This is a genomic window from Streptomyces sp. NPDC093018, from assembly GCF_040684035.1.
GTDB lineage: Bacteria > Actinomycetota > Actinomycetes > Streptomycetales > Streptomycetaceae > Streptomyces > Streptomyces murinus.
In genome coordinates this window covers 1-114,658 of record NZ_JBFBFF010000021.1, presented here as the reverse complement: position 1 = coordinate 114,658, position 114,658 = coordinate 1, and the positions used below count along the sequence as shown (strand labels likewise).

Below are 114,658 nucleotides of genomic sequence, written 5' to 3'. Positions count from 1 at the left end.
GCGATGACGAGGAGCACGGGCGCTTGCATCCGGGTCAGCCTTTCACCAGCAGGCCGCGGCTGCGCAGCACCCACCGCTCCAGCGGGCTGAAGATCAGCAGATCGATGGCGATGCCGACGAACAGGATCAGCAGGATGGCCTCGAACACCATGGCCATGTCGCTGGCCGTACGGGCGTTCTCCAGGAGCTGGCCGAGGCCGGTGCCCAGGTCGGGGAAGTTCGCGATGATCTCGGCGGCCATCAGGGAGCGCCAGGAGAAGGCCCAGCCCTGCTTCATGCCCGCCACATAGCCGGGCAGCGCGGCCGGCAGGGTGATGTGCCAGGTGCCCTTGGCGCCGGTGGCGCCCAGCGTACGGCCCGCGCGCAGGAACAGCGGGGGCACCTGGTCCACGCCGGACACCAGCCCGTTGGCGATGGACGGCACCGCGCCGAGCAGGATCACCGTGTACATCATGGAATTGTCCAGGCCCAGCCAGATCACGGCCGGGGGCACCCAGGCGACCGAGGGCAGCGACTGGAGGCCGGACAGGATCGGCCCGATCGCGGCGCGCACGAACTTCACCCGGGCCACCAGCAGCCCCAGCGGGGTGCCGATCACCAGGGCGAGGCAGAAACCGAGCAGACCGCGCGAGACGGACGTCCAGATGTAGCCGAGCAGCTTGCCCTGGAGCCAGTCGTCGCGGAAGGCACCCCAGACCGCGCCCGGCGTGGGCAGCTTGGTCGGGTCGTCCACGATCTTCAGGGTGATCAGGCCCTGCCACACCAGGAGGACGACGGCGATCGCGGCCAGCGGCGGCAGGATCTTGTCGATCAGGGTCCTGCGGAAGGGTGCCCGGCTCGACTGGGTGGTCTCCAGCGCGTCGAGGCCCGCCTCCACGCTGCCCGCGGCCGGGGCGTCGGTGGTCGTCGTGTCAGTGCTGGCCATGGCGGCGGATCTCCCCACGCAGTACTTCGGTGATCTCCAGGGACAGTTCCGCCACGGGCGCGTCCTCGATACGGCGCGGCTGCGGGATGCCGACCTCCCACTCGCGGGCCACCCGGCCGGGACGGGAGGACAGCAGTACGACCCGCTGGGCCAGGCGCACGGCCTCGCGCACATTGTGGGTGACGAACAGCACGGACAGGCCGGTCTCCGACCAGATCCGGGTCAGCTCGTCGTGCAGCACATCCCGGGTGATGGCGTCCAGGGCCGCGAACGGCTCGTCCATCAGCAGCAGTTGGCTCTCCTGGGCGAGCGCGCGGGCCATCGCGACCCGCTGGCGCATACCGCCCGACAGTTCGTGCACCCGCTTGCCGTACGCGCCCTGGAGACGGACGAGTTCGAGGAGTTCCTCGGCCTTGCCGCGCCGCTCGGGGCGGGGAACTCCCCTCAGTCTGAGGGCGAGTTCGATGTTCTTGCCAGCGGTCAGCCAGGGGAACAGGGCGTGTTCCTGGAACATCAGCGCGGGGCGGCCGTCGGTGCGGATGGCGCCGGTGGTGGGCTCGTCCAGGCCCGCCACCAGATTGAGCAGGGTGGACTTGCCGCAGCCCGAGGCGCCCAGGAGGGTGACGAACTCGCCGGGCGCGACATCGAGGCTGATGTCGTCCAGGACGAGCTGGGACCCGCCCGGGGTGGCGAAGGACTTCGAGACATGCTCAAGGCGTGCGGCGTACTCCACCGACCGCGCGGCCTTGGCGAGGGTCGTGGCCATGGTCGTCACCTCCTGGGACGTCTTCGGGGCGGGCGTCAGCTGGTGCCGAGGCCGGCGGCGTCGACGGGGCTCTTGCCCTCGGCCTTGAGCACCCGGTTGAGGATCGTCAGGTCGTAGATTCCCTTGAGGTCCGGCTTCTTGAGCAGACCGGCCTTGACCGCGTGCGCCGCCTCGGTGTCGAGGGTGGCGGCCAGCGGGTCGTCGGTGAACTGGACGGACTTCCACGCCGGGTCGAGCACCTCGGCCGGCAGTGCCTTGCCGGAGTCGGCCGCGAGCTGCTTGTTCGCGGCCTGCTTCGCCTGCTCCGGGTTGGCGTTGATCCACTTGTTGGCCTCGACGGACGCCTTCAGGACCGCCTCGACCGCCTTCGGGTGCTCCTTGAGGAACGCCTGGCGCACGATGATGTTGGTGATCACGAACTTGTCGCCCGGCCACAGCGAGGACTCGTCCAGGAGCACCTTGCCGCCCTCGGAGACCAGCTTGGACGCGGTCGGCTCCGGCACCCAGGCGCCGTCGATGGAGCCGGACTTGAAGGCGTCCGGGGTGACCTTGTTGTCGCTGCGGACGACCGTGACATCGCCCTTGCCGCTCTGTGGGTCGACCTTCCAGCCCTGCTCCGCGGCCCAGTTGAGGAACGCCACGTCCTGGGTGTTGCCCAGCTGCGGGGTGGCGATCTTCTTGCCCTTGACGTCCTTCAGGGAGGTGATCTTCTTCGGGTTGACGACCAGCTTCACCCCGCCGGACGCCGAACCGCCGATGATCTTCAGGGACTTGCCGTCGGACTTGGTGTAGCCGTTGATCGCCGGGGACGGGCCGATCCAGCCGATGTCGATGGAGCCGGAGTTCAGCGCCTCGATCTCGGAGGGCCCGGCGTTGAAGGTGGCGTAGTCCGCCTTGGTGGCGCCCAGTTCCTTCTGGAACAGGCCCTGCTCCCGGCCCACCAGCGCGGTGCCGTGCGTCAGGTTCGGGAAGTAGCCGATCTTGACGGAGTCGAGACCGTCGATCTTCTTGGCTCCGGCGGCGACCTTGGCGGTGTCGTCGCTCTTGGCGTCGGAGCCGTAGCCGCAGGCGGCGAGCGTGAGCAGCGGCAGAGCGGCGAGCGCGGCTATCGAGCGGCGCAGGAGGCGGGAGTTGATGGCAGGCACGGGAGGGGTTCCTCTCGGAGGCCCGGCGGGTCACGGTCTCTCAGGTCGTGGCCGGGAGGTCGGCAGGTCTTCGTCTGTGGGGGGTGAGGGCGCGCGAGCGGTGCGCGTACGTCAGCACACACATCGCCCGACCCCGCCCTGTCCGCTGCCGAGGGCACCGCTGCCGACGCGGCCGCCCTCCTTCGCGAACGTGGAGTAGAAATCAGAGGAGTTCATGCTCAGAAGTCCCAGCCGTCGTCGTCGGCCGCGTCCTTGACGGGCTCCGGCGCGGCGAAGGACTCGCCGACCATGCCCGCGGTGAGGGTGGTGCCGTCGGCGGGGTCGATCAGGATGAAGGAGCCGGTGCGGCGGGAGTCGGCGTAGGCGTCGACGGGCAGCGGTTCGGCGGTACGGATCTTCACCCGGCCGATGTCGTTGGCGGCGAGCTGCCCGGGGTGCGGGTGCAGGGACAGATCGTCCAGGGTGAGCCGGGACGGGATGTCCTTGACGATCGCCTTCACGGTGCGGGTGCCGTGCTTGAGCAGCACCCGGTGGCCGACGGTCAGCGCGGCGTCGGCGACATGGCACACCGTCGCCTCCACGTCCTGTGTGGTCGGCGGCGCGTCCTTGGCCGGCACGATCAGATCGCCGCGCGAGACGTCGATCTCGTCGGCCAGCAGCAGGGTCACGGACTGGGTGGTCCAGGCGACGTCGACCGGCTCGCCCAGCAGGTCGATGCCGGAGATCGTGGTGGTCCGCCCGGACGGCAGCACCGTGACCTGTTCGCCGACCCGGAAGCTGCCCGCCGCGATCTGGCCCGCATAACCCCGGTAGTCGGGGTGCTCGGCGGTCCCCGGCCGGATCACGTACTGCACGGGCAGCCGGGCGTGGCAGTGCGCCAGGTCATGGCTGACCGGGACGGTCTCCAGGTGCTCAAGGACGGTGGGGCCGCCGTACCAGTCCATGTGCGCGGACGGCTCCACCACATTGTCCCCGGCGAGCGCGGAGATCGGGATCGCGGTGACCTCGGGGACGCCCAACTCGGTGGCGTAGGCGTTGAATTCCTCGGCGATCGCCGCGAAGACGGGCTCCCGGTAGCCGACCAGGTCCATCTTGTTGACGGCAAGCACCACATGCGGGACGCGCAGCAGGGCGGCGATCGCCGCGTGCCGGCGGGTCTGCTCGACCACCCCGTTGCGGGCGTCGACCAGGATCACCGTCAGCTCGGCGGTGGAGGCGCCGGTCACCATGTTGCGGGTGTACTGCACATGGCCGGGGGTGTCGGCGAGGATGAACCGCCGCCGGGGCGTGGCGAAGTAGCGGTACGCCACATCGATCGTGATGCCCTGTTCCCGCTCGGCGCGCAGCCCGTCGGTGAGCAGGGCGAGATCGGGGCCGTCCTGGCCGCGGTTCGCCGATGCCCGTGCCACGGCCTCCAGTTGGTCGGTGAGCACCGACTTGGAGTCGTGCAGCAGCCGGCCGACCAGGGTGGACTTGCCGTCGTCGACGGAGCCGGCGGTGGCGAACCTGAGCAGCGTGGTGGCCGCCAGGGCCTCGGTCGTGACAGTGCTCATGGTTAGAAGTACCCCTCGCGCTTGCGGTCTTCCATCGCGGCCTCGGACAGCTTGTCGTCGGCGCGGGTCGCGCCCCGCTCGGTGAGCCGGGAGGCGGCGATCTCCGCGATGACGGCGTCCAGGGTCCTCGCATCGGAGTCGACGGCGCCGGTGCAGGACATGTCGCCGACGGTGCGGTAGCGCACCAGGCGCCTTTCGACCGGCTCGTCCTCGCGCGGGCCGCCCCACTCGCCGGCCGTCAGCCACATACCGGACCGCGCGAACACCTCGCGCTCGTGGGCGAAGTAGATCCGCGGCAGCACGATGCCCTCGCGGGCGATGTACTGCCACACGTCCAGCTCGGTCCAGTTCGACAGCGGGAACACCCGGACGTGCTCACCGGGCGCGTGCCGGCCGTTGTACAGGTTCCACAGCTCGGGGCGCTGACGGCGCGGGTCCCACTGGGAGAACTCGTCACGCAGCGAGAACACCCGCTCCTTCGCGCGGGCCTTCTCCTCGTCCCGGCGCCCGCCGCCGAAGACCGCGTCGAACTTCTCCGACCGGATCCTCTCGGTCAGCGGCAGCGTCTGCAGCGGGTTGCGGGTGCCGTCGGGGCGCTCCTTGAGGACCCCCCGGTCGATGTAGTCCTGCACCGAGGCCACATGCAGGCGCAGCCCGTGCCGCTCGACCGCGCGGTCCCGGTACTCCAGCACCTCGGGGAAGTTGTGCCCGGTGTCCACGTGCAGCAGCGAGAACGGCACCGCCGCCGGCGCGAACGCCTTCAGCGCGAGGTGCAGCATCACGATCGAGTCCTTGCCCCCGGAGAACAGGATCACCGGGTTCTCGAACTCCCCCGCCACCTCACGGAAGATGTGCACGGCCTCGGACTCCAGCGCGTCCAGGTGCGACAGCGCGTACGGGCTGTCCGTACCGCCCTCCACCTCGGCGAGCGTGGTCATATCAGTCCCCTCTCGCTGAGCAGGGCGGACACGGCGGCCGCGGACTCCTGCACACTCTGGTGCTGCGACTCGATGCGCAGCTCGGGCGCGGCGGGCTCCTCGTACGGGTCGTCCACACCGGTCAGCCCGGTCAGCTCGCCCGCGGCCTGCTTGGCGTACAGCCCCTTCACATCACGGACGCTGCACACCTCGACCGGGGTCGCCACATGCACCTCCAGGTACGGGGTGGCGTTCTCCTCGTGCCGCTCGCGCACGGCGTCCCGGCTGTCCGCGTACGGCGCGATCACCGGTACGAGGGTCAGCACACCGTTGCGGGACAGCAGTTCGGCGACGAAGCCGATGCGCTGCACATTGGTGTGCCGGTCCGCGCGGGAGAAGCCGAGGCCCGCGGAGATGAACTCGCGGATCTCGTCGCCGTCGAGCACCTCGACCCGGCGGCCCCCGGCGCGCAGCCGGCCCGCCAGTTCATGGGCGATGGTGGTCTTGCCGGCGCTCGGCAGACCCGTGAGCCAGACGGTGGCTCCGGTGGTCACGTCGTTCTCCTGAGTCTGAGGCGGTGTCTGTGTCTGTGCATGTGGCTGCGGCTGTAGCCGTGTCTGTGTCTGCGTCTGCGTCTGAGGGGTCGTCATCCGTGCAGCCCGCACTCGGTCTTGGCCCGCCCCGCCCAGCGTCCGGCGCGCGCGTCCTCGCCCTCCAGCACCCGGCGGGTGCAGGGGGCGCAGCCGATGGAGGCGTAGCCGTCCATCAGCAACGGGTTGGTGAGGACGCCGTGTTCGGCGACATAGGCGTCCACATCGTCCTGGGTCCAGCGGGCGATGGGGGAGACCTTGACCTTGCGCCGCTTCTCGTCCCAGCCGACCACCGGGGTGTTCGCCCGGGTCGGGGACTCGTCGCGGCGCAGACCGGTCGCCCACGCCCGGTAGTTCTCCAGGCCCTCCTGGAGCGGACGCACCTTGCGCAGGGCGCAGCACAGGTCCGGGTCGCGGTCGTGCAGCCGCGGGCCGTACTCGGCGTCCTGCTCGGCCACCGTCTGCCGCGGGGTGAGGGTGAGGACGTTGACGTCCAGCACCGCCGCCACCGCGTCCCGGGTGCCGATGGTCTCCGGGAAGTGGTAGCCGGTGTCCAGGAAGACCACGTCCACCCCCGGGCGCACCCGGGAGGCGAGATGGGCGACCACGGCGTCCTCCATCGAGGAGGTGACGCAGAACCCGGCGCCGAAGGTGTCCACCGCCCAGCGCAGGATGTCCGGTGCGGCGGCGTCCTCCAGCTCCCGCCCCGCACGCTCGGCGAGGTCCCGCAACTCGTCGTCGGTGCGCGGTTTCTGATCGGTCGTCATGTCCGCTCGCCCTCTTGGTCGTCGGCTCGCCGCAATCCCTGCGCGAGCAGTCCGAGGAACTTCAGCTGGAACGCCCGGTTGCACGCCCCGCATTCCCAGGCGCCGTGGCCCTGCTCGCTGGGCCGCAGGTCCTCGTCGCCGCAGTAGGGGCAGTAGAAGGGGGCCGCACGCTCGCTCACGAAAGGGCCTCCTCGTCGGCGCGGGCCGCCCAGACGGCGAACCGCTCGCCGTCCGCGCGCTCGGCCAGATAGCGCCGCAGCACCCGCTCGATGTAGTCGGGCAGTTCGTCCGAGGTGACCTTCAGACCGCGCACCTTGCGGCCGAAGCCCGCCTCCAGGCCGAGCGCGCCGCCCAGGTGCACCTGGTAGCCCTCGACCTGGTTGCCGTCGTCGTCCAGGACCAGCTGGCCCTTGAGCCCGATGTCGGCCACCTGGATCCGGGCGCAGGCGTTCGGGCAGCCGTTGAGGTTGATGGTCAGCGGCTCGTCGAACTCCGGGAGCCGGCGCTCCAGTTCGTCGATCAGGGCGCTGCCGCGCGCCTTGGTCTCCACGATGGCGAGCTTGCAGAACTCGATGCCGGTGCAGGCCATGGTGCCGCGCCGGAAGGAAGAGGGGGAGACGGTGAGGCCGAGCGACTCCAGGGCCGAGGACAGCGACTCGACCTGGTCCTGCTCGACGTCCAGCACGATCATCTTCTGCTCGACGGTGGTCCGCACCCGGCCCGAGCCGTGCGCCTCGGCGACCTCGGCGATCTTGGCGAGCGTGGTGCCGTCGACCCGGCCGACGCGCGGCGCGAACCCGACGTAGAAACGGCCGTCCTGCTGCCGGTGCACCCCGACATGGTCGCGCCAGCGCCGCACGGGCTGCGCGGGCGCCGGGCCGTCGGTCAGCTTGCGCCCCAGGTACTCGTCCTCCAGCACCTGCCGGAACTTCTCCGCGCCCCAGTCGGCGACCAGGAACTTCAGCCGGGCCCGGTTGCGCAGCCGCCGGTAGCCGTAGTCGCGGAAGATCGAGATGACGCCCTCATGGACGTCGGCGACCTCCGCCAGCGGCACCCAGGCGCCGAGCCGGACCCCGATCTTCGGGTTGGTGGACAGTCCGCCGCCGACCCAGAGGTCGAAACCGGGCCCGTGCTCGGGGTGTTCGACGCCGACGAACGCGATGTCGTTGATCTCGTGCGCCACGTCGAGCAGCGGCGAGCCGGAGATCGCGGACTTGAACTTGCGCGGCAGGTTCGAGTACGCCGGATTGCCGATGACCCGGCGGTGGATCTCCTCGATGGCGGGGGTGCCGTCGATGATCTCGTCCTCGGCGATGCCCGCGACCGGGGAACCGAGGATCACCCGGGGGGTGTCACCGCACGCCTCGGTGGTGGACAGGCCGACCTCTTCGAGCCGCCGCCAGATCTCCGGCACGTCCTCGATCCGGATCCAGTGCAGCTGGATGTTCTGCCGGTCGGTGATGTCGGCGGTGCCGCGCGCGAACTCCTGGGAGATCTCGCCGATCACCCGCAGCTGCCCGGTGGTCAGCCGGCCGCCGTCGATCCGCACCCGCAGCATGAAGTACTCGTCGTCCAGCTCCTCCGGCTCCAGGATCGCGGTCTTGCCGCCGTCGATCCCGGGCTTGCGCTGGGTGTACAGACCCCACCAGCGCATCCGGCCGCGCAGATCGTTCGGATCGATGGAGTCGAAGCCGCGCTTCGAGTAGATCGTCTCAATACGTGTCCGTACGTTGAGACCATCATCGTCCTTCTTGAACTGCTCGTTGCCGTTGAGCGGCGTGAAGTGGCCCTGGGCCCACTGGCCCTCACCGCGGTGACGGCTCACCTTGCGGCGGGGCGCGGAGGCGGCGGGGTGCTGTGGGGAGGCGGCCATGATTGCTACGTCCTTCGGACAGGCTGCGGACAGGGAGAAGCGGCGCTGAAAGGCTCTGACCTGCGCGAAAGTGAGCGCACGGCGGGAGTTGGGGGCCGGGCGCGGGCAGCGGTCGAGCGGGGAGCGGGGGCGGCGGTGCTGGAGGGGTCAGCTCGCCGGACAGATGGCGCTGGACATGCGGCCGAGGTCGACGTGCCGCCGACTCACCAAGGCAATTCCAGTTCCAGGCATGACGGCAGCGTGTCACGGCGATCTGGACAGAGTCCAGCTTCTTCCGTCATGTGGACACCCTTGTCTCGTATCGCGGACAAGGGTGTGTTGGCTCACATGCGGTGCGGGAAGGCTTGTCGGGGCAGGTCAGGCAGGGTATGCGCGCGGCCAGGGGCCCGGGTTCGGCACGTCCGGCTCCAGCTCGACCCGGGTGTCGTACAGCTTGAAGCCGCGCCGCTGGTAGTTGGCCATGGCGAACTCGCCGTCCTTGTCGCAGGTGTGCACCCATACCCGCTTCGTCGGCGCGAGCCCCGGCCGGCGCTCGGCGAGGTCCCAGGCGCGGGCGGTGCCGCGGGCCAGCAGATGCCCGCCGATGCCGCGGCCGCGGAAGGCGGGGAGCAGCCCGAAGTAGAGGATCTCCACGTCGCCGTCGTCCTGCGCCTCCAGCTCGATGAACCCGGCCGGCGTACCGCGGTCGTACGCCACCCAGGTCTCGACGCCGGGCTCCTCCAGCAGCTCCTGCCAGCGCGCGTACGACCAGTCGAGCCGGTCGGTCCAGCGGAGGTCCCCGCCGACGGCCGTGTAGAGGAACCGGTTGAACTCGGGGGAGGGCACCTCGGCCCGTACGATCCGCACATCGCCCTCGGGCGCGGCGGCGGGCAGCAGATCGGCCGGGGACGTCTGCTCCAGATACCAGGTGGTGACAGGGACGCTGCTCATGCGGGCCAGGGAATCATCCCGTCCCGGTGTCTGTCGATCGACCCCTTGTGCGCGAGGCCGGTCCTGTGGCGAGCGCGGGGGTCAGCCCAGCGACCGGTCCAGTTCCGCGAGCGGCACCGCGAACAGCATCCGGTCGGACAGCGACCACACCTCGCCGGTCTGACGCCCGTACGACAGGGAGCCCGCGGACTCGGCCCAGCAGCGGTGCGTGGCGTCCGCGCCGCACTCCGCCGCCCTCGCGCCCCGGGTGTCCTGGCGCCACAGCCCGCCGTGCCCGTCTTGCGAACCGGGCAGCCGTCCCACATACCAGGACGTGCGCGGGGCGCCGGTCTCCCGGTACGACAGCACGCCCCGGATCCCGGTCACCTTGGTCCGGTACTCCTCCATCGCGTCCACCTGGCCCTCGGCATTCGTGGCGAGCAGTCCCGCGCGGCGCGGGTCGGTGCTGAACGCGTACCGCCACAGCCGGGCGGGCCGTTCGCCGCCGGGGGAGGTCCACTCCGCGGCGACCAGGCTGGCCGGTGCCGTACCCGAGTCCAGGGCGAGCGCGCTCGGGCAGGGCGCCCCGGTGGCCGAGCAGCGGCCCGCGGTGTAGCTGTAGCTGCCGATCGCGGGCATCACATAGCCGTACCCGTCGGCGGACCAGCCGCCGGGCACCCGGCCGATCGCGGGCCCGTCGACCGTGGTGCGCTGGATCCGGTCGAGGTCGTACACATAGAGCACGGCGGAGCCGCCCCGGCGGGCGGTGACCAGCAGCTTGTCCTGGTACCAGACCATGGAGGAGACCCGGGAGGCCAGTCCCCGGTAGTCCCGGCCGCCGTCCACCGGCACCACCAGCAGCACCCAGCGGTAGGTGGGACGGTCCGGATCGTCGGCGTTGACGACGGCGACCCGGGCGAGACCGCGCTCGGCGCTCGGGCCGGTGCGGGTGCTGTGGGTCCAGCCGCTGAGCAGGATCTGGTGGGTGCCCCGCACCCCGTCGTCGGCGTCCCCGGACGTGGTCACCGAGGCCGGCCGCCAGTCCGTGGCACCGGTGTCGGCCGGGTCCCAGCAGTAGGCGCGCGCGGGGGAGGGTGAAACGGGCAGGGAGGCGCGGTCGGCGTCGTCGCAGCCGGATCCCTCGCGCAGGGTGCGGTCCGCGCCCCGGAGCACGGTGTCCACGCCGACCGGCCGGCCCATCGAGGCGGCCAGGGTGTCCAGGGTGCGGGCGGGCACCAGCCGCTCGCGCAGCCGCAGCAGGCCGGTGTCCGCGGGGGAGGTGAGCGGCTTGAGCGCGCCGGGGCGCTCGGTGACCTGTGCCTGGGAGGTGCTGATCAGGGTGGCGGCCGCGGTCAGGGCCAGCGCGGTCCCGGTCAGCACGGCACGCAGGGCCGTGCCCCGCCTGCGCCGACGATGTCTGCCGCGTTGCTTCATGTCGTCCCCTCTTCAGGGCCCTTTCGCTCCGGCGCGCGCCGTCGCCCCGGCCCCCCGGCCGAGGCGGGTCAACTGCGCCCCCCGGTCGTTGCGTTGACGGCGCGGTCGGGCCCGTAGGGGATGCTACGGCAGTAACGGTCCGCGCAGGGCGAAGACCCCGCAAATACCCGGAAGTCACGCCGCAAGTGCCGCGCCCCCGCCGTCACGCGGGCCGCGGCCGCTCCGCGGGCGGGGCCGCCCGCCGGTGCGCCACCACCGCCGCCGTGGAGCGGGGCAGCAGGTCACGGGGGTTCTCGGGAAGGACGACCTCGACATCGGCCGCATCAGAGAAACGATACGGCCGATGCTGGAGAAGTCCCCCGAGATAGCGCCGGATACGCGACATCTCGGCCCGCACCGTCACCGTACGTGACGGGTCCTGGAAGAGGTCCCCGGCCAGCTCCGCCGCCCCGCGCCCGCCCGGGTGTTCGGTCAGCAGGAACAGCAACTCGGCGTGCCGCGGGCTCAGTTCCCGCGACCAGGCGCCCGCCGAACCGGACGCCGCCACGGTCACCGCGGCGCGCTCCGGCCGGGACAGGTCCAGTACGACACGGGAGGCGGCGGTCGCGCCCGGCTCCTCGTCGGCGCGCAGCAGCCAGCCCTCGCCGAGTGGTTCCGCCGCGCACCAGCCGAGCGAGGGCAGCCACCGGCGGCCGGGGACCAGCGACTTGGGCAGCGTCACCCGCCGCAGATACGGCATCCCGGTCACCGCCGCAGTCCAGCCGTCCCGGTCCACTGCCAGCGCCCGCCCGTCCAGCCGGGCCAGCACCGGCGCCGCGACCGCCCGCAGCCGCTCCAGCGAGCCCAGATGCAACTCCCGCAGCCGCGCCTCGGCGAGCTTCGCCACCGCGTCCACCCAGGAGAGGGTCGCCGGATGCATGGTCTCCAGCGGGCCGCTCACATCCACCACCCCGAGCAGCCGGCCGTCCCGGGGATCCGTGATCGGCGCCCCCGTGCACGTCCAGGAGGTGTGCGACCGTACGAAGTGCTCGGCGGCGAACACCTGTACCGGCCGCCGTACGACCGCGGGGGTGCCCACCCCGTTGGTGCCGACGACGTCCTCCCGCCAGTCCGCGCCCAGCTCGAAGCCGAGCCCGTCCGCCTTGCGCAGCACCGGCGCGGACCCCTCGCGCCACAGCACCCGTCCGTCCGCGTCGGCGACGACCATGATGTGCTGGGCGACGTCCGCGACCGAAAGCAGCCCCTCGCGCAGCACCGGCAGCACATGCCGCAGCGGTGACTCCTCCCGCCGCCTGCGCACCTCGTCGGGCGGCAGCAGCCCGGATCTGAAGTCGCGGTCCGGGTCGACGCCGCCGCGCAGCATCCGCCCCCAGGACTGCTCGATCACCGGCCGCGGCGCGAGCGGCACCCGCTGCCCGGCGAGCGCCGCCTCGCGCACTTCGCTCAACACCCGCGCCGCCCGCGTCGCGTCCAGGGCGGCCAGGCGCGCCATGTTCATCGGCGGGTTCACCACGGGTTCTCCTCCCGGAGCGGGGGGTCGTACACATTCTTCCAGCCGTCCGGGCGGCGCTTTCCGGTCGGTCGTCGCTCCTATACTGCCGGGCCGGGCAGGCCGGAGGCACAGACTCCGCGCATGTGCGCCAACAAGTTGCAACCCCCTGCAACCCTGGTGAACCGTCCGATCCCGGCCGAGACTTGACCAGGACGCCCCGCGTGGCGTCCACGGGCCGCAACGGGCCCGTACGGCGGGGGTGGTGCCGTGTCGGCGCAGCACCACCCCTGGCCGGGCACCGGCGATTTTCGGCCAGGGCCCCAACTCCCCCAGAAACACGTCGATTCAGGAGACGGGCCGCGCCCGCTCCACCACCGACGCCAGGTCCAGACCCCCCGGCAGCGTGCCGAACGTCCCGCCGTGGTCGCCGCCGAGCCGGGAGGCGCAGAAGGCGTCCGCGACCGCCGGCGGCGCGTGCCGCACCAGCAGGGAGCCCTGGAGCACCACCGCGAGCCGCTCCACCAGCCGCCGCGCCCGGCCCTCCGCGCCCTCCAGATCGGCGAGTTCGGTGAACAGGTCCTTCACCGCGCGGTCCAGCCGGTGGTCGGCGCCGTGCGCCCGCCCGATCTCCGTCAGACACGCGTCCAGCGCCCCCGGCTCCCGCTGGAGCGCCCGCAGTACATCGAGCGCCTGCAGGTTCCCGGCGCCCTCCCACACGGAGTTGAGCGGCGACTCGCGCACCAGCCGGGGCATCCCCGACTCCTCCACGTACCCGTTGCCGCCCAGGCACTCGGCGGCCTCCACCGCGACGGGCGCGCACCGCTTGGTGATCCAGTACTTGGCGGCCGGCACCGCGAGCCGCAGGAAGGCGCGCTCCCGCTCGCTGCCGTCGTCGTACGCCGCCGCGAGCCGCAGCGCCAGCGCGGTCGCCGCCTCCGACTCCAGCGCGAGGTCCGCGAGCACATTGCGCATCAGCGGCTTGTCCAGCAGCCGCCCGCCGAACGCCTCCCGGTATGTGCAGTGGTGCACCGCCCGCGCCACCGCCTGCCGCATCAGGCCCGCCGAGCCGAGCGCGCAGTCCAGCCGGGTCGCCGCGACCATCCCGATGATGGTCCGCACCCCGCGCCCCTCCTCGCCGACCCGGCGCGCCCAGGTGCCGTCGAACTCGACCTCGGCGGAGGCGTTGGACCGGTTGCCCAGCTTGTCCTTGAGCCGCTGGAGCAGGAACACATTGCGGGTGCCGTCGTCCAGGACGCGCGGCACCAGGAAGCAGGTCAGCCCCTCGGGCGCCTGCGCCAGCACCAGGAAGGCGTCCGACATCGGGGCGGAGCAGAACCACTTGTGCCCGGTGAGCGCATAGGTCCCCGCCTCCGCGAGCGGCCGGGCCCGGGTGCTGTTCGCGCGGACGTCGCTGCCGCCCTGCTTCTCGGTCATGCCCATCCCGAAGAGCGTGCCGGGCTTGCGCGCGGCGGGCCGCAGCTCGGGGTCGTACACCGTGGAGGTCACCCGCGGCTCCCACAGGGCGGCGAGCGCGGGATCGGCGCGCAGCGCGGGCACGGCCGCGTGGGTCATGGACAGCGGACAGCAGGTGCCCGCCTCGACCTGGGTCCACAGCAGGAACCCGGCCGCCCTGCGCACATGCCCGGCGGGCCGCGCCCAGGCGCCGGTCAGCCCGGCCGAGACGCCCTTGCCGAGCAGCCGGTGCCAGGCCGGGTGGAACTCCACCTCGTCGATCCGGTGGCCGTACCGGTCATGGGTACGGAGCCGGGGCGGCTGCTCGTTCGCCTGTGCGCCCCACTCCTGGAGCTGCGCCGAGCCCCCGGCCCGCCCCAGCGCGGACAGCTCCGCGCGCACCTCGCCGAGCAGTTCGTCCGGGGTGTGCCGCGCGACGGCGTCCACCAGCGCGCGGTCGGCGGCGAAGAGGTCGTAGCCGGCCAGTGGGGGCGGCTGGTTCGTCACGGTGTGGGTGGAGAAGCCTGCCATGGTGGCGAACCTACCCGGAACGGCGGCGGTGCGGGCCTCCAGGGTGACACGGGGTCCCGGGTGGTGTCCGGGGCGGTGGGAGGAATCGGGACAGCCGGGTGCGGGTCGTGCGCGGGCGGTCGCCGGAACGCCCCGCGAGGTGAGGAGGGGCGCTCGCTGCGGATACCTTTGGGTCGTGCAGCCAGCAAGTGATTCCCCCGAACGGCCGGTCGGACGGCTCCACCGGGCCCGCGCTCTCTACCGGAACGTATCCAAGCGCAGGACCGCCTGGCTGCTGCTCAAGGACACCGTCAACTCCTGCATGGAGTACCGCATCCTCGGCCTCGCCGCCGAGGCCGCGTTCTTCACCCTGCTGTCGGTGCCCCCGCTGCTGCTCTGCCTCATCGGGCTGCTCGCCTACGTCGACACCTGGACCGGCGCGCACACCATCGGCAGCCTGGAGACCAACCTCCTCGACGCCTCCCGGACCGTCCTGTCCGACAAGGGCGTCAAGGAGATCACCGAACCGATCCTGCACGACGTCATCAAGGGCGGCCGGCCCGACGTCATCTCCCTCGGCTTCCTGTTCGCCCTGTGGTCGGGGTCCCGCGCGGTGAACGTCTTCATCGACACCATCACCGTCATGTACGGCCTCGACGGCGTCCGGGGCATCGTCCGCACCCGGATCATGTCCTTCGTGCTGTTCATCGTGGCCCTGCTGATCGGCTCGGTGGCGCTGCCGCTGATGGTCGCGGGACCGGACGCGGTGGTACGGGTGGTGCCCTGGTCGGAGACGGTCGTACAGGTCCTGTACTGGCCGGTCGTCATCGTCCTGTCCGTCGTCTTCCTGACCACGCTCTACCACGTGTCCGTGCCGGTGCGCTCGCCCTGGATCGAGGATGTGCCCGGCGCGCTGGTGGCCCTCGCGATGTGGGTCCTCGGCAGCTTTCTGCTCCGCATCTACCTGGTGCACACCATCGAGGGCGCCACGATCTACGGCTCCCTCGCCGCGTCCGTCGCCGTCATGCTCTGGATCGGGGTGTCCGCCTTCGCCGTGCTGGTCGGCGCGGCGGTCAACGCCGCGATCGACCGGGTCTGGCCGGCCGCCGCGACGGCCGCCGCCCGTGAGGCCAACGAGCGGGTGCGGCACGCGCAGGTCGCCGAGTACGTCGCACGGGCCACGGCCACGCGGGAGACCTTCCCCGACGACCCCGACGACCCGGACATGCCGTCCGAGTTCCCCGAACGCTGGTCGCGTTTCCTGCCGCCGGAGGATGTCACCTCGCGGCTGCGGACGCCCACGTGGGGCGGTTCCGGGGCGCACCGACGGGTGACGCCCAAGGGCGACAGGGGGGACGCCGAACAGGGCACCGGCACCGAGCCCCACCCGACGAACGGCCCGGGTCCGCAGGCCGATGGGGGCAGCTCCCATTTCCCGGGCGACAGCACCGGCCCCCACCTCCCCGGCAACGGAAACGGCGAGAACCCTTACCGGCAGTGGTGAATCGGGAGGGGCGCGGGGGCTGAGGCGGGCCGTGCCCGGGCGGGCGGATGGGCTTGCGCCGCTGGGCCGGGTCCTGGCCGGTTGCCGGGCGCGCACCGGTGAACCGATCGGGCTGACGGATCTGACCGTACCGCTGCGGTGGGCCGGGAGCGCATCGGAAGCCTGCCGGATCTGACTGTGCTGGTGGGCGGGTCGCGCTCGGCCTGGTGGCGGGGGCGCGCGCCTGTGGGGCGGGCCAGGACGGCGGATCGTGCTTGCGCCGCCGGGTGCGGAGGCGGCCCGGTTCGGCGGGGCTCGCGCCAGGGATCTGACGGAGCTGCCGGGGCCGCCTGTGCCGGTGGGGCGGGCCTGGATCGGTGGGGCCGTGCTCGCGGCGTCGGATCGGGGTCGATCGGTGGGGCCGTGCTCGTGGCGTCGGATCAAGGTGGGGTCGGTCGACCGGGCTCGGGTCGGTGAACCGATCCGGCCGACGGATCCGACGGTGCCCCTGGGGCGGACTCCGGCCCCCCGGCCGGGCGACCGCGCCGTTGAACCGGGCCGCGCCGTCCGGCTGGGCCGTGCCGTGCGTCCGGGCTTCCGTGGTCCGGCTGGGCTGCGCCGTGCGTCCGGGCTTCCGTGGTCGGGCCGGGCTGTGCCGTCCGATTGGGCCGCGCTGTCCGATGGACCACGCCGTCCGGTCGGGCCGTGCCGTCCGCTCAGACTTCCGCTGTCCGGTTGGGCCGTGTCGTCCGATGGGGCTGTGCCCTCCGCCCGGGCTTCCGCTGTCCGATGGGGCTGTGCCGTCCGATGGCGCCGTGCCGTCCGGATTGGGCCGCGCTGTCCGGCCGGGCGGTGCCGTGCGGCTGGGCCGCGCTGTCTGCCCGGGCTTCCGCCGTCCGGCTGGGCCGTGTCGTCCGCCCGGGTCTTCCGTCGCCCGGGCGTCCGTCGTCCGACCCGGTCCCCACCGTCCGACCCGGCCCCCGTCGTCCCGTCCGGCCCCCGTCGTCCCGTCCGGCCTGGTCCGGCCGAGGGCTCCGTCCTCTCGCCTCCCTCAGTCGTACCCTGGCACCCGTGTACGCGGAACGGACCTCACGGCTGGCCGGTGCGGTGGTGTGGACCAAGGGGCCCGCCGACGACGGGGGTGCCGTGCGGGCCGTGCTGCCCGACGGCTGTATGGATCTGCTCTGGGACGGGGAGCGGCTGCTGGTCGCCGGTCCCGACACCGGCCCGTATCTCCCCGAGGGCCCGGCCCGCCGCTGGGCCGGGATCCGGCTCCGGCCCGGTACCGCGCCCGCCCTGCTCGGCGTCCCGGCCCATGAACTCCGCGACCGGCGGGTGGAGTTGGCCGACCTCTGGCCCGCCGCCCGGGTCCGGGAGCTGTGCGGCCGTACGGCGGCGGCGGACGATCCGGCGCGGGCGCTGGAGGACATCGCGCTGGACCGCGCCCTGGCGGCCGGACCCCCCGATCCCTGGCTGCACCTGCTGGTACGACGCCTCGACCAGGGCGTCCCGGTCGCCGAGGCGGCGGCCGAACTCGGCCTCGGCGCCCGGACCCTGCACCGCCGCAGCCTCGGCGCCTTCGGCTACGGCCCCAAGACCCTGGCCCGCATCCTGCGCCTGCGCCGGGCCCTCGCACTGGCCCGCGCGGGCGTGCCGTACGCGGCGACGGCGATCCGCGCGGGCTACGCCGACCAGCCCCATCTGGCGCGCGAGGTACGCCGGTTGACGGGCGCCCCGCTCGGGGAGCTACTCGGCGGCCGGTAGCGGCGCGAACAGGTCGACGCCGTTGCCGTCGGGGTCGAGGACGGTGGCGTACCGCTGCCCCCACACGGCGTCCCACGGCTTCAACTCACCGTGGTACCCGGCGCCGACCATCTCCTCGTACACCGTGTCGACCTCCTCGGGCGCACCGCACCGGAAGGCGAGCGAGACCCGGCCCCCGGCGGCCGGCGGGCGCCAGGCGGGGTGGAAGGCGCGGACCGTCTCCTCGCTGTCGAGGGCCAGGGTGAGGCCGCCGGGCAGCGCGGCCTCGGCGTGCGGCAGGGCCTCGGCGTCCTCCGGGAACACCAGGCCGAGGCGGCGGTAGAAGGCGAGCGAGGCGGCCATGTCGGAGGCCACCACGCCGATCAGGGCGAAGTGTGCGGTCATGCGGCCACCGTAGGCAGCGGCCGGGCGGCGGGTCTTGAAGGAATCGGACACCCGGCCCGTTCAGCCGAACGTGACCGGCCCCCGGGGCGTGTCCACGGTGAAGCGGAGCGCCACCGGCCCCTCGGCCAGATCGAGCCCGGTGCCCAGGGCCGCCAGCGGGCCGCGCACCTCCTCCGGACCCGGTACGGTCGCGGACACCTCGATCAGCGGGGTGACCGGCAGACCCGAGTCGGCGGGGTGGCGCGAATCGCCCCAGTCGATCAGGAACGGCACCAGGCCCGAGGGGTGCGCCTGTTCGCCGCCGGTCAGCCGCCACCGCAGCAGCTCCCCGTCCGGGGTGCGGCGGCTCATCGGGTGCGCGGGCCCCGGGTCGTAGCCCCGCGCGCGGGCCGCCGCGATCGTCCCGTCCAGGTCGGGCGGGCTGATCGCCCAGGTCAGCACGCGTGGTGCGGACAACTGGTCCACCTCGAAGGGCCGTTCCCCGGCCGGCGCCGGCTGCTCCGGGTCCGGGCCGACGATCTCCAGATAGGCCCGGCCGCCGAGCCCCACCAGATGGTTCCGGGTGCCGTGGCCGAGATGCGCGCCGCCGGGCGCCGGGGTCACCCCGGTGCGCCGCGCGAACTCGGCGACGGACGCGGCCAGATCGGGGGTGGCGAGGACAAGGTGGTCCAGATGCGCAGGAATGGCGTTCACCCCGTGGGAGGCTACGGTCAACGGCCGCCCCGTTCAAGGCCGTCACGCGGGCCCGGCCCTCATCGACCGCAACTCCCGGGCCAGTTGACGTAGTCCCGTGTCATAAGGGCACCGCATACTCCCGTCCCTCCTCCGCTGCCCGCGCACCGGCGCCCGCGCCGCCCGTCCGGATCCGGACGTCCTCGCTCACCCGGACGGCGGAGTCGATTGAGCGGGTCGGCTCCGCAAGTGACGTTTCTGCGGTGAACGGATTGCGCCATTCCAGTGAGTAAAGGTGGCGTCATGGCAAGTCAATGTGAGTACCTAGAGATGCTCTTGGATTGGTAAAGGGCACTGAGGTGCGGTGGCCCCTCGCCGCCGTGCCGTACCCACAGAAGGAGCCGGACCTTGACCCACGGTAAGAAGCTGCGCGACCGCATCGCCGGGCCCGGGACCACACCGCTGATCGGCGTCTACGACATGTATTCGGCGTCGATCGCGGCCAAGCACTACGACGGAATGTTCGTCTCCGGATTCGGCTTCGCCGCCTCGTACTACGGCCTGCCGGACATCGGGTTCATCGCCTGGCCCGACATGGTGGCCTTCGTCCAGCGGCTGCGGGGCGCCTTCCCGCACCACCACCTCCTCGTGGACATCGACGACGGGTACGTCGATCCCGAGGTCGCCTGCCATGTCGTCGAGCACCTGGAGCGCATCGGCGCCTCCGGGGTGATCCTGGAGGACCAGAAGCGGCCCCGCCGCTGCGGACACGCCGACGGCAAGCAGGTGCTGCCGCTGGAGGAGTACCTGGAGAAGCTGAACCAGGTCCTGGAGACCCGCACGGACCTGGTCGTCGTCGCCCGCACCGACGCGACCGACGAGCACGACATCCTGCACCGCGCCGAGCGGCTCGCCGCGACCGACGCGGACGTGGTGCTGGTCGACGGGGTGCGCAGCGTCGAATGGATCAAGCGGATCCGGGAGGTCGTCGGCGGCAAGCCGCTGCTCTTCAACCAGATCGCCGGCGGCAAGTCGCCCCGCCTCTCCCTCGGCGAGCTCTCCGACCTCGGTGTGGACGTCGCCATCTACAGCACGCCCTGCCTGTTCGCCGCGCACGAGGCGATGGACTCGGCGCTCACCGGGCTGAAGGCAGCCGACGGCCGGCTGCCCGTGGTGGACCCGGCGAGCGGGGTCGGCGTACAGGCGTCCACCACCCTGCTGGAACGCAACATCGCCCGCGACCGGCTCGTCCCCGAGAGCGTGGGCGTGTGAGGGCCGCCCGTATCGGTACGGCGGCCGTGCTCACCGCGGCTTTCCTCGGCGCGGGGGCCGCCCCGGCGCTCGCCGACAACAGCCTGGTCACGCTGGTCGACAACTCCCACGCCGACTCCTGGCTGGAGGTCGACCGCACGGCCAATGTGCAGACCGGCAAGGGCGACGCGGGCAGCGACCACGACGGCAGCGCGGTGGACGCGATCGAGGCGCTCTTCGGCAACCCTCCGGCGCCGGACGAGGACTGAGGGTCCGAGGAGCTGACGGAGCCGAGGGACTGAGGGGCTGAGGAGGGTGCGCGCTCACGCGGTCGGTACGTACGGCCGCGTGCTCGGGGCGGCGAGGGCCGGGTATCTCCCGCGAGGGAGCGCCCGGCCCTCGTCGGTACCGGCCAGGGGCGTACGCCGGGCCCCTTTCGGCACCCGTCCGGTACACCGAACGGCCCAGCCGGAGGTCTGTGCACCGGAATACACCGGCCCCCTGTGGTGCTCTACATATGAAAGGTGCATGACGGCGAAGGGCTGGTGGGCGATGACGGCAGACCCGATGGGCCCGGTGGTCCGCACACCCCACGGCGCCGTACGCGGTCGCCATGAGCGCGGCATCGCCGTGTTCCGGGGCATCCCGTACGCCGCCCCGCCCGTCGGCCCCCGCCGCTTCCGGCCCCCCGAGCCCCCCGAGCCCTGGGACGGGGTGCGGGACGCGTCTGAGTTCGGCCCGACCGCGCCGAAACCGCCGTACTCCGAGGCCTTCGCCCAGTACCTCTCCGACCCCTCGATCCCCGGCGACGACTGCCTCAACCTCAACGTCTGGACGCCCGACCCGGCCCCCGGCGCCAAGCTGCCCGTCCTGGTGTGGCTGCACGGCGGCGCCCTGACCAGGGGATCCTCGGCCGTACCGGTCTACGACGGCCGCACCTTCGCCCGTGACGGCGTCGTCTTCGTCTCGGTGAACTACCGGCTGGGCATCGAGGGCTACGGACTGTTCCCGGACGCGCCGCCCAACCCCGGCCTGCGCGACCAGCTCGCCGCGCTGCGCTGGGTGCACGAGACGATCACGGCGTTCGGCGGCGACCCGGACCGGATCACCCTGTGCGGCCAGTCGGCGGGCGCGATCAGCGCGGGCGTCCTGCTCGCCTCGCCGCACACCGACGGCCTGATCCGGCGCGCGGTGCTCCAGAGCGGCCCGCCGGAGGTCTTCGAGCGGGACAAGGTACGGCGGATGGTGCGCCGGATGGCCGCCCGGCTGAAGATCCCGGCGACCGCCGCAGCCTTCGCCGCCGTGGAACCCGAACTGCTGCTGCGCACCCAGGCCGAGGTGGGCCGGCTGTCCAGCCCGGTGCTCGGCGGACCGGCGTTCGGCATCGTCGTGGACGGCGACCTGGTGCCCCGCGACCCGCTCCAGGCCCTGATCGACGGCGACACCGCCCGGGGCGTGGACCTGCTGATGGGCTGGACCCGGGACGAGTACCGGCTGTGGCTGGTGCCCGGGGGCCTGCTGGAGCACATCGACCGGCTGGGGGCCGTCGCCGTCGCCGGGGCCATGGCCCGCTGCCACGCGAGCCATGAGATACCGCGCGGCTACCGGGCCCTGCGACCGGAGGCGGGCGCCGCCGAGATCGTCGGCCAGATGGTCACCGACCACATCCTGCGCGTCCCGCTGCACCGCCTCGCCGACGCCCGCCCCGCCACCAGCCACCTCTACGAGTTCGCCTGGCCCTCCCGCCGTCCCGACCTGCACGCCTGCCACGCCCTGGAGCTCGGCTTCGTGTTCGACTCCGGTGACATCCCGGAGTCCCAGAAGCTGGCCGGTGAGGGCGCCCCGCACGAGCTGTGCGAGGAGATGCACGGCGCCTGGGTGCGCTTCGCGACCACCGGCGACCCCGGCTGGGAGTCCTGGAGCCCCGCCCACCCCGTCCGCGTCTTCGGCGACGGCCCGGCCCACACCGCCCACGGCCCCCACGACGCCGAGTACGCCCTCTGGTCCACCACCCCCCGCACCCCACCACCGCGCACCGCCGTCCCCCGCGCCCCCGGCGCCGAACTGGCCTCCGCCATGCGCCGCCTGCGCCGCTCGGTGGGGGCGCGGCGACGCTGAGTCCAGGACGCCGGGACGCCGAACGGCCGGGAACGGCCGGGGACGGCCGGTCAGACCGTCTCCGTCTCCAGCGTCCGTGCGATCGAGGCGATGCTCTCCGGCCCCACCCGGCAGCAGCCGCCGATCAGGCGGGCGCCCGCCGTGTGCCAGGAGGTGACCTGGGTGGGGGCGAAGGTGGTCGGGCCGGTCCAGGAGTGGGAGGCGGCCTGCCAGGATTCGCCGCTGTTGGGGTAGACCACGACCGGCTTGCCGGTGACACGGGCCGCGAGTTCGACGGCGGGGGCCGCGTCCTGAGGGGCGCAGCAGTTCACGCCCACCGCGATGATCTCGTCCGCGTCCGCCGCGAGCGCGAAGGCCCCCTCCAGGGGCTGGCCGGCCCGGGTACGGGAGCCGTCGATCGTGTACGACAGCCACGCCGGGACCCCCAGTCCGCGTACCGCCCGCAGCAGCGCGGTGGCCTCGTCGGTGTCCGGGACGGTCTCCAGGGCCAGGACGTCCGGCGCCGCGGCGGCCAGGACTTCGAGGCGGGGGCGGTGGAAGCGCTCCAGTTCGGCCACGCCGAGCCCGTAGCGGCCCCGGTACTCGGAGCCGTCCGCGAGCATCGCGCCGTACGGTCCCGCCGACGCCGCCACCCACAACGGGCGCTCCACGCCCGCCTCTTGGGCCCGCAGGGCCGCGTCCTGGGCCAGTCGGACGCTCAGCGCGAGCAGGCGTTCGGCCTCCGGGCGGCCGATGCCGCGCCGGGCGAAGCCCTCGAAGGTGGCCTGGTAGCTGGCGGTGATCGCCACGCTCGCGCCCGCCAGGTAGTAGGCGAGATGCGCCTCGGTGATCGCCTCCGGCCGCTCGGCGAGCAGCCGCGCCGACCACAGCTCGTCGCTCAGGTCGTGCCCGGCGGACTCCAGCTGGTTGGACAGCCCGCCGTCGAGTACGACCGTCCCGGTGGCGAGGGCCATGGCGAGGGCGGGGGTGGAAGCGTTGCCGGTCATACCGATGACGCTAGTCCACCGGGAGGGGGAGCGGCGGGTGGTGTCCAGGGGCTGGGCAGGGGGTGGGCAGGACACCGGGGGCCCGCACACATTTCGGTCCGGGCCGAAGCGTCCCGGGGCTAGCGTGGCCGTATGACCGCAGACCTCAGGGGAACCTCCTTCGCCGCGCTGCACCGCCCCGGCGAGCCGCTGCTGCTGCCCAACGCCTGGGACCATGCCTCGGCCGCCGCCCTGGCCGCCCGGGGCTTTTCCGCGATCGCCACGTCGAGCCTCGCGGTGGCGGCGGCCGTCGGGCTGCCCGACGGGGCGGCGGCGACCCGGGAGCACACGGTGCGGCTCGCCCTGACGCTCGGCTCCGAGCCGTACCACCTGACGGTGGACGCCGAGGGCGGCTTCAGCGAGGACCCGGCGGAAGTGGCGCGGCTGGCAGCGGAGTTGTGGGCCGTCGGCGTGGCCGGCCTCAATCTGGAGGACGGGCTCGGGGCGAGCGAGCTGCTCGCCGCGAAGATCCACGCCGTCAAGGCCGCCGTACCGGGGATGTTCGTCAACGCCCGCACCGACACCTACTGGTCGGGGGACGGCGACGAGCAGGACACCGTCCGCCGTCTGGACGCCTACCAACAGGCGGGCGCCGACGGTGTGTTCGTGCCGGGCCTCACCGACCCGGCCCGCATCGCAGGTCTCGTACGGCGCCTCGGCGTCCCCCTCAACATCCTCCACTCGCCCGCCGGGCCCACCGTCCCCCGCCTCGCCGAGCTGGGCGTGGCCCGGATCAGCCTCGGTTCCCTGCTGTACCGCAGGGCGCTGGGCGCGGCGCTGGACGCCATGGACGACATCGCCGCCGGTCGGACGCCGGGCGGCACGACCCCCTCCTACGACGAGGTGTGCGCGCTGGAGCGCAGTGTCTCGGTCAGCAGGTCGGCGAACTCCACCGGATGATCCAGGGCGCCCAGGTGACCACCCGGGAACTCGGTGAAGGACGCGCCCAGTCGTCCGGCCATGAACTCGGTCGTACGGTGCAGGAGTTGACCGCGTGAGGCGGTGCCCGCGACGAGCGTGAGCCGGGCGGCCGTGTCCGGCGCGGGGACCGGCGTGTACGCGGTGAACGGATGCAGCACCCGGGCCAGGAAGACCCCCATCGGTGTCGCCGACCCGCCCTCGGCGGGCGGCCGTTCACCGCCGTCCAGCTGTCCGAGCAGCTCGGCGCGCCGCTCCGCCCCGTCCGGCAGCACGGTGACACAGGGCGGCTCGTGCGCGACCACATGCGTCAGCCGCTCCGGATGCCGGGCGAGCAGATCGAGCACCGCGATACCGCCCGAGCTGGTCCCGAACGCGTACGCCGACCCGCCCTCGGGCAGCACCGCCGCCAGTACCCGGTGCGCCCCCTCGCTCCAGTCCGCCACCCGCTGCTTTGGCACCGGCAGGCCGAGCCGGCCGTGGGCGAGCCCCAGCGGGTCGTACGTCACCACGGTGAACCGCGCGGCCAGCGCCTCGACCAGCGGTCCGAGCCCCATCGGATGCCCGGCGCCGCCCGGCAGCAGCAACAGCACGGGGCCCTCGCCCGTGATGTCGTAGTGGTCGCGGCCGTCGTCCGCCGTCTCGGTCATCGCTCATCCTCTCCGGGTCCGGCGGCCGGGACCGGGGTTCGGGGTCCGGGCGCCGATCGTCCTGACCGGCCGACAGTACGTGCCGCCCCGCCCCGGGGCCTCCCAATTAGAACCGGATCAGGCGGCGCCCGGATCGGGGGCGAAGACGAAGGCGAACTCCGCCGGTTCCGCGCGCAGCTGGTGGTGGGGGAGCGGGCCGGGGCCGCAGGACTGGGAGCCGAGGCCGTGCTGGGCGTGGTCCAGGTTGACCCAGACCGTGTCGCCCGGCACCAGATCGGTCCGGTGGGTGGCGGCGTCCAGCTGCTGCGTGGTCCAGCGGCGGGCCGTCAGGAAGAACGCGGGATCGCCCTCGATGCGCAGACCGCCCAGCTCAGCCCAGCGGACGTCGATCCGGGCGCCGTTCTCCTGCGGACGGACGTACGGCGTCTGGAGGCCGGCCACCGTCGACTCCCAACGCCCGGCCATGGCGGCCGACCTGCTGTCCGGATACGCCTCCCCGGGACCGCCGCCGAACCATCGCACCCGGTCGGTCGAGGGGGCGGGCAGTCCGAGGCGGATGCCGAGCCGGGGGAGCGGCAGTGTCCAGTCGCCCTCCGGTACGACGCGCACGGCCAGCCGCAGCCGGTCCCCGTCCGCCGTCCAGCGGTACACCGTCGACAGGCCCAACTCGCGTCCTGCGGGCGCCACTCGGGTGCGGACCGTCAGCGCCTCGCCGTCCGCCTCCACCGCGTCCAGGCGGTGCCGCATCCGATGCAGGCCGAGCCCGCGCCACCGGGGCCCGCAGCGGGGGTCGTCCTGCCAGGCGGCGCCCTCGTCGTTGTCGGTGGGCGCCCGCCACACGTCCAGCCGGAGACCGGTGACGGCCACATCACCGACCGCCGTCAGCGCGCCGGTGCGCGCGTCGAACGTGCCGGGACCCAGGTTCAACACGCCCTCGGCGGCACGGAGTCGGGCCGTCGCCGGAACCCGAGGGGGCGTGCGGTCCGAGACCCGGAACTGGCCCCAGGCGACGACATGCCCCCGCTCCGCCCATGGGGTGTCGGCCGCGAGCGCCGCCCTGATCAGCCAGTGCGCCTCCCCTTCCGGCGCCCCGGCAGGCGGCGCGGGGAGTTTCACGTCCGCCGACTCGCCGGGTGCCAGGGCGGGCACCGGCAGGGGGCCGCAGGCCAGGGTCTCCCCGTCCACCTGGTACGACCACGAGAACGCGAGCGCCGACAGATCGGCGACGTCGTACCCGTTGGTCACCCGGACCGCCCCGGCCGTGCCGTCGCCCGTGATGCCGACCGGCTCCAGCACCTTCTTGTACTCGGCCAGGCCGGGGGAGGGCCGCCGGTCCGGGAAGACCAGCCCGTCGCAGACGAAGTTCCCGTCGTGCAGCTCCTCCCCGAAGTCACCGCCGTAGGCGAAACCCAGCTGCGGATGCGCGATGCCGTGATCGATCCACTCCCAGACGAAGCCGCCCTGAAGACGCTCGTACGACGCGAACAGCCGCTGGTATTCGGCGAGTCCACCAGGGCCGTTGCCCATGGCGTGCGCGTACTCGCACAGCAGGAAGGGAAGCCGGCGCCTGCGGAGCGGCCCCCCGTCCAGGTGCCGGCCGATGCGCTCCACCTCCGCGTGCCCGGCGTACATCCGCGCGTACACGTCCGTGTCACGGCAGTCGCGGTCGCCCTCGTAGTGCAGCGGGCGGGAGGGGTCGCGGGCGCGGATCCACTCGGCCATCGCGGTCAGGCCCCGGCCGGTGCCGGCCTCGTTGCCCAGCGACCACAGGACGATCGACGGATGGTTCTTGTCCCGCTCGACCATGCGGGCCGCCCGGTCCAGCAGGGCCGGGGTCCAGCGGTCGTCGTCGACGGGGTTGTCCCGCCAGCCCAGTTCGGTGAAACCGTGGGTCTCCAGATCGCACTCGTCGAGCACCCACAGGCCGTACTCGTCGCACAGGTCGAGGAAGGCCGGATGCGGCGGATAGTGGGAGGTGCGCACGGCGTTGATGTTGTGCCGCTTCATCAGCAGCACATCCGCGCGCATCGTCTCCACGTCCAGCGCCCGGCCCCGCTCCGGATGCCACTCGTGCCGGTTGACGCCCTTGAACAGGACCGGCCGCCCGTTGACCTCGATCAGGCCGTCCGCCACCTCCACCGTGCGGAAACCGATCCGCAGCGGCACCCGCTGCCCGCCGGTGGCCAGCACCCCGTCGTACAGCCGGGGCACCTCCGCCGACCAGGGCCGCACCGGTACCGTCACCGGCTGCCCGGCCGGGACGTCGATGCCGAGTTCCGCGACCGTGACCCGGCCCGCGACATCCGCGTCGACGCGCAGGGTGCCGGTGCCCGTGCGGTGGTCGTACGAGGCGTGCACGAAGAAGTCCCGTACCCCGTCGGCGGGTTGGTGCAGCAGGGTGACATCGCGGAAGATGCCGGGCAGCCACCACTGGTCCTGGTCCTCCAGATAGGACCCGGCCGACCACTGGTGCACCCGTACGGCGAGCACATTGCCGGTGGCCTTCAACAGGGGTCCGACCGCGAACTCGTGGGCCAGCCGCGACCCTTTGAACGTGCCCAGCTCCGTGCCGTTCAGCCAGACCCGGGCGCAGGACTCCACCCCGTCGAAGCGCAGCACCGCCCCGTCGCCGTCGCCGCACGGCCAGTCGGCCGGGAGGTCGAAGCGACGCAGATGGTCGCCGGTCGGATTCTCGGTCGGCACGCGCGGCGGATCGACCGGGAACGGATAGCGGTGGTTGGTGTAGACCGGGGAGCCGTGGCCCTGGAGGACCCAGTGGCCGGGGACCGTGATCTCGGCCCAGCCACCGGCGTCGTACCCCTCCTGCGCGAAGGCCTCGGCCTCGGCGGTCGGCGACAGCCGGAAGCGCCAGGAGCCGTTCAGGGAGAGCGACTTGGCGTCGGAGGACGCGTACCGGGCGCGGGGCGGCAGCGTCCCGGAGCCGGGGGAGACGTCCTCGACGTAGCCCTTTCCGGCGGCCTTGTCCTTGTCGGTGGGGGAGGCGACGGACATCGGTCTCCGATCCGGTGCCACGGGAGGGTACGGGCGGGGAGGGACGCTCCCGCGAGGCTAGGCACGCCGCCCGGCCCCCGGCAAGGGGGCCGGGAAGCACCGTCAGCCGTCCAGGACCTCCCCGACGAACGCGTTGGTGAACTTGCCCACCGGATCCAGGTCCCGCACGAGCGCCCGGAAGTCGTCGAGGCGCTCGTACCGTCCCCGCACCACCGCCGCCGGCATGCCGAACACCTTCCCCCAGTGCGGCCGCGGCCCGAACGGCTCCAGCGCCTCCTCCAGGCCCCGCACCACGGGCCCCACGGCCGCCTCGTCCCGCACCCAGGTGAAGTGCAGCGCCACCGAGTCCCGGGCGTGCGCCGGGCTGAGCCACTGTGGATCGGCGGCGACCGTGCGCACCTCGCAGGTCTGGAGCACCCCCGCGACGCTCTCCCGGATCCCGTCGACCGCGCTCAGCGCGCCGATCGCCGCCGCGCGCGGCACCAGATACTCCGACTGGATCTCCTCACCGCTGCTCGGCGTGAACTCCGCCCGGAAGTGCGGCAGCCGCTCATGCCAGGGCCCTACCACCCCCAGCTGCTCGGTGCAGTTGACCGCGGGCATCCCCGGCACCGGATGCATCGGCCCCGCCGCCGGTGCCGCCCAGGTGAAGTCCACCGCAGGCCGGTCGGTGCGCCGCTTGACCCACACCTGCCGAAAGCCCGCATCCCGCCAGTCCGTGAACAGGCTGACGCTGTACGCCGATCCGGCGACCGCCTCGAACTCCAGCCCCTCTAGCGGCAGTTCGGTGTACACCCGCTGCTCCACCGCGAACGCCGGTTCGAGGTCGAGGGTGAGCGCGACGACCACGCCCAGCGCGCCCAGCGAGGTCACCGCGCCGTCGAAGCGGGCGTCGCCCCGGGCGATCGTCACCGTCGTACCGTCCGCGACCACCAGCTCCACCTCCCGCACCGCCGAGGCCAGCGGAGGGTTGGCCAGGCCCGAGCCATGGGTGCCGGTCGCCACCGAACCGGCCACCGAGATGTGCGGCAGCGACGCCATGTTCGGCAGCGCGAGACCGCGGGCGTGCACCGCGCGGGCCAGCTCCGCGTAGCGGACCCCGCCCGAGACCCGGACCGTGCGCGCCGCCGTGTCCACCTCGATCACCGGCGCCAGCCCGGCCGTCGACAGCAGCACACCGTCCGGGCCGGGATCGGCGACCCGGTTGAAGGAGTGCCCGCTGCCCAGGACCCGCACCTTCGCCGCACCGGACACCAGGGCCCGCAGCGCGTCCAGCGACGCCGGGCGCCGGTACTCCTTCGCGTCGTAGGTGACGGTGCGGGCCCAGTTGGTGACGGTCTCCCTCATGCTGCCGATCCTCTCGCCGGGGCGGCGGGTCCGTTGACCCTCTTCTCCGCCGCGCCCTACGGTAAGGACAGCCGCGCCGCACCGAGCCCGGAGGGTCCGTCCTTGCCCGAGCGCCCGCAGGCCGTGCTCGCCATGGCGGCCGAGAACGTGCCGTACGTCTTCCCGCCCGATCTCCTCGCCCTCCTGCGCACCCACCTGGACCTCGATCCCAGCCTGGTGGTCCAGGACCCCACCGAGCCCCGGGCGCGCGTGGCCCTCGCCCGCGCCGAGGTCCTCGTCACCGGCTGGGGCTGCCCCCGCCTGGACGCGGCCGCCCTGGACGGCGCCCCGAAGCTGCGCGCCGTGCTGCACGCGGCCGGATCGGTCAAGGGCTTCACCACCGCCGAGGTGTGGCGGCGCGGCATCCTCGTCTCCTCGGCCGCAGACGCCAACGCGCTGCCCGTCGCCGAATACGCCCTCGCCATGATCCTGCTCACCGGCAAGGACGCCTTCGCGCTGCGCGAGGAACTGCGCGCGCGCCGGGGCTTCCCCTACGGCGCGATCCTCCCCGGCCTCGGCAACCACGGCCGCCGCGTGGGCGTCGTCGGCGCCTCCCGCGTCGGCCGCCGACTGATCGAACTGCTGAGCCCGCACGACCTCGCCGTCACCCTCGCCGACCCCACCCTGGACGCCGGGGAGGCCGGGCGCCTCGGGGTGCCGCTGCTGCCCCTGGACGACCTGCTGCGCACCAGCGACATCGTCACCCTGCACGCCCCCGGGACCCCCGCGACCCGGCGGCTGATCGGCGCCCGCGAGCTGGCCCTGATGCCCACCGGGGCGGTGCTCCTCAACACCGCCCGCGGCTCCCTCGTCGACCAGGACGCGCTGGTCGCGGAGGTGCGCACCGGGCGGCTGCGCGCCGTCCTGGACGTCACCGACCCCGAACCGCCGCCCCCCGGCTCCCCGCTGTTCGACCTGCCGGGCGCCTTCGTCACCCCGCATCTGGCCGGCTCCCAGGGCAACGAGGTGGCCCGCCTCGGCCGGGTGGTGGTCGAGGAGGCCGCGCGCTGGGCGGCCGGTGCGGCACTGCGCCACACGGTCGACCCGGAGACGCTGGAGCGGATGGCCTGAGGGGCCCCGGAACGCGCCCGCGGGACCCGGCACCGCTCCGCCCGATCCGGGGGCATACGGTTGGGCAGTACACCTGAGCCGGGAGGAGACATACGGATGGGCACTCGCACCGCACTGGTCGAGGATCTGATGGAGCGCTTCCCGCACGTGCCGCGGGAAGCCGTCTTCAAGGAGGACCTGCTCCGCGGCGGTGTCGCCTTCGACAAATCCGCCCTCAGTGACAACGAGAGCGGGGACGTCAAGCCGAAGTCCTACTTCATCTTCTCCTTCGACCACGGCACCCTTCCCGAGCTGGGCGAGGCCGCGCTGCGCCGGCCCCCGGAGGAGATCATCCTCACCGGTGGGCCGTACGACCTGCGCCGTACGGTTGTCTCCGTACGGGTGAACCCCGCCTCCCCCTACCGGGTCGCCGCCGACGACGAGGGGGTGCTCGGCCTCTACCTCGACGGCAAGCGCATCGCCGACGTCGGCGTGCCGCCGATGCCGGAGTACTACCGGCACACCCTCTCCAACGGGAAGTCCGTGATGGAGGTCGCGCCCACCATCCAGTGGGGTTACCTGATCTATCTGACCGTCTTCCGGGTCTGCCAGTACTTCGGCGCCAAGGAGGAGTGCCAGTACTGCGACATCAACCACAACTGGCGCCAGCACAAGGCGGCCGGGCGGCCGTACACGGGCGTCAAGGACGTGGAAGAGGTCCTGGAAGCCCTGGAGATCATCGACCGGTACGACACCCAGAAGGCGTCCACCGCCTACACGCTCACCGGCGGTGCCATCACCAAGACGGTCGCCGGGCGCGACGAGGCCGACTTCTACGGCCACTACGCCAAGGCCATCGAGGAGCGCTTCCCGGGCCGCTGGATCGGCAAGGTCGTCGCCCAGGCGCTGCCCAGGGACGACGTGCAGCGGTTCAAGGACTACGGCGTGCAGATCTACCACCCCAACTTCGAGGTGTGGGACCGCCGGCTGTTCGAGCTGTACTGCCCCGGCAAGGAGCGCTACGTCGGCCGCGACGAGTGGCACAAGCGGATCCTGGACTCCGCCGAGATCTTCGGCGCGCGCAATGTGATCCCCAACTTCGTGGCGGGCGTGGAGATGGCGGAGCCCTTCGGCTTCACCACCGTCGACGAGGCGATCGCCTCCACCACCGAGGGCCTGCGCTTCTTCATGTCGCACGGCATCACGCCCCGCTTCACCACCTGGTGCCCGGAGCCGACCACCCCGCTCGGCAAGGCCAATCCGCAGGGCGCGCCGCTGGAGTACCACATCCGGCTGCTCCAGGCCTACCGGCAGACGATGGAGGACTTCGGGCTGTCCTCCCCGCCCGGCTACGGCCCGCCCGGACCCGGCCACGCGGTCTTCTCGGTCAGCTCCTTCATGGACAGCCTGCCCGCGCGGGACCCGGCCGAGGAGGAGCCGGCCAAGGCCTGAACCGCCACCGTGCGTGACCGCTTGCGCACGGGCCGCTTGTCAGCGGGGCCGAGCCCGTGAAAGGCTCGGTTCCGCGAGGTTTATGACAACTCCGTCGTCCCTGTGGTGAGTTGACCTCGCCCGTGATGCAGGAGTTCCATGCCCGACCTGCCGACCCCTCAGGACGACGCCGAGGCCGCGCTGTTCTCGGAGTCCTGGGACGCGGTGCTCTCGTACGCCGCCCTGTGCGCCTCCGGTTCCGCCACCGCCCATCGGCTGGCCACCGAGGCGTTCACCCTCGGCATGCGCGAGGTCCGCGCGGCCGGGCGCACCCATGTGCGCGGCGCGGGCCGCCGCCCCGCCCGGCTGCCCACCGTCCCGGCCCTGCTCACCGCCGTCCGCACCACGGCCGCCGACTGGTCGGCCGCGGGTCAGGGCCGGCTGCTCGCCGCCGGTCTGCCCCAGTGGCTGTCCTCGCCCGAGGCGGCCCGCCTCACCGGCTCGCCCCGCGCCCACCCACCGGCACTGCGGGCCCTGCGCGACCTCGGGGGCACGGATGCGGCACTGCTGTGGCTGGCCGAGGTGGAGGCCCTGCCGCTGCCCGCGGCCGCGCACCGGCTCGGTCTTGACCCGGCCACCGCCCGGACCGAACTCGACCGGGTACGGGCGCTGTTCCGGGAGCGCTGGCGGCACGCCCGGGGTGACGCCCCGGAGCCCGAGGCCGCCGGGCTGGCCGCCGTACTGGCGGGCGGGGTGCTCGGCTGGGGCGGGCTCGACTATCTGGAGCGGCGCCGGCGGGCCGCCGAGGCGCGGGCCGGGAACGGCCGGGCGGGGGAGCCCCCCAGGGGTGAACCCGAGGAGCGCACGGGGCTCCGGCGGCTGCTGCGCGGGGGCGGGATGTTCGCCACCGCCCTGCTGCTGTCGGCGCTGGCACTGGGCGCCTCGCTGATGGCGCCCGGCGGTTCGGGCGCGGATTCCTTCACCGCCCGGGACGACACCGCCGCCACCCGCGACGACACCGCGGCACCCGACGACACCGGCGCGTCCGGCGACGGCGCCGCCCGGGGCGGCCGTACCGGCGCCCGCCCCACCACCGCGGGCTCCCCGACGCCGACTCCGACCCCGGCCCCGGCCCTGACGCCCGAGCGCGAGCCGCGGACCGAGCCGGTGCCGCCGTCCGGGACCCCGGCCGCCTCCCGCCGGAGTCCCGGCGCGGGCAGCCGGGACTCCGGGCGCCCGAAGCCCGAGGCCGGCCCCGACTCCCCGCCCAGGGGCCTCTCCTCCCTGGTCCACGGCCCGGTGAGCCTCCCGGCCGCGCCGCCGCCGTCCCCCTGCCGGATCGGCTACGACCTCGTCAGCCAGTGGTCCGGCGGCTTCCAGGCCACCGTCACCGTCACCACCGAGCGGGCCCTGGACGGCTGGCGGGTCGAGTGGACGTTCCCGGACGGCCAGCGGATCGGCCGGGTGTGGGACGCCACCGTCCGGCAGAACGGCTCCCGGGTCACCGCCACCGCCGCCGACTACGACCGCGCCGTCCCGGCCGGCACCGCCGTGGCCTTCGGCTTCACCGGCACCTGGACGGACGCCGACCGCGCCCCGGACGCCTTCACGCTCAACGGCCGGCGCTGCGCGTAACCGCGCCGCGGCCGCCCGCCCGACGGGCACTGGTCTCTACCTGACGAGCCGTCGTACACCCGCTCCACCTGGACGTATCACGAGTCGTGATCGTTCTCAGAGCGTATTGCGTCTTGGCCGGCTCCTGGCCCGGTGCTGGACTGGATCCACGGCGGATCCCGGCCGAACCGGCCGCGGACCGTGCGCCATCGGCGCGACCTCGATCCAGGAGAACGCAATGCCTCTCATCCATGTGCAGCAGACCCCCGGCAAGACCGCCGAGCAGAAGGCCGAACTCGTCCGCGAGCTGACCGACGCGTACGTCAAGGCCACCGGCAGCAAGCCGGAGAGCGTCTGGGTGACCGTGCAGGAGATCGGCACCGACAGCTGGTCCATCGCCGGTGAGACGCTGGCCGCCCGCGCCGCCAAGCGCTGAATCCAGGGGCCGACACCCGAGCCGCCGTTCCCGGGCGCACATCCCCCGTTCCGCCCGGGAACGGCTTCCCTTTTTCGGTCGACCTGAGCCTTGACCAAGGAAGTTGCCACGTGCCATGAAGTCCGCATCGACACGCACGCCCTACGCGCTGTTGCTCGCCGTCCTGTCCTCACTGAACGCGGGCGGCCTGTTCGCCTCCGACATCAACCTGCCGGGCGTCCCGGCCACCGCGCACGCCTTCCACACCCCGGTCGCGTCGGTGCAGTGGACGTTCAGCGCCTTCATGATCGGCATCGCGGTCTCCCAGGCGGTCTACGGGCCCATATCCGACGCGTACGGCCGTAAGCGCGTCATCGTCTCCGGACTCGGCCTGTTCGTCCTCGCCTCCCTGGTGTGCGCCGCGGCGCCCACGGTCGAGGTGTTCGGCGCGAGCCGGCTGCTGCAGGCGCTGGGCGCCGGCTCGGGCATGGTGCTCGGCCGGGCCGTGATCAGCGACCTGTACGAGGAGAAGGACGCGGCCCGGATGTTCGCCACGGTCATGCCGATCGTCGGTGTCTCCCCGTCCGTCGCCCCGCTGATCGGCGGCTATCTGACGACGTACGTCTCCTGGCGCGCGCCGTTCGTGGTCACCGCGGTGATCGGCCTGGTGACCCTGGTCGCGATGATCACCGCGATCCCCGAGAGCCTGCCGCCGGAGCGCCGCAGCAAGCATCTGGGCGCCACCCTCAAGGGCTATCCGAAGCTGCTGTCCCGCCCGCTGTTCTGGGCCTACACCGTCAACCTGTGCGTGGCGTACGGCGGTTACTTCGGCTACCTGGCGGCCTCCCCGCTGGTGTTCGAGAAGATGCGGCTGGCCACCGAGACCACCAGCTACTGCTACATCACCGTCTCGCTCGCCTATGTCGCGGGCAACCTCACCTCGCGCGCCCTGGTCCGCACCCGGTCCGTCAACCGGCTGCTGTGGATGGGCCACGGGTTCTTCCTCGTCGGCGCGCTGATGATGCTGGGCCTCGGACTCAGCGGGGCCGGTGGCCGCTGGGGTCTGCTGGTGCTGGTCTTCATGCCGGTGATGACGTTCGGCAACGGCTTCCTGCTGCCGCTGTCGATGAGCGCGGGCGTCACCACGTTCCGCGCGACCGCCGGTTCGGCGTCCGGCCTGATGGGCGCGCTCCAGCTGCTCTCCGCCTCGCTGGGCATCTACCTCTCCAGCCGGCTGCCCGCCGGTGATCTGTTCGCCCTCGGCTGGTTCGTGCTGATCGCCGCGGTGCTGGGCATCTGCGCCTTCGCCCTGTTCCTCTCGCTCGCCTCCCGTACGACGGCGGCCGCACCCGTGCCGGTGCAGCAGAGCGAAGAGCGGCCGGCCGACCGCCCGGCCGCCGACCTTCAGGAAGCCGCCATGGAATAAGGCCACCTGAGGCCGTACGACCCACGGCAGCGGCACCCGTGAGGCGCTGACGCGCGTACGGGTGCCGCTGTCAGGTGTGCGAGGATTCCTCTGCGGCGACCCGGAAGTCTGTATTGATCTATTCATCAATATAAGTGTCTTGAGTTTCCATCACAGGGCCGCCCGTCGAGGATTGGGGGGTCCTGTGGAACTGCGCCAGATCCAGTACTTCGTCGCCGTCGCGGAGGAACTGCATTTCGGCAGAGCGGCCCAGCGGCTGCACATCGGCCAGCCCGCGGTCAGCCAGCAGGTGCGCAGGCTCGAACGGGAGCTGCGCACCCAGCTCTTCGACCGCTCCAGCCGCACGGTCACGCTCACCACGTCCGGGCAGGCGCTGCTGCCCGAGGGCCGCGCACTGCTGAAGGCGCTGGACTCCTTCGCCGCCAAGGCCCAGCGACTGGCCGCCCAGAAGGACGCCACCTTCCGCGTCGGGATCAGCTCCGCCCTCGGCGAGCGCCTGGACGACTTCCTGGACGCGCTGCCCGGCTCCGGCTCCGGCACCCGCTTCGAGTTCCAGACCCTCGGCGCCCACCACCGCCTCGAAGAGGTACGGGCCGGCCGCCTGGACGCCGCCTTCGTCCGCGGCGTGGAAAGCGCCCCCGGACTGCGGCTGCTCACCCTCTGGTACGACCCCCTGGTGGCCGCCCTCCCCGCCGCGCACCCGCTGTCCGGCCACAAAAGCCTGAACCTCGCCGATCTGGCCGGAGTTCCGCTGCGCATCGCCTCCCGGGGCGAGAACCCGGCGCTCTACGACGCCGTCGTCGCCGCCTGCCGCAAGGCCGGTTTCGAACCCACCTTCGGCGCGCCCTTCACGGGGTTCCAGGACACCCTCGCCGAGATCGGTGCGAGCGGCGACGGCTGGACCCTGATGTACCCGACGGCGGCCGACACGGTCTCCTCGCGCCGGATCGCGCTGCTCCCGCTGGACGGGGAGCCCATCACCATGCGGATGTTCCTCGCGCTGCCGGAGAACGCGGACCCGATGCGGCTGGAACTGCTCACCGAGACGGCGGCGCGGGTCCGCCGCACGACCATGGGGACTTCCTGACCGACCCCGTTCCACACGCGCAGCGCCCCGGAAGAGACCCTGACTCGGGGTCCCTCCCGGGGCGCCGGCACACGGTCGGCCCGGCCGTCGTCCTACAGGCTGAGCATCCTCAGCGGCGCGTCCCGCACGACCTCCGTGATCCGGCCCTCGTCGAGACCGGCCTTCTCGAACCAGTCCCGGCTGTGCGTCGTCCACTCCCCGATGTCCATCTGGGAGGTCTGCCCCAGATCGGAGCTGTAGAGGGCGCGCGGCACCTTGGCGAGGACGGCGGCGAAGTCGTCCCAGTCCTGGTAGCCCAGCAGGTACGTCAGCGCGGTCTGCTCCGCGTACACCTGCTCCGCCGAGGCGATGTCCAGGAGATCGGCGCAGCTCAGACCGGTCATCGGATTGGCCGGCTGATTGAGCATCACCCGCGGCACGTCGAGCCGTACCGCCTCCTCGACCAGCAGGGCCACCTCGCGGCCGTCGGCGTGGCCGGTGGAGATCACGATCGGCAGGTCCCGGGCCATCCGCAGGATCTCCCGCGTCTCCGCCTTGAGCGCGCCGTCCCCGTTCGTGACGGTGAGCGGCCGCAGCCCGTCCCTGGCCAGCAGCGGATGCGCCGGGGTACGGGACAGCCTGCTCGTGTGGGTCCGCCCGGTCACCGTCGGCAGATGGACGATCAGGCGCAGCCCGCTGTCCTCGCCGTGCTGCACCACGGCCTGCTCCACCGCCCGGGTGTCCAGGCCGCCCGCGATGTCGTTGAGCACGATCGACCCGGAGACCGGCAGGCCCTGCTGGCGGGCCTCCCACGCCTGGGCCGCGGTGGAGCCCAGATGGTTCTTCAGGACCACCCAGCCGCCGAGCCGGGCGTACTGGTCACCGGCCGTGGCCGCGGTGTGCCGCCGTACATAGGCGTCCGGGCCGACGTGGTAGTGGACGTCCACGAACGCCGCCTGTCCGGCGGTGGCCGCGGCCGTGGGCTCAGGCGTCATCGTCGCCCTTGTCCTCCCAGGGGCGGGCGTAGCCGTAGCGGGCCCGCGCCTCGTCAAGGCGGATGCCGTCCGCGGCGGCCTCCCGGATGCGCCGCTCGGTCCGTTCGACCGCCTCGGCGCGCCGGACGACCTCGGCGACCAGGTCGGCGGGGATGCGCAGCGCCCCGTTGTCGTCCGCGAACACCAGGTCGCCGGGGCGGACCACGGTGCCCTCGATGTCCAGGTCGGCACCGGTGCTTTCGAGCACCGCCCGGTTCTTGGCGCTGACCATGGTGACGGCGGTGCTGAACAGCGGGTACCCGGCCTCCCGGGTCTCCCGTACGTCGCGCACGGCACCGTGCACCACGCTGCCCGCGATCCCCCGGCGCAGCGCCACCGAGGTGAGCAGGGAACCCCAGTTGGTGCAGGCGCCGGTGCCGCCGTTGTCCGCGACCACGACCGAGCCGGGCGGCACGTCGTCGATGTAGTTGGCGGCGTTGTGGAACGCGCCGTCGTCCTCGATGGGCCGGTAGCGCACGGTGAACGCGGGCCCGAAGGCCACCCCGCCGGGGGTGCGGGCGGCGATGCCGGGCAGCACGCACGGCGCGGCGCGCAGGCTGTCCATCGCGTCGGAGAGGGCGGCCGTGTCCAGCCGGGCCAGTCGTGCGCGCAGCCCGTCGTCGAGCAGCGGGTCGGCGGATACGGTGGTCATGCGGTCTCCTCCACGAGCCGGCGGGCGATGGTCCAGGCGGCGAACTGGGCGGCGTACGCGAGGACTTCGGGACCCCGGTTGGGGACGGTCAGCTCGCCGGTGTGCGCCCGCGCCCCCTCGTGCACCGTGCACAGCAGACGGACGGTGCCGGTGTGGTCCCCCGGACCGCCGCCGGCCCAGTCCGCGTCCAGCGTCACGGACACCAGAGCGGACGGCTCCCGGTCCTCGGCCGGCCGTCGCTCGGCGGCCAGCTCGGCCGCGAACCGGCCGCCGGTGACCCGGTCCTCGGCCGTCAGGGCCAGTCCGCGCGCGTCCAGCAGCTCGGCGAGTTCCTGGACGGCGGTGCGCTCCCGGTCGGTGACGACGTACCCGCCGAGCGCGTCGTCCAGCCGCTTCGCCAGCTCCGCCGCACTCTCCGGCGGGCAGTCGATCCGGATGTCCACGTACGGGTAGTGCCAGCGGTAGGCGGGCTTGACCCGCAGCCCCAGGTCCCGGACCAGGGCGTCCACCGCGGCGGCGGCGTCCGCCTCGATGACCCCGAGGGTACGGCGGAACACCGTGTCGACGGGCTCCGGTTCGGGGAGGTGGGCGAGGCCGTCGCGCAGGAAGGCGTCGAGCATCGGCAGGCACTCGCGCGGCGGGCCGGGGAGCATCACCACGGTGGTGCCCTGTACGTCGAGGCGGCAGCCCCAGGCGGTGCCGTTGGTGTTGGGCAGCAGCTCGGCGCCCTCGGGGAACTGCCCCTGGCGGCGGTTGTCCTCGTGGACGGCGACCCCGAAGCGGGTGAGCCGCTCGACGACGCCCTGCCATGCCTCCTCGCGGTGCTCCAGCGGGCGGCCGACCGCGCGGGCGACCCCGACCCGGGTCACATCGTCCGAGGTGGGGCCGAGCCCGCCCATCACCACGACCACGTCGTCGCGGCCGATGGAGGAGCGCACCGCGTCCGCGATCGCCGCCTCGTCGTCGCCGACGGTGTGCCGGATGCGGACCGGTACGGCACGGGCGGCCAGCCTGCGGGACGCCTCGCCCGCGTTGCTGTCCTCCAGGACGGCCCGCAGCAGCTCGTCCCCGACGGTGACGACGGCCGCGGTGTGGGCGCGCGGCACGGCACCGCAGGCGTCCAGGACGGCCGCGGCGCACTCGGTGGTGGTCGCCGTACCGCCCAGGTCGTACGTCACCCGGTCCCGGCGGCGCGTCACATGCGAGACCGCGTCCCGCACCTGGCCCGCGGCCTCGCCGAAGCCGAGGTGTTCGAGGAGCAGGCCGACGGTGAGGAAGGCGGCGAGCGGGTTGGCCCGGCCGGTCCCGGCGAGCGCGGGGGCGCTGCCGTGCACCGGCTCGAAGTAGTTGCCGTTCGCCCCGATGTTGGCGCTGGGCGCGAGACCGAGCCCGCCCATCACACCGCCGCCGAGGTCGGACAGGATGTCGCCGAACATGTTCTCGGCGACGATGACCCCGAAGCGCTCCGGGCGGCGCGCCATCCACAGCGCGACGGCGTCCACGTTGAGGATCTCGTACTCGATCTCCGGGTAGTCCGCGGCGATCTCCTCAAGGCGCTCGCGGGCGTAGGCGCTGCTGCGCCGCAGCACGTTCGGCTTGTCGGCGAGGGTGACCCGGGGGTGCCCATGGGCGCGGGCGTGCTCGAAGGCGTAGCGCAGGATGCGGTCGAGGCCGTGCCGGGTGAGCATCCGCACGCTCGCGGTGGTGGCCTCGCGGCCGCTGATCCGGGCGTTGGGGTGGTCCGCGACCAGCGGCCACATCTCCTCGGGCACCCGGTCCCAGTCGAGGCCCGCGTAGAGGCCCTCGGTGTTCTCGCGCACCACGCAGAAGCGGTACGGGGTGCCGCCCAGGTAGCTCTCGACCGGCCGCAGGTTGGCGAACAGGTCGAGGCGCTGGCGCAGTTGGATGATCGGCGACACGTACTGCGGGGCCTGCTCGCGCAGCTGCGGTGCCAGGTCGGCCAGGGCCTCGCGTCCCGGCTTGCTGGTGGTGGCGCCGAGCAGGACCGCGTCGCTGCGGCCGATCAGGTCCCAGGTGCGCTGCGGCACCGGGGTGCCCTCGGTGCGCCAGAACTCCCAGCCGATGTCGCCGTGTTCGAGGGTGACGGGCAGCCCGAGGGCGTCGATCACCGGGAGGGCCGCATCGAGTACCTCGGGGCCGATGCCATCGCCGGGAAGTACCGCGACGGTCTTACTGGTCATGGATCCTCTTCTTCTGCTGTGGTGCCAGGAACGCGGCGACGGCCCGCCGGGTGGCCTCCGGCCGGTCGGCGTGGGGGCGCATGCCCGCCCCCGGAATGCCGACGCTGCGGTGCCCGGGGCCGGTTGCGAGGTGCTGCCTGCCCACGAGGTTCGACTCGTCGCCGTAGATGTGCAACAACCTGCCCGGGAACGCCTCGACCTGGCCGCGGACATCGGCGCGGTGCAGCAGGCGCAGGCCGGTGGCCAGGCGCCAGCCGTACAGCGGGTCGTCGGCGCTGTCCCGCTCGCTGTCCGGGGTGTCCCGCGGCTCGGCCGGGGCCGGTACGGGCGCGGGGTCCGCCGGGCCGCGGACCACCTCGTGCAGCAGGTCGAGCGCGGCGGTCGTGCCCCGCTCGGCCACGGCCGCCGCGATGCGCTCCAGGGTCGCGTCGAGCACCCCGTCGGCGACCGTGGGGGAGGACAGCAGGACGACATCGGCCCGATGCGTCCAGGGCCGGTCGAGGAGCCGCTGGACGACGGCGCCGCCCAGGGCGTTGCCGACCAGGACGTCGGGCTCCTCGGCGCGCAGCACCTGCGCCCACCGGTCGGCGAGGGCCGCGAGGTCGTCCCCGTCGCGCAGCAGCGACAGGGTGTCGTACACCGTCACCCGGTGACCGGTCGTCACCAGCGCCTCGGCGACGGGCTCGAAGAAGGCCCCCCGGTCCCAGCGGGCCATGACGGGCGCGAGCACACAGGCGGTGCGGGGCGCGCCCGCCTCGCCCAGGTGCACGGCGACCGGGGGCCGCAGCGGTGTCGTGGCCGGCGAGGTCATGCCGCGACCACCGGGCCGGTGAGCTCGCGCGCGGCGCTGAAGGCGGCGCCCATGTGGTCCACGGGCAGCTTGGCGCGCTCCTCGACGGAGAGGTCGAAGTGGCCGAGGACCAGGTCGGGCAGCGGCAGCGAGGGTCTCGCCTCGGCGATCTCGGACTCCATGCGGTGCGCGAGGGTCAGGATCCGCCCGAGGTCGTACCGTTCGGTGCGTCCGGCGCGGCCCAGGTAGGCCAGCCACTGCTCGGTGATCAGGTTGCCGGGGCCCTTGCCCATGCCGAGGACCGAGGAGTCGATCCAGGTGGCGCCCGCGTCGACCGCCGCGATGGAGTTGGCCAGCGCCAGGCCCAGGTTGTTGTGCGCGTGCAGGCCGATCGCGGAGCGGGTCACCGAACGCACCAGGGTGACCAGGCGGGAGACCTCGTCCGGCAGCAGGCTGCCGTTGGAGTCCGCCAGATAGATCACGTCCGCGCCCGCGTCCTCGGACATCGCCGAGAGTTCCACCAGGCGCCGCCGGTCGAGCTGGCTGACGCGGGTGATGTTCACGGTGGTGGTGAAGCCGAGGTCCGCCGCCTTGCGGAGCGTCGCGAGACCGGGCTCGGGCGTCGTGGACGGCAGGCAGAACCGTACGAGCCGTACCCCGGCCTCGAACATCTGGGTGAGGTCGTCGTCCTCGATGTTCTTCGGGTGCAGGATCATGCAGATCCGCTCGGGCGGTATGACCTCGGCCATGGCGCGTATGTACGCGTCGGCACCCATGCCCGTCAGCCCCAGGTCCGGCTTGGGCTGGAAGGATCCCTTGCGGTATCCGATCTCAACCCACTCGATTCCGGCCGCGACGCTCTCCCGGGCGTGCTCCAGGGCGTATTCGAGCGTGAAGCCGAAGTTGTTGCGGTATCCCCCGTCTCGCAGCGTCACATCGAGATTGGTGACCATGTCTCCTCCGTTGACTGTCCGAGGTGGCGGCTGGGAGGGCGAGAATGATGGTTCGTATCGTGCACCGCAGCGAAAAATCGGTGTCAATGGATAACTGACACATGGTGGCGATTTCCCCCGTCCCCCGTCGCTCTGATTGATGCATTCAAGAATGCCGGATGAAACCGGAATTCTTTTGGGGCGCAGCTAATGCGTAGTCACTTCGCCGGCCGACTCCCCTGAAGGCGGAATGGATGCTAGCGGTGTCGGCGCGGGAAGTGCAAGGTGAAGACGGCCTTGGGTGGCCACTCGCAGATTGCGCCGAATTAGCTGAAGAAATTTACTTTCCATATACCGTTGCTGTGGGGGCTGTTTGGCCTGCGTGGTCCTTCGCACATCAAGTGCAGCATCGGCGCGCGAGCCGTCCAAGACTCGATTCGAACTGGTATCGATCATGATCGGTGATGATTCGAGGTGGCTGCCGCCATGGCATACTCACCGGACTCGCCTGCGAAACCGAACGTTCAAATTCGTGTTACAGGGTCGCGGACGACAGCGTTGTCATTCAAGAGGCGCGGAGGAGTGTCAAGTGATAGCCGATCCGGTGCCGCTCGACGGCCTCGGCCCCGAAGCCCGCGCCCTCGCACCGCTGTTGCGCGTCTGCCGGGACGAACGGCTCTGCGACGGGGGCGGCTGGCGGGGCATGGCGCTGGACGAGGAGGTCCGGGAACTCGCCGCCGCGGCCCTGGTGGCGGGGGCGGGTTAATTCGGTGGCGCGCGCGGCCGGTGCCGTCCTAGGGTCGGAACCACTTCGTGAGGCGGCCGCCGGCCGCCGACGAGCGAGCGCGGAAGAGGAGGTGTCGACGATGGCTGTCACTGCGCCGGGCGCTGCCCGCATCCAGGAACTCCCCGAGTCCACCTCCGTGGCCACCGGCTGACCCGAGCGCGTCGCAGACGACCGCTCCCGTCCGGGGCCACCCCTTGAAGGGTCTCCCTTGACTTCCAGCTCCGCTGTGTACTCCGCCCTGGCCCCCTACGGCTGGGACGACGACTGGGCCGACGCGTTCGCCCGCTACGCCTCCGAAGGGCTGCTGCCCGGCCGGGTGGTACGGGTCGACCGCGGCCAGTGCGACGTGGTCACCGCCGACGGCACCGTCCGCGCCGACACCGCGTTCGTCACCCCAAACGACCCCCTGCGGGTCGTCTGCACCGGCGACTGGGTTGCCGTCGAGGCGGGCGGCAACCCCCGGTACGTCCGGGCGTATCTGCCGCGCCGCACCTCCTTCGTGCGGTCCACCTCCTCCAAGCGGTCCGACGGCCAGATCCTCGCGGCCAACGTCGACCACGCCGTCGTCGCCGTGTCCCTCGCCGTCGACCTCGACCTCGGCCGCGTCGAACGCTTCCTCGCCCTCGCGTGGGAGTCCGGGGCGCAGCCCGTGGTCGTGCTCACCAAGGCCGACCTGGTGACCGATCCGGTCACCCTGGCCCACCTCGTGCAGGACGTCGAGAACACCGCGCCCGGCGTCCCCGTGCTCGGCGTCAGCGCGCACTGCGGCGACGGCCTCGACGTCCTGCGCGCCCTCGTCGGCGACGGCACCTCGGTGCTGCTCGGCCAGTCCGGCGCGGGCAAGTCCACGCTGGCCAACGCGCTGATCGGCGAGGACGTGATGGACGTACGGGCCGCCCGGGACGTCGACGGCAAGGGGCGGCACACCACCACCACCCGCAATCTGCTCGCCCTGCCCGGCGGCGGGGTCCTGATCGACACCCCGGGGCTGCGCGGGGTCGGCCTGTACGACGCCGAGAGCGGAGTCGGGCAGGTGTTCGCCGAGATCGCGGAACTGGCCGAGCGGTGCCGCTTCCACGACTGCGCCCACGAGAGCGAACCGGGCTGCGCGGTGCGCGCCGCGGTGGACGGCGGGGAACTGCCCGTCCGCCGTCTGGAGAGCTACCGCAAACTGATCCGCGAGAACCAGTGGATCGTGGCCAAGACCGACGCCCGCCTGCGCGCCGAGATCCGCCGCGACTGGAAGCGCAAGGGCGCCGAGGGCCGCGCCGCGATGCAGGCCAAGCAGGGCCGCTGGACCTGACGGCCGCGGGCGGTGCCACCCGGCCGGACCCGGGTGGCACCGCCCGTACGCCTGACTCTCGCGGCCGGACTCCTGCCGCCCGACTCCTGCCGTCCGACCGGCCCCGGTCGGTGCGGCTCGGCCCGTATCCGGAGGGGGTCCCGGCAGGTCGCGCTGTGTCCCCCTCCTCGGTGAATGCTAGAAATGCATCATGAAGAAGCGTTTCGGCCTGTTTTCGGGGTGGGACGCTTCCGCCCCGGTCGGAGCGTCCCCCGCTGCCGCCGACTCCGGTCGGTTCAGGTGGCTGCCGTCCGGTGCCCGGAGCGTCGCCGGACAGATGTTCGTACTTCAGTTGATCATCCTGCTGCTCTTCGGTGTGGCGGCCGGCACCGTCCTGGTGGTCCAGGCCAAGCAGGCCGGTGTGAACGAGGCGCGGCAGCGCAGCTTCGCCGCCGCCGCCGGTTTCGCCCACGCCCCCGGCACCCTGGCCGCGATGGAGTCCCCGGACCCCTCCGCCCTGCTGCAACCCCGGGCCGAGCAGGTCCGCAAGGAGACCGGCATCGACTACCTCGTGGCGTTCAACCCGGCCGGGATCCGCTGGACCCACCCCAACGCCCACCTCATCGGCAGGCATGTCATCGGCAACTACACACAGCCGCTGCACGGACACCCGCGCACCTACACCCTGAACACCCCCATCGGCGTGGCCGTGGAGTCCACCGTGCCCGTCCTCGGCGATCACGCCAAGGTCGTCGGACTGGTCACCGCCGGTATCACCGTGCGCAACATCCACCAGCAGGTGATCCGCCAGCTGCCCCTGCTGCTCGCGGCCGGCGGCGGCGCGCTGCTCCTGGCGACGGCCGGCATCGCCCTGGTCAACCGGCGGTTGCGGCGGCAGACCCGGGGCCTGGAACCGGCCGAGCTGCGCCGGATGTACGACCACCACGACGCCGTGCTGCACGCCGCCCGCGAGGGCGTCCTCATCGTCGGCGCCGACGGCACCCTGCTGCTCGCCAACGACGAGGCCCGGCGCCTGCTCGGCCTCCCCGAGGACGCCGAGGGCCGCCAGCTCACCGACCTCGGGCTCGCGCCGTCCCTCGCCACCCTGCTGGCCGGCACCCGCCCGGCCACGGACGAGGTGTGCGAGGCGGGCGACCGGCTGCTCGCGGTGAGCGTCCGCCCGACCGCGCCGCACGGCTGCCGGCCCTCCAGCATCGTCACCCTGCGCGACACCACCGAACTGCGGGCCGTCGCCGGGCGCGCCGCCGTCGCCCAGCGGCGGCTGCGGCTGCTGTACGACGCCATGAGCAGCATCGGCACCACCCTCGACGTGGAGCGCACGGCCGAGGAGCTGACCCGGTTCACCGTGCCCCGGTTCGCCGACTACGCCTGTGTGGACCTGCTCGACTCGGTCCTGCGCGGCGGCGAGCCCGAGGGCACGATGATGCGTCGTACGGCGCTCTCGGGCATCGACTCCGACCACCCGCTGTACCCCGTCGGCACCCTCGTGGACTTCGCCTCCCAGACCCCGCAGGCCATCGGCCTGGGCACCGGCGCCCCGGTCCTGGAGCCCGATCTGCGCAAGGACGGCGGCTGGGAGCAGAACGACCCCGACAACGCGCACCGCATCCTCGCCCACGGCATCCGCTCGATGCTGGTGGTGCCGGTGCGCGCCCGGGGCGTCCTGATGGGCGTGGCGAGCTTCTGGCGCACCGCGGACGCCGAGCCGTTCGAGGAGGAGGACCAGGCGGTCGCCGAGGAACTGGTGGCCCGGGCCGCGGTCGCCATCGACAACGCCCGCCGCTACACCCGCGAGCACACCACCGCCGTCACCCTCCAGCGCAGCCTGCTGCCGCGCGGCGTCCCCGACCAGTCCGCGCTGGAGGTGGCCTACCGCTATCTGCCCGCGCAGGCCGGGGTGGGCGGCGACTGGTTCGACGTCATTCCGCTGCCGGGCGCCCGGGTGGCCCTGGTGGTCGGCGATGTCGTGGGACACGGGCTGCACGCGGCGGCCACCATGGGCCGGCTGCGCACCGCCGTGGCCAACTTCTCCGCCCTCGACCTCAGCCCCGACGAACTCCTCGTCCACCTGGACGAACTGGTCAGCCGCATCGACAGCGACGAGCGGGGCGACGCCCAGGGCGCGGGGGAGTTCGACGGGCTGCTGCGGGACGGCCGGGTCGCACGCGACGGCATCGCGAACGTCACCGGCGCCAGCTGCCTGTACGCGCTCTACGACCCGGTCGCCGGGCGCGTCACCATCGCGCGGGCCGGCCACCCCGGGCCCGCGCTCATCCTGCCCGACGGCACCGCCACCTACCCCGATGTGCCGGTCTCCCCGCCGCTCGGCCTCGGCGACGGCATGCCGGTGGAGACGCTGGAGCTGGAGCTGCCCGAGGGCTCGTACCTGGTGCTGTACACCGACGGGCTGCTGGAGGACCGGCAGCGGGACATCGGCGCCGGTCTCGACCTGCTGCGCGACACCCTGGCGGACTCGGCGGGACACGGCCCCGAGGGGCTGTGCACGGCCGTCCTGGACGCGGTGCTGCCCGCCCGCCCGATCGACGACGTCGCCCTGCTGGTGGCCCGCACCCGGCTGCTGGGTCCCGAGCATGTCGCCGAGTGGGAGGTGCCGCGCGATCCGGCGGCCGTGGGCCCGGTCCGCGCCGAGTGCGCCGCCACGCTGGAGGCCTGGGGCCTCGGGGACGTCGGCTACACCGCCGAGCTGATCCTCAGCGAGCTGATCACCAACGCGGTCCGCTACGGCTCCCCGCCCATCCGTGTCCGCCTCCTGCACGACCGGGGCCTGATCTGCGAGGTCTCCGACGGCAGCAGCACCGCCCCGCATCCGCGCCGGGCGGCGGCCACCGACGAGGGCGGCCGGGGGCTGTTCCTCGTCGCCCAGCTGGCCTCCCGCTGGGGCACCCGCTACACCGCCCGCGGCAAGGTGATCTGGGCCGAGCTGTCCCCGCAGGAGGACACACCGGAACCGGCCGCCGGCACGGAGGCTGCGGACAGCACGGACGACATCCTCGACCAGTGGGAGAGCATCTAGGGTCCGGGTGTGCCGTGCGGGGTGTGGGTTCCCGCACGGCACACAGCGGGGTCAGATGCCGAACGCGGCGGCGTAGTGGACGGTGCCGCCGGGAAGCGGCCGGCCGGGCTGGAGACCGAGGGCCATCAGGGCGTCGTCGGGGACGTCGACGGTCAGCCGGATGCCGTGGTCCGAGGCGCGGGTGAACCCGAACCGGGGGTAGTAGGCCGGATGCCCGAGCACGATCACATGGTGTTCGCCCCGTGCCCGCGCCGCGGCCAGGGCGGCGTGGATCGCCGCGGTGCCCGCGCCGGTGCGCTGCCGCTCCGGCCGGACCGCGCAGGGCGCCAGGGCCAGGGCCGGTGTGGTGCCGATATGGCATCGGGTGAGCAGCGCGTGTCCCACCGGGCGGTCGGCCTCGTCCACCGAGACGAGGGAGAGGCCCTCGATCCAGGCGGCGGGATCGGCGCGCAGGGCGTCGACGAGGTCGGCCTCGGCGGGGGTGGGGAAGGCGGTGCGGTTGATGTCGCGGATGGCGGGAATGTCGGCGCCGGTCTCGGCGCGCGAAGCCCAGGTGTTGCCCATGACGTCAGATGTCCGTTCAGGGAGGTGTTCGTGTGGTGGCCCCGCGAGCTCACGCTCCCGGCGGGGCAGGGACAGCAGGGTCAGGCCACGGCCCGGGGCATGAGGAGGACCCGGACGCCGCACACGGTGGCCATGAGCGCGGTCATCGACCTCACCTCCCGAGTCTTCCGCTCCCGATCGAACACGAACCAGGCCATCCTACCGGGCCGACTGCGTGTCCGTTTTCCGCCAGCCGGTGCCCGGGGGGCGGGCCACACTGGGACCTGTGATGGACGAGGAGAGCAGGTACGAGGCGGTGCGCAGCCGGGACGGACGGTTCGACGGCGCGTTCTTCTTCGCCGTCGAGACGACCGGGATCTACTGCCGGCCCAGCTGCCCCGCGGTGACCCCCAAACGGCGCAACGTGCGCTTCTATCCGACGGCCGCCGCCGCCCAGCGCTCCGGGTTCCGGGCCTGCCGCCGATGCCGGCCGGACGCGGTGCCCGGCTCGGCGGAGTGGAACGTGCGCGCGGACGTCGTCGGCCGGGCCATGCGGCTGATCGCCGACGGCGTGGTGGACCGCGAGGGCGTCGCCGGGCTCGCCACGCGGCTCGGCTACAGCGCCCGGCAGGTGCAGCGGCAGCTCACCACCGAACTGGGCGCGGGACCGGTGGCACTGGCCCGCGCGCAGCGGGCGCACACCGCGCGGGTCCTGCTCCAGACCACCGAGCTCGCGGTCACCGAGATCGCGTTCGCGGCCGGGTTCGCCAGCGTGCGGCAGTTCAACGACACGGTCCGCGAGGTGTACGCGGCCACACCGACCGAGGTGCGCACGGCCGCCCCGCGCGGCGCCGCCCGCCGGGCCGCCGACGGCACCGGCATCCCGCTGCGGCTCGCCCACCGGGGCCCCTACCAGGCCGCCGCCGTCCTCGACCAGCTCGCACGGGAGGCCGTGCCCGGGGTCGAGGAGGTCACGGGGCGGCCCGGCGCGCGCGTCTACCGGCGCACCCTGCGGCTGCCGTACGGCACCGCGATCGCCGCCGTCGCCGAGCGCACCCGCGCGCCGCGCACGGGCAGTGGCGTGCATCCGAGCGGCTGGCTGGACGCGCGGCTGCACCTCACCGACCCCCGGGACCTGACGACCGCCGTGCAGCGGCTGCGCCGGCTGTTCGACCTGGACGCCGACCCGTACGCCGTCGACGAGCGCCTGGGCGCCGACCCCCGCCTCGCCCCTCTGGTCGCGGCGCGCCCCGGGCTGCGCGTCCCCGGCGCCGTCGACGCGCTGGAGGCGGCCGCCCGCGCGCTGCTGGGCCCGGCCGGGTGCGGGCACCTGGTGGAGGCGTACGGCAAGACCCTCGACACCCCGGACGGCACCCTCGCCCGTCTCTTCCCCGAACCGGCGGCGCTCGCGCGGCCGGAGGGGGTGCCCGCACCGCTGGCCGCGCTCGCCGCCGCCCTCGCCGACGGCACCCTGCGGCTTGATTCCGGCGCCGACCGGGACGACGCACAGCGGGAGTTGCTCGCGCTGCCCGGGATGGACGCGGCCACCGCCGCGCTGATCCGGGCCCGCGCGCTCGGGGACCCCGATGTGACCCCGCCCGGTGTCCCGGCGCCCGACGCCTGGCGCCCCTGGCGCACATATGCCTTCCAACACCTCTACACGGCAGGAGAGTTGTCCCGATGACCGCCGGAAGCTTCACCCACCTCGACACGCCCCTCGGCCGGCTGCTGCTCACCGCCGACCAGGACGGGGCGCTCACCTCGCTGCACTGCGCACGGGACGTCCCCGCGGGACTGCGGGCGGACCCGGAGCCGTTCGCCGCGGCGCGCGAGCAGCTCGACGCCTACTTCGCCGGTGAACTCCGTGAGTTCCGGCTGCCGTTGCGGGCCCCCGGCACCGAGTTCCGCCGCCGGGTCTGGGCCGCCCTCGACGAGGTGCCGTACGGCAGCACCCTCACCTACGGCGAGTTGGCCGCCCGTATCGGCGCACCCCGCGCCGCCGTCCGCGCGGTCGGCGGCGCCCTCGGCGCCAACCCGCTGCTGATCGTGCGCCCCTGTCACCGCGTCATCGGCGCCGACGGCTCCCTGACCGGCTACGCGGGCGGCCTGGACCGCAAGATCCGGCTGCTGACCCTGGAGGGCGCGTTGCCGGGGGTAGCCGTACGCTGATCGAGCGGTGGCTCGCCCGGTGCGGTCGGAGGGACCTGGACATGAACTACCTCGTGGTGGTGCTCTTCTTCGGCTTCTTCCTGTCGGCGCCCCTGTGGATGACCTGGGGTGCCGGAAAGGTCTTCGCAATCCGCGCGAGGTCCGGCCCCGGTGGTGGTGCCGAGCTGGTGGCCGTCGGGGTCGCGCTGGCCTCAGGGGTGTGAACTCCGAGGACGTCAGCCGGAGTTGCCGGTCGGCCGGAAGATGCGGTCCAGGTGGTAGGCCAGTACCTCCGTGGCCGATTCCGCGGTGCGCTGGCCGACCAGGACGCTCGTGCCGAGACCGGCGGACAGGGCCAGGAGGCCGGCCGCGGCCGGGGCGGGGTCCGTGCCGGGTGTCAACCGGCCCGCGTCGGCCGCTCGTCGGAGCAGGGCGGCGACGGTCGCCTCCGCCGCGTCGGGGTCCTTGATGAATGGCTGCGCGGCGAGCGCCTCGTCGGTCACCGAGAGGACGGCGTAGGAGGTGTAGAGGTGGTGGAACGTACGGCTCTCCGCGTCCACCGGCAGCGCGGCCGCCAGCAGCGCCTCGATCACCGCCCGCGGCCCCGGATCGGACCCGGCCGCGGCGATCCGCGCGCTCACCCGCTCCCCGAACCGCGCCGCCAGATGCTGCAGCCCGAAGAGCAGCAGCTTCTCCTTGGACTCGAAGTAGTACTGCACCAGCCGCAGTGACACCCCCGCCTCCGCGGCCACGTCGCGCATCCCCACCGCATGCAGCCCGAGCCGCCCCGCGGCCCGCACCAGCGCCTCCGCGATCTCGGCCCGCCGCTCCCCGTGGTCCACGCGCCTGGGCATCGTCCACCCTCCTCCACTTCCGCACCCCGGTCGCCTTGATGGTACAGCCGTATCACCAATGTGGTACGTTCGTATCACGAAAATCGACTGCCCCGGAGGTGGCCGTGTCCGAGCCCGCAAGCGCATCCCGCCCCCCGGCCGACATCGGCCGCTACGTCAGCGACACCTGGCGCGAGCGCCACTTCGCCGCCTGCGACGCGCTCTACGCGCTGGGCGCGCCCGCGTCCTGGGAAGAGGACGTGGAGACGTCCTTCGGCACCACGCACGTCTACCGGTACGACCCCCCGGCCGCCCCCGACGGCGCCGCCGCCCGGGACCGCACACCCGTCGTCCTGGTGCACGGCGCCGGCAGCTGCTCGGCGATGTGGTACCCGAACACCGCCGACCTCAGCGCCGAACGGACCGTCTACGCCGTCGACACCCCCGGCGACCCCGGCCGCAGCGTGCAGCGCGCCGCCCTTCACGAGCCCGAGCATGCCGCCCGGTGGCTGGACGAGACCCTCGCCGGGCTCGGCCTGGACCAAGTGCATCTGGTCGGCAGCTCCTACGGCGGCTGGATCGCCCTCAACCAGGCGCACCGGCGGCCCGACCGGCTCGCCTCGGTGACGCTGCTCGACCCGGGCGGCCTGGAGAAGGTCGGACTGCGCTTCTTCGCCTGGATCTTCGTCAGCCTCTTCGCCACCTTCGCGCCCAGGGCGCTGCGGCCCCGGCTCGCGTCCTGGCTGGAGCAACCGGTCCTCGTCGTACCCGAGTTGCGCCGGATGACCCATACCGGGGTGCGCTCCTACCGCATCCGGCGGCCCGCGCCGAAGCCGCTGACCGACGCCGAACTGGCCACCGTCCGCACCCCGTTGCATCTGCTGCTCGGCCGGCGCAGCCTGCTCGTGCACCCCGACCGGCAGGTCGAGCGCGTCCCCCGGCTCGTCCCCGGGGCCCGCGCCGAGATCATCGCGGACACCGGTCACGGACCACAGATCGACCACGCGGCGGCGACCGACCGGGCGATGCTGGACTTCATGGCCGTCGCCGAACGGGGCGAGGTCAGGGCGCGGACTCCTCAAGTCCCCAGCTGAGCACCCGTTCCGGATGGATCCGGATCACCTCCTCGCTGAGCTGCGGCCCCAACTCATGGGGACCGACGAGGAGTTCGGCCCTGCCCCGGATGTCGACACCGCGCACCCGCCAGGGCTCCACGCTCACGATGTCGTCCACGACGAGCGCGATCCTCGGGTTCTGGCGCAGATTGCGCCACTTCTTGGTGGTGCCCATCGCATAGCCGCCGATCAGGATCGTGCCGTCGTCCTGGAGGCGGTAGCCGACGGGGTTCGCCTGCGGCTGGCCGTGCGGATCGACGGTGGCCATCCGGCCGAGGCGCTGGGAGCGCAGATACGACAGTTCCGCCGCGCTGAATCCGGTCATGCCACCAGCCAAGCACCCCCGGCCGCCCCCTGCATCGGCTGAACGTCGTAGGCCTCCCGCCCTACACCCCCGTGGCGGCACCTCCTGCCCCTCGCCCATTGGGCCGACCGGGTGGAATCGCGGCCGACTTGCGGCGATGCGGGCCGCCGCTGTGGCACGGTCACCTCCGGCGGAACACGGGGAAGGGCGGGCGCGCAATGGGCAAGGTGAAACGGGTCCTCACGATCCTGCTGCTGGCGCTGGTCCTGCCGGGCACCCGGGCCACCGTCGGCGTCGCCGCCGCACCCGGTGCCGTACACACCGCGCCGCGCTGGAGCGGCAGTTGGGAGGCCGCGCCGTCCGGGACCACCGCCGCGAAGCCCGGCGCGGCCATCCGCAATGTCGTCCGGCTCAGCGTCGGCGGCACCGCCGTACGGGTCCGGCTCAGCAACCGGCTCGGCACCGGGCCGCTGCGGCTCGGGGCGGTCACCGTGGCGCTGCGCCGGGCACAGGGACCGGACGCCGCACCCGGTACCCTGCACGCCGTCACCTTCCAGGGCGCGCGCACCACGACGGTCCCGGCGGGCCGGGACATCGTCAGCGACCGGGTGCCGCTGACCGTGCCGGACGCCGCCGACCTCCTCGTCACCGTGTACACCCCCGAGGACGACGGCCGCGCCACCTACCACGCCAGCGCCCTCCAGACCAGCTACCTGGCTCCCGCGGGCGCGGGCCACGCCGATGACACGAGCGGGTCGTCGTACAAGACGATCATCAAGTCCTGGTACTACGTGACCGGCGTCGATGTCCTCGGCCGCGCCACCGGCAGCGTCGTGGCCTTCGGCGACTCCCTCACCGACGGCACCGGATCCACCCCCGACACCGACCGCCGCTGGCCCGACCGGCTCGCCGCCCGGCTGCGCGACCACGGGCTCGGCGTCCTCAACGCCGGGATCAGCGGCAACCGGCTGCTGCACGAAGGCACCGGACCCAGCGCCCTGACCCGCCTCGACGCCGACGCCCTCGACCGGGCCGGAGCGCGGATCCTCGTCGTCTTCGAGGGCATCAACGACATCAAGGGCCTGCCCCCGGCGAACGACCCCGCCGCCTACGCCGACGCCTACCGCACCCTCGTCTCCCGCGCCCACGCCCGCGGCATCCGGGTCGTCGGCGTCACCCTCACCCCGTTCCGCGGCTACGCCGCCTACACGGACGGCCGCGAGGACGTACGGCAGCGGGTCAACGCCTTCATCCGCACCGGCGGCGCCTTCGACGCGGTCGCCGACGCCGACGCGGTCGTCCGCGACCCGGCCGAGCCGACCCGGATCCGCCCGGCGTACGACCCCGGCGACCATCTGCACTTCACCGACGCGGGGATGGCGGCGGTGGCGGACACGGTCCGGGCGGCGCTCGGCGGGCTCAGTCCGGGCGGCCACGGGTGACCCAGCCGCGCTCATAGGCGTGCCAGCCGAGCTGCAGCCGGGTGGTCACCCCGGCCAGCTCCATCAGCCGCTTCACCCGGCGCTGCACGGTGCGCAGACCCAGATCCAGCTGCTTGGCCACGCTCGCGTCGGTCAGCCCGGCCAGCAGCAGCGACAGCACCTCCAGATCGGTGGCGTCCGGGCCGTCCGGCACCTCCTCGGCCGTGCCGTCCGTGTTCAGCCGCAGCGGCAGCGCCTCCCGCCACACCGACTCGAACAGCCCGGCCAGCAGCTCCAGCAGACCGCTGGCATGCACCACGAGCGCGGCCGGCTCCGCGCTGTGCGAGGTCAGCGGCACCATCGCGAGCGAGCGGTCGGCCACCACCAGCTTCGTCGGCACCCGGTCCGCCATCCGCACCCGCTCGCCCCGGCCGAGCGCCTCCGTCAACCCGCCGAGCGCCTGCGGCAGATCGAGCACCGCGCGCTCCACCACCACCCGGTAGCGCACCCCGCGCCCGGCCGCCTGCTCCTCCGCCTCGTTCTCCGGCGCGGTCACCGCCACCGGGGCGCCGGTCACCAGCGCGCACACCTCCTCGGCGGCGCCCAACTGCAACTGGAGGAAGCGCTGCGCGACCGCCGAGGCGCCGGTCACCACCTCCACCAGGTCGTGCACCGCGGGCTCGGCCGCCGCCGCCCGGTACTCCCGCGCGAGCAGCGCCGCGGCCAGCTCCGCCCGCTCCAGCTCGTGCCGCTGCCGGGTGAGCAGCGCGCCCAGCGCCACCGCGGGCGGCGCCGCCACCCAACGGCCGGGCCGCGCCGAGGAACGGGCCGCGAGCCCCTGCCGCTCCAGCCCCTGCAGCGCGCGCTCGGTGTCCTGCACCCCCAGCGTCAACCGCCGCGCCAGATCGGCCACATCGGCCGCGCCCACCGCCACCAGCGCCCGGTACGCCGCCTCGTGTCTGTCGTCCAGGCCTATCGCCGTCAGCATCGCCCGTGTCCCTCCCCTGAGTACGCACCGAGCACGTACAAGCCATCCGAGTACAGGGCGTCCCGTGTACCGGCCGTCCGAGAACAGGCGGTCACGGAGGGCCGTGGCTGGCGGGAACCGGCCACGGCGTAAACCCGCCGCCGCCATCATCGTCGTATCACAGGTGCGTCTGCCAAGGTGGGGCTCGGTACGGCAGCCGTTCGGTGCGCCGCGATCCGGCCACCCGGCGGGTGGCCGACACAGTCCGGTCCGCGAGGACCGAGCACGCCGTCGGGCGGTCCCCCCGTGGGGGGTGGGACCGTCCGGCGGCCGTTCACCTTTTCGCGGCCGGAATTTCCCGATGCCCCGTTTTCCCCGCGCCGACGTGGTGACAATCAGGGCATGAGCCAGCAGGGGGGAAGGCCCACCGCCCGTCCCGAGGACGACTGGTGGGGTCAGCTGTACGACGACGCCACCGGGGACACGGGCCCGACGACCGCGCCCGACTCCCTGGACGACCGCTTCGCCTCGGCCCGGAACACGGTCCGGGCGAGACCGCGACAGGCCGACACCCCGGCCCCGCCGCCCGGCGATTCGGCCCCGGACACGGTCCCGCCCCAGGCCGCCGCTCCGGCCCCGTCCGCTGACGCGGCTCCAACTGGCCCACGGGGAGCGTCTGATGCCGGGGCCCCGGCGGATGTCCCGCCTCGGGTTGCCGCTTCGGGTCCGCGTGCTGATCCGGTCCTGTCCGATGGCGCGGCTCCGTCCGATGCCCGGCGGCCGCTTGACGGCTCGGCTTCGGGGTTGGATGTCTCGTCTCGGGTCGGTGCTTCGGGGTTGTGTGATGTTCCGGCCGGTTCCGGCGATCCGGTTCTGTCCGATGTCCGGCGGTCGTTTGACGGCTCGGCTTCGGAGCCGGATGTCTCGCCTCGGGTTGCCGCCTCGGGTCCGCGTGATGTTCCGGCCGCGTCCGGCGATCCGGTTCCGTCCGACGTCTTGCGACTGTCCGATCTCGCGGCTCCGGCGGATTCCCCGTCCCGGGCCGTCGCCCCGGGCGGGCCCGGTGTTCCGGCTCCGTCCGATGGTGCGGACTCGTCCGGCGTTCGGCGGCTGTCCGATGCCGTGGCGCCGGTCGATGGTTCGTCCTGGGGCGATGTCCCGGGCCCGGCGTCCGACGCCCCGGAGCCGTCCGGTGGTGCGGCTTCCACCGGCGCCAGGAGACCGTCCGACGCCGTGTCGCCGGCCGATGCCCCGCCATGGGGCGATGTTCCGGGTTCGCCCGACGGCCCGGTCCCGCCCGATGCGACGGCCCCAACCGACGCACCGGGACCGTCCGTTGCCCCGGACCCCACCGACTTCCCGCCCCTGCCCGGCACCCTGGACCCCACTGGCCTCCTCGCTCCGCCCGCTTCCCCGAGTCCCCTCGACCTTCCTGCTGCGCCCGCCTCCGAGGGTCCCACCGGCCTCTCCACCTCGCGGGGCACCCTGGACCCCACCGGCCTCCTCGCTCCGCCCGCTTCCCCGAGTCCCCTCGACCTTCCTGCTGCGCCCGCCTCCGAGGGTCCCACCGGCCTCTCCATCTCGCGGGGCACCCTGGACCCCACCGGCCTCCTCGCTCCGCCCGCTTCCCCGAGTCCCCTCGACCTTCCTGCTGCGCCCGCCTCCGAGGGTCCCGCCGATCTCTCCATCTCGCCCGGCACCCTGGACCCCATCGGCCTCCTCGCTCCGCCCGCCTCCCCGAGCCCCCTCGACCTCCCCGCCCCGCCGCGCACCCCGGACTCCACCGACCTCCCCGCCCGCCCCGTCGTCCCCGTCCAGTCGGCCCCGCCCGACCTTTCCGGGCGGCGCTCGGCGCCCGAGTCCCCGGCCGTGCCCGAGCCCGCCTCGGCGCTCGACTTCGTGGGGTCCGGGCCGCCCACCTACGATCCCGAGCCCACCGCGCTGCCCAACGCCGAGCCGGAGGAGCTGGGGGAGCTGGTGGCGGACACGGTCCTGGACGGGGCCCGGTACGGGACCTGGACACTGCGGTCCGTGTCGCTGCGCGGGGACTCGGCGCGCTACCGGGGTGAGCCGCGCCGGGACGCGCTGCTGACCGCGCGCTTCGGCACCGGCGACCACGCGCTGGTGCTCGTCGCGATGGCCACCGGCGCCCGCGCCACCCCCGAGGCGCACCTCGCGGCGGCCGAGGCGTGCCGCTGGATCGGCCGGGCGGTGGGCCGCAGCCACCAGCGGCTCGCCGAGGACATCCGGGCCACCCGGCGCGCCGATCTGAAGGCGGGCCTGCACCGGCTCACCGACCGGAGCCTCGGCCGCCTGCGCGCGAGCGCCCTCGAACGGGGCGCACGGCCCGAGGAGTACACGGCCACCCTGCGCTGTCTGCTGCTGCCCGCCGACCCGCACTGCCGTACCCGCGTCTTCTTCGGCGTCGGCGACGGCGGCCTCTTCCAGCTGCGGGACGGCAGCTGGCGGGACATCGAACCGCGCGCCACCGACCAGGCACCCCCCGCGCCGCCCAGGACACCCGAGCCCGCCGAGGAGGACGACGACCGCCTCACCCTCGACCTCGGCGCCCCGCAGGGCCCGTACGAACCGCTGCCCGAGCCGCCGCCCCCGCCCGCCCGCGACCCCTTCCGCTTCCAGGTCTCGCTAGCCCGCCCGGGTGATGCGCTGCTGATGTGCACACCGGGCCTGGCGGAGCCGCTGCGCGGTGAGCCCGCCCTGAGCGCCTATCTGTCCCGGCGCTGGTCCGGCCGCCGCGCGCCCGGCCTCGCCGCGTTCCTCGCCGACGCCCGGGTACGGGTCAAGGGCTACGCCGACGACCGTACGGCCGCGGCCCTGTGGGAGGCGTAACCGTCCCTCGTATGCCTCCATGGAACCGGGGCACCACGCACGGATCCCGGACCCCGGAAGGGGCAGACGAGAGAACATGGCCAAGCAGAACGTAGCCGAACAGTTCGTCGACATCCTCGTCCGCGCCGGCGTGCGCCGCCTCTACGGCGTCGTCGGCGACAGCCTGAACCCGATCGTGGACGCCGTCCGCCGCCACTCCCATATCGACTGGGTGCATGTCCGCCATGAGGAGACCGCCGCCTTCGCGGCCGGTGCCGAGGCCCAGATCACCGGGAAGCTGGCCGCCTGCGCCGGCTCCTGCGGCCCCGGCAATCTGCACCTCATCAACGGCCTGTACGACGCCCACCGCTCCATGGCCCCGGTGCTCGCCCTCGCCTCCCACATCCCCTCCAGCGAGATCGGCCTCGGATACTTCCAGGAGACCCACCCCGACCGGCTCTTCCAGGAGTGCAGCCACTACAGCGAACTGATCTCCAGCGCCAAGCAGATGCCCCGGCTGCTCCAGACCGCCATCCAGCACGCGGTCGGCCAGAGCGGCGTCAGCGTGGTCTCGCTGCCCGGCGACATCGCCGCCGAACCCGCCCCGGAGAAGGCCGCGCAGAGCGCCCTGGTCACCTCCCGGCCCACCGTCCGCCCCGGCGACGCCGAGATCGACGCCCTGGTGGAGATGATCGACCAGGCCGGCAAGGTCACGCTGTTCTGCGGCAGCGGCACGGCGGGGGCGCACGCGGAGGTCATGGAGTTCGCCGAGAAGGTCAAGTCCCCGGTGGGACACGCCCTGCGCGGCAAGGAGTTCATTCAGTACGACAACAAGTTCGACGTCGGCATGAGCGGACTGCTCGGCTACGGCGCCGCCTACGAGGCCACCCACGAGTGCGATCTGCTGATCATGCTCGGCACCGACTTCCCGTACAACGCCTTCCTGCCCGACGATGTGCGGATCGCCCAGGTCGATGTACGGCCCGAGGTGCTCGGCCGGCGCTCCCGGCTCGACCTCGCCGTGTGGGGCGACGTACGCGAGACGCTGCGCTGCCTCATCCCGCGGATCAAGGAGAAGACCAGCCGGCGCTTCCTGGACCGGATGCTGAAGAAGCACGCCGACGCGCTGGAGGGCGTGGTCAAGGCGTACACCAGGAAGGTCGACCGGCACGTCCCGATCCACCCCGAGTACGTGGCCGCCGTACTGGACGAAGTCGCCGCCGACGACGCGGTGTTCACCGTGGACACCGGTATGTGCAACGTCTGGGCGGCGCGCTACATCTCGCCCAACGGCCGCCGCAGGATCATCGGTTCGTTCTCGCACGGCTCGATGGCCAACGCGCTGCCCATGGCGATCGGCGCGCAGTTCACCGACCGGCGCCGGCAGGTGGTGTCGATGTCGGGCGACGGTGGATTCGCCATGCTGATGGGGGACTTCCTGACGCTGGTGCAGCACGATCTTCCGGTCAAGGTGGTGCTGTTCAACAACTCCTCGCTCGGCATGGTCGAGTTGGAGATGATGGTCTCCGGACTGCCCGCGTACGGCACTACCAACGCCAACCCGGACTTCGCCGCCGTGGCCCGCGCCTGCGGGGCGTACGGGGTACGGGTGGAGAAGCCCAAGCAGCTCGCCGGCGCGCTCAAGGACGCGTTCCGGCACAAGGGCCCGGCCCTGGTGGACATCGTCACCGACCCCAACGCCCTGTCCATCCCGCCGAAGATCAGCGCCGAGATGGTCACCGGGTTCGCGCTGTCCGCCTCCAAGGTCGTGCTGGACGGCGGCGTCGGCCGCATGGTGCAGATGGCCCGCTCCAACCTGCGCAACGTGCCCCGGCCCTGACACCACCCGGACCGGGGAGCGGATTTCGGCCAGTTTCACGGCCCGTGACGACATGCCGACCGGCTGTGCCGGACGCGGCGGTCCGGCCGTCACGGGGCGTCAGCGGCGTCAGAGGGCCGCCCGGAAGGCCGTCGTAAGGTTCCTGCGGCCGTCCCGCGCCGGGGTGCGGCGGGCCCCGGGGATGGCCGAACCGCCGGTCATCGGGCCGGTGCCAGGACTGGCCGTTGGTCCACTGGGCAAGCATCCCCCGTGAACGTGTTCGACCAGGAGGGGCAGGGTTCGAGCGGCGTGCGGGCGGGGGCCATGAAGAGGCAGGCACGAGGGGGCGGTCCCGTGACCACCGGGACCCCCTCCGCGGAACCGGGGGACGGTACCGGGGAGACCCCGGGGGACGGTACGGGCGGCGTCCGGGAGACGGTGGGCACCGTGACGGTCGCGGGGGAGCCGGGGCGCGTGCAGGGCGCCGGTGAGCCCCGGTCCGCGCGGGCCACCGGGGAGCCACCGGGGCGCCTGGTGCGCCTTCCCGTCGACGATTCCTTACGGGACGGGCGGGACCGGCGGGACGCGCATGACCGGCGCGGCGGGCGCGGCCGGGTCGTGGAGCCGCCGCAGCGGCTGTGGCGCAGGCTCGGGCGGGCGGATCTGCGCTCCGTGCCCGAGGCCCGCCGGGAGCTGCGCGAGCTGCTGCGCGACTGGGGCAAACCGGGACGCTCGGAGATCGCCGAGCTGCTCACCAGCGAACTGGTCACCAACGCGCTGGTGCACACCGACGACGACGCCGTCCTCACCGCGGAGGTGGTGCCCGGCGGACTCCGGGTGGAGGTACGGGACTTCGTGCCCCGAAGACCCCAGGTGCGCACCCCGGACCCGGACGACGACACCCATGGCCGGGGCATGGTCCTGGTGGAGTCCCTCGCGGACGCCTGGGGCGTACGGCCGCACGGGGTCGGCAAGTCGGTGTGGTTCGAACTGGGCGCCGAGGCGGCGTGAGGAACGGCGGGCGGGCCGGGGACGGACATGGGCCGGGGGCGCGACCCGAGCGGTCACACCCCCGACCCATGAAGATCCGTGGCACTCAGCCGAACTGCTGCTCCATCTCCTTGAGCTTGCGCTCCAGGGAGTCCAGTCGGGGCAGGGCCATGGTGTCATCCTCGGCGGTGAGGTCGACGGTCACCGGCTCGGGCCCTTTGGCCAGGGAATCAGACCCTTTGCGGACCGGCTGGAGGGAGGGACGGGAGGGCACCGGCAGCTGTTCCGCGGTCGCTATGGCAGGCTCCGCGGTGGTGGCGCCCGAGGAGCCGCGCTCCACCGCCTGCACCTCGACCTGCCGGCCGCCGACCCGGTTCACGAACCGGCCGTGGCCCCGGCTGATGGCCTTGAGCTGGGCGCGCTCCATCCGCTGCTGCTCGCGCCGACGCTGGCGCGACTGCTCCTTCTGCCGGTTGTCCTCGCGGACCTCCTCGACCGCCTCGTCCAGGCTGCGCACGCCCTCCAGAAGCATCAGCGACCACGCCTTGTAGGTCTCGCGGGGGGCGCGCAGCCAGCGCACGATGCGGATCTGCGGCAGCGGGCGCGGCACCAGGCCCTGTTCGCGCAGCGCGGCCCGGCGGGTCTGCTTCAGCGCGCGGTCGAACAGGACGGCCGCCGACAGGGACATGCCGGAGAAGAACTGCGGGGCGCCCGCGTGGTCGACACCGCGCGGCGCGTGCACCCAGTTGAACCAGGCCGCGGCCGCGGCGAACATCCAGACGAGTATGCGCGAGCCGAGGGCCGCGTCACCGTGGCTCGCCTCGCGCACCGCGAGGACGGAGCAGAACATGGCCGCGCCGTCGAGGCCGAACGGCACCAGGTACTGCCAGCCGTCGGTCAGGCCCAGGTTCTGCTCGCCGAAGCCGACGAGGCCGTGGAAGGACAGTGCGGCCGCCACCGCCGCACAGCAGAACAGCAGCACGTAGGAGGCGGTGCCGTAGATGGCCTCCTTGCGCCGGCGGCGCTCCTCGCTGCGCTCCCAGGAGTCGTCCGCACTCGCGTTCTCCCCGGAGGAGCGCTTTCCGCGCGCGAGCACCGCTACCGCCGCCACCATGCCCAGGAGCAGTACGGCGCCCGGAAGCAGCCAGTTCAGCGATATGTCGGTCAGTCTCATCAGGGGTCCCTTGCATTGGGATAGGGCGTAACGCCCGCCATATTGACCCACTCCGGGCGGCCCTCAGGGGGTTTCGCGGCAAGAGGCCGCCAAGAGGGTGCGAGGGGTTGCCCGGGGACGGCGATCTGCTCGAACTGCCGCATGAGGGGCGGGAGTTGAGTTCGAATAAGACTACCCGTACGGATGGTTCAACGGAAAGTTCCTGCGACAGGTGAGGAAGTTGTGAATCACCTGTCCGTGCGGGGCAGCCCGATTCGAGTTGATCTTAGTGGACCGCGGGGGTCCGATCGCCCCCCGAGCGCTCCCTGATCGCCTCTCGATCGAGGTCGGTCGACCTCGATCGAGTTTGACGTACCGCTCGGTACGTCTAGGGTGCTTGACGAACAACCGACAACCCGTCGTTAATGACCCCAAGTACCGACAAGCCGCCAGGAGGACCCCGTGAGGCAGGGCGTGCAGGGCTCCGCGGCGGCGTACACGCACAGTGAGGGACTGGTTCCGGGCCCGCGCAGACCTGAGGGCGAGCGGCCCGTGATACAGCGGGCCTCGGTGCGCGGGCAGATCCTGGAGGCGCTGCGCACGGCGCTGGTCGCGGGCGAGCTGAAGCCGGGCGAGGTGTATTCGGCGCCGGTGCTCGGGGACCGCTTCGGGGTCTCGGCGACGCCGGTGCGGGAGGCGATGCAGCAGCTGGCCCTGGAGGGCGCCGTCGAGGTGGTGCCCAACCGCGGCTTCCGGGTCATCGAGCGGGGGGCGCGGGAGCTGGCCGAGCTGGCGGAGGTGCGGGAGCTGCTGGAGGTCCCGGTGATGCTGCGGCTGGCCCGTACGGTCCCGGCCGCGCGCTGGGCCGAGCTGCGGCCGCTCGCCCAGGACACGGTCCGGGCGGCGGCGTCCGGCTGCCCCGCGACGTACGCCGAGTCCGACCGCGCCTTCCACCGCGCCATGCTGGCCTTCTCCGGCAACGAGGAACTGGTCCGCATCGCCTGCGACCTGCACCGCCGCGCCCAGTGGCCGCTGGTCGGCGGCGCCGTCCGGCACGCCCGCGCGGACCTCGTCGCGGACGCGGCGGAACATGTCTCGCTGCTGGAGGCGCTGGTGGTCCGGGATCTTGAGGTGGTGCGGGAACTGGTGGCCGAGCACTTCGCGGGCGCGGCCTGAGCGCCCCTTGAGGAGCGCGCGGAACCGCGCGACCGGCCGCGGCGTACCCGCACCCGGTGACGCGCCCGCACCCCGCGGCCGCGGACCCTAGGAACCCTCGGTCTTCGAGAACCCGTCGTGCCACGCCGCCTTCGCGCCCGAGTCGCCGATCCGGTACACGTCCACCACCGCGCCCACCGCGATGACCACGGACAGCAGTCCGAGGACGATCCGCACCGGCAGCGCCGACCGGCGCGCGCCGCCGCCCCCCTCGCGGCGCGACCCCCGGGCCGCCCACCACACCACCACGGCCAGCGCGAACAGCCCCAGCGCCCACGGCAGCAGCCCGTCGCCCAGCTCGGTGTGCCTGCGCACGAGCGGGTCGGAGTCGACATGCCGCTCCAGCCATTCACCGGCGCTCGTCGTGAGCGGCACGCTGACCAGGGACACGAGGCCCAGCGCGGGCAGCAGGACGCCGAGCCGGTGCGCGGCCCGCGGCCATATCGCCGCGGCGACCAGCGCGAGGGCGGTCAGCGGGACCAGCACCACGACGACATGGACGAGCAGGACATGGGCCGGAAGCCCGTTGACGAGGGTCATGCGACGCGCTCCTGGGGTGGGGGTCTCGGGGCGCGTCACACTGGCACAGCCGTCTCTCAGTTCCCTCTGAGCACGCCCCCGCGGCCCCCGCGCCCCGCACGCCCCCCGCTCACGCCGTGGCCGGCCCCGCCGCCGGGGGCGCGAGCTGTGCCGCAAGCCAGGTCGGCACGCCCCCCAGGAGGCGGAACAGCCGCCGCGCCTCGTCCCGCAGCCGGGTCGCCGCCGGTTCGTCCTCCGTGTCCGCCAGGGAGACCAGCGCGGGCGCCGTACCCACGAGGTAGCCCAGCTCCTCCCGGATCCGCAGGGACTCGGCGAACCCGTGCCGCGCCTCCGCCAACTCCCCGTCCCGCAGGGCGAGTCCGGCGAGATGGCGCCAGGTGAACGACAGCAGCAGCGGATCGGCATGCGCGGTCGCGCCCGCGTGCGCCCGGCGGTACGCGGCGCGCGCCGCCTGCGGGGAGCGGGACAGGTTCTCCGCGAGCAGCCCCCGCCGGAAGTCCAGCAGCGCCCGCCCCGCCGCCCCCGGCGGGATCAGCGCCGCCGCCCGCCCCAGCGCGGCCCGTGCCTCGTCCACCCGGTCCCGGATGCCGTGCAGCGTCGCGGCGTACGCGAGCTGCCCGCGCTCGCAGGCGGCCGCGCCCCGCTCCTCGTCGGTGTGCGCGAGCGCCTCCGCCGTACGCAGCGCGTCCTCCGCGTCCGCCCAGCCGCCCTCCGTGTACAGGCAGCGCTCCACGAGCAGCAACGCCCGTTGCAGCGCGGTGCCCGGCGTGTCCGGTGGCAGCAGGGCCGCGGCGTCGGCCCAGCAGGCCCGCGAGCGCAACCGCCATACCGCGGTCTGGAGAGGATCGTCACCGGCGGTCGTTCCGTTCCCAGACATGGCGGTATACGCCACGTTGACCTCCCCAGGCACACCATCGGGCTGTTGAGTGGTGGCGGCATTCCAGCACCGATCGCCACACCTGGCCAAGGGGGTGGGTGAAAGATTTCACAAAGTCGTGGGGGCGTGGCGCGGACGCGGTTCGTCCGCTTCACCCCGTCCGGCTCAGCTCATCCGCAGTGCCAGGAAGAAATCGAGCTTGTCCTCCAGGCGCGAAAGGTCCCGTCCCGTCAACTGCTCGATCCGCCCGACGCGGTAGCGCAGCGTGTTGACGTGCAGATGCAGCCGGGTGGCGCAGCGGGTCCAGGAGCCGTCGCAGTCGAGGAACGCCTCCAGGGTCGGTATCAGCTCCGCGCGGTGCCGCCGGTCGTAGTCCGTCAGCGGGTCGAGCAGCCGGGCCGTGAAGGCGCGGCGCACATCGTCCGGCACGAACGGGAGCAGCAGCACATGGCTGGCCAGCTCCTGGTGCCCGGCCGCGCAGACCCGCCCCGGCCGGGCCGCCGCCACCCGGCGGGCGTGCCGTGCCTCCTCCAGGGCGCCGCGCAGGCCCTCCGCGGAGTGCACGGCCGCGCTGACGCCGAGCGTGAGCCGCCCGTCGCCGTCCAGACCCGCCGACAGCGGCTCGCGCACCACCTGGAGCAGCGCGTCGGCGAGCAGCCCGGTCTCCGCGCCCTCCCGGTCCGCCGCGACGGCCGGTACGGCGGGCAGCGGCACCAGCGCCACCGCCTCGTCCCCGGTGTGCGCCACGGCGATCCGGTCGGCGGGCTCGGGGCCGGTCGCCGACGGGTCGACCAGCACCTCCTCCAGGAGCGCCTGGGCCACCGGGCCGCCCTCGATCTCCTCGCCGTCCCACTCCACCCGGGCCACCACGACCTGCCAGTGCGGGGCCGCGCCGAGGCCGGGCAGCAGCACCGGCGCGGCCACCCGCAGCCGGGCCGCGATCTCCGCGGGCGCGGCACCGGTCTGCACCAGCTCCAGGACCTCCTGGGCGAGCCGGCGCCGTACCGTACGGGCCGCCTCCCGGCGGTCGCGTTCCACGGCGATCAGCTGGGTGACGCCCTGGAGCAGATCCATCCGCTGCCCGTCCCAGTCGCTCGCGTCGGCCTCCACGGCCAGCAGCCAGTCCGACAGCACCGTCTCGCGCACATCGCGCGCGGCGCCCGGGGTGCGCCCCGAGGAGCGGATCGGGAAGAGCGAGTACGTCGTACCGTCCAGCTGGACCCGGTGCGGGCCGCGGCGGCCGGTGCGGGTGGCGGCCAGCTGCTCGGCGGCCAGCCGGGCGCAGGTGCCGGCGGGCAGGTCGGGGCCCGCCACCTTGGAGCCGGCGATCAGCCGCCCGGTGGGGGAGAGCACCCAGGCGCGCAGGTCGAGGTCGGTGCCGAGCAGGTCGAGCACCACATCGGGGCCGCCGCCGGCCGGACCCGAGGTCATCATCCGGCGGTGCCGGTCCACCACGGCGGCCAGGTCCCCGGCGCGCTCGCCGGACACCTGCCGTACGACATGCTCGGTGACCGTCGCGAAGGCCACCGACTCGTCCACCGCGAGCAGCGGCAGCCGGTGCCTGGCGCAGGCCGCGACCAGGTCCTCCGGCACCCCGCCCAGCTCGGCGGTGCCCGCCGCGAGGGCGGCCACCCCGGCCTGCACCAGCAGGCGCACGAACGGCTCGGAGTCCGCCTCGTCGCGCCGCCAGGCCAGGCCCGTCAGCACCAGCTCCCCGCCCGCGAGGTAGCGGCTCGGGTCCCGCAGGTCGGTCGTCATCACACCGCGCACCGAGCGGTCCAGCTCGTCCTCGCCGCCGAGCAGCAGCAGGCCCAGCGCGTCGGTGTCCAGCAGTGCGCGCAGCCGCATCTCAGTTGCCGCCGTTTCTGTGTCTCGAAACCTACGATGGATCTTCGGAGGGTGACGGGGGAGTGACCGTTTCCCCGGGAAAACGGAGAGGTTACCGATGTCCTCCGTTCATACGAATCTACAAGATGCTTCCCCTGGCCAGCGAACTCCTTCATGGTTTCAGTGACTGACCCGGTCGGAGCACCCGGCGGTGTACTGACTCCACTCCACGTCAACACGACAGGAACGAGCCGGGCCCGCCGCACACGGATTGGCTCAGATCCGCAGAACCACGAGACGAAGAAGAGAGCCGGTCATGGACTTCCTTCGCCCCGCCAGCTGGGAGGAGGCGCTCGCCGCGAAGGCCGAGCATCCCACCGCTGTGCCGATCGCGGGTGGCACCGATGTGATGGTCGAGATCAACTTCGACCACCGCAGGCCCGAGTACCTGCTCGACCTCAACCGCATCGGTGATCTCTACGAATGGGAGACCGGCGAGGGCTCTGTGCGGCTGGGCGCCTCCGTGCCCTACAGCACGATCATGGAACAGCTCCGTGCCGAGCTGCCGGGCCTCGCGCTCGCCTCGCACACGGTCGCCTCCCCGCAGATCCGCAACCGCGGCGGCGTCGGCGGCAACCTCGGCACGGCCTCGCCCGCCGGCGACGCCCACCCCGCCCTCCTCGCCGCGGGCGCCGAGGTCGAGGTGGCGTCGGCGGCGCGCGGCACCCGGCTGATCCCGATCGACGACTTCTACACCGGCGTCAAGCGCAACGCGCTCCAGCCCGACGAGCTGATCCGCGCCGTCCATGTGAAGAAGGCGGACGGCCCCCAGCAGTACTCCAAGGTCGGCACCCGCAACGCCATGGTCATCGCCGTGTGCGCCTTCGGCCTCGCCCTGCACCCCGAGAGCCGCACCGTGCGCACCGGCATCGGCTCGGCCGCGCCCACCCCGGTGCGCGCCAAGGCCGCCGAGGAGTTCCTGAACGCGGCGCTCGCGGAGGGCGGCTGCTGGGACAACGGGAAGATCATCACCCCCTCCGTCGCCAAGCAGTTCGCGGACCTGTGCGCCGCCGCCTGCAACCCGATCGACGACGTCCGGGGCACCGCGAGCTACCGCAGGCACGCGGTCGGCGTCATGGCCCGCCGGACCCTGACCTGGACCTGGGAGTCGTACCGCGGCACCCGCCGCACCGAGGGAGCTGCGTGATGCGCGTCAACTTCACCGTCAACGGACGCCCGCAGGAGGCCGACGACGTCTGGGAGGGCGAGTCCCTGCTCTACGTGCTGCGCGAGCGGCTCGGCCTGCCCGGCTCCAAGAACGCCTGCGAACAGGGCGAGTGCGGCTCCTGCACGGTACGTCTCGACGGCGTGCCGGTGTGCTCCTGTCTGGTCGCGGCAGGACAGGCCGAGGGCCGGGACGTGGTGACCGTCGAGGGCCTCGCCGACCACGCGCGGCAGCGCTCCTGCGGCGGCTCCGACGGCGTCCCCCTGGACGCGGCCAAGGGCTGGGCGGCCAAGGGCGGCACCGCCTCCCAGGCCGGCGAGGGCATCGAACTCGCCCCGGTCCAGCAGGCGTTCATCGACGCGGGCGCCGTCCAGTGCGGCTTCTGCACCCCGGGCCTGCTCGTCGCCTCCGACGAACTCCTGGAGCGCAACCCCAACCCGTCCGACGCCGACATCCGCGAGGCCCTGTCGGGCAACCTGTGCCGCTGCACCGGCTACGAGAAGATCATGGACGCGGTCCGGCTGGCCGCCGCCCGCCAGTCCGAGGGGGTCTGACATGCCTGCCAACGGCGTTCCCACGAAGATCACCCAGGGCTCGGGCACCAAGGGCGGCATCGGCGAGTCCACCCTGCGCCCCGACGGCACCCTCAAGGTCACCGGCGAGTTCGCCTACTCCTCGGACATGTGGCACGAGGACATGCTGTGGGGCCAGATCCTGCGCTCCACCGTCGCGCACGCCGAGATCGTCTCCATCGACACCGCCGAGGCCCTCGCCCTGCCGGGTGTGTACGCCGTCATGACGTACGACGACCTGCCCACCGAGGTGAAGCACTACGGCCTGGAGATCCAGGACACCCCGGTCCTCGCGCACGGCAAGGTGCGCCACCACGGGGAGCCGGTCGCGATCGTCGCCGCCGACCACCCGGAGACCGCCCGCCGGGCCGCCGCCAAGATCAAGGTGGAGTACCGCGAACTCCCCGTGATCACCGACGAGAAGTCGGCCCTCGGCCCGGACGCCGTCCTCGTCCACGAGCACCGCGACGACCACCACATCGGGCATGTCGACCACCCGAACATCGTGCACCGCCAGCCGATCGTGCGCGGCGACGCGGCCGCGGCCGCCGCCCGCGCCGATGTGACCGTCACGGGCGAGTACACCTTCGGCATGCAGGACCAGGCCTTCCTCGGCCCCGAGTCCGGGCTCGCGGTGCCCGAGGAGGACGGCGGCGTCCACCTCTACATCGCCACCCAGTGGCTGCACTCCGATCTGCGCCAGATCGCGCCCGTGCTCGGACTGCCCGAGCGCAAGGTGCGGATGACGCTGTCCGGCGTCGGTGGCGCGTTCGGCGGCCGCGAGGACCTGTCCATGCAGATCCACGCCTGCCTGCTGGCGCTGCGCACCGGCAAGCCCGTCAAGATCGTCTACAACCGGTTCGAGTCCTTCTTCGGACACGTCCACCGCCACCCGGCCAAGCTGTACTACGAGCACGGCGCCACCCGCGACGGCAAGCTGACCCACGTCAGGTGCCGGATCGTCCTGGACGGCGGCGCCTACGCCTCCGCCTCCCCGGCGGTCGTCGGCAACGCCTCCTCGCTGAGCATCGGGCCGTACGTCGTGGACGACGTCGACATCGAGGCCATCGCCCTCTACACCAACAACCCGCCCTGCGGCGCGATGCGCGGCTTCGGCGCGGTCCAGGCGTGCTTCGCCTACGAGGCCCAGATGGACAAGCTGGCGAAGGAACTCGGCCTGGACCCGGTGGAGTTCAGGCAGCGCAACGCCATGGAGCAGGGCACGATCATGCCCACCGGGCAGCCGGTGGACTCCCCGGCGCCGGTCGCCGAACTGCTGCGCCGCGTCAAGGCGATGCCGCTGCCGCCCGAGCGCCAGTGGGAGTCCAGCGAGGGCGCCGACGTACGGCAGCTGCCCGGCGGCCTGTCCAACACCACGCACGGCGAGGGCGTCGTCCGGGGGATCGGCTACGCGGTCGGCATCAAGAACGTCGGCTTCTCCGAGGGCTTCGACGACTACTCCACGGCCAAGGTGCGCATGGAGGTCATCGCGGGCGAGCCGGTCGCCACCGTGCACACCGCGATGGCGGAGGTCGGCCAGGGCGGTGTCACCGTGCACGCCCAGATCGCCCGCAGCGAGCTCGGCGTCGCCCAGGTCACCATCCATCCCGCCGACACCCAGGTGGGCTCGGCGGGTTCGACTTCCGCCTCCCGGCAGACGTACGTCACCGGCGGCGCCGTCAAGAACGCCTGCGAGCTGGTCCGCGAACGGGTCCTGGACATCGGCCGGCGCAAGTTCGGCTCCTACCACCCCGCCTGGGCCACCGCGGAACTGCTGCTGGAGGGCGGCAAGGTCGTCACCGACGGCGGCGAGGTGCTCGCCGATCTGGTGGACGTCCTGGAGGACGAGGCGGTGGAGCTGGAGGAGGAGTGGCGGCACCGGCCGACCGAGGCCTTCGACCTGCGCACCGGGCAGGGCAACGGCCATGTCCAGTACTCCTTCGCCGCGCATCGCGCCGTGGTCGAGGTCGACACCGAACTCGGCCTCGTCAAGGTCATCGAACTGGCCTGCGCCCAGGACGTCGGCAAGGCGCTCAACCCGCTCTCCGTCGTCGGCCAGATCCAGGGCGGCACCACGCAGGGCCTGGGCGTCGCGGTGATGGAGGAGATCATCGTGGACCCGAAGACCGCGAAGGTCAGGAACCCCTCCTTCACCGACTACCTGATCCCGACCATCCTCGACACGCCGACCATCCCGGTCGACGTCCTCGAACTCGCCGACGAGCACGCCCCGTACGGGCTGCGCGGCATCGGCGAGGCCCCGACCCTGTCCTCGACCCCGGCCGTCCTCGCGGCGATCCGCAACGCGACCGGTCTGGAGCTGGACCGGACGCCGGTACGTCCGGAGCATCTGACGGGCACGGCCCGATAGCAGCCCCGCCGCCGCGGGCACGCGTGCCTCCTCAAGCCTCATGGGCTCGGGCGGCACGACCGGTCGCGGCGGCACCCCGAGCCGGGCAATCGCTCACCCCCGGCCCTCACCCCCCATACGTGCCACACCGGGCCGTCCCCCGGGTTATGTGCGCATCCCAAATCCCGTTCAGCTCACCGGAGTTGACCGGGTGCCCCTGTGAACCTTGGGAGACGGCACCATGACCCATCCATCAGCGGAGCCCAGGACCACGGCCGAGGACGCCGGCGACGGCAGCCGCGTCCCGGCCGGCCGGTCCTGGCTCGACCGGTACTTCCACATATCCCGCAGAGGATCCACCGTCGCGCGTGAGGTGCGCGGCGGGGTCACCACCTTCATGGCGATGGCCTACATCCTCCTCCTCAACCCCCTGATCCTGTCCGGCAAGGACGTCCAGGGCGACACCCTCGGCCAGAAGGCCCTGATCACCGCGACCGCGTTCGCCGCGGCCCTCACCACCCTGCTGATGGGCTTCGTCGGCAAGGTGCCCCTCGCGCTCGCCGCCGGCCTCTCGGTCTCCGGGGTGCTGTCCGCGCAGGTCGTGCCCAACATGACCTGGCCGCAGGCGATGGGCATGTGCGTGCTGTACGGCGTCGTCATCATGCTGCTGGTCGTCACCGGCCTACGCGAGATGATCATGAACGCGATCCCGCTCGCGCTCAAGCACGGCATCACCATGGGCATCGGCCTGTTCATCGCCCTCATCGGCTTCTACAAGTCCGGCTTCGTGCACCAGGGCAAGGGCACCCCGCTGAGCCTCGGCCCCGCGGGTCAGCTCATCGGCTGGCCGGTGCTGCTCTTCGCCGGCACCCTGCTGCTGATCTTCATGCTCCAGGCCCGCAACGTCCCCGGCGCCATCCTCATCGGCATCGTCTCCGGCACGGTCGTCGCCGCGGTCCTCAACGGGCTCGGCGTCATCGACCCCCGCCAGTGGGCCTCCGGCGCGCCCGAACTGCACGGCGGCGCCGTCTCGATGCCGGACTTCTCGCTCTTCGGGCACATCGGCTTCGGCGGCTGGGACAAGGTCGGCGGGATGACCGTCGCGGTGATCGTCTTCACCCTGGTGCTGGCCGGGTTCTTCGACGCGATGGCCACCATCATCGGCGTCGGCACGGAGGCCGGCCTCGCCGACGACAAGGGGCGGATGCCGGGGCTGTCCAAGGCGCTGTTCATCGACGGGGCGGGCGGTGCGGTCGGCGGTCTGACCGGCGGCTCCGGCCAGACCGTCTTCATCGAGTCGGCGACCGGCGTCGGCGAGGGCGCCCGCACGGGGCTCGCGTCCGCGGTGACCGGACTGCTGTTCGCGGCCTGTCTGTTCTTCACCCCGGTGACCGCGATCGTCCCGCAGGAGGTGGCCTCCGCGGCGCTGGTGGTCATCGGCGCGATGATGCTGATGAACGCGCGGCACGTGGACTGGGGCGACCGGGCCACCGCGATCCCGGTCTTCCTGACCGTCGTCCTGATGCCGTTCACGTACACGATCACCACGGGCGTCGCCGCGGGCGTCATCTCGTACACGGCGATCAAGCTGGCCCAGGGCAGGGCGCGGGAGATCGGCGCGTTCATGTGGGGGCTGACGGTGGTCTTCCTCGTGTACTTCGCGCTGCACCCCGTAGAGAGCTGGCTCGGCGTCCACTAACGCCACGCCCTTCACCGGCAACCACCCTTTGAGGAGACCGACAGATGCTGGACATCGCCGAGGAGTTGAACCGTTGGGTCGGCCAGGGGCGTGACTTCGCGGTCGCCACCGTGGTGGCGGTCGGCGGCAGCGCGCCCCGGCAGCCCGGCGCCGCGCTCGCGGTGGACGCCGACGGCACCGCCATCGGCTCGGTCTCCGGCGGTTGCGTGGAGGGCGCGGTGTACGAGCTGTGCCGACAGGCGCTGAAGGACGGCGAGACCGTCCTCGAACGGTTCGGGTACAGCGACGAGGACGCCTTCGCGGTCGGCCTGACCTGCGGCGGCGTCATCGACATCCTGGTCACACCGGTCCGGGCGGCGGACCCCGCCCGGCCGGTGATCGCGGCCACGCTGGCCGCCGCCGCGCGCGGGGAGGCGGCGGCGCTCGCCCGGATCGTGGCGGGCCCGGACGGCCTCCCCGGCCGCGCCCTGCTGGTCCGGCCCGACGGCTCGTACGACGGCGGTTACGGCGCCCACCCCGAACTGGACCGCACCGTCGCCGCCGAGGCCCGCGCCCTCCTGGACGCGGGCCGCACCGGCACCCTGGAGACCGGCGCCCGGGGCGCGCGCTGCGGGGCGCCGGTCACCGTCCTGGTGGAGTCCTCCGTGCCCCCGCCCCGGATGATCGTCTTCGGCGCGATCGATTTCGCCGCGGCCCTGGTCCGGGTCGGCAAGTTCCTCGGCTACCACGTCACCGTGTGCGACGCCCGCCCGGTCTTCGCCACCCGCACCCGTTTCCCGGAGGCCGACGAGATCGTGGTCGAGTGGCCCCACACCTATCTGGAACGCACCGGGACCGACGGCCGTACCGTCCTGTGCGTCCTCACCCATGACGCCAAGTTCGACGTACCGCTGCTGAAGGTGGCGCTGCGTCTCCCGGTCGCCTACGTCGGCGCGATGGGCTCCCGCCGCACCCACCTCGACCGCGCCCGCCGCCTGCGCGAAGTCGGCCTCACCGAACGGGAGTTGGACCGCCTGCGGTCCCCGATCGGCCTGGACCTCGGCGCCCGTACGCCCGAGGAGACGGCCCTGTCGATCGCCGCGGAGATCGTCGCCACCCGCCACGGCGGCACCGGCACCACCCTGACCGGCGGCCACACCCCGATCCACCACGACCCGACCGCACGGCCACGAGTCGGCTCGGTGGCCTGAGCCCCACGCGCCGCCCGGTCTCCGAGAACCCCGAACCCCCGCACCCCGTCCGCCCCGTGAAAAGCGATTGCCGCCCGGACCGGCCGCTGTGTTCCATGAGGGCATGGTCCCCCTCGACCGGCTGCTCGCCTTCTCGGCGCTGGCCCTGCTGCTGATCGTGATACCCGGCCCGAGCGTGCTCTTCGTCGTCGGACGGGCCCTCGCGCACGGTCGCCGGGCCGCGCTGACCACGGTCGCCGGGAACACTCTCGGCGCGTATGTCCTCGTCGCCGCCGTGGCCCTCGGCATCGGGCCGGTGGTGGAACGCTCGGTGCCGCTCTTCACCGCGCTCAAGCTCGCGGGCGCCGCCTACCTGGTGTACCTCGGCGTCAAGGCCTGGCGGCAACGCGGCTCGCTGCGGGCCGCGTTCGCTCGGTCCGGCCCCCCGGAGCGGGGCGGTCTGCGCACCCTCGGCGAGGGTTTCGCGGTCGGGGTGGCCAACCCCAAGACGATGGTGTTCTTCGCCGCCGTACTGCCCCAGTTCGTGGACCGCGCCCAGGGACACGTGCCCCTCCAGATGCTGCTGCTCGGCCTGGTCTTCAATGTCATCGCGCTGGTCTCGGACAGCGTCTGGGGCCTGGTCGCCTCCGCCGCCCGCGACTGGTTCGCCCGCTCGCCCCGCCGGCTGTCCGCGGTCGGCGGCGCCGGCGGCCTGGCGATGATCGGCCTGGGCGTGACGGTGGCGGCGACGGGCCGCAAGGACTGAACCCAGTCCGGAGCAAGTCGACGCACGACGAGCGGAGTTGACTCCGCTCAGGCCCGCCTGAGCAGCCGGTTCATCCCGCGTCCGAAGACGACCCGGGCCATGCGCGCGACCATGCCGTCGAACGCCCGGGGCAGGAAGCGCACCCGCAGCTCCTCCTGCCACACCACCCGGCTGCGGCCCCCGGGACCCGGCAGGACCTCGATCCGCGCCCAGCCGAGGATCACCCGGCCCCGCTTCTCCAGCCGGCACACCCCGCCCTCGTCGCCCGCGGGAGGGCGCCAGACGGTCACCTCCATGGTGTCGTCCACGGCGAGCGGCCCGATGCCCGTGCGCGCCGTGAACCGGGTGCCCACCCGGGTCGGCCCGGGGGTGAGCACCCTGATCCCGGTCAGCGGCACGGCGATCGTATGGCGGGGCCACTCGGTGATCCGGCGCCACGCCTCGTCCAGCGGGAGCGGCACGGTCCGGATGAGGAAGAAGGTCGGCACGTGCCGATCGTAGGCAATGACCCCCGCGCGCCCCGGACTTCGGCGCCGGCTCACCCGGTCGGCCCAGTGCCGCGGGCTCAGGGCCGGTAGACCTTGCCCGGCTCGGCCCGGCCCGGGGCGAGGAGCTGGGGGACCGTCACGAAGGTGTACCCGCGCTTCTTGAGGGCGTCGATGATGCCCGGCACGGCGGGCACGGTGCCGGAGTAGATGTCGTGCAGCAGGATGATCCCGTCCCGGTCGGCCTGGTCGAGGACGCGCTTGGTGATGAGCGCCGAGTCGGTCGTCGCGTAGTCCTTGGCGGTGACGCTCCACAGGACCTCGGCGAGCCCCAACTTCTTGCAGATCTCGTGGATGTTGGCGTCCGTGCGGCCCTGCGGCGGGCGCATCAGCGTGGGCTTGTGCCCGGTGATCCGCTCGATCGCGTCGTTCGGCCGCCGCAACTCGTCGCGCACCTGGTCGTCGGATATGTCCGTGAGGATCTTGTGGTCCCAGGTGTGGCTGGCCACCTCGTGACCCTCGTCCGACATCCGCTTGACCAGCTGCGGGTACTTCTCGATGTGCCGCTTGCCGAGCAGGAAGAAGGTCGCGTGGACCTTCTTCTCCTTCAGGATGTCCAGCAGCCTGGGGGAGTTCTCGCTGGGGCCCGCGTCGAAGGTCAGCGCGATGCACTTGGCCTTGCGGCAGTCGACGCCGCCGAAGCTCGCCGGCGCCCCCTGCACGGCCTCCTTGCGCGCGCTGCTCGGCGAGGTGGTGTCGACCTGCGCGCAGCCGGTCAGCGCCAGCGCCATGCCGACGGCGGCCGAGACGAGCGCGGCCGGACGGAACCCGCGGCGCCGTTCCCGCATCTTGTCTGTCGCGGACACCGGCGTACGGGTCTTCTCGATCGAAGGAAACATGCCGGGACTATACACACATTTTATAGTTCTTTTGTTCGAATGTGGACGAACCTTCACATGGGCCCACCCGTGCACACCGGTAGTTCCGCGCCGGTGCGGGGAGTAGCCTCGGCAGCATGACGCGCACGGGGGAGCGAGCCGTCAAGTCCCGCTTACGCACGCCGGCATGGATCGCCCGCATCGAGGCACCGGACGGCGAGGTGCTCGGTGCCGGGGTGCTGCTCGCCCCCGACCGGGTGCTCACCGCGGGCCATGTCGTCACCCCCGGCACCCGCTATGCCGTACGACTCGTCGGCGTGCCCGGACAGGGCGCGGTCACCGCCACCGTCCGCCCGGACGAACACGTACCGGAGCGGGAGGACGCGTTCGGCGATCGCAGCGGCGATCTCGCCCTGCTGCGCCTCGCGGAACCCCTGCCCGCCGAACACACCACCCGGCTCTACCGGTCGGCCTCGCCGCACGGGCCGGTCAGCATGTACGGCTTCCCGGCCGGCGACGACGGCGGCCGCTGGCACGGCGCCACCCTGGTCGCCGCCCGCGGCCGGGACAGCCGGGTGCAGCTGCGCCCGCTCACCCCCGGCGAGCTGGCCGCTCCCGGCTTCAGCGGCGGCGGAGTCGTCGACCACGCCACCGACCAGGTGATCGGGATCGTGCTCAGCGTGGACGAGGGGCAGGTCTCCGCCTTCAGTCAGATGAGCCCCACGGAGACCATCCTCAGTCATCTGCCGCAGGCCGCCGCCTGGACCGACGGCGCCTCGGCGGTCGATCCCCGGCTGCGCGGCCGGGCGGCGCCCGGCGCCGGGCGCCTCGACGTGCCCTTCGCCACCGAACTCGCCGGATGGTTCCGGGGCGAGGGCTGGCCGGTGCTCGTCACCGTCGTACCGGCCCGCGGCGACCGCGCCTTCACCCTGGAGCGGGCCGTCACCCTCGCGGACCGCGAACTGCGCACCCGGCGCAACACCAGCGCCTTCAGCCACGACCCGCCCGAGACCGTGCCCCCGGCCGGTGCGCATGATCTCGCGCTGGACGTAAGGGAGTTGACGGCGGCGCAGGTCATGGACCGTATCGCCGAACGCCTCGGCATCCGCGACGACCCCCGGCCCGAACGGCTCACCGCCCTGCGCGTCCCGCTCGCCGCCGTACTGGTCGGCGTCGACCGGAGCGCCGAACCCGACGCCCTGCTCGCCCTGTTGGACCGGCTCGCCCGGCACGGGGCGCGGCTGCTGCTGGTCCACCGCCGCCCAGGTGGCCGGGCCGCCCAGGCAGCCGAGTTGCTGGTGCACCGGCCGCTGCGCGAGCGCTGGTCCCGCCTCGGCGCTCAACTCGACCGCATCATCGATGAGTTGGGGCCCGCGCTCGACACCCGCCGGGCCCGGGTGACCGCCGGGCCCGGTGCCGAGCCGCTGCTGGACCAGGCCGAGGCCGCCCTCGGCCGCAGCCTGATGCTGCGCGCCTGGCTCTCCCACAGCTCGGCACAGGACCGCGAACCCCGGCGCGCCGACCTGCTGTTCACCTTCGAGGGCGCCGCCGAACGCCGCGGCCGGCGCCTGGAAGCGGCCCTCGACCTGCTCGACACCCGGCTGCGCCGCTGGGCGGAACTCCGCGGCCGGGTCACCGCCCAGTGGCCGCTGTGCCGCCGCCGAGCCGAGGAGCGGGGCGACCGGGTGCTGGAGGCCTACCGGCTCTACGAGGCCGCGCTCATCCAGCTGCGGCAGACACCCTGCGACATCGAACGGGCGGAGGCCGCCGCGGACCGCTTCCTCGGGTTCTGCGCGGAGGCGGCCGGGCCGCGGGGGCCGGGCGGGGAGAAGAGCGGCGCCGAGCCGGGCGACGCGGTCGACTCCGGTGCGAGCGAGTTAAGTCCGGGTGGCGGCAGCCCGCGCGACGGGGGCTCCGGTGGCGAGCCCGCCGCCCGCCCGCCCGAGCCCCCGGCCCGTTCACCCGCGCCCCCCTCCCCGCCCCGCGGACACGCCCGCGCCCCCGAGCACCCCCCGCCTCCCCGCCGTAGCGCCACCGACTCCCGTGAGGAGCGCGGATCATGACGACCTCCTGTGTCCGCCCCGGCTGCGCGGGCCGCATCATGGGGACCGGCTACTGCGACACCTGCGGGCACCGGCACATCGAGCCGCGCGGCGAAGCACGCGGCACCCCGGCCGCACCGCCGCCCGCCGTGGTCGAGGAGAGCCCGGGACCGCCGGCCGTGCACGCCGTGGCCGGGGTCGGCGAACTCGACCAGCACGCACTGGTCGTCCTGCCCGAGGTGCCCGAACCCGATGACGTCCTGCTGGTCGAGGACCCGCGCCCGCCCACCGAGGGCCGCCGCTGCGGCACGGACGGCTGCGGCATGCTCATCGGCGTGGGGTACGGCGGTCAGCCCGCCCGCGCCACCGGGCGCTGCCCCCGCTGCGGCACGCCGTACTCCTTCCTGCCCCAACTGGCCCGGGGCGACCTGGTCGCCGGGCACTACCGGGTCCTCGGCTGCCTCGCGCGCGGCGGCCTCGGCTGGATCCATCTCGCCGAGGACACCCGCGCCGAGGGCCACCGCGTCGTCCTCAAGAGCCAGATCGACGCGGGCGGCGCCCTCGCCCGCCGTACCGCGGTCGAGGAGCGCCGTTCCCTCACCGAGCTGCACCACCCGGACATCGTGCGGATCATCACCTACGCCGATCACCGGCCCCCCGGCGGGACGTCCACCGGCTACCTGGTCATGGACTACATCGGCGGCCGCTCCCTGCAACAGCTCTTCGACGCCGATGCCGACGACAACGCGCGCGTCTTCCACGGCCGCCCCCGCCTCGACCATGTCCTCAGCTACGGCTGCAAGATCCTCGGCGCGCTGGAGTACATGCACGAACGGGGCCTGCTCTACTGCGACATGAAGCCCGCCAACGTCATCCACTTCGGGCGGGCCGTGAAGGTCATCGACCTCGGCGCGGTCCGCGCGATCGGCGACCGGGCGTCCGCGTATGTGTACACGGCGACATTCGCGCCGCCGAAGGCGGAGATCGACCGGCGCGGCTGGCACGTCGACAGCGACCTCTACACCGTCGGCATGACCCTGCAGGCCCTGGCCCGCGACACCGAACCGGCCCGCGGGCTCGCGCACGACTCCTTCCGGCGGCTCGTCGACCGCGCCACGCATCCCGAACCCCGCGCCCGGTTCCGGTCGGCCGCCGAGATGTCCCGCCAACTCTGGGAGGTCCTGCGGGAGTTCCGCTCGCTCCAGTTCGGCGAGCAGCTGCCGGAGAGCTCCACCCGGTTCCGCGCCACCGGTGCCAGCCTCGACGCCGGGCTCGGCGCCATCCCCGCCCTGGACCACTGGACCGCCCGCACCGGCGAGCGCCCGGCCGGGCTGGACGTGTCCCCGCCCTCGCCCGCCGAGGTCGCGGGCGCCCTGCCGGAACCGGTCCCCGATCCCGCCGACGGCGCCGCCCTGGTCCTGGACACCTTCTCGCCCGACGCCCCCGACCAGGTGGCCCGGCAGTGGCCCCGCGACTCCCGCCTCGGCACCCCGGAGACCGCGCTGTGGCTGTGCCGCGCCTATCTCAGGGGCGGCGACCGGGACGCGGCCGCCGACTGGCTCACCGAGGCCGAGACCCAGCTCGGCGAGCGCGCCGCCGCCCATGACTGGCGGATCGCCTGGCACCGGGGCGTCCTGCACCTCGGCAAGGGCGAGGTCGAGCCGGCCGGCGCCCGGTTCGAGGCCGTGTACCGGGCGCTGCCCGGCGAGTACGTGCCCAAGCTCGCCCTCGGCCACTGCGCCGAGCACGGCGCCCGCACCGCACGGGCCATGCGCTTCTACGAGGCCGTGTGGAAACGGGACAGCGCGCACACCGCCGCCGCCTTCGGGCTCGCGCGCGGCCATCTGGCCGGCGGCGACCGGGACGCCGCCGTCCGCGTCCTGGACGACGTACCGGCCACCTCCCGCCACCACGACGCCGCCCGGGTCGCCGCCGTCCGCATCCGCGCCGGTGTCATCGGCGGGCTGCCGCCCACCCCCGCCGATCTGGCCGACGCGGTCCGGCGGCTGCCCGAACTGCGCCTGGACGGCGGCGCCGAGGACGGCGAGTCCCGGGCCCGGCTGGTCGCCGAGGTCCGCGAGAACACGCTGGGCGGCGGCGCCGCGGCCTGGCCGTCCGGGAACCTCCTGGGCCCCGGCGGCGAGCGCGGCCTGCGCACCCTCCTCGAACACTCCTTCCGCCGGCTGGCCGCCCAGGCCCGCACCGCCCCGGAACACGGGCGGCTGCTCGATCTGGCCCACTCCGTAAGGCCGTCGACCACCTTCTGAGGACGCCCATGACCCCCGCGCAGAGACACCGATGACCGTGGCCGAACAGATCGAGGTGACGCTGGAGGTCGGCCAGGAGAAGGACCTGCCCGCCGAGCCCTACACCCAAGGGGAGGGCGTGGAACGGGAGATGCACGCCATTCTGGAGATCGGGGTGCGCGGCCACGGCGGTGCCGGGCTCGCCGGGGGACGGGTGCCGGGCGGCGGGCCCGCGCTCGCCGAGGTGCTGATCGTGGACACCTCCCGCTCCATGCGCTTCCCGCCCGCCAAGCTGCACGCGGCCAAGGACGCCACCGCGGCCGCCGTACGACTGCTGCCCGAGGGCACCGCCTTCGCCGTGCTCTCCGGCCACTTCCACGCCGCCGTCGTCCACCCGGGACCCGACCAGCCGGGGCTCGCCGTCGCCGGACCGGGCGAACGCGCCGCCGCCGTACGGGCCGTACGCATCCTCGACGCCGACGGCGGTACCGCCATCGGGACCTGGCTCGACCTCGCCCGCAGGCTGCTGAAGGACCACCCCGCGCCGGTCAAGCACGTCCTGCTGCTCACCGACGGCCGCAACGAGCACGACCACCGGGCCGCCATGACCCTGGAGACCGCGCTGGACGCCTGCGAGGGCCGCTTCGTCTGCGACGCCTGGGGCATCGGCGAGGACTGGGACGCCGAACTGCTGCTGCGCATCACCCGACGGCTGCACGGCCGCGCCGGAGCCGTCCGCGAGGAGGCCGAACTGACGGGCTCCTACGAGGAGTTGGTGACAGGACTGCTCGGCACGGCGGTCCCCGAACTGCGCATCAGGCTCACCCCCACCCCAGGCACCCTCATCCGCCAGGTGAAACAGGTCGTCCCCGGCGAACAGGAACTCCTGCCCGCCGAGGGCACCGGTCGCGGCACCGAGTACATCACCCGCGCCTGGGGCGAGGAGGTACGGCACTTCCAGGTGGTGCTGGCCGCCGATCCGACCGGCCGGGAACGCGGCGAGGACCTCCAGCTGGCCGCCGTCGAGGTCGTCGTACCCGACTTCGGGCATCCGGTACGGCTGCCACGGCCCCGCCCCGTCCTGGTGCGCTGGACCGACAGCCCGCTGGACGCCTCCCGGCGCCACCCCGGGGTGCACCGGCAGGAGCTGTACCAGCAGGCGAGCGCCGCCGTCGCCCACGCCTACCGGGCCTGGCTGCGCGGCAGTGACGGCCGCGCCGGCGCGGACCGCGAACTCGCCCGCGCCCTGCACCTGGCGGGCGAACTCGGCGACCCCCAACTCCTCGACGCGCTGCGCCGGATCGAGGACACCCCGGGCGGCGGCCGGATCCGTACCGGTCTGAAGGACGTCGACTGGCAGCATCTGATCCTCTCCAGCGCCATGACCACCCCGCCCCGCCATCCGGCCGCGGTACCGCCGTCCGGCCCCGGCGTCCCCCCGGCCGCCGACGCCCTCGTGGAGTGCCCGGGGTGCGGCTGGCTCGGCCCGGCCGACTCCGTGTACTGCGGCGGCGAGTGCGGCCGCCGTCTGAACGGGCCGTCGGCATGAGCGCGGGCACCGGCGCCGTCCGCGACGGCGGCATACCCGCTCCGCAGGGCGGCCGGGGCGGCCGGCGGGCGCCGGGGGAGCGGCCGGGCGGCAGTACGACCGCCCACGATCTGGCCGTCCGCCACCGCCTGCTGCTCGCCCTGGCGGCGCTGCTGACGCTCTCCCTCTTCCTGTCGTACGAGGGCGTGCACGGCGACGCCGATCCGCTGCGCACCTCCAGCGCCCCGGCGGTGCTCTCCCTCGACACCGCCCTGTACGCCCTCGGACAGGCCGCGGCGGACGCCGGTGCGGCGACCCCCACCAGCGACTTCCAGAAGCAGATCTCGGTCGCCGCGCAGAGCGTCGCGGCCGCCGCGGGCGACGATGCCGGGGGACCGTCGGCACGGCAGGCGCTCCAGACCGTGGCCGCGCTGATCACCGTCTACGCGGTCAAGGTGCAACAGGCCCAACAGCAGCCCACCGGGGGCGTGTTGCGCGAGGCGTACCTCAGCTACGCGACGAGCATCCTGTCCGACCCGGGCTCCGGGATACTGCCCCGGCTGAAGGTCCTCCAGGCGCAGCGGCGCGCGGCCGTGCACCGGCAGACCTCCTTCGGGCCGCTGCTGTGGTGCGGCTGGGCCGTGACCCTGCTGCTCGCGCTCGCGCTGGTCTGCTGTCTGCTGGAGACCCAGCTGTTCCTGCGCCGCCGCTTCCGGCGCCGCTACAACCGGGGCCTGCTCGGCGCGCTCGCGCTGCTCGCGGCCGGGCTCGCCGTCACGCTGCTGTTCACGGTGTGGACGCACACGGGGATGGCGGACACCCGGCGGCTGCTCGACCGCCCGCTGTCCGGGCGGGAACTCAACCACGCGGGGCGGGCGACCGCCGCGTACCTGGCGGACACCGGGCTGCGCGCCGCGGCCGCCGGGTGGATCCTGATCGGAGGCATCCTGGTCATGGCACTGGCCGAGACGGGGCTGCGGCGGCACATCGACGAGTACCGGTTCAGGCCCCGGTGAGCGGGCGACCGCGAGGCCGCGCCCGGACGGTCACCGTGGTGGCGAGCTGCCTCGTCCTGCTGGCGGCGGCCGTCGTGCTGGGCGCCCGCGCCGTCGGCCGGGAGCCGACCGTCACCCTGCTGGCGAACTGGACGGGCCGCGACGAGGCGAACCTGCGCCGCGCGGTGATCGGGCCGTTCGAGCGGACGTACCACGTGCGCGTGGACTACCAGGGCAGCTCGGCCGAGAGCCAGGTGCTCGGCGCCGACGTCGAGGCCGGGACACCGCCGGACGTGGTGGTGCTCACCGGTCCCGGTGAACTCGCGGACTACGCGGGCCACAAGCAGCTCCAGCCGCTCGACGGGCTCATCCCCCGGGCGGACTTCGGCACGTCCTGGGCGACGCCGCTCGCGGACGGGCATGTGTACTGGTTCCCGCTCAAGGCCGACCTCAAGAGCATCGTCTGGTACCCGGCGGGGACCGGCGAGAAGCAGCGCCGCGCGGCCCGGGACGATCCGGCGCAGTGGTGCGTGGGGATGGGCTCCGGCGCGACCAGCGGCTGGCCCGGCACGGACTGGATCGAGGACATCCTGCTCCAGCAACAGGGGCCCCGCCTCTACCAGTCGTGGGCGAGCGGCAAGCTGTCCTGGCGCTCGCCCGAGGTGCGGCAGGCCTGGACGACCTGGGGCCGCCTGATGGGCGCGGGCACATCGGAGAAGCTGCTGCGCCGCACCCTGAAGACGGGCTACGCCGAGGCGTCCGCACCGGTGACCGCTACCCCCCGGGGCTGCACGCTCGAACACCAGGCGTCCTTCATCCGCACCCAGTCCACCGCCTGGAAGCAGGCCGACGGCCGCTACGCCCCCTCGGCCGACCTCATCCCGGGCGCCACCGCCAAGGACTCCTGGGAGGTCTCCGGCGATCTGGTCGCCCTGCTGCACGCCACCCCGCAGGCGAAGCGGCTGATCCGCTATCTGTCCTCCCCGTCCGCCCAACGCGCCTTGGCGGACGCCGAGTCGGCGTTCTCCGTCGACACCGGGGCCCCGCCCACCGCCACCGGCCCCACCTGGCACCGGACGCTCGCCTCGACCCTGCTCTCCCCGGCCGCCACGCACTGCTTCGACGCCTCCGACGCCATGCCGCCCACCGTCCGCGACGCCTTCGCCGAAGCCGTGATCGGCTACCTGGCCCACCCGGCCCGTCTCACCTCCCTGCTCACCACGCTGGACACGCTGAGGTCGGCGCCGGGACAGACCTGGCTGCCGTCGGTGTGCGACCAAGTGCCCTGACCCGCGGGCCGGGTGGAGGCCTCAGGTCAGCCCTTCGTCCACTCCAGCTTCAGCTTCCGCCCCTGCTCGCGGCCCGCCCGCGCCGCCGGTTCGCGGGTCACCGGGTCCAGCGGGTTGGCGCCGATCGCGTCGGTCGAGGCGTCGTCGGGGCCGATGACGAGGACCTCGGCGCCCTCGGCGCGCAGCGCGGCGACCGTGTCGTCCAGCGCGTGGTCGCTCGGCAGGGGCTCGACGGGGCCCAGCGGGACGAGGACCAGGACCCGGGCGGCGCCCGCGGCGAGGTCGACGTTGGCGACGGAGCGGATACCGCCGTCGATGTAGCGGCGCCCGGCGATCGTCACCGGCGGCCACACCCCCGGAACGGCACAGCTGGCGGCGACCGCGTCGACCAGCGAGACGCCCGAGTCGCGGTCGAAGACCCGGGTGTCACCGGTCTCGGCGTCGACCGCGACCACCCGCAACGCCCGCTGCGGCCAGCCGTGTTCGGGCAGCCGGGACTCGATCACCGCGAGCCGCTCCGGCTCGCCGACCGTCCGCGCGGCCAGCGCCACCCGGCCGACCGCGCCGCGCAGCTCCGCCGCCGAGGACGCCGTGGCCATCGTGACCCCGATCTCCGCGGCGAACCTCTCGATGTCCATCTCGGCCATGATCTCGGTGGCCTGCAACGAGGGCTCCACCTGCCGTGCGAACAGCTTCTCCACGCCGAGCCCGCTGCCCAGTTGGGCCGCGACGGTCGCGCCCGCGGAGGTGCCCACCAGCAACCCGGCCCCGGTGACGTCCTGCCCGGCATCGGCGAGCCCCGCGAGCAGCCCGGTCATCCAGGCGATCCCGCCCACACCGCCGCCACCCAGCACCAACGCCTCGGTCATCTCAGCTCCTTCAGCAGTCTTCGACGGCGCACCGGCATCGCCGGCCGCAGGAGGAACCCTTCCCTCCGCCGCCCCCGTCCAAGGTCCCCGCCGGGTAAAGGCCCTGGAAGGATCAGACGGTGTCCGCCGCGACCGGGTCACCGGTGGCGCCGAGCGCGGCCAGCAGCCGCAGACTGTCGTGGCCGGCGCTGCCGGGCGCGGCCGACTGCACGATCAGCTCCGTGCCCGCGCAGTCCGGCAGCACGAAGTTCTCCTGGTGCAGCTCCAGGCGGCCGACCGAGGGGTGCCGGTAGACCTTGCGGCCGTGGGTGCGGGTACGGACGTCGGCGCGCGCCCACAGCTGACGGAAACGCGCGCTGTGCATGGCGAGTTCACCGATGAGGGCCGCCAGTTCGGGATCGTCGGGGCAGCGGCCCGCGGCCAGCCGCAGATGGCCCACGGAGTCCAGGGTGCAGTCCTCCCAGTCGGCGAACAGCTCGCGCCCCTCCTCGGCCAGGAAGATGTGCCGGGCGATGTTCAGCCCCTCGACGGTGCGGCCGTAGAGCAGATCGGCGAGCCGGTTCGCGGCCAGCACCGTCATCCGGTGGTCGATGAGGAACGCGGGCGCGTCGGCCACGAGGTCCAGCACGCGCAGCAGTTCGGGCCGCGGCCGGGCGACCGACGGCCGCCGTCGCGGCCGTCCGGGCCGGTTGGCGAGCCGGTGCAGATGCTCGCGTTCCACGTCGTCCAGATCGAGGGCGCCCGCGAGCGCGTCGAGCACCTGGGCCGAGGGCCGGCGGGCCCGACCCTGCTCAAGGCGGACGTAGTAGTCGACGCTCACCCCCGACAGCTGGGCGACCTCCTCGCGCCGCAGCCCGCTCACCCGGCGGCGGGTGTCGGCGTGCAGGCCGACGGACTCCGGGCGGACCCGGGCCCGACGTGTGCGCAGAAAGTCCGCGAGATCGTCCATCGCTCCAGTATCCGTGCCGGACAAGCCCGTTGGGTGGCCCTGCCGGTACCAGGAAGGGCGGACCTGGGGAATGGGCGCCCCTGAACCGCGCCGCCGGATCCCGCGAGGATCGGTTCCCCGACGATCCGAGGAGCGGATATGAAGGTCTTCATCGTGCACGCCCATCCCGAGCGCCGGTCGCTGAACGGCGCGCTCACCGACATCGCCGTAGAGACGCTGACCGGCGCGGGCCACGAGGTCCGGGTCAGCGATCTGTACGCGATGCGCTGGAAGGCCGCCGTCGACGCCGCCGACTTCGGCCCCGCGGCCTCCGACCCGCTGGCCGTCGTACCCGACTCCGGACGCGCCTACGAGAGCGGCGCGCTCGCCGCCGACATCCGCGCGGAACAGGAGAAGCTGCGGTGGGCCGACACCGTGATCCTCCAGTTCCCGCTGTGGTGGTACACGATGCCCGCGATCCTCAAGGGCTGGGTGGACCGCGTCTTCACCTACGGCTTCGGCTACGGCGTGGGCGAGCACAGCGACACCCGGTACGGCGACCGCTTCGGCGAGGGCGCCCTGCAGGGCAAGCGCGCCATGCTGTCGTTGACGGTCGGCGGCCCCGAGGGCCACTACTCGGACCGCGGCATCAACGGCCCGATCGACGACCTGCTGTTCCCGATCCAGCACGGCATCCTCTTCCACCCCGGCATGACCGTGCTCCCGCCCTTCGTCCTGTACCGGGCGGGGCGGATGTCAGCCGAGGGCTTCGCGGCGGCGGCCGAGCGGTGGCGCGAGCGGCTGCTGTCCCTGGAGGAGACCGAGCCCGTCCCCTACCGCACCCAGAACGGCGGGGACTACGAGATCCCGGTGGTCCGGCTGCGCGCGGGACTGGAGAAGCCGGGCCGCACCGGATTCGCCCTGCACCTCGCCGAGTAGCGCCGCGCGAGGGGGGGCGCCGGACGTGGAAAGGGGGGCGCTGCGGGCTGCTCGTGGTCGCTCGCAACGCCCCCCTGGCCTTACCCGAGGGGTACTCGGGAGTTCTTCCGGGTCACGAGTTCACCTGTGCGGTGACCTGGTCCGCGAAGGTGGCCAGCCGGGTGTAGACACCCGGGTAGCCCGCCTCCGCGCACCCCTCGCCCCAAGAAGTGATCCCTGCCAGGACGCCCCCGATGAGCAGGGGACCGCCGCTGTCGCCCTGGCAGGTGTCTACGCCGCCGGAACTGAGCCCGGCGCACACCATGTCGGACTGCACATAGTCCGAACCGTAGGAGGAACGGCAACTGGCGTCGGACACGAGCGGTACGGTCGCGGTCCGCAGCTGGTTGGAGGAGCTGCCGTTCTCCGAAGTCGTGCCCCAGCCGAGGACCCGCGCCGTGGTACCGGCCGCGTACACCCCCGTCTGGGAGGAGGAGACGTACGACACCGGCTGGTACGGCATCGACGTCGACAGGGTCAGCACGGACACGTCGTCGCCGTTGGTGGCGTCCGAGTAGTCCGGGTTCACCCAGATCTTGCTGACCTTGCTCACCGTGCCGTCGCTGCCGTTGAGCTTGGTACGGCCGCCGACGACGCGGACACTGGAGGGGGTCTCGCCGGCCATGCAGTGCGCGGCCGTGACCACCTTGGTGGCGGACACCAGGGTGCCGCCGCAGAACTGACTGCCGGACGCGTCCGTGATCTGCATGACGAACGGGTACGCCGTGGTGGTGGTCGTCGTACCGCCGACAATGGGCTGGGGAGCCGCGCTCGCCGTGGGGGAGGCGAGCAGCGCGGTCGTCGCGGCGGCGGCGGTGGCCACCAGGATCGCGGCGGTGCGTCTGGCACGTGTGGGCCCGAACATGAGTCTCCTCAGTGGGGTTGCACCGGTGGGGGTTCGCACGGGTAGGGGGGTTGTGCACGGTGGTGGGGGGTGGGTCCGACCCCCTGTACCCGGGCGAGCGGTACGCCCATTACGCTAGGTCCCGGAAGCTTCGGCTCCCAATGAGGGAACCCCCTAGGGGGGTCGGGTGAGGGAAAACCCTCGGTCCGGCTCAGTTAACAGGCGCCGTGCTCAGTGCGCGCGCCGACCTGCGGCCAATCGGACGATGTCGACCCGCGAGCGGATCCCGAGCTTGCGGTAGACCCGGGTGAGCGTGGCCTCGACCGTCTTGACGCTGATGAACAGCCGCGCCGCTATCTCCCGGTTGGTGGCGCCCTCCATGACCAGCGCGGCCACCTGACGCTCCATCGCGGCCAGTACGTCCAGTACGTCGAGCGCGTCCAGGGCGGCGGGCACGGTCCGCGCGGGTTCCGCGTCGAGGGTGGTGAGCGCCTCGTCCACCTGGCGCAGCCAGGGCAGCGCCCGGCAGCGGCGGAACATCCGGGTCGCCTCGTCGTAGGCGGCGGGCCCGGGGCGCCGGCCGCGCAGCCGGGCCAGCGCGAACGCGGCGCGCGCCTCCTCCAGGCCGTAGCCCAGCTTGCCGAGCCGGTCCTGAGCCGATCTCAGCCGGTCCAGCGCCGCCTCGCCCGCGCCCTGCGCGGCCCGCACCAGCGCCTCGGAGCGGTCGAGTACGGCGAGGACGCTCTCCCGGCCGAGCCGCAGCGCGTGCTCCCGCGCGCTGTCGATGACGTCCTGCGCCTCGGCGGGTTCACCGATGCGCACCAGTGCCTCGGCGAGGTCGCCCTGCCAGCGGCCGCGGGCCGGGTCGGTGATGCCGAGGCCCAGTTCCAGGCTGCGCACCCGGCGCAGCGAGCGCACGGTGCCCGCCGGGTCCCCGGCCACCAACTGGGCGTACCCGAGGGCGCCCAGGGCCCGGGAGAGGTACATCTGGTCGCCGTCCTCCTCGGCGTGCTCCACCGCTTCCCGGGCGAGGGCGAGCGCCCGGTCCACGTCCCCGCCGGACGCCTCCGCGAGCGAGGTGAGCATGGCCGAGGCGGTCTCGCCGATCCCGGAGTCCCGGGCCAGCTTGAGACTGTCCCGGGCGAGGTCGAGGGCGCGGCCGCAGTGCCCGGCGCGCAGTTCGGTCTCGGCGAGGCCGCGCAGGAAGTGCACCTCGCTCTCCACCGAGCCGCGCCGGCGCACCTCGCGCAGCAGCCCGGTGACGGTGGCCCGCGCCTCGGCCAGCTGGTCGCCCATGACCAGCCAGCGGAACCGGGCGCTGCCCGCCCCGTTGTGATGCCAGGCCACGCGCGGGTCCTGGGGTTCGCGCAGCGCCCGCTTGATGGTGCGGGGCGCCTCCGGATGGCCCATCAGGGTCTCGGTCTGCGCCTGGAAGGCGAGGGCGAGCAGTTCGGTGCGCCGGTCCTTGCTGCGCGCGGCCAGTTCGGCGGCGTGCGCGGCGGCGTCCCGGGCCGCGGTGAAGTCGCCCTCCACGATCAGCGCCCGCCAGCCCAGCTGGTAGTGGACCAGGGCGAGCAGCCGCGGGTCGTCGCCCGCGTCCGCGAGGGCCTGCGGGAAGAGGGCGTCGACCTCGGCCATGGTGTGGCCCGCGGTGTCGATGACGATGATCCAGGCGCGCACCCGTTCGGCGGGCACGCTCGCCCGCTTGAGCACCTCGCGGGCGATGTCCCGGGCGAGGTCCACCTCGCCCGCGGTGATGGCGTCCTCGGCGGCGGTCAGCCGGCGCTCCTCCGGGCTGGGCACGCCGTCCACCGGGGTGTGCCGGGCGGCCAGCAGCCCCAGCTGGGCGGCGACCGAGGGCGCGCCGCGGTCCCGGGCGAGGGCGGCGGCCTCGGCGAGCCGGGCGGCGACCTCCGGGTCGGCGCCGGTGGTGGCGAGGGCGAGGTGCCGGGCCCGCTCGATGGGGTCGGAGGCGGCCGTGGACAGCGCCGCGTGCGCGGCCCGCCGCTCCTGCGCGGGCGCCTCCGCGTACAGCGCGGCGGAGATGAGGGGATGCGCGAAGCGTACGGCGGGTGCGTCCGACTCCGTTGCCAGCAGCCCCAGTTCGGCGGCCTGGGCGCACTCCGCCTCGGCGTTCTCGCGGCCCGCCGCGTGCAGCAGCGCCGGGGTGGGGCGGGCACCGGCGCTGGCCACCAGCAGGGTGCGGCGGGCCTGAACGGACAGCATGTCCAGGCGGCTGAGCACCAGGGCGCGCAGCGAGGTGGGCACCGGCAGCGGCTCGCCGGGCCGGGGCGGGGTGGGGCTCTCGGCGAGGGCGCGGCCCAGTTCGAGCGCGAACAGCGGGTTGCCGCCGCTGGTGCGGTGCACCTCGCGGACCGTGGAGCGGGGCAGCGCCGCGTGGCCGCGGTGGCCGAGCAGCTCGGCGATCCGGGCGTGCGAGAGCGGCCCGAGCCGCACGGCGAGGGTGTCCGGGGGGCAGGACCGCAGATGGCGGTCGTACTCCTGGCTGTCCTGGCCCTCCGTCCGTACGGCGCACAGGAGTTGGACCGGGGTGCCGCCGAGCCGGCGGGCCGCGAAGCCGAGCAGTTCGGCGCTGGCGGGATCCAGCCACTGGAGGTCGTCCGCGACGATCAGGACCGGGCCGCGGGCGGCGAGCGCGCGCAGCGCGGACAGCACCGCGAGGCGCAGGGCGAGACCGTCGCGCTGGAGGGTGGACTCGCCGCGGCCGGTGAGCGCCGATTCCAGCGCGGTGCGCTGGGCGGCGGGCAGCTGCGGGCAGACGTCGTCCAGGACCAGGCCGAGGAGGTCGGCGAGAGCGAGGAACGGAAGGTGGGATTCGGACTCGGTCGCCGAGCAGCGCAGGACGATGTGCGCGGTCGAGGCGTATTCCTCGGCCAATGCCCGCAGGATGGTCGATTTCCCAATTCCGGCCGGTCCGTGGAGCAGCACACTGCCGCCGGAGGCGAGTTGGGCGCGGGCGGCGGCGCACACGTCCTCGCGGCCGATGACCAGGTCCGAGCGGCATCGGGCAGACTCCTGGAAGTCCCGTCGCACGGTCACCGCTCCCCTCGTATGTCGTGTCCGGACCAAATTCTAGGCAACGATCCTTGAAACACGGACGGAAGCCGTGGTGAGGGAAATAACAAACGGTCAAGCATGAGGAAATTCAAAGCATCCGCGCATGAATGGGAAGGTTTCCTTCATGTCTCGGGGGGTTACGGGAGCAACCCCGCCCGGCGTGCCGCGGTCACCGCCTCCCCCCGCGTGTGTGCGCCCAACTTCCGCATCGCTGAACGCAGATACCCCTTGACCGTCTCCGGGCGCAACCCCAGCCGCTCGGCCACCGCGGCATTGGTCGCGCCCGCCGCCACCCAGGACAGCACGTCCAGTTCGCGCGGCGCCAGCGCCGGTCCGCCGGCCGGCCGCGGCGCCGTCAGCAGCCCGCAGGCGGCCAGCAGATCGGCGCGCAGGGCCGGATCGGTGATCCGGGGCGCGAGCGCCCGCAGCGCCGCGTGCGCCTCCCGCACCTGCTCCCAGGCGCCCGTACCGGCCCCGGTCTCGGGACCGCCGGGCGCCCGCGCCCCCGCGTCCCCGAGGAGGCCCCGGCCCGCCGTCAGCAGCTCCCACGCCTCGTCCCGCAGTATCAGCGTCTGCTCCACATCCCGCGCCACCGCGACGGCCGCGCCGAGCGCCCGGTCACCGAGCGGCTGGGCCGAACGCAGCGCGCCGTACAGCACCCCGCGCACCCGGCGCCGTACCACCACCGGGACCGCGAGCACCGAGCGGATGCCCTCGGCGGCCACCGGGATGTCGTACTCATGGCTGATGTGCCGGGAGCTGGAGTAGTCCGTCACCGCGCACGGCCGGGCCAGTGCCACCGCCTTGCCGCCAAGCCCGCTGCCCGAGCTCACCGCGAGGGAGCGCAGCGCGGCCGTCGCCGTGCCGCTCAGCTCGCTGATGCGCACCTGCGGCCGGCCGGACTCCACCAGCCCGCCGAAGGCGACCGGGAGCCCCGTCGCGCGCCGCAGCCTGAGCAGCGCACCGCGGATCTCCACCACCGTCACGGCCTCTGCTGTCACCTCATCGCTCCTTCGGTGCGGCTGATGTGCGGACCACACCCCCGTGCGCGCAGGGACCACACCCCCGTTCGGGGGTAGTGAGACCTGCATCACGGATTAGACGATGCCGGGGAGCCGCCCGGCAATGGTCGGGAACATAGGAGGACGACGGATGACGACGGCGACCGATGCCTTCAGGAACGCGCGGGACTTCCTGCTGGCACACCGCGAGGACTATGCCACCGCCTACGACGGGTTCGCGTGGCCCCGGCCGGAGCACTTCAACTGGGCGCTGGACTGGTTCGACGTGATCGCCGCCGGCAACGACCGCACCGCGCTGCACATCGTGGAGGAGGACGGCCGCGAGACCCGGCTGTCCTTCGCCGAGCTGTCCGAGCGCTCCGACCGGATCGCGAACTGGCTGCGCGCGCGGGGCGTCGGCGCCGAGGACCGCGTCCTCGTCATGCTCGGCAACCAGGCCGAGCTGTGGGAGGTCATGCTGGCCGCGATGAAGCTGCGCGCGGTCGTCATCCCGGCCACCCCGCTGCTCGGCCCCGCCGACCTGTGCGACCGCGTCGAGCGCGGCCGGGTCCGGCATGTGCTGGTGCGGGCCGAGGACACCGCCAAGTTCGCCGAGGTGCCCGGCGCCTACACCCGGATCGCGGTCGGCGGCACACCGGAGCCGGACTGGCTTGCGTACGAGGACGCCTACGACGCCCCCGCCGGCTTCACGGCCGACGGGCCCACCCTCTCCGACGACCCGCTGATGCTGTACTTCACCTCGGGCACCACCGCCCGCCCCAAGCTGGTCGAGCACACCCATGTCTCGTACCCCATCGGCCACTTGGCGACCATGTACTGGGTCGGCCTGAAGCCCGGCGACGTCCATCTGAACATCTCCTCGCCCGGCTGGGCCAAGCACGCCTGGTCCAACCTGTTCGCCCCGTGGAACGCCGAGGCGACCGTCTTCATCTTCAACTACACGAGGTTCGACGCGGGTCGGCTGATGGCCGAGATGGACCGCGCCGGGGTCACCACCTTCTGCGCCCCACCGACCGTGTGGCGCATGCTCATCCAAGCCGACCTCGGCCAACTGCGCACGCCGCCACGCGAGGTGGTGGCCGCGGGCGAGCCGCTCAATCCCGAGGTCATCGAACAGGTGCGCCGCGCCTGGGGGTTGACGATCCGGGACGGCTTCGGGCAGACCGAGACCGCCGTCCAGGTCTCCAACGCCCCCGGCCAGCGGCTGAAGACCGGCTCCATGGGCCGTCCCAGCCCCGGCTACAAGGTGGAGCTCCTCGACCCGGTCACCGGCGCGCCCGGCGCCGCCGAGGGCGAGATCGCGCTCGACCTCGCCGAGCCGCCCATCGGCCTGATGGCCGGCTACCACGGCGACCCGGACCGCACCGCCGAGGCCATGGCGGGCGGCTACTACCGCACCGGCGACATCGCGGCCCGCGACGAGGACGGCTACCTCACCTACATCGGCCGCGCCGACGACGTCTTCAAGGCGTCCGACTACAAGATCAGCCCCTTCGAGCTGGAGAGCGCGCTGCTGGAGCACCCGGCGGTGGCCGAGGCCGCCGTGGTGCCCGCCCCGGACGAGCTGCGGCTCGCGGTGCCCAAGGCGTACATCGTCCTCGCCGAGGGCTATGAGCCGGGACCCGACACCGCCAAGGTGATCTTCGAGCACTCCCGCCAAGCGCTCGCCCCCTACAAGCGCGTCCGCCGCCTGGAGTTCGGCGCGCTGCCCAAGACCGTCTCCGGCAAGATCCGCCGCATCGAGCTGCGCGAGGCCACCGCACAGGGCTCGGCGGACGAGTACCGCGAGGAGGACTTCCGGTGAGCGAGCAACTTCCGGCGAGCGCCCCGGGGCTGTCGTACGCCCACGGGACGGGCACCACCGCGCTGCTCGGCGAGACCATCGGCGCCAACCTCGCCCGGACGGCGGCGACCTGGCCAGATCGCGAGGCCCTGGTCGACGTGGCGGCCGGGCGCCGCTGGACGTACGCCGCCTTCGACGCCGATGTGGACCGGCTCGCCCGCGCGCTGCTGGCGAGCGGCATCGCCAAGGGCGACCGGGTGGGCATCTGGGCGGTCAACCGCGCCGAGTGGGTGCTGGTGCAGTACGCCACCGCACGCGTCGGCGCCGTCATGGTCAACATCAACCCGGCCTACCGCACCCACGAGGTGCGGTTCGTCCTGCGCCAGGCGGGCGTACGGCTGCTGTTCGCCTCCCTCAGCCACAAGAGCAGCGACTACCGCGCCATGGTCGAGGAGGTCCGCGGGGACTGCCACGAGCTGCGCGAGGTGGTCTACCTCGGGGACCCCGGCTGGGCGGCGTTCACCGCGCGCGGCGAGGCCGGCGACCGGGGTGAACTGGCCGCGCGCGAGGCGGAGTTGTCCTGCGACGACCCGATCAACATCCAGTACACCTCGGGCACCACCGGCTTCCCCAAGGGCGCCACCCTCTCCCACCACAACATCCTCAACAACGGCTACTTCGTGGGGGAGTTGGTCAAGTACTCGGAGCAGGACCGGATCTGCATCCCGGTTCCCTTCTACCACTGCTTCGGCATGGTGATGGCCAACCTGGCGGCCACCTCGCACGGTGCCTGCATGGTGATCCCGGCCCCGTCCTTCGAGCCGAGGGCCAGCCTGGAGGCGGTGCAGCGGGAGCGGTGCACCTCCCTGTACGGCGTTCCGACCATGTTCATCGCCGAGCTGAACCTGCCGGACTTCGCGTCGTACGACCTCTCCACCCTGCGCACCGGCATCATGGCGGGCTCGCCCTGTCCGGTGGAGGTGATGAAGCGGGTCGTCGCCGAGATGCACATGGCCGAGGTCGCCATCTGCTACGGCATGACCGAGACCTCGCCGGTGTCCCTGCAGACCCGCACCGACGACGACCTGGAGCACCGCACCGCCACCGTCGGCCGCGTCCTGCCCCACCTGGAGGTCAAGGTCGTCGACCCGGCCACCGGAGTCACCCAACCGCGTGGCAGGACCGGCGAGTTGTGCACCCGCGGCTACAGCGTGATGCTCGGCTACTGGGACGAGCCCGAGAAGAGCGCCGAGGTCATCGACGCGGGCCGCTGGATGCACACCGGGGACCTCGCGATGATGCGCGAGGACGGGTACGTGGAGATCGTCGGCCGCATCAAGGACATGATCATCCGGGGTGGCGAGAACATCTACCCGCGCGAGATCGAGGAGTTCCTCTACGCCCACCCGAAGATCAGGGACGTACAGGTCGTCGGGGTGCCGGACGAGAAGTACGGCGAGGAGGTGCTGGCCTGCGTGATCCCGCACGACGAGGGGGACCCGCTGACCCTGGAGGAGCTGCACGCCTTCTGCCGGGGGCGGCTCGCGCACTACAAGGTGCCGAGCAGGCTCAGCATCCTCGACGCCTTCCCGATGACGGTGTCGGGGAAGGTGCGGAAGATCGAACTGCGGGAGCGGTACCGGGACTGAGTCGTCGGTCCCTGTCCTTCGGGCCAGATCAGCCCCGTCGTGCGCGGCGCCCCGCTTCCGGGGCGCCGTCGGCGTTCAGGGCGTCCGCGGGGTCGTTCACCGGCTGCGGGACGCCCGCGAGGTCGAGGACGAACAGGGGTACGCCGAGCGAGTCCGCGCAGGTGCGGGCGGCGTCGCTGTACCCGGCGAGGGAGAAGTAGACGCAGTCGGCGGACTCCGTCATCGCGGTCAGCCACAGGCACTCCACGTCCCGGGGCGCGGCGGGCCGTACCGTCGGATCCACCTGGGCGAGCAGCCCCCGGGCCGCCAGCCCGATGCCGTGCACCGGCCGCTGGTCGGCGCGCCGGATGTCCCCGTACCCGAGCCAGCGCAGATACAGCGCGGTCGCGGTGACGGCGTCCCGGGCGGTGCGCACGGCGTGCGGCTGGAAGGCGCGGCGGGGCGCGGCGGCGTCGGGGGAATCCGGCCGGGCGGCACGGGGCTCGGCGCGGGCGGCGGAAGCCTCGGCGGGGGCGGCACCGGCCTCGGGGTGCGCGGGGGCCGGCGCGGTGCGGGCCGCCGCCGGGTCCGGGCCGGGGTCCGTCTCCAGGATGGGGATCCGCAGCACCGTGCCGCAGGAGCAGCCCAGTTCCGGGCGTGGCCAGTGGTTGAGCCGCCCGCAGACGGCGCACGCGGCGTCGATCCACTCGTCCGCCCAGGACCGGTGCCCTGCCACCACCGGCGCGGCGACCCGGTCCAGCCGCGGGGCGGCCGGGGTTCCGCAGGCGCAGGGATACGCCGGGGCGGTGTAGACATGCTCCCGCCGACAGGCCGGACAGCGCACCGACACGCTCTCGGGCATGGCCCACTCACTCTCGCACGACACCTCGGGACAGCGCTCCCATGGTGCTCCCGCCGTACCGCGTTTGTCCGGCATTCCCGCGCCACTTGCCGGTGTCTTTGTGTCTCTTGACGAGGCCCCTACTCACCCCTACATTGCTTCCAGATAGTAGAAACTAAATTCCACCATACGGAATTATCGGAATCATCTGGAATCAGTGCTCACCGCGGGGCGCGCCGGGAGTACGCATCCGACACCGAGGCAGGAGTACTCGATGGCTCGTATGACCGCTGCCCGCGCGGCAGTTGAGATCCTCAAAGCTGAGGGCGTCAGTGACGCCTTCGGAGTGCCGGGCGCCGCGATCAACCCGTTCTACAAGGCCCTCAAGGAGGGCGGCGGCATCCAGCACACCCTCGCCCGCCATGTCGAGGGCGCCTCGCACATGGCCGAGGGCTACACCCGCGCGCGGCCCGGCAACATCGGTGTGTGCGTCGGCACGTCGGGACCGGCCGGCACCGACATGATCACCGGCCTGTACTCGGCGTCCGGCGACTCGATCCCGATCCTGTGCATCACCGGGCAGGCGCCCACCCATGTGATCCACAAGGAGGACTTCCAGGCCGTCGACATCGCCGCGATCGCGGGCCCGGTGACCAAGATGGCGGTGACCGTGCTGGAGGCGGCCCAGGTCCCCGGCGTCTTCCAGCAGGCGTTCCATCTGATGCGCTCCGGCCGGCCGGGCCCGGTCCTGATCGACCTGCCGATCGACGTCCAGCTCACGGAGATCGAGTTCGACCCGGAGACGTACGAGCCGCTGCCGGTGTACAAGCCGGCCGCGACCCGCGCGCAGATCGAGAAGGCGATGTCGTACCTGCTCGCCGCCGAGCGGCCCGTCCTCGTGGCGGGCGGCGGTGTCATCGGCGCGGACGCGTGCGCGCTGCTGACCGAGTTCGCCGAGCTGACCGGCACCCCCGTCATCCCGACCCTGATGGGCTGGGGCGCACTGCCCGACGACCATGAGCTGAACGCGGGCATGGTGGGCGTGCAGACCGCGCACCGCTACGGCAACGCCACCTTCCTGGAGTCCGACTTCGTCCTCGGCGTCGGCAACCGCTGGGCGAACCGGCACACCGGCTACAAGCTGGACGTCTACCGCGAGGGCCGCACCTTCGTGCACGTGGACATCGAGCCCACCCAGATCGGCCGGATCTTCCCGCCCGACTACGGCGTGGTGTCCGACGCGCGGGCCGCGCTGGAGCTGTTCGTCCAGGTGGCGCGGGAGCTGAAGGCGGCGGGCCGGCTGCCCGACCGCGCGGACTGGATCTCCTCCTGCCAGGAGCGCAAGGCCACGCTGCTGCGCCGTACCCACTTCGACGACGTGCCGATGAAGCCGCAGCGGGTGTACGAGGAGATGAACCGCGCCTTCGGGCCCGAGACGCGGTACGTCACCACGATCGGCCTCTCCCAGATCGCCGGCGCGCAGATGCTGCACGTCTACCAGCCCCGGCACTGGATCAACTGCGGCCAGGCGGGACCGCTCGGCTGGACGATCCCGGCCGCGATCGGCGTCGCCAAGGCGGATCCGGACGCGGCGGTGGTCGCGCTGTCCGGCGACTACGACTTCCAGTTCCTGATCGAGGAACTGGCGGTCGCCGCCCAGCACCGCATCCCCTATGTGCACGTCCTGGTCAACAACGCCTATCTGGGCCTGATCCGCCAGGCGCAGCTCGGCCTGGACATCGACTTCCAGGTCAATCTGGAGTTTGAGAACATCAACACTCCTGAGATCGGTGTCTACGGCGTGGACCACGTCAAGGTCGCCGAGGGCCTGGGCTGCAAGGCCCTGCGGGTCACCGAGCCGGACCGGCTGGGCCCCGCCTTCGAGGAGGCGAAGAAGCTGGCCGCGCGGTACCGGGTGCCGGTCGTGGTCGAGGCGATCCTGGAGCGGGTCACCAACATCTCGATGAGCCGCACGATGGACATCAGCGACGTCACCGAGTTCGAACCCCTCGCCACCGAGCCGTCCCACGCGCCGACGGCGATCGGCGCGGCGAAGGGCTGACACGGCCCGCGAGAAGGGGCGGCCCGTCCGGTGGACGGGCCGCCCCTTCTTCCGTGCGCGCTCCTACACCTCGTGCTCCGAGAGCCCCGGCCAGTCCTCGGGCCCGCCGCCCTGCCACTCGATGAGGTCGTCCTCCTCCACCTCGACCCGGTCCAGATCGGCCAGTCGAAGGATCTCCACGACATCGTCCAGGTGCGACGCAAGCCCCAGCGTCACCTCCCCCTCGGTGACCCGCCGGGAGCCGTCCAGGGCGGGGGCGTGGACGACGATGTGGGGGTGCGGTGTCGGATGTCCCATACCGCCAGCGTGCGACTCCCGCGGTGTTCCCGCACGCCGGGATTGTCAGACCCGGCGGGCACACTTGCGCGCATGGCGACACGCAGTGATATGGCCCTGGAGACGCAGCTCCGTGTGGTGGGGAAGGAGACGGCGGCGCCGGCGGTGCGGTTCGCGCTGAGCGCCGTCTTCACCCATATGCACAGCGGCCCCGGCGGCAGGCGCAGAGGGGGAAAGGAACTCGTACGGCTGCTCAAGGCCGCCCGGGGAACGGCGGCGGAGGTGGGGGAGTGGCGTGTCGTACGGCTGCTGCAGGACTCCCTGGACTACGCCGAGGGCCGGATCCTCCGGCCTGATCTCGATGAGCTGTACCGGGTCCACCGGGACGGGGCGCGCAAGGTCCGCAACCGCGATTTCGTGGCGTCCTCCCTGCGGGCCGCGCACGAGTGGATGATCGCGGCGGGCGAGACCTACCTGAGGGAACACCCCGGCGCGAGCACGGAAGACATGCTGAGCCACTTCAAGGCCCAACGCGCCGACACGGGCTTTCTCCGGGCCCCGGACGACCGACCGGGACGCTATGTCATCCCGCGCGGCACGGCGGAGATCTCCCTGTGGCTGGAGCGCCTGCTGCGCAGCGACCGGATCGACATCGAGGATCCCGCGGCGGAGGCCCGTCGCCTCGCCACCTCGCCGGAGGCCCTCGCGCTGCTCGCCGCCGACCACGACGGGCGGCTGATCCTCCAGGCCGCCGAACTCCAGCGCCGTACCGCGGGTCTCCAGGCGCTGCGGACCGTCGTGGACGACACCACCGCCACCGAGGCGGACCTGCAACGCGCCCTGCAAGGGAATCACTGGATCTTCGGCGGCCGGTACATCGGTGAGGCCGCCCGGCGGCTGGTGCCCGGTGACGAGATGGACATCCCGCTGATACGCGCGGACGGCGCCCTGCACATCGTGGAGCTGAAGCGGTCCATGGGGCTCAAGAGGCCCCTGATCAAGCGGCACCGCAACGCCTGGGTGCCCGCCGACGCCGTGCACGAAGCCGTCGGGCAGGCCGTCAACTATCTCGTCGGGCTGGACGAGAACCGGGCCCGGATCCGTGCCGAGTTCGGCATCGAGACCCGCCGCGCCGGCGCCCTCGTGCTCGTCGGCCACCCCGCCCTGCACGCCGATGTGCCGGAGGAGGAGGTCGCCGAGACGCTGCGGACCTTCAACGCGCATGTCACCCGCGTGGAGGTCCTCACCTACAAGGAACTCGTGGACAACGCCGAACGCTCCCTCGCCGCGGGCGTCGGACCGGCGTAGGGAGCGTCCTGGTGGTGCCGTCCGGCGGCGCGGCGCCGGGCGCGACAGATAGGTCGCGCCGCCGGACGGGGTGGGGGTGGGTGGGACCGCGGGGGTGTGAGGGTGACGGGGGCTCTTCACTCTGGTCGAGAAGAGGCCCCGCACCTTGACCACCGCACTGGCTCGCACGCCGCCGCGGTCCTCGCCCTGCCCGCGTCCGCCCCGGACGGCCACCCCTCAAACCGGGCCGTCCGGTGCGGCGCGGGCCGCGTGCGCGGGCATGACCTCCCGTCAGACCCCGCACGCCGCCTGCTGATCGATCGATGCCCTCAGTCCTCGCGCAGGGCCTCGACCGCCTCCCGCACCCGCCTGCCGTACTCCGGGTCCGCCGCGTGGAAGTGCGCGAGGTTCTTCTCGATCACATCGTCGCGGGAGACCTGGGCGAGGCCCCCGGCGATGTTCGCGACCAGGCGCCGCTTCTCCTCCTCGGACATCAGCCGGTACAGCTCGCCCGCCTGGTAGAAGTCGTCGTCCTTGGTGTGCTGCGGCGCGGCATGGGTGCCGGTGTGGCCGGTGACGGGCAGCGGCGCCGCGAGCGGCCGGCCGGTCTCGGCGGGGCCGTCGTAGGAGTTCGGCTCGTAGTTCTTGGCGTACCGGCCCTGGGAGTTGGCCGCCATCAGACCGTCGCGCCCGTAGTTGTCCGCGGTCGTGGCCCGGGGCGCGTTCACGGCGAGCTGGGTGTGGTTGACGCCCAGGCGGTACCGGTGGGCGTCCGCGTAGGCGAACAGCCGGCCCTGGAGCATCTTGTCCGCCGAGGGACCGATGCCGGGGACGAAGTTGTTCGGGGAGAACGCGGCCTGCTCGACCTCGGCGAAGACGTTGTCCGGGTTGCGGTCCAGGACCAGGCGGCCCACCCGCTGCAGCGGGTGGTCCCGGTGCGGCCAGACCTTCGTCAGGTCGAACGGGTTGAAGCGGTACTCCGCCGCGTCCGCCGCCGGCATGATCTGCGCGTACAGCGTCCAGGAGGGGTGCACGCCCCGCTCGATCGCCTGGAGCAGGTCCGTCTGGTGGGAGTTGGGGTCCTTGCCCGCCAGCTCCTGCGCCTGTTCGGTGGACAGGCAGCGGATGCCCTGGTTCGTCTTGAAGTGGTACTTGACGAAGAAGGCCTCTCCGGCGGCGTTCGTCCACTGGTAGGTGTGCGAGCCGTAGCCGTTCATGTGCCGGTACGACGCCGGGATGCCGCGGTCGCCCATCAGCCAGGTCACCTGGTGCGTGGCCTCGGGGGCGTGCGCCCAGAAGTCCCAGACGTTGTCCGGCTCCTGCTTGCCGCTGAACGGGTCCCGCTTCTGCGAGTGGATGAAGTCGGGGAACTTCAGCGGGTCCTTGATGAAGAACACCGGGGTGTTGTTGCCGACGAGGTCGTAATTTCCCTCCTCGGTGTAGAACTTGAGCGCGAAGCCGCGCGGGTCGCGCACCGCGTCCGCGCCGCCGAGATTGTCCGCGACCGTGGAGAACCGCGCGAACACCTCGGTGCGCTTGCCGATCTCGCCGAGGAAGGCGGCGTGGGTGTACGCGGTGACATCGTCGGTCACCTCGAAGTGGCCGTACGCGCCGGAGCCCCGGGCGTGCACCACCCGCTCCGGGATCCGCTCGCGGTTGAAGCGCGCGAGCTTCTCCAGGAGGTGCTGGTCCTGGAGCAGGAGCGGGCCGCCGACGCCGGCGGTGGCGGAGTTCTGGTTGTCGGCGACCGGGGCGCCGGACTCTGTCGTGAGCACGCGCTGCGACATCGTGGACCTTCCATGCGGGTGGCAGCGGAAATCGTCTTCCGCTTTGTGGAGCCTAGAAGTCTGCGTGGAGCCTAGAAGTGGGGTGAACGGGGCGTCAACAGTTTGTTGAATCTGGTTCCGGGCCGCGGCACCGCTCGGGCGCGACGGGACAGGTGTCGACGGCACCGCGACCCGGAAGTCTCGAAGGGGGCCCGAAGGCCGGTCCTGGCGAGGCGTCAGACCTGGGCGCCCGAGAGCCGTTCCACCGACCGCAGCAGGGCCGAGTGGTCCAGGCCGCCGTCGCCCTGGGCGCGCAGCGACGCCACCAGCTGGGCGACCACGGCGCCGACCGGCAGGGCCGCGCCCACGCTGCGGGCGGCCTCGGTCACGATGCCCATGTCCTTGTGGTGCAGATCGATCCGGAAGCCCGGGGCGAAGTCGCGGTTCAGGAAGTTGTCCTTCTTGCGGGTCAGCACCGTCGAGCCGGCGAGGCCCCCGTTGAGCACATCGAGCGCGGCGGCGAGGTCCACGCCGGACTTCTCCAGGAAGACCACGGCCTCGGCGCAGGCCTGGATGTTGACGGCGACGATCAGCTGGTTGGCCGCCTTCACGGTCTGTCCCGAGCCGTGCGGGCCGCACCGCACGATGGTCCTGCCGAGCGCCTCGAAGAGGGGCCTCGCCTCGTCGAAGTCGGCCTGCTCGCCGCCGACCATGATGGACAGCACCGCCTCGACCGCGCCGGCCTCGCCGCCGGACACCGGGGCGTCCAGCACCCGGACGCCCTTCTCCTTGGCGGCGGCCGCCAGCTCGATCGAGGTCCCCGGGGTGATCGAGGACATGTCGATCAGCAGGGTGCCGGGGCGGACGTTCTCCAGGATGCCGTCCGGGCCGTAGGCGATGGCCTCCACCTGCGGGGACGCGGGCACCATCGTGATCACCACCTCGGCGTCGCGCACGGCCTCGGCGATCGAGGGGGCCGCGGTGCCGCCCGCGGCGGCCAGCCGGTCCAGCTTCGCCTGTTCCAGGGTGTGGCCGGTGACGTCGTAACCCGCCTTGATCAGGTTCTCGGACATGGGGGAGCCCATGATGCCGAGGCCGATCCAGGCGATCTTCGGGAGTGTCTTGCTCATGTTCGGGGGTGCCTCTCTCAACTGCCGTGCAGAGTCGGGGGAGTTCAGCGCGGGAGTTCAGCGCGCCGGGCGCGCCTCGCGGGGGAGCCAGTCGAAGGCCTCGGCGCTCGGGCGGTCGCCCGGCTTGTACTCCAGGCCCACCCAGCCCTCGTAACCGGCCTTCCGCAGCCGGCCGAGCAGCTCCGCCAGCGGGAGCGAGCCCGTGCCGGGGGCGCCGCGGCCCGGGTTGTCGGCGATCTGGACATGGCCGGTCCGCGCCGCGTACCGGTCGATCACCGCGGGCAGGTCCTCGCCGTTCATGGCCAGGTGGTACAGGTCCATCAGGAACGACGCGTTCTGGAGGCCCGTCGCCGCGTTGACCCGGTCGACGACCTCGACGGCGGCCGGCGCCGACACCAGTGGGTAGCGCGGCGACTCGGGCGCGTTCAGCGCCTCGATCAGCAGCGTCGCGCCGATCCGGTCGGCGGCGCGGGCCGCGAGGACCAGGTTCTCCAGGGCGAGCGCGTCCTGCTCGGCCGGGTCCACGCCGTCCACGCGATTGCCGTAGAGCGCGTTGAGCGCCGTGCAGCCGAGGGACGCGGCGAAGTCCGCGGTCACCTCGATGTTGGCGCGGAACCGCTCGGACTCCTCGCCGGGCACGGACAGGGCGCCGCGGTCCGGGCCCGGAAGCCGCCCGGCGTAGAAGTTCAGTCCGGTCAGTCGTACGCCCGCGTCCTCGATCGCCCGTTTCAGGGCGTCAAGCCGGGATTGCTCGGGGGTGGGTGAGTCGACCCAGGGCCACCACAGCTCGACCGCGGTGAAGCCCGCCGCGGCGGCGGCCGCGGGGCGCTCCAGGAGCGGGAGTTCCGTGAAGAGGATCGACAGGTTGACGTTGAAGCGCTGGTCTGCGGCTGTGCCCCAGTCAAGACCTGGCATGTCGGGCCGCGCTCCCTTCCGTGGTAGTAATTCCGCATTACGGAAGTTCGTTTCTGCGTATTGGAAGATTGCCGCCGTGTGTCGGTGCTTGTCAAGGGGGTCCGGAGGCCGGTCCCCGCTCGGGCGCTCCGGGGCGCGCACGGCGCGTTAGGTTGTGCGCGTGCGATTGAGAGTGGAGTTCACGACCGAACCCTTCGACCTGGAAGAGGCCCCCGCGCATGCCCTGGCGGCGCGCGAGGTCATCGAGACCGCGGCCCTGGACGCCGTGGACGTCGGCCCCTTCGGCAACACCGCCGAGGGCGGCGCCGAGCGCGTGCTCGCCGCGGTGGACGCGCTGCTGCGCAGGAGCCTCGCGGCCGGCGCCACCCGGATCTCGCTCCAGGTCAATGTGCTGGGCGACGAGGGCGGTAACGGCGACGGCGACGGCCACGCTGACGGGGAGGGTGATAGATGACCGGGGAGCAGCCCTTCATCGCGGCCGTGAAGCCGCTGGTCGACGCCATGGGCGGGACGATGGTGCCGCCCGACGAGGCCGGCCCCGAGGATGTCGTGCTCGCCTGGGAGGGCGCCGACGTCGTCGCCGTACGACTGCCCCAGCTCGCCGACTCCCTCGATCACATCCTCGCCGCGATGGAGCGCAGGGAGGGACGGCCGCTGTCCGGCCTGGACCGACGGGCCAAGCAAGAGGTCGTGCGGATACTGGAGGCGCGGGGCGCCTTCGCCGTGCGGCACGGGGTGGAGACCGTGGCGAGCGCGCTGGGCGTCAGCCGCTTCACCGTCTACAACTACCTCAACCGGGAGAAGGGCAGTTGAAGCCCCCGGGGGGTGTCGTCACCTGTAACGCCTCGTAACGCGGATTTTTCAACAAAGTGTTGACGTGGCGTTTCCGGGGGCGTTAGCTATCGGCAGCCCGTTCAGCACATAGGCCGAATCCGGCCACGGAGGCTCCCGTGACGTCGACTTTCACGCCCCCGGGCCTGGCCCGGTTCAACGATCTGGAGGAGCGGGCGGCGCTCGCCGCCCTCCACGAGGCGTGCGCCTCCATGACATGGGTACGGCGGCTGACCGCCGCCCGCCCCTACGCCACCGCGGACCAGCTCTACGCCGCGAGCGACGCCGCCCTGGCCGAGCTGACCGCCGCCGATCTGGCCGAGGCGATGGCCGGGCACCCGCCGATCGGGCGGCCCCGGCCGGGCGATCCGGCATCCGCCCGCGAGCAGCGCGGCATGGCCGGCGCGTCCGAGGAACTCAAGGCCGAGATGCTCGAACTCAACCTGGCCTACCAGGAGAAGTTCGGCCATGTCTTCCTGATCTGCGCCACCGGTCTGACCGGCGAGCGGATGCGGGACGCGGTCAAGGAGCGGATCGGCAACGCGCCGGAGCGGGAGCGGGAGATCGTCCGCACCGAGCTGGGGAAGATCAACCGCATCCGACTGGCCCGACTCGTCGAAGAGGACGCCTGACCCATGAGCACCAGCACCACCGCCTCCGTGTCCACGCACATCCTGGACACCTCGATCGGCCGCCCCGCCGCGGGCGTCGCCGTCCACCTGTCCGCCCGGCCGGGCGGGGACGCGGACTGGCAGGCGCTCGGCGGCTCCGCGACCGATGCCGACGGCCGGTGCAAGGACCTGCCGACGCCACCGGTGGGTACCACCCAGGTACGGCTCGACTTCGCCGTGGAGCCGTATTTCCGAGAGCAATCAGCGAACCAGCAAGCCGATGCGCAGCAGGACGCCCCCGCGAATCGGGACAGCGGACCGGCCGTGTTCTTCCCGGAGGTGGCGATCACCTTCGCCGTCGTACCGGGCGAGCACTACCACGTACCGCTGCTGCTCAACCCGTTCGGCTACTCCGTTTACCGAGGGAGCTAGCTACATGACCGCCAATTCCCGCCCTTCCCGCCCTGTGATCCTGGGACAGAACCAGTACGGCAAGGCCGAGAACCGAGTCGTCAGGATCACGCGGGACGGCGCCACCCATCACATCAAGGACCTCAACGTCTCGGTGGCGCTGAGCGGTGACATGGAGGACGTCCACTACTCCGGCTCCAACGCCCATGTGCTGCCGACCGACACGACCAAGAACACGGTGTTCGCGTTCGCCAAGGAATACGGCATCGAGTCCGCCGAGCAGTTCGGCATCCATCTCGCCCGGCACTTCGTCACCTCGCAGGAGCCGATCCAGCGCGCCCGGATCCGGATCGAGGAGTACACCTGGGAGCGGATCGCCACCTCCGAGGCGAACTCCCAGTTCATCGGCGCCGACGAGGTCAAGCACTCCTTCGTCCGCAAGGGCCAGGAGACCCGGCTGACCCAGATCACCTACGACGGCTCGTCCTGGGAGGTGGTCTCCGGCCTCAAGGACCTCACCGTCATGAACTCGACCAACTCCGAGTTCTGGGGCTACGTCAAGGACAAGTACACGACCCTCCAGGAGGCCCACGACCGCATCCTGGCGACCTCCGTCTCCGGCCGCTGGCGGTTCAACTGGACCGACGACGAGCAGAAGATGCCGCACTGGGAGAAGTCGTACGAGCAGGTCAAGAAGCACATGCTGCAGGCGTTCGCGGAGACCTACTCGCTCTCCCTGCAGCAGACGATGTACCAGATGGGCTCGCGCATCATCAACCACCGCAGCGAGATCGACGAGGTCCGCTTCTCGCTGCCCAACAAGCACCACTTCCTGGTCGACCTGGAGCCGTTCGGGCTCAAGAACGACAACGAGGTCTACTTCGCCGCCGACCGGCCCTACGGCCTGATCGAGGCGACGATCCTGCGGGACGGCTGCGAACCGCGGATCCCGGTGGACCTCACCAACCTCTGATCCACCCCCCGCACCTGATCGACCTCCTTTTCGGCACCCGCGGCCGGGGTACCACCCCCACCGGAGCCCGGCCGCGGCACTCAAATCTCCCCAGGGTCCTGCCGTGCCCTCCCCACAGAAGTCCGCTGAGCGAAAAGGACGCACCATGGCAGCAGCCCAGCGCATCGTCATCGAGAACTGTTCGATCGCGACCGTCGACGCCGACGACACCGAGTACGCCTCCGGGTACCTGGTCCTCGCCGGCAACCGCATCGAGGCGCTCGGCGCGGGGCCGGCACCCGAGGGCCTGGAGAACGTGGTCCGCCGGATCGACGCCACCGGACATCTGGCGACCCCCGGCCTGATCAACACCCACCACCACTTCTACCAGTGGATCACCCGGGGCCTGGCCACGGACCACAACCTGTTCGACTGGCTGGTGGCGCTCTACCCGATCTGGGCGCGCATCGACGAACCCATGGCCTACACGGCGGCCCGGGGCTCGCTCGCCATGATGGCCCGCGGCGGGGTCACCACCGCCATGGACCACCACTACGTCTACCCGCGCGGCACCGGCGACCTGTCCGGCGCGATCATCCGCGCCGCCCGCGAGACGGGCGTCCGCTTCACCCTGGCCCGCGGCTCCATGGACCGCGGCGAGTCGGACGGCGGACTGCCCCCGGACTTCGCCGTGGAGAGCCTGGACGGCGCGCTCGCCGCGACCGAGGCCACCGTCAAGGAGCACCACGACCCCTCCTTCGACGCCATGACCCAGATCGCCGTCGCACCCTGCTCCCCCTTCTCCGTCTCCACCGAACTGCTGCGCAACGCGGCCGAGTTGGCCCGCAGGCTCGGCGTACGGCTGCACACGCACGGCTCGGAGACCGTGGAGGAGGAGAAGTTCTGCCACGAGCTGTTCGGCATGGGCCCGACCGACTACTTCGAGTCCACCGGCTGGCTGGGCGAGGACGTGTGGATGGCGCACTGCGTCCACATGAACGACTCCGACATCGCCGCCTTCGCCCGCACCGGGACCGGCGTCGCGCACTGCCCCTCGTCCAACGCCCGGCTCGCCGCGGGCATCGCCCGGGTCCCGGACATGCTCGCCGCCGGTGTCCCGGTCGGCCTCGGCGTCGACGGCACCGCCTCCAACGAGTCCGGCGAACTCCACACCGAGCTGCGCAACGCCCTGCTCATCAACCGGCTCGGCGCCCACAAGGAGTCCGCGCTGAACGCCCGCCAGGCCCTGCGGCTCGGCACCCACGGGGGCGCCCGCGTCCTCGGCCGGGCCGCCGAGACCGGCTCGCTGGAGGCGGGCAAGCTGGCCGACGTGGTGCTGTGGAAGCTGGACACGCTGGCCCACGCCTCCATCGCCGACCCGGTGACCGCCCTGGTCTTCGGCGCGGCCGCCCCGGTCACCGCGTCCTTCGTGAACGGCCGTCAGATCGTGGAAGACGGCCGCCTGTTGACCGTCGACGAGGACGCCGTGGCGCGCGCCACCCGCGACGAGGCCCGGCGCCTGGCGCAGCTCGCCGCGCAGCGCTGACCCCCCGACTCCGGCCGGGAGGGACGGCTCCCGGCCGGCAGCCGTGGACCCGAGCGGGGCCCATGGCGGCCGGCTCCGGGGCGCGCGCGAGCGTGCGCGCCCCGGAACGGTTCCCCACCATGACCCCTACGGTTCCCGCCAGGACCCCTACGGTTCGCCCCCATGACCCCTACGGGCCCCCGTCCACGACCTTCGGGTCTCCGTCCACGACCTACGGGTCCCCGTCCATGCCCCCCAAGGTCCCCGGTCCCGCACGACCGTCGCGCACCACCTCCCTGAAACCCACGTCCACAGCCGACGTGTCTTAACCGACCGGAGGAGCCCGCCGTGTCCGCCCAATCCGCCGAAGCAGCGCCAGTCCCCGTCCACCCGGTGGACGAGAAACTCCCCGCCCTGAAGATGGCGACGAGCGGCCTCCAGCATGTGGCCGCCATGTACGCGGGGGTCGTCGCCCCGCCCCTGATCGTCGGCGCCGCCGCCGGTCTGTCCGGCACCGACCTCACCTTCCTCACCGGCGCCTGTCTGTTCACCGCGGGGCTCGCCACCTTCCTCCAGACCCTCGGCTTCTGGAAGATCGGCGCCCGGCTGCCCTTCGTCAACGGCGTCACCTTCGCCGGGGTCGCCCCCATGACGGCGATCATCGCCTCGGCCAAGGACAAGTCCGACGCCCTGCCGATGATCTTCGGCGCGGTCATGGTCGCCGGACTCCTCGGCTTCCTCGCCGCCCCGGTGTTCTGCAAGGCCGTCCGCTTCTTCCCGCCGGTCGTCACCGGTACGGTCATCACCCTGATCGGTGTCTCCCTGCTCCCGGTCGCCTTCGGCTGGGCCCAGGGCCCCGACCCGTCGGCCCATGACTACGGCTCGACCACCAACCTCACCCTGGCCGGCGTCACCCTGCTCATCGTCCTGCTGCTGCGCCGCTTCACCCGCGGGTTCGTCAAGCAGATCGCGGTGCTGCTCGGCCTGATCGCCGGCACCCTGATCGCGATCCCGTTCGGGGCCACCGACTTCTCCCCGGTCGCGTCGGCCGACCTGATCGGCTTCCCGACGCCCTTCCACTTCGGTGCCCCGCAGTTCCACATCGCCGCGATCCTGTCGATGTGTGTGGTGATGGTGGTCTCGATGACCGAGTCCACCGCCGACATGCTGGCCCTCGGCGAGATCGTCGAACGGCCCTCGGACGAGCGGACCATCGCGGCCGGCCTGCGCGCCGACACCCTGGGCTCCGCCCTCAGCCCCTTCTTCAACGGCTTCATGTGCAGCGCCTTCGCCCAGAACATCGGCCTGGTCGCCATGACCCGCATCCGCAGCCGCTTCGTGGTCGCCTTCGGCGGCGGCTTCCTCGTCCTGATGGGCCTGTGCCCGGCGGCCGCGTCCCTGATCGCCGTCGTGCCCCGCCCCGTCCTCGGCGGCGCGGGCGTCGTCCTCTTCGGCTCGGTCGCCGCGAGCGGCATCCAGACCCTGGTCCGCGCCGGCCTGGACAAGGACAACAACGTCCTGATCGTCGCGGTCTCCCTGGCCATCGGCATCGTCCCGATCACGGCCCCGGACTTCTACCACGCCTTCCCGGACACCGCGCGGATCGTCCTGGACTCGGGCATCTCCACGGGCTGCGTCACGGCGGTCCTGCTCAACCTGGTCTTCAACCACCTCGGCCGCAGCCGGGACGCGCAGGACGTCACGCATCCGATGGAGGCGGGGGAGGAGCTGGCGCCGGTGCAGTGAGGATGGGGGCGGGCGGCGGGGCCGGGTCCGCCAGGGCCCGTCGGCATTCATCGGCCTCCGCCCCGATGGACGCGGCGAGTTCCCGATGGCCGGCGACGGCGGCGAGGACCTCGTCGTAGATCACGACGGCCTGGTCGCAGCTGCCGTGCGCACAGCGGCAGCGGGCCCGCCACAGGGGCAGAACCCATCGCGGTACCCCCGGACTGCCGTCGGCCTCGGCCAGGTCTCTCTCGGCCTCGTCCAGCATCCGCTCGGCGTCCGTGCACCGATTCTGGACGAGCAGGACGTCCACCAGCAGGACGCGCAGGCGTATCACGCTCGCGTCGGCGGGGTCGAGTTCCGCGAACTCCTCGGTCAGGAGGTCCCGCAGCCCGGCCTCCGCCCGCTCCGGCTGGTCCGACGCGAGTTGGAGGTGCGACCGCTTCTCGGCGAGCCGCACCAGGGTGCCGATGCGGTTCGTGGCGGTGGCGGTGTTCGCCCGGTACCAGTCCAGCAGCCCGCCGAGCAGGTCCACCGCCTCGTCCGCGCGGTCCTGTCGGGCGAGGTTGTCCGCCAGATGCCCGGTCATGTCGCGGTAGAGCGGCGAGCCCTCCTCCGCGGCTTCCTCCAGCCGGAAGAGGATTGCGCGGTAGTACGTCTCCGCCCCGGTGAGCAGACCCGCGGCATCCAGGGCGTGGGCGGCGTGGTGGGCGACGGGGCCGTCGAGGGTGTCTTCCGGTCCGCCGGGGACGGCCGGCAACTCACCTGCCCATGCGGCGGCTTCGTCCGTACTGCCCAGCTTCACCAGAACGTGCACGAGATCGGCGATGATCAGCACCGGCTTGGGCTGAAACAGTTGACGCGCGGCCTCGGCCATCGCGCGCAGCTCCTGTTCGGCCTCGGCCACCCGACCGGCCCGGCGCAGCGCCCTCGCCCACGCCTGCCGGGCGGACACCGTGCGTTCGTCGTCCGCGCCGTAGTGCCGAACGTATGCCTGGTACACCTGCTGCGCCTCGGCGGAGCGGTCGCCATCGTCCCACTGGTCATAGCTGATGCGCCGGGCGGCCAGTCGGGTCGGATGCCCCTCGGGCAGGGCGGGGGCTCGCTCGCTCAGTGCCGAGGCCAATTCCCGCATGAGCGCGTGATTGTTGGACCCGACTGCGTAGTTGCGCGCCGACATGCCCGCGCGCAGGAAGGCGACGAGCGCCTCCTCGGGTGCGTCGGGCACCTGGCGCAGGCCCGCCCGCACATGCGGAACCAGGAGCTGCCAGATCTTCCATGTCTCCGGGCCGGTCGTGAACCAGGCCAGCAGGGTGGCGATCACCGAGGCCGACCGCCACAGGCGGGCCCGGGTGCGCTCCGGGGCGTTGCGGATCTGGAGGGCGTTCGTCTCCAGGACCAGGGGGTGGGCCGTCAGACAGGTCAGGACGACGACCGACTCCGTCCCGTGGCCGAAGGCCAGCGGTATGTCCTCCACGCCCAGCAGGCTCAGGTCCACCAGGGCCTCGATGGCGGTCTCGCAGCGTGCCGCGTCGCCGGGCAGCAGCTCGGGATCCTTCTCCAGAGCGGTGCGCAACAGGTCCATCGGGAAGGGCGCGCGCCCGAAGCAGGAGAGCAGCCGCATCAGCGGCCTGGCCTCGGGTATGCCCTGCCCGGCCAGCAGGTCGAGGCTCATTTCCCAGGTGCGGCCGACCAGGCGGCGCAGCCGGCGTTCGTCCGGGAGGCCGTCCGAGCGCTCGCCGCGATCGAGCAGTTCCGCTCCCAGCCGCTCCAACTCCCTTAAATATCCGGCGAAGTCCCGCACCGGGCCGTCGTCACCTCCCGCGGTGAGCAGCCCGATTCCCCGCCGTGCCCGGGCGAGGAACGATCCGGCCAGCCGCAACGCCAGTGGCAGGCCCCCGAGTTGTTCCGCGAGCCGCCGGGCGTCCGCCTCGCTGCCCGCTTCGCCCGCGAGGTCGATCAGGACGGCCGCTCCGTCCTCCGGTGCCAGCGTGTCCACCGGTCGGCAGGCCGCCGCGCCGCCCCACAGCGCCGGATTGCCGATCCGTGACGTGACCGCGGTGAGCCCGGCCGCGCTCGCCCGGATCCATCCCGCGCCGTCACCCACCATGCCGTCCACGGTCGAGGCCACCGACTGCTCGTCCAGATTGTCGACCACCAGCAGCCACGGCCGCTCCGCTCCGTCGAGGGCGCGCCACACCAGGTCGGTCGCGCTCGACCGGCCGGACCACGCGGCGTCGATCTCGTGCTCGGACACACCCAGCTCGCGCGCGAGCTGACGCATCCCGGTGCTGAGCCGGTCCCGGGAGGCGCCGGAGATCCAGAAGACATGGTGGCCGAGGCCATGCGCGAACCGTGCCAGCCGCAGGGCCACGGTGGTCTTGCCGCAACCGCCCAGCCCGTACAGCACCTGGATCCGGTCGGAGCCCTCGGTCACGTCCCTTTCGAGCGCGGCCAGCAGTTCGTCGCGCCCGCGGACCCGGCCCGGCAGTTCACCGTACGGCGCGCGGACCGAGAAGGTTCCGGGCCCGGCGTCGGCCGTCTCGCGCGCGGCCGCCGTGATCCCGAGGGCCGCCGCCCCGGTGCCGTCCGAGCGGCCCCGCCGGGCGCTCTTCCACTCCCGCTCGCTCTCCTTCGCCTCCTCCACGGCCCGCTGCCACCGGGTACTGGCCGCCGCCCCGCCCACCCTGAGCAGCGCCGCCACGGTGGTCCAGGTCGGCGCGCGCGAGCCCGACAGCGCGTCCGAGACGGTACTTCTGCCCAGCCCGCAGGTGGCCGCGATGTCCCGGACACCCGTGAACCCCGCCTCGGCCAGCAGTTCCCGCAGCCGCCGCGCCAGCGTCCGCATCGGCGCCGGAGCCTGCGGATCAGGGGGCTTCAGCGCGAGTCCCCCTGTCGACGGCCTCCGCTCCCGGCTGGTCGTCATACCGCCCCTCCACCCCGTCGTGCCTGTCGACCGAGCCTACGGGGTCGGCGCACACGTCCGCCCGACGACCGCGCATGTCCGCACGCGGACACCTCGGACACCCGGACGGCGTGCGCCGTCCGCAGGCCAGGACCACGCCGTCCGAGCCCTGTCCGGACGGGCTCCAGGCCGGACGGGGGCGCCCCGTAGACCGGAGTCACGAGGCCGGACAGCGGCCCCGAGCAGCGGATTTCGGTGGAGAGAGGGAGGAACGGACGATGTCCATCGTTCAGTTCATCGACCAGCACGGGGCGGAGATCGCCTTCGTGCTCCGGACGAGTGTGTCCGTGTGGCGTTCGGTACGACGGGCCCGGCGCGCCCGGGTGGCGTCTCAGCCGAGGTGCGCCCCGCAGGGGGAGCGTGCCGGGAGGCGGTCGGTGAAGTAGGAGCGGGGTGGGACGCCCATCAGGGCGCGGAAGTCGGTGGTCATGTGGGACTGGTCGTAGTAGCCGGTGGCGGCGGCGAGTCGGGACCAGGGGGTGGTGGCGGCGCCGGTGATGATCGTGCGGACGCGGTCGATGCGGGCGTAGTGCTTGGGGGAGACCCCGACGCCGTCGGCGAAGAGATTGCGCAACTGGCGTTCGCTGACGGCCAGTTCACCGGCCACCTCGCGGACCCGGGCGGGCGCCCGGTCCGGGTGCACCGACAGCGCGTCGACCCCGGCTCGCAGCAGCGCCGTGCGGGCGGGATCCACGGCGGGCAGCAACGCGGGCAGTGTCTCGGCGAGTTCCGGCAGGGGGTCGCGCGGGTCCAGGCGGTGCAGCGCGGCCGCGAGCCGGGGCGAGGCCGCGCCGGGGAGCGCGGGCAAGGCGACCGCGCGGCCCACCAGTTCGGTCGCCGCGACGCCGAGCAGCGGCCGGACCGCGCCCGGCGCGAGCCACAACTCGACGCAGGAGAAGCCCTGTTTGCCCGCGTGGTACGAGGCCCGCACGCGCGGACCCACGGCGAGCACATCGCGCCGGCCGTCCGCGCTCATCCGCAGCACCACCTTGGTGGCGGCGGCGGGCAGCTGGACGAGGGTCTCCTCGGGCCGCCCGGCGGGGGAGAACGCGCGCACCCCGGCGAACCAGGGGCGCAGGGACTCGGGCGCGGGCGGCGCCTGACCGGCGATGGTGTTCGGCACCCCTCCACGGTAAGCGCGCCGGGTGCCCGGCCGGGCCGTCGAACCGTGCCGGAATTTCCAAGAGAACGGCATCCCGCCCGGCCCATGGTGGACGGCATGATTCTGGTGACGGGTGCCACGGGCACCATCGGCGGCGCGGTCGTACGACAGCTCGCGGCGCGCGGCGAGAAGACGCGGGCGCTCACCCGGGACCCGGCGCGGGCCGGCCTGCCCTCCGGTGTGGAGGTGGTGCGCGGGGACTACGCCGACCCGGGTTCCCTGGCCGCCGCGACGGCCGGGGTGCGCGCGGTGTTCCTGGTGACGCCGCCCGGCCCCGAAGCGGCCCGGTACGACGCGGCGCTCGTGTCGGCGGCCCGTGCGGCGGGCGCCGGGCGGCTGGTGAAGCTCTCCGCCATCGGCACCGGCGATCCCGAGGTCGGCCGGTTCGGCGGCCGGCACGAGGACGGGGAGCGGGCCGTACGGGAGAGCGGCGCCGAATGGACCGTGCTGCGGCCGTCCTCCTTCGCCGCCAACTCCCTCGGCTGGGCGGCGGCGGTCCGCGCCGGGGAGCCGGTGCCCAACCTCACCGGTGACGGGGCCTCGGGCGTCATCGACCCGCGCGACATCGCGGAGGTGGCCGTCGCGGCGCTGCTCGACGCCGGGCACGGCGGCCGGACGTACACGCTGACCGGCCCCGAGGCGATCAGCGTCCCGGGCCAGGCCGCGGTCCTCGCCTCGGTCCTCGGGCGCCCGGTGGGTACCCGGGATCTGACACCGGACGAGGCCCGGACGTTCCTGCGCACCGTCTGGGGCTTCGACGACACCCGGGCGGACGACGCGCTCGCCGGGATGCGGTACGTCCGTGACGGCGGTAACGCGCTGGTCACCGAGGGCATCCCCCGGGTGCTGGGCCGTCCCGCCCGGTCCTTCCGGCAGTGGGCCGAGGACCACAAGGGGGCGTTCCGCGCCGTCTGACCGTGGGCCCGCCCCCGATCCGTCCTCGCGGCTACAGGCCGAACAGGGCCGGTTCGCAGGCGAGTTCCTGGAAGACCTTGGCCGGGGCGGCGACCAGCTTGCGCTCCTTCAGGTCCAGCAGGCCGCCGACGCCGGTGACTTCGGCGGCCAGGGTGCCGTCGGCCTTGCGCATCTCCTGGTGGATCTTGAAGGTCTTGCCGGAGGTCCACTCGAAGGCGCAGGTCACGTCCACCTCGTCACCGGCGAGGAGTTCCCGGCGATAGCGGATGGTCGTCTCCAGGACCACCGGGCCGACACCGGTGCGCACCAGAGCGGTCTGGCCGATCCCGGCGGCCTGGAGCAGCGACCAGCGGGCATGTTCGGCGTACTGGAGGTACACGGCCTGATTCAGATGGCCCTGCACATCGGTCTCGTACCCGCGGACGGTGACGCGGACGGAAAACGGTTCGCTCACGGCTTTCCCCTCTTGCTCCGGTGCGGCGGCCGCTCCGGTACGGCGGCGCCGCCCACCCGGTGATCCTTCCACGCGCGGCGAAAGCGGCGCCCCCGGGTCAGGTGCGGCGCGGGGACGCCAGCAGGTACCGCGTGCCGGTCCGCGGCTCGGTGCACTCGCCCGGCTGCCATCCCGCCCGCTCCAGCGTGTCCGCGCAGGCCGACAGGGCCGCCGCGTCCGGCGCGTACACGGCGACCGCCTCCGGCTGGGGGGTCGTCCGCACCCGGTAGCCGGGGGCGGACGCCGTCTCCGGGGGATGTCCTGCCGCCTCCAGGGCGAGGGCGGCGGCCCGCACCAGATGGCCGCGTTCCCAGCCGCACGGGCGGTCCGTCGAGCCGTCCGGGTTGGTCATCCGGCGCAGCTCCAGCAGGCCCTGCCACGCACCGCGCACCTCCCGCAGCCGCCCGGCGTCCGAGGGCGGGGCCGCCTCCCGCGCCCCGCCGACGCGGGCCGCGAAGACACCGGTGGAGGGCGCCGGTTGCTGCGGTTGCTCCCGCTGCTCCCGCTGCTCGGGTGTCGCGGGCGACCCCTCCCGTATGCGGTGCCCCGCCGGGGTCAGGAAGTGGTCGTGCGGCGGGCGCGGGTGCCGGAAGGCGAGGCCCCGCCGGACCAGCGCCGTGAGCTGCGCCTGCGTACCGCGCAACCGGCCGGTGACCGGGTCGGCCGCGTCGATCATCCGCCGCTGGGCGGCGGTCGGCTCTCTGCTCACGCTGCGCTCCCCTCCGGGCGTCGCCGGGTGCGGCCGCCGGTCCGGCGACTCGAAGGGAAGCGTAGGACGAGGGTCTGACAACGGGCGCCGCGTGGACGGTCGACTCGGAGGGCCGTCGACTCGGTGGCCGGGTGTTCCACCCCGCCACCACCGGCCGGCCGTGCTCCGTGCCGAGGCGGCACAACGTGCCCGTGGCCGGCTGGAACAGGGCGCCACGCCCGGCGGGGAGGCCGAGGCGGCGGCCGGTCAGGACGCGCAGGAAGTGGCCGTGGGCGACGAGGACCACGACGCCCTCGGTGTCGTGGACGTGACAGCTGGTACGTATGGTGGTGTCGATTGCACAAGAGTGGGGTAAGAACGTGCTTTTCGGGATGTTCCCGACCTGTTCGCGGCACG

Annotated in this window: 97 protein-coding genes and 2 pseudogenes (1 of these 99 cut by a window edge); 48 read left to right on the top strand and 51 right to left on the bottom strand. The window is 73.1% G+C overall.

All coding sequences use genetic code 11. The features are described from left to right. From AB0N90_RS33275 to AB0N90_RS33205, 15 genes and pseudogenes are all read right to left on the bottom strand, one after another. Positions 1–29, bottom strand: the start of a protein-coding gene (locus tag AB0N90_RS33275) for a sirohydrochlorin chelatase (protein WP_365202798.1). 709 nt of this gene lie to the left of the window's left edge; the window shows 29 of its 738 coding nt (coding positions 1–29); it begins with the start codon at positions 27–29; its stop codon lies off the left edge, out of view. 5 nt (positions 30–34) lie between these two features. After that, positions 35–925 (bottom strand): ABC transporter permease, encoded by an 891-nt coding sequence (locus AB0N90_RS33270; RefSeq protein WP_365202796.1) that lies wholly within the window; start codon positions 923–925, stop codon positions 35–37. Then, positions 912–1,691 (bottom strand): ABC transporter ATP-binding protein, encoded by a 780-nt coding sequence (locus tag AB0N90_RS33265; protein WP_361679256.1) that lies wholly within the window; start codon positions 1,689–1,691, stop codon positions 912–914. Before AB0N90_RS33265 ends, AB0N90_RS33270 begins: the two co-directional genes overlap by 14 nt. 35 nt (positions 1,692–1,726) lie before the next feature. Beyond that, positions 1,727–2,836, bottom strand: a complete 1,110-nt coding sequence (locus AB0N90_RS33260) for an aliphatic sulfonate ABC transporter substrate-binding protein (RefSeq protein WP_365202794.1) — start codon at positions 2,834–2,836, stop codon at positions 1,727–1,729. A 218-nt stretch (positions 2,837–3,054) separates the two neighbouring features. Beyond that, positions 3,055–4,389: a GTP-binding protein gene (locus tag AB0N90_RS33255; protein ID WP_365202792.1), complete on the bottom strand. Its 1,335-nt coding sequence runs from the start codon at positions 4,387–4,389 to the stop codon at positions 3,055–3,057. A gap of 2 nt (positions 4,390–4,391) precedes the next feature. Continuing rightward, positions 4,392–5,327: a sulfate adenylyltransferase subunit CysD gene (gene cysD, locus AB0N90_RS33250; RefSeq protein WP_365202790.1), complete on the bottom strand. Its 936-nt coding sequence runs from the start codon at positions 5,325–5,327 to the stop codon at positions 4,392–4,394. Further along, positions 5,324–5,869 (bottom strand): annotated as a pseudogene (gene cysC / locus AB0N90_RS33245) (adenylyl-sulfate kinase); the annotation flags it as partial. The gene cysD and the pseudogene cysC, both read right to left, overlap by 4 nt. 83 nt (positions 5,870–5,952) lie before the next feature. Beyond that, entirely contained in the window at positions 5,953–6,663 is a 711-nt protein-coding gene (locus tag AB0N90_RS33240; protein WP_365202788.1) for a phosphoadenylyl-sulfate reductase, read from the bottom strand. Then, the gene (locus tag AB0N90_RS33235) at positions 6,660–6,842 is read right to left on the bottom strand and encodes a hypothetical protein (RefSeq protein ID WP_351866480.1); all 183 of its coding nucleotides are present in this window, start codon (positions 6,840–6,842) and stop codon (positions 6,660–6,662) included. The genes AB0N90_RS33240 and AB0N90_RS33235 overlap by 4 nt, the downstream gene beginning before the upstream one ends. Next, entirely contained in the window at positions 6,839–8,536 is a 1,698-nt protein-coding gene (locus tag AB0N90_RS33230; protein WP_365202786.1) for a nitrite/sulfite reductase, read from the bottom strand. Before AB0N90_RS33230 ends, AB0N90_RS33235 begins: the two co-directional genes overlap by 4 nt. A gap of 147 nt (positions 8,537–8,683) precedes the next feature. After that, complete coding sequence (locus tag AB0N90_RS33225; protein ID WP_310739661.1) at positions 8,684–8,767, bottom strand: putative leader peptide; 84 nt, start codon at positions 8,765–8,767, stop codon at positions 8,684–8,686. A gap of 126 nt (positions 8,768–8,893) precedes the next feature. Further along, entirely contained in the window at positions 8,894–9,466 is a 573-nt protein-coding gene (locus AB0N90_RS33220) for a GNAT family N-acetyltransferase (RefSeq protein WP_365202784.1), read from the bottom strand. 81 nt (positions 9,467–9,547) lie between these two features. Further along, the gene (locus AB0N90_RS33215) at positions 9,548–10,879 is read right to left on the bottom strand and encodes a hypothetical protein (protein WP_365202782.1); all 1,332 of its coding nucleotides are present in this window, start codon (positions 10,877–10,879) and stop codon (positions 9,548–9,550) included. Positions 10,880–11,081: 202 nt separating this feature from the next. Further along, on the bottom strand, positions 11,082–12,392 hold the full coding sequence (locus tag AB0N90_RS33210; protein WP_365202780.1) for a GAF domain-containing protein: 1,311 nt from the start codon (positions 12,390–12,392) through the stop codon (positions 11,082–11,084). Positions 12,393–12,716: 324 nt separating this feature from the next. Continuing rightward, entirely contained in the window at positions 12,717–14,354 is a 1,638-nt protein-coding gene (locus AB0N90_RS33205) for an acyl-CoA dehydrogenase family protein (RefSeq protein WP_365202778.1), read from the bottom strand. Between the two features lie 175 nt (positions 14,355–14,529). Between AB0N90_RS33205 and AB0N90_RS33200 the strand changes: the two genes are divergently transcribed. Further along, positions 14,530–15,837 carry a YihY/virulence factor BrkB family protein gene (locus AB0N90_RS33200; protein WP_365202776.1) on the top strand — a complete coding sequence of 436 codons (1,308 nt, stop codon included), beginning with the start codon at positions 14,530–14,532 and terminating at the stop codon, positions 15,835–15,837. A gap of 1,050 nt (positions 15,838–16,887) precedes the next feature. After that, the gene (locus AB0N90_RS33195; protein ID WP_365202774.1) at positions 16,888–17,580 is read left to right on the top strand and encodes a helix-turn-helix domain-containing protein; all 693 of its coding nucleotides are present in this window, start codon (positions 16,888–16,890) and stop codon (positions 17,578–17,580) included. On the opposite strand, the gene AB0N90_RS33190 is transcribed toward AB0N90_RS33195, so the two are convergent. Continuing rightward, the gene (locus AB0N90_RS33190; protein ID WP_365202772.1) at positions 17,563–17,964 is read right to left on the bottom strand and encodes a VOC family protein; all 402 of its coding nucleotides are present in this window, start codon (positions 17,962–17,964) and stop codon (positions 17,563–17,565) included. The two genes, AB0N90_RS33195 and AB0N90_RS33190, sit on opposite strands and share 18 nt — an antisense overlap. A gap of 60 nt (positions 17,965–18,024) precedes the next feature. Then, entirely contained in the window at positions 18,025–18,657 is a 633-nt protein-coding gene (locus tag AB0N90_RS33185) for a VOC family protein (protein ID WP_365202770.1), read from the bottom strand. A gap of 387 nt (positions 18,658–19,044) precedes the next feature. Here AB0N90_RS33185 and AB0N90_RS33180 point away from each other — a divergent pair, with 387 nt between their 5' ends. The 3 genes from AB0N90_RS33180 to AB0N90_RS33170 all read left to right on the top strand — a co-directional run bounded on the left by AB0N90_RS33180 (position 19,045) and on the right by AB0N90_RS33170 (position 22,005). Beyond that, entirely contained in the window at positions 19,045–19,908 is an 864-nt protein-coding gene (locus AB0N90_RS33180) for an isocitrate lyase/PEP mutase family protein (RefSeq protein WP_361679210.1), read from the top strand. Then, a complete protein-coding gene (locus tag AB0N90_RS33175) occupies positions 19,905–20,156 on the top strand; it encodes a hypothetical protein (protein ID WP_172427677.1) in 252 nt (83 codons plus the stop codon). The genes AB0N90_RS33180 and AB0N90_RS33175 overlap by 4 nt, the downstream gene beginning before the upstream one ends. Before the next feature lie 259 nt (positions 20,157–20,415). Next, entirely contained in the window at positions 20,416–22,005 is a 1,590-nt protein-coding gene (locus AB0N90_RS33170; protein WP_365202768.1) for a carboxylesterase family protein, read from the top strand. 50 nt (positions 22,006–22,055) lie between these two features. On the opposite strand, the gene mmuM is transcribed toward AB0N90_RS33170, so the two are convergent. Then, entirely contained in the window at positions 22,056–22,991 is a 936-nt protein-coding gene (gene mmuM, locus AB0N90_RS33165) for a homocysteine S-methyltransferase (protein WP_365202766.1), read from the bottom strand. A gap of 132 nt (positions 22,992–23,123) precedes the next feature. Here mmuM and AB0N90_RS33160 point away from each other — a divergent pair, with 132 nt between their 5' ends. Next, complete coding sequence (locus AB0N90_RS33160; protein WP_365202764.1) at positions 23,124–23,930, top strand: isocitrate lyase/phosphoenolpyruvate mutase family protein; 807 nt, start codon at positions 23,124–23,126, stop codon at positions 23,928–23,930. On the opposite strand, the gene AB0N90_RS33155 is transcribed toward AB0N90_RS33160, so the two are convergent. The 3 genes from AB0N90_RS33155 to AB0N90_RS33145 form a co-directional block, all read right to left on the bottom strand. After that, on the bottom strand, positions 23,864–24,598 hold the full coding sequence (locus AB0N90_RS33155; protein WP_365202762.1) for an alpha/beta hydrolase: 735 nt from the start codon (positions 24,596–24,598) through the stop codon (positions 23,864–23,866). The two genes, AB0N90_RS33160 and AB0N90_RS33155, sit on opposite strands and share 67 nt — an antisense overlap. A gap of 117 nt (positions 24,599–24,715) precedes the next feature. Continuing rightward, entirely contained in the window at positions 24,716–27,610 is a 2,895-nt protein-coding gene (locus AB0N90_RS33150; RefSeq protein WP_365202760.1) for a glycoside hydrolase family 2 TIM barrel-domain containing protein, read from the bottom strand. Between the two features lie 102 nt (positions 27,611–27,712). Beyond that, the gene (locus AB0N90_RS33145) at positions 27,713–28,957 is read right to left on the bottom strand and encodes an FAD-binding protein (protein ID WP_365202758.1); all 1,245 of its coding nucleotides are present in this window, start codon (positions 28,955–28,957) and stop codon (positions 27,713–27,715) included. Positions 28,958–29,059: 102 nt separating this feature from the next. Between AB0N90_RS33145 and AB0N90_RS33140 the strand changes: the two genes are divergently transcribed. From AB0N90_RS33140 to AB0N90_RS33115, 6 genes are all read left to right on the top strand, one after another. Next, positions 29,060–30,067: a hydroxyacid dehydrogenase gene (locus AB0N90_RS33140; RefSeq protein ID WP_365202757.1), complete on the top strand. Its 1,008-nt coding sequence runs from the start codon at positions 29,060–29,062 to the stop codon at positions 30,065–30,067. A gap of 96 nt (positions 30,068–30,163) precedes the next feature. After that, positions 30,164–31,498: a radical SAM protein gene (locus tag AB0N90_RS33135; RefSeq protein WP_365202755.1), complete on the top strand. Its 1,335-nt coding sequence runs from the start codon at positions 30,164–30,166 to the stop codon at positions 31,496–31,498. Positions 31,499–31,636: 138 nt separating this feature from the next. Continuing rightward, positions 31,637–33,112: a cellulose-binding domain-containing protein gene (locus tag AB0N90_RS33130; RefSeq protein ID WP_365202753.1), complete on the top strand. Its 1,476-nt coding sequence runs from the start codon at positions 31,637–31,639 to the stop codon at positions 33,110–33,112. A 217-nt stretch (positions 33,113–33,329) separates the two neighbouring features. Next, positions 33,330–33,527, top strand: coding sequence for a 4-oxalocrotonate tautomerase family protein (locus AB0N90_RS33125; RefSeq protein ID WP_031050342.1), 198 nt, complete (start codon positions 33,330–33,332; stop codon positions 33,525–33,527). A 115-nt stretch (positions 33,528–33,642) separates the two neighbouring features. After that, on the top strand, positions 33,643–34,932 hold the full coding sequence (locus AB0N90_RS33120; RefSeq protein ID WP_085567176.1) for a multidrug effflux MFS transporter: 1,290 nt from the start codon (positions 33,643–33,645) through the stop codon (positions 34,930–34,932). Between the two features lie 184 nt (positions 34,933–35,116). Continuing rightward, positions 35,117–36,019, top strand: coding sequence for a LysR family transcriptional regulator (locus AB0N90_RS33115; RefSeq protein ID WP_365202751.1), 903 nt, complete (start codon positions 35,117–35,119; stop codon positions 36,017–36,019). Positions 36,020–36,111: 92 nt separating this feature from the next. On the opposite strand, the gene AB0N90_RS33110 is transcribed toward AB0N90_RS33115, so the two are convergent. The 5 genes from AB0N90_RS33110 to AB0N90_RS33090 are packed head-to-tail and all read right to left on the bottom strand — an operon-like array spanning position 36,112 to position 41,628. Further along, on the bottom strand, positions 36,112–36,993 hold the full coding sequence (locus AB0N90_RS33110) for a DUF6282 family protein (protein WP_365202749.1): 882 nt from the start codon (positions 36,991–36,993) through the stop codon (positions 36,112–36,114). Further along, positions 36,983–37,684: an RraA family protein gene (locus AB0N90_RS33105; RefSeq protein ID WP_085567179.1), complete on the bottom strand. Its 702-nt coding sequence runs from the start codon at positions 37,682–37,684 to the stop codon at positions 36,983–36,985. Before AB0N90_RS33105 ends, AB0N90_RS33110 begins: the two co-directional genes overlap by 11 nt. Then, complete coding sequence (locus AB0N90_RS33100) at positions 37,681–39,885, bottom strand: isocitrate/isopropylmalate family dehydrogenase (protein ID WP_365202747.1); 2,205 nt, start codon at positions 39,883–39,885, stop codon at positions 37,681–37,683. The genes AB0N90_RS33105 and AB0N90_RS33100 overlap by 4 nt, the downstream gene beginning before the upstream one ends. After that, on the bottom strand, positions 39,875–40,696 hold the full coding sequence (locus tag AB0N90_RS33095; RefSeq protein WP_365202746.1) for an alpha/beta hydrolase: 822 nt from the start codon (positions 40,694–40,696) through the stop codon (positions 39,875–39,877). The genes AB0N90_RS33100 and AB0N90_RS33095 overlap by 11 nt, the downstream gene beginning before the upstream one ends. After that, on the bottom strand, positions 40,693–41,628 hold the full coding sequence (locus tag AB0N90_RS33090) for a hypothetical protein (protein ID WP_365202744.1): 936 nt from the start codon (positions 41,626–41,628) through the stop codon (positions 40,693–40,695). Before AB0N90_RS33090 ends, AB0N90_RS33095 begins: the two co-directional genes overlap by 4 nt. A 568-nt stretch (positions 41,629–42,196) precedes the next feature. Between AB0N90_RS33090 and AB0N90_RS33085 the strand changes: the two genes are divergently transcribed. The 3 genes from AB0N90_RS33085 (at position 42,197) to AB0N90_RS33075 (ending at position 46,731) form a co-directional block, all read left to right on the top strand. Then, positions 42,197–42,373: a hypothetical protein gene (locus AB0N90_RS33085; RefSeq protein ID WP_365202742.1), complete on the top strand. Its 177-nt coding sequence runs from the start codon at positions 42,197–42,199 to the stop codon at positions 42,371–42,373. A 229-nt stretch (positions 42,374–42,602) separates the two neighbouring features. Then, positions 42,603–43,697 (top strand): ribosome small subunit-dependent GTPase A, encoded by a 1,095-nt coding sequence (gene rsgA / locus AB0N90_RS33080; protein WP_365202740.1) that lies wholly within the window; start codon positions 42,603–42,605, stop codon positions 43,695–43,697. Positions 43,698–44,013: 316 nt separating this feature from the next. Beyond that, the gene (locus AB0N90_RS33075; RefSeq protein ID WP_365202738.1) at positions 44,014–46,731 is read left to right on the top strand and encodes a SpoIIE family protein phosphatase; all 2,718 of its coding nucleotides are present in this window, start codon (positions 44,014–44,016) and stop codon (positions 46,729–46,731) included. Positions 46,732–46,782: 51 nt separating this feature from the next. Here AB0N90_RS33075 and AB0N90_RS33070 read toward each other — a convergent pair whose 3' ends face one another. Beyond that, entirely contained in the window at positions 46,783–47,295 is a 513-nt protein-coding gene (locus AB0N90_RS33070) for an N-acetyltransferase (protein ID WP_361679153.1), read from the bottom strand. 268 nt (positions 47,296–47,563) lie between these two features. Between AB0N90_RS33070 and AB0N90_RS33065 the strand changes: the two genes are divergently transcribed. From AB0N90_RS33065 to AB0N90_RS33055, 3 genes are read left to right on the top strand one after another with little or no spacing between them, the layout of a single operon-like run. Further along, positions 47,564–48,958 carry an AlkA N-terminal domain-containing protein gene (locus AB0N90_RS33065; RefSeq protein WP_365202736.1) on the top strand — a complete coding sequence of 465 codons (1,395 nt, stop codon included), beginning with the start codon at positions 47,564–47,566 and terminating at the stop codon, positions 48,956–48,958. Continuing rightward, positions 48,955–49,443, top strand: coding sequence for a methylated-DNA--[protein]-cysteine S-methyltransferase (locus AB0N90_RS33060; RefSeq protein WP_365202734.1), 489 nt, complete (start codon positions 48,955–48,957; stop codon positions 49,441–49,443). The genes AB0N90_RS33065 and AB0N90_RS33060 overlap by 4 nt, the downstream gene beginning before the upstream one ends. Before the next feature lie 41 nt (positions 49,444–49,484). Continuing rightward, positions 49,485–49,646, top strand: a complete 162-nt coding sequence (locus tag AB0N90_RS33055) for a hypothetical protein (RefSeq protein WP_365202732.1) — start codon at positions 49,485–49,487, stop codon at positions 49,644–49,646. Positions 49,647–49,658: 12 nt separating this feature from the next. Here the strand turns inward: AB0N90_RS33055 and AB0N90_RS33050 are convergent, their stop codons facing one another. Further along, the gene (locus tag AB0N90_RS33050; RefSeq protein WP_365202730.1) at positions 49,659–50,276 is read right to left on the bottom strand and encodes a TetR family transcriptional regulator C-terminal domain-containing protein; all 618 of its coding nucleotides are present in this window, start codon (positions 50,274–50,276) and stop codon (positions 49,659–49,661) included. Between the two features lie 104 nt (positions 50,277–50,380). Here AB0N90_RS33050 and AB0N90_RS33045 point away from each other — a divergent pair, with 104 nt between their 5' ends. Continuing rightward, positions 50,381–51,349: an alpha/beta fold hydrolase gene (locus AB0N90_RS33045; protein WP_365202728.1), complete on the top strand. Its 969-nt coding sequence runs from the start codon at positions 50,381–50,383 to the stop codon at positions 51,347–51,349. On the opposite strand, the gene AB0N90_RS33040 is transcribed toward AB0N90_RS33045, so the two are convergent. Next, positions 51,318–51,695 carry a PPOX class F420-dependent oxidoreductase gene (locus tag AB0N90_RS33040; protein ID WP_361679135.1) on the bottom strand — a complete coding sequence of 126 codons (378 nt, stop codon included), beginning with the start codon at positions 51,693–51,695 and terminating at the stop codon, positions 51,318–51,320. The genes AB0N90_RS33045 and AB0N90_RS33040 overlap by 32 nt on opposite strands. 197 nt (positions 51,696–51,892) lie before the next feature. Between AB0N90_RS33040 and AB0N90_RS33035 the strand changes: the two genes are divergently transcribed. Continuing rightward, positions 51,893–53,116, top strand: a complete 1,224-nt coding sequence (locus AB0N90_RS33035; RefSeq protein ID WP_365202726.1) for an SGNH/GDSL hydrolase family protein — start codon at positions 51,893–51,895, stop codon at positions 53,114–53,116. Here AB0N90_RS33035 and AB0N90_RS33030 read toward each other — a convergent pair. Then, entirely contained in the window at positions 53,094–54,083 is a 990-nt protein-coding gene (locus AB0N90_RS33030) for a helix-turn-helix domain-containing protein (RefSeq protein WP_365202724.1), read from the bottom strand. The two genes, AB0N90_RS33035 and AB0N90_RS33030, sit on opposite strands and share 23 nt — an antisense overlap. Before the next feature lie 1,212 nt (positions 54,084–55,295). Between AB0N90_RS33030 and AB0N90_RS33025 the strand changes: the two genes are divergently transcribed. From AB0N90_RS33025 to AB0N90_RS33015, 3 genes are all read left to right on the top strand, one after another. Continuing rightward, positions 55,296–56,912: a protein phosphatase 2C domain-containing protein gene (locus AB0N90_RS33025; protein ID WP_365202722.1), complete on the top strand. Its 1,617-nt coding sequence runs from the start codon at positions 55,296–55,298 to the stop codon at positions 56,910–56,912. A gap of 76 nt (positions 56,913–56,988) precedes the next feature. Beyond that, positions 56,989–58,731 carry a pyruvate dehydrogenase gene (locus AB0N90_RS33020; RefSeq protein WP_365202720.1) on the top strand — a complete coding sequence of 581 codons (1,743 nt, stop codon included), beginning with the start codon at positions 56,989–56,991 and terminating at the stop codon, positions 58,729–58,731. A gap of 597 nt (positions 58,732–59,328) precedes the next feature. Next, entirely contained in the window at positions 59,329–59,721 is a 393-nt protein-coding gene (locus tag AB0N90_RS33015; RefSeq protein WP_037657993.1) for an ATP-binding protein, read from the top strand. An 85-nt stretch (positions 59,722–59,806) separates the two neighbouring features. Here the strand turns inward: AB0N90_RS33015 and AB0N90_RS33010 are convergent, their stop codons facing one another. Further along, positions 59,807–60,874, bottom strand: coding sequence for a DUF2637 domain-containing protein (locus tag AB0N90_RS33010; protein ID WP_365202719.1), 1,068 nt, complete (start codon positions 60,872–60,874; stop codon positions 59,807–59,809). A gap of 492 nt (positions 60,875–61,366) precedes the next feature. On the opposite strand from AB0N90_RS33010, the gene AB0N90_RS33005 reads away from it, so the two are divergent. Further along, a complete protein-coding gene (locus AB0N90_RS33005) occupies positions 61,367–62,029 on the top strand; it encodes a GntR family transcriptional regulator (RefSeq protein ID WP_361679347.1) in 663 nt (220 codons plus the stop codon). Between the two features lie 87 nt (positions 62,030–62,116). Here AB0N90_RS33005 and AB0N90_RS33000 read toward each other — a convergent pair whose 3' ends face one another. From AB0N90_RS33000 to AB0N90_RS32990, 3 genes are all read right to left on the bottom strand, one after another. Next, a complete protein-coding gene (locus tag AB0N90_RS33000; protein WP_365202718.1) occupies positions 62,117–62,608 on the bottom strand; it encodes a DUF2231 domain-containing protein in 492 nt (163 codons plus the stop codon). 109 nt (positions 62,609–62,717) lie between these two features. Beyond that, positions 62,718–63,485, bottom strand: coding sequence for a hypothetical protein (locus tag AB0N90_RS32995; RefSeq protein WP_365202717.1), 768 nt, complete (start codon positions 63,483–63,485; stop codon positions 62,718–62,720). Between the two features lie 165 nt (positions 63,486–63,650). Continuing rightward, entirely contained in the window at positions 63,651–65,333 is a 1,683-nt protein-coding gene (locus AB0N90_RS32990; RefSeq protein ID WP_361679113.1) for a PucR family transcriptional regulator ligand-binding domain-containing protein, read from the bottom strand. Positions 65,334–65,628: 295 nt separating this feature from the next. On the opposite strand from AB0N90_RS32990, the gene AB0N90_RS32985 reads away from it, so the two are divergent. From AB0N90_RS32985 to AB0N90_RS32960, 6 genes are all read left to right on the top strand, one after another. Continuing rightward, positions 65,629–66,519: a xanthine dehydrogenase family protein subunit M gene (locus tag AB0N90_RS32985; RefSeq protein ID WP_365202715.1), complete on the top strand. Its 891-nt coding sequence runs from the start codon at positions 65,629–65,631 to the stop codon at positions 66,517–66,519. Continuing rightward, positions 66,519–67,091, top strand: a complete 573-nt coding sequence (locus AB0N90_RS32980) for a (2Fe-2S)-binding protein (protein ID WP_365202713.1) — start codon at positions 66,519–66,521, stop codon at positions 67,089–67,091. The genes AB0N90_RS32985 and AB0N90_RS32980 overlap by 1 nt, the downstream gene beginning before the upstream one ends. Before the next feature lies 1 nt (position 67,092). After that, complete coding sequence (locus tag AB0N90_RS32975) at positions 67,093–69,480, top strand: molybdopterin cofactor-binding domain-containing protein (protein WP_361679105.1); 2,388 nt, start codon at positions 67,093–67,095, stop codon at positions 69,478–69,480. Positions 69,481–69,700: 220 nt separating this feature from the next. Then, a complete protein-coding gene (locus tag AB0N90_RS32970) occupies positions 69,701–71,158 on the top strand; it encodes an NCS2 family permease (protein WP_365202711.1) in 1,458 nt (485 codons plus the stop codon). A gap of 44 nt (positions 71,159–71,202) precedes the next feature. Next, positions 71,203–72,348 carry an XdhC/CoxI family protein gene (locus AB0N90_RS32965; RefSeq protein ID WP_365202710.1) on the top strand — a complete coding sequence of 382 codons (1,146 nt, stop codon included), beginning with the start codon at positions 71,203–71,205 and terminating at the stop codon, positions 72,346–72,348. Positions 72,349–72,451: 103 nt separating this feature from the next. Next, positions 72,452–73,093: a LysE family translocator gene (locus AB0N90_RS32960; RefSeq protein ID WP_361679096.1), complete on the top strand. Its 642-nt coding sequence runs from the start codon at positions 72,452–72,454 to the stop codon at positions 73,091–73,093. 47 nt (positions 73,094–73,140) lie between these two features. Here AB0N90_RS32960 and AB0N90_RS32955 read toward each other — a convergent pair whose 3' ends face one another. Beyond that, entirely contained in the window at positions 73,141–73,581 is a 441-nt protein-coding gene (locus tag AB0N90_RS32955) for an SRPBCC family protein (RefSeq protein ID WP_361679094.1), read from the bottom strand. A 77-nt stretch (positions 73,582–73,658) separates the two neighbouring features. After that, positions 73,659–74,426: a polysaccharide deacetylase family protein gene (locus AB0N90_RS32950; RefSeq protein WP_365202839.1), complete on the bottom strand. Its 768-nt coding sequence runs from the start codon at positions 74,424–74,426 to the stop codon at positions 73,659–73,661. A 167-nt stretch (positions 74,427–74,593) separates the two neighbouring features. Here AB0N90_RS32950 and AB0N90_RS32945 point away from each other — a divergent pair, with 167 nt between their 5' ends. From AB0N90_RS32945 to AB0N90_RS32925, 5 genes are read left to right on the top strand one after another with little or no spacing between them, the layout of a single operon-like run. Beyond that, on the top strand, positions 74,594–76,519 hold the full coding sequence (locus AB0N90_RS32945; RefSeq protein ID WP_365202707.1) for a serine protease: 1,926 nt from the start codon (positions 74,594–74,596) through the stop codon (positions 76,517–76,519). Next, positions 76,516–78,765, top strand: a complete 2,250-nt coding sequence (locus AB0N90_RS32940) for a tetratricopeptide repeat protein (RefSeq protein ID WP_365202706.1) — start codon at positions 76,516–76,518, stop codon at positions 78,763–78,765. The genes AB0N90_RS32945 and AB0N90_RS32940 overlap by 4 nt, the downstream gene beginning before the upstream one ends. Positions 78,766–78,796: 31 nt before the next feature. Beyond that, on the top strand, positions 78,797–80,293 hold the full coding sequence (locus AB0N90_RS32935; RefSeq protein ID WP_365202704.1) for a VWA domain-containing protein: 1,497 nt from the start codon (positions 78,797–78,799) through the stop codon (positions 80,291–80,293). After that, positions 80,290–81,288, top strand: coding sequence for a hypothetical protein (locus tag AB0N90_RS32930; protein WP_365202703.1), 999 nt, complete (start codon positions 80,290–80,292; stop codon positions 81,286–81,288). Before AB0N90_RS32935 ends, AB0N90_RS32930 begins: the two co-directional genes overlap by 4 nt. A gap of 38 nt (positions 81,289–81,326) precedes the next feature. Further along, positions 81,327–82,556, top strand: coding sequence for an extracellular solute-binding protein (locus AB0N90_RS32925; RefSeq protein ID WP_365202701.1), 1,230 nt, complete (start codon positions 81,327–81,329; stop codon positions 82,554–82,556). 26 nt (positions 82,557–82,582) lie between these two features. Here AB0N90_RS32925 and AB0N90_RS32920 read toward each other — a convergent pair whose 3' ends face one another. Together AB0N90_RS32920 and AB0N90_RS32915 are read right to left on the bottom strand one after the other, a co-directional pair. Then, positions 82,583–83,425, bottom strand: a complete 843-nt coding sequence (locus AB0N90_RS32920; RefSeq protein ID WP_365202699.1) for a patatin-like phospholipase family protein — start codon at positions 83,423–83,425, stop codon at positions 82,583–82,585. A gap of 112 nt (positions 83,426–83,537) precedes the next feature. After that, positions 83,538–84,374 (bottom strand): helix-turn-helix transcriptional regulator, encoded by an 837-nt coding sequence (locus tag AB0N90_RS32915; RefSeq protein ID WP_365202697.1) that lies wholly within the window; start codon positions 84,372–84,374, stop codon positions 83,538–83,540. A gap of 138 nt (positions 84,375–84,512) precedes the next feature. On the opposite strand from AB0N90_RS32915, the gene AB0N90_RS32910 reads away from it, so the two are divergent. Continuing rightward, positions 84,513–85,292, top strand: coding sequence for an NAD(P)H-dependent oxidoreductase (locus AB0N90_RS32910; protein ID WP_365202695.1), 780 nt, complete (start codon positions 84,513–84,515; stop codon positions 85,290–85,292). A gap of 112 nt (positions 85,293–85,404) precedes the next feature. Here the strand turns inward: AB0N90_RS32910 and AB0N90_RS32905 are convergent, their stop codons facing one another. From AB0N90_RS32905 to AB0N90_RS32895, 3 genes are all read right to left on the bottom strand, one after another. After that, entirely contained in the window at positions 85,405–86,196 is a 792-nt protein-coding gene (locus AB0N90_RS32905) for a serine protease (protein ID WP_365202693.1), read from the bottom strand. Between the two features lie 210 nt (positions 86,197–86,406). After that, on the bottom strand, positions 86,407–89,235 hold the full coding sequence (locus AB0N90_RS32900) for an AAA family ATPase (RefSeq protein ID WP_361679065.1): 2,829 nt from the start codon (positions 89,233–89,235) through the stop codon (positions 86,407–86,409). Positions 89,236–89,390: 155 nt separating this feature from the next. After that, positions 89,391–90,344, bottom strand: a complete 954-nt coding sequence (locus tag AB0N90_RS32895) for a helix-turn-helix transcriptional regulator (protein WP_361679062.1) — start codon at positions 90,342–90,344, stop codon at positions 89,391–89,393. A 61-nt stretch (positions 90,345–90,405) separates the two neighbouring features. On the opposite strand from AB0N90_RS32895, the gene AB0N90_RS32890 reads away from it, so the two are divergent. Then, on the top strand, positions 90,406–92,079 hold the full coding sequence (locus AB0N90_RS32890) for an AMP-binding protein (protein WP_365202692.1): 1,674 nt from the start codon (positions 90,406–90,408) through the stop codon (positions 92,077–92,079). Next, entirely contained in the window at positions 92,076–93,707 is a 1,632-nt protein-coding gene (locus tag AB0N90_RS32885) for an AMP-binding protein (RefSeq protein ID WP_365202690.1), read from the top strand. Before AB0N90_RS32890 ends, AB0N90_RS32885 begins: the two co-directional genes overlap by 4 nt. A 28-nt stretch (positions 93,708–93,735) precedes the next feature. Here AB0N90_RS32885 and AB0N90_RS32880 read toward each other — a convergent pair whose 3' ends face one another. Then, the gene (locus AB0N90_RS32880) at positions 93,736–94,548 is read right to left on the bottom strand and encodes a hypothetical protein (protein ID WP_365202688.1); all 813 of its coding nucleotides are present in this window, start codon (positions 94,546–94,548) and stop codon (positions 93,736–93,738) included. Positions 94,549–94,810: 262 nt separating this feature from the next. Here AB0N90_RS32880 and gcl point away from each other — a divergent pair, with 262 nt between their 5' ends. After that, positions 94,811–96,589: a glyoxylate carboligase gene (gcl, locus tag AB0N90_RS32875; protein WP_365202837.1), complete on the top strand. Its 1,779-nt coding sequence runs from the start codon at positions 94,811–94,813 to the stop codon at positions 96,587–96,589. A gap of 63 nt (positions 96,590–96,652) precedes the next feature. Here gcl and AB0N90_RS32870 read toward each other — a convergent pair whose 3' ends face one another. Beyond that, entirely contained in the window at positions 96,653–96,886 is a 234-nt protein-coding gene (locus tag AB0N90_RS32870; protein WP_365202687.1) for a hypothetical protein, read from the bottom strand. A gap of 72 nt (positions 96,887–96,958) precedes the next feature. Between AB0N90_RS32870 and AB0N90_RS32865 the strand changes: the two genes are divergently transcribed. Continuing rightward, positions 96,959–98,173 carry a Shedu anti-phage system protein SduA domain-containing protein gene (locus AB0N90_RS32865; protein WP_365202685.1) on the top strand — a complete coding sequence of 405 codons (1,215 nt, stop codon included), beginning with the start codon at positions 96,959–96,961 and terminating at the stop codon, positions 98,171–98,173. A 308-nt stretch (positions 98,174–98,481) separates the two neighbouring features. Here AB0N90_RS32865 and AB0N90_RS32860 read toward each other — a convergent pair whose 3' ends face one another. The 3 genes from AB0N90_RS32860 to AB0N90_RS32850 all read right to left on the bottom strand — a co-directional run bounded on the left by AB0N90_RS32860 (position 98,482) and on the right by AB0N90_RS32850 (position 101,963). Continuing rightward, on the bottom strand, positions 98,482–99,939 hold the full coding sequence (locus tag AB0N90_RS32860) for a catalase (protein ID WP_365202683.1): 1,458 nt from the start codon (positions 99,937–99,939) through the stop codon (positions 98,482–98,484). A 215-nt stretch (positions 99,940–100,154) separates the two neighbouring features. Beyond that, positions 100,155–101,048, bottom strand: coding sequence for a 2-hydroxy-3-oxopropionate reductase (locus AB0N90_RS32855; RefSeq protein WP_365202681.1), 894 nt, complete (start codon positions 101,046–101,048; stop codon positions 100,155–100,157). Positions 101,049–101,105: 57 nt separating this feature from the next. Further along, the gene (locus tag AB0N90_RS32850; RefSeq protein WP_365202680.1) at positions 101,106–101,963 is read right to left on the bottom strand and encodes a TIM barrel protein; all 858 of its coding nucleotides are present in this window, start codon (positions 101,961–101,963) and stop codon (positions 101,106–101,108) included. 160 nt (positions 101,964–102,123) lie between these two features. On the opposite strand from AB0N90_RS32850, the gene AB0N90_RS32845 reads away from it, so the two are divergent. From AB0N90_RS32845 to AB0N90_RS32815, 7 genes are all read left to right on the top strand, one after another. Further along, the gene (locus AB0N90_RS32845; protein ID WP_365202678.1) at positions 102,124–102,417 is read left to right on the top strand and encodes a hypothetical protein; all 294 of its coding nucleotides are present in this window, start codon (positions 102,124–102,126) and stop codon (positions 102,415–102,417) included. Further along, on the top strand, positions 102,414–102,776 hold the full coding sequence (locus AB0N90_RS32840; RefSeq protein ID WP_365202676.1) for a helix-turn-helix domain-containing protein: 363 nt from the start codon (positions 102,414–102,416) through the stop codon (positions 102,774–102,776). Before AB0N90_RS32845 ends, AB0N90_RS32840 begins: the two co-directional genes overlap by 4 nt. A 137-nt stretch (positions 102,777–102,913) precedes the next feature. Continuing rightward, the gene (uraD, locus tag AB0N90_RS32835; RefSeq protein WP_365202674.1) at positions 102,914–103,426 is read left to right on the top strand and encodes a 2-oxo-4-hydroxy-4-carboxy-5-ureidoimidazoline decarboxylase; all 513 of its coding nucleotides are present in this window, start codon (positions 102,914–102,916) and stop codon (positions 103,424–103,426) included. A 3-nt stretch (positions 103,427–103,429) separates the two neighbouring features. Further along, positions 103,430–103,837 carry a hydroxyisourate hydrolase gene (gene uraH / locus AB0N90_RS32830; RefSeq protein ID WP_361679025.1) on the top strand — a complete coding sequence of 136 codons (408 nt, stop codon included), beginning with the start codon at positions 103,430–103,432 and terminating at the stop codon, positions 103,835–103,837. Between the two features lie 4 nt (positions 103,838–103,841). Then, entirely contained in the window at positions 103,842–104,789 is a 948-nt protein-coding gene (pucL, locus tag AB0N90_RS32825) for a factor-independent urate hydroxylase (protein ID WP_365202673.1), read from the top strand. Between the two features lie 145 nt (positions 104,790–104,934). Then, a complete protein-coding gene (locus AB0N90_RS32820; protein ID WP_365202672.1) occupies positions 104,935–106,314 on the top strand; it encodes an 8-oxoguanine deaminase in 1,380 nt (459 codons plus the stop codon). 327 nt (positions 106,315–106,641) lie between these two features. Further along, positions 106,642–108,039: a nucleobase:cation symporter-2 family protein gene (locus tag AB0N90_RS32815; protein ID WP_365202670.1), complete on the top strand. Its 1,398-nt coding sequence runs from the start codon at positions 106,642–106,644 to the stop codon at positions 108,037–108,039. Here AB0N90_RS32815 and AB0N90_RS32810 read toward each other — a convergent pair. Continuing rightward, a complete protein-coding gene (locus tag AB0N90_RS32810; protein ID WP_365202669.1) occupies positions 107,993–110,944 on the bottom strand; it encodes a hypothetical protein in 2,952 nt (983 codons plus the stop codon). The two genes, AB0N90_RS32815 and AB0N90_RS32810, sit on opposite strands and share 47 nt — an antisense overlap. A gap of 370 nt (positions 110,945–111,314) precedes the next feature. Then, entirely contained in the window at positions 111,315–112,106 is a 792-nt protein-coding gene (locus AB0N90_RS32805) for an AraC family transcriptional regulator (RefSeq protein WP_365202667.1), read from the bottom strand. 87 nt (positions 112,107–112,193) lie between these two features. Here AB0N90_RS32805 and AB0N90_RS32800 point away from each other — a divergent pair, with 87 nt between their 5' ends. Then, the gene (locus AB0N90_RS32800) at positions 112,194–113,060 is read left to right on the top strand and encodes an NAD(P)H-binding protein (RefSeq protein ID WP_365202835.1); all 867 of its coding nucleotides are present in this window, start codon (positions 112,194–112,196) and stop codon (positions 113,058–113,060) included. Positions 113,061–113,091: 31 nt separating this feature from the next. On the opposite strand, the gene AB0N90_RS32795 is transcribed toward AB0N90_RS32800, so the two are convergent. From AB0N90_RS32795 to AB0N90_RS32785, 3 genes and pseudogenes are all read right to left on the bottom strand, one after another. Continuing rightward, positions 113,092–113,514 carry an acyl-CoA thioesterase gene (locus tag AB0N90_RS32795; protein WP_365202665.1) on the bottom strand — a complete coding sequence of 141 codons (423 nt, stop codon included), beginning with the start codon at positions 113,512–113,514 and terminating at the stop codon, positions 113,092–113,094. A gap of 97 nt (positions 113,515–113,611) precedes the next feature. Continuing rightward, positions 113,612–114,262, bottom strand: coding sequence for a hypothetical protein (locus AB0N90_RS32790; RefSeq protein ID WP_365202664.1), 651 nt, complete (start codon positions 114,260–114,262; stop codon positions 113,612–113,614). 118 nt (positions 114,263–114,380) lie between these two features. After that, positions 114,381–114,563 (bottom strand): annotated as a pseudogene (locus AB0N90_RS32785) (histidine phosphatase family protein); the annotation flags it as partial. Positions 114,564–114,658: the final 95 nt, after the last annotated feature.

Excerpts from the sequence above, each read along its gene's own strand:
- AB0N90_RS33270 (WP_365202796.1), bottom strand. The coding sequence starts at position 925 with ATGGCCAGCACTGACACGACGACCACCGACGCCCCGGCCGCGGGCAGC.
- AB0N90_RS33265 (WP_361679256.1), bottom strand. The coding sequence starts at position 1,691 with ATGGCCACGACCCTCGCCAAGGCCGCGCGGTCGGTGGAGTACGCCGCA.
- AB0N90_RS33255 (WP_365202792.1), bottom strand. The coding sequence starts at position 4,389 with ATGAGCACTGTCACGACCGAGGCCCTGGCGGCCACCACGCTGCTCAGG.
- cysD (WP_365202790.1), bottom strand. The coding sequence starts at position 5,327 with ATGACCACGCTCGCCGAGGTGGAGGGCGGTACGGACAGCCCGTACGCG.
- AB0N90_RS33240 (WP_365202788.1), bottom strand. The coding sequence starts at position 6,663 with ATGACGACCGATCAGAAACCGCGCACCGACGACGAGTTGCGGGACCTC.
- AB0N90_RS33230 (WP_365202786.1), bottom strand. The coding sequence starts at position 8,536 with ATGGCCGCCTCCCCACAGCACCCCGCCGCCTCCGCGCCCCGCCGCAAG.
- AB0N90_RS33225 (WP_310739661.1), bottom strand. The coding sequence starts at position 8,767 with ATGCCTGGAACTGGAATTGCCTTGGTGAGTCGGCGGCACGTCGACCTC.
- AB0N90_RS33220 (WP_365202784.1), bottom strand. The coding sequence starts at position 9,466 with ATGAGCAGCGTCCCTGTCACCACCTGGTATCTGGAGCAGACGTCCCCG.
- AB0N90_RS33215 (WP_365202782.1), bottom strand. The coding sequence starts at position 10,879 with ATGAAGCAACGCGGCAGACATCGTCGGCGCAGGCGGGGCACGGCCCTG.
- AB0N90_RS33205 (WP_365202778.1), bottom strand. The coding sequence starts at position 14,354 with ATGGCAGGCTTCTCCACCCACACCGTGACGAACCAGCCGCCCCCACTG.
- AB0N90_RS33190 (WP_365202772.1), bottom strand. The coding sequence starts at position 17,964 with ATGACCGCACACTTCGCCCTGATCGGCGTGGTGGCCTCCGACATGGCC.
- AB0N90_RS33170 (WP_365202768.1), top strand. The coding sequence starts at position 20,416 with ATGACGGCGAAGGGCTGGTGGGCGATGACGGCAGACCCGATGGGCCCG.
- mmuM (WP_365202766.1), bottom strand. The coding sequence starts at position 22,991 with ATGACCGGCAACGCTTCCACCCCCGCCCTCGCCATGGCCCTCGCCACC.
- AB0N90_RS33160 (WP_365202764.1), top strand. The coding sequence starts at position 23,124 with ATGACCGCAGACCTCAGGGGAACCTCCTTCGCCGCGCTGCACCGCCCC.
- AB0N90_RS33155 (WP_365202762.1), bottom strand. The coding sequence starts at position 24,598 with ATGACCGAGACGGCGGACGACGGCCGCGACCACTACGACATCACGGGC.
- AB0N90_RS33150 (WP_365202760.1), bottom strand. The coding sequence starts at position 27,610 with ATGTCCGTCGCCTCCCCCACCGACAAGGACAAGGCCGCCGGAAAGGGC.
- AB0N90_RS33145 (WP_365202758.1), bottom strand. The coding sequence starts at position 28,957 with ATGAGGGAGACCGTCACCAACTGGGCCCGCACCGTCACCTACGACGCG.
- AB0N90_RS33135 (WP_365202755.1), top strand. The coding sequence starts at position 30,164 with ATGGGCACTCGCACCGCACTGGTCGAGGATCTGATGGAGCGCTTCCCG.
- AB0N90_RS33130 (WP_365202753.1), top strand. The coding sequence starts at position 31,637 with ATGCCCGACCTGCCGACCCCTCAGGACGACGCCGAGGCCGCGCTGTTC.
- AB0N90_RS33125 (WP_031050342.1), top strand. The coding sequence starts at position 33,330 with ATGCCTCTCATCCATGTGCAGCAGACCCCCGGCAAGACCGCCGAGCAG.
- AB0N90_RS33120 (WP_085567176.1), top strand. The coding sequence starts at position 33,643 with ATGAAGTCCGCATCGACACGCACGCCCTACGCGCTGTTGCTCGCCGTC.
- AB0N90_RS33110 (WP_365202749.1), bottom strand. The coding sequence starts at position 36,993 with ATGACGCCTGAGCCCACGGCCGCGGCCACCGCCGGACAGGCGGCGTTC.
- AB0N90_RS33105 (WP_085567179.1), bottom strand. The coding sequence starts at position 37,684 with ATGACCACCGTATCCGCCGACCCGCTGCTCGACGACGGGCTGCGCGCA.
- AB0N90_RS33100 (WP_365202747.1), bottom strand. The coding sequence starts at position 39,885 with ATGACCAGTAAGACCGTCGCGGTACTTCCCGGCGATGGCATCGGCCCC.
- AB0N90_RS33095 (WP_365202746.1), bottom strand. The coding sequence starts at position 40,696 with ATGACCTCGCCGGCCACGACACCGCTGCGGCCCCCGGTCGCCGTGCAC.
- AB0N90_RS33090 (WP_365202744.1), bottom strand. The coding sequence starts at position 41,628 with ATGGTCACCAATCTCGATGTGACGCTGCGAGACGGGGGATACCGCAAC.
- AB0N90_RS33075 (WP_365202738.1), top strand. The coding sequence starts at position 44,014 with ATGTTCGTACTTCAGTTGATCATCCTGCTGCTCTTCGGTGTGGCGGCC.
- AB0N90_RS33070 (WP_361679153.1), bottom strand. The coding sequence starts at position 47,295 with ATGGGCAACACCTGGGCTTCGCGCGCCGAGACCGGCGCCGACATTCCC.
- AB0N90_RS33065 (WP_365202736.1), top strand. The coding sequence starts at position 47,564 with ATGGACGAGGAGAGCAGGTACGAGGCGGTGCGCAGCCGGGACGGACGG.
- AB0N90_RS33060 (WP_365202734.1), top strand. The coding sequence starts at position 48,955 with ATGACCGCCGGAAGCTTCACCCACCTCGACACGCCCCTCGGCCGGCTG.
- AB0N90_RS33055 (WP_365202732.1), top strand. The coding sequence starts at position 49,485 with ATGAACTACCTCGTGGTGGTGCTCTTCTTCGGCTTCTTCCTGTCGGCG.
- AB0N90_RS33050 (WP_365202730.1), bottom strand. The coding sequence starts at position 50,276 with ATGCCCAGGCGCGTGGACCACGGGGAGCGGCGGGCCGAGATCGCGGAG.
- AB0N90_RS33040 (WP_361679135.1), bottom strand. The coding sequence starts at position 51,695 with ATGACCGGATTCAGCGCGGCGGAACTGTCGTATCTGCGCTCCCAGCGC.
- AB0N90_RS33035 (WP_365202726.1), top strand. The coding sequence starts at position 51,893 with ATGGGCAAGGTGAAACGGGTCCTCACGATCCTGCTGCTGGCGCTGGTC.
- AB0N90_RS33030 (WP_365202724.1), bottom strand. The coding sequence starts at position 54,083 with ATGCTGACGGCGATAGGCCTGGACGACAGACACGAGGCGGCGTACCGG.
- AB0N90_RS33020 (WP_365202720.1), top strand. The coding sequence starts at position 56,989 with ATGGCCAAGCAGAACGTAGCCGAACAGTTCGTCGACATCCTCGTCCGC.
- AB0N90_RS33010 (WP_365202719.1), bottom strand. The coding sequence starts at position 60,874 with ATGAGACTGACCGACATATCGCTGAACTGGCTGCTTCCGGGCGCCGTA.
- AB0N90_RS33000 (WP_365202718.1), bottom strand. The coding sequence starts at position 62,608 with ATGACCCTCGTCAACGGGCTTCCGGCCCATGTCCTGCTCGTCCATGTC.
- AB0N90_RS32995 (WP_365202717.1), bottom strand. The coding sequence starts at position 63,485 with ATGTCTGGGAACGGAACGACCGCCGGTGACGATCCTCTCCAGACCGCG.
- AB0N90_RS32990 (WP_361679113.1), bottom strand. The coding sequence starts at position 65,333 with ATGCGGCTGCGCGCACTGCTGGACACCGACGCGCTGGGCCTGCTGCTG.
- AB0N90_RS32985 (WP_365202715.1), top strand. The coding sequence starts at position 65,629 with ATGGACTTCCTTCGCCCCGCCAGCTGGGAGGAGGCGCTCGCCGCGAAG.
- AB0N90_RS32980 (WP_365202713.1), top strand. The coding sequence starts at position 66,519 with ATGCGCGTCAACTTCACCGTCAACGGACGCCCGCAGGAGGCCGACGAC.
- AB0N90_RS32975 (WP_361679105.1), top strand. The coding sequence starts at position 67,093 with ATGCCTGCCAACGGCGTTCCCACGAAGATCACCCAGGGCTCGGGCACC.
- AB0N90_RS32970 (WP_365202711.1), top strand. The coding sequence starts at position 69,701 with ATGACCCATCCATCAGCGGAGCCCAGGACCACGGCCGAGGACGCCGGC.
- AB0N90_RS32965 (WP_365202710.1), top strand. The coding sequence starts at position 71,203 with ATGCTGGACATCGCCGAGGAGTTGAACCGTTGGGTCGGCCAGGGGCGT.
- AB0N90_RS32960 (WP_361679096.1), top strand. The coding sequence starts at position 72,452 with ATGGTCCCCCTCGACCGGCTGCTCGCCTTCTCGGCGCTGGCCCTGCTG.
- AB0N90_RS32950 (WP_365202839.1), bottom strand. The coding sequence starts at position 74,426 with ATGCGGGAACGGCGCCGCGGGTTCCGTCCGGCCGCGCTCGTCTCGGCC.
- AB0N90_RS32945 (WP_365202707.1), top strand. The coding sequence starts at position 74,594 with ATGACGCGCACGGGGGAGCGAGCCGTCAAGTCCCGCTTACGCACGCCG.
- AB0N90_RS32940 (WP_365202706.1), top strand. The coding sequence starts at position 76,516 with ATGACGACCTCCTGTGTCCGCCCCGGCTGCGCGGGCCGCATCATGGGG.
- AB0N90_RS32935 (WP_365202704.1), top strand. The coding sequence starts at position 78,797 with ATGACCGTGGCCGAACAGATCGAGGTGACGCTGGAGGTCGGCCAGGAG.
- AB0N90_RS32930 (WP_365202703.1), top strand. The coding sequence starts at position 80,290 with ATGAGCGCGGGCACCGGCGCCGTCCGCGACGGCGGCATACCCGCTCCG.
- AB0N90_RS32920 (WP_365202699.1), bottom strand. The coding sequence starts at position 83,425 with ATGACCGAGGCGTTGGTGCTGGGTGGCGGCGGTGTGGGCGGGATCGCC.
- AB0N90_RS32915 (WP_365202697.1), bottom strand. The coding sequence starts at position 84,374 with ATGGACGATCTCGCGGACTTTCTGCGCACACGTCGGGCCCGGGTCCGC.
- AB0N90_RS32910 (WP_365202695.1), top strand. The coding sequence starts at position 84,513 with ATGAAGGTCTTCATCGTGCACGCCCATCCCGAGCGCCGGTCGCTGAAC.
- AB0N90_RS32905 (WP_365202693.1), bottom strand. The coding sequence starts at position 86,196 with ATGTTCGGGCCCACACGTGCCAGACGCACCGCCGCGATCCTGGTGGCC.
- AB0N90_RS32895 (WP_361679062.1), bottom strand. The coding sequence starts at position 90,344 with ATGCAGGTCTCACTACCCCCGAACGGGGGTGTGGTCCCTGCGCGCACG.
- AB0N90_RS32890 (WP_365202692.1), top strand. The coding sequence starts at position 90,406 with ATGACGACGGCGACCGATGCCTTCAGGAACGCGCGGGACTTCCTGCTG.
- AB0N90_RS32880 (WP_365202688.1), bottom strand. The coding sequence starts at position 94,548 with ATGCCCGAGAGCGTGTCGGTGCGCTGTCCGGCCTGTCGGCGGGAGCAT.
- gcl (WP_365202837.1), top strand. The coding sequence starts at position 94,811 with ATGACCGCTGCCCGCGCGGCAGTTGAGATCCTCAAAGCTGAGGGCGTC.
- AB0N90_RS32870 (WP_365202687.1), bottom strand. The coding sequence starts at position 96,886 with ATGGGACATCCGACACCGCACCCCCACATCGTCGTCCACGCCCCCGCC.
- AB0N90_RS32865 (WP_365202685.1), top strand. The coding sequence starts at position 96,959 with ATGGCGACACGCAGTGATATGGCCCTGGAGACGCAGCTCCGTGTGGTG.
- AB0N90_RS32860 (WP_365202683.1), bottom strand. The coding sequence starts at position 99,939 with ATGTCGCAGCGCGTGCTCACGACAGAGTCCGGCGCCCCGGTCGCCGAC.
- AB0N90_RS32855 (WP_365202681.1), bottom strand. The coding sequence starts at position 101,048 with ATGAGCAAGACACTCCCGAAGATCGCCTGGATCGGCCTCGGCATCATG.
- AB0N90_RS32850 (WP_365202680.1), bottom strand. The coding sequence starts at position 101,963 with ATGCCAGGTCTTGACTGGGGCACAGCCGCAGACCAGCGCTTCAACGTC.
- AB0N90_RS32840 (WP_365202676.1), top strand. The coding sequence starts at position 102,414 with ATGACCGGGGAGCAGCCCTTCATCGCGGCCGTGAAGCCGCTGGTCGAC.
- uraH (WP_361679025.1), top strand. The coding sequence starts at position 103,430 with ATGAGCACCAGCACCACCGCCTCCGTGTCCACGCACATCCTGGACACC.
- pucL (WP_365202673.1), top strand. The coding sequence starts at position 103,842 with ATGACCGCCAATTCCCGCCCTTCCCGCCCTGTGATCCTGGGACAGAAC.
- AB0N90_RS32820 (WP_365202672.1), top strand. The coding sequence starts at position 104,935 with ATGGCAGCAGCCCAGCGCATCGTCATCGAGAACTGTTCGATCGCGACC.
- AB0N90_RS32810 (WP_365202669.1), bottom strand. The coding sequence starts at position 110,944 with ATGACGACCAGCCGGGAGCGGAGGCCGTCGACAGGGGGACTCGCGCTG.